The organism is Kordia jejudonensis (assembly GCF_001005315.1).
Classification (GTDB): Bacteria; Bacteroidota; Bacteroidia; order Flavobacteriales; family Flavobacteriaceae; genus Kordia; species Kordia jejudonensis.
Genome location: NZ_LBMG01000001.1, coordinates 57,672 through 173,014, shown reverse-complemented (window position 1 = coordinate 173,014; position 115,343 = coordinate 57,672). Strand labels below are relative to the sequence as shown.

95 protein-coding genes (1 of these 95 only partly in view) are annotated in these 115,343 nt (G+C 34.8%); 65 read left to right on the top strand and 30 right to left on the bottom strand.

All coding sequences use genetic code 11. The features are described 5' to 3' along the window. Positions 1–379: 379 nt before the first annotated feature. The 4 genes from AA089_RS00645 to AA089_RS00630 all read left to right on the top strand — a co-directional run bounded on the left by AA089_RS00645 (position 380) and on the right by AA089_RS00630 (position 3,185). On the top strand, positions 380–943 hold the full coding sequence (locus AA089_RS00645; RefSeq protein WP_053002145.1) for a tetratricopeptide repeat protein: 564 nt from the start codon (positions 380–382) through the stop codon (positions 941–943). Between the two features lie 139 nt (positions 944–1,082). Further along, complete coding sequence (gene prfH, locus AA089_RS00640) at positions 1,083–1,679, top strand: peptide chain release factor H (RefSeq protein ID WP_046754966.1); 597 nt, start codon at positions 1,083–1,085, stop codon at positions 1,677–1,679. 8 nt (positions 1,680–1,687) lie between these two features. After that, positions 1,688–2,236, top strand: a complete 549-nt coding sequence (locus AA089_RS00635) for a hypothetical protein (RefSeq protein ID WP_046754965.1) — start codon at positions 1,688–1,690, stop codon at positions 2,234–2,236. Between the two features lie 4 nt (positions 2,237–2,240). Further along, a complete protein-coding gene (locus AA089_RS00630; protein WP_046754964.1) occupies positions 2,241–3,185 on the top strand; it encodes a C45 family peptidase in 945 nt (314 codons plus the stop codon). A gap of 44 nt (positions 3,186–3,229) precedes the next feature. Here AA089_RS00630 and AA089_RS25135 read toward each other — a convergent pair whose 3' ends face one another. Together AA089_RS25135 and AA089_RS00625 are read right to left on the bottom strand one after the other, a co-directional pair. Then, positions 3,230–3,397 (bottom strand): hypothetical protein, encoded by a 168-nt coding sequence (locus AA089_RS25135; RefSeq protein ID WP_162200399.1) that lies wholly within the window; start codon positions 3,395–3,397, stop codon positions 3,230–3,232. Positions 3,398–3,669: 272 nt separating this feature from the next. Beyond that, positions 3,670–4,785, bottom strand: a complete 1,116-nt coding sequence (locus tag AA089_RS00625; RefSeq protein ID WP_046754963.1) for a TolB family protein — start codon at positions 4,783–4,785, stop codon at positions 3,670–3,672. A gap of 44 nt (positions 4,786–4,829) precedes the next feature. On the opposite strand from AA089_RS00625, the gene AA089_RS00620 reads away from it, so the two are divergent. Both AA089_RS00620 and AA089_RS00615 read left to right on the top strand, forming a co-directional pair. Continuing rightward, a complete protein-coding gene (locus AA089_RS00620; protein WP_046754962.1) occupies positions 4,830–6,083 on the top strand; it encodes a M20/M25/M40 family metallo-hydrolase in 1,254 nt (417 codons plus the stop codon). Positions 6,084–6,149: 66 nt separating this feature from the next. After that, on the top strand, positions 6,150–7,736 hold the full coding sequence (locus AA089_RS00615) for a S8 family serine peptidase (RefSeq protein WP_162200398.1): 1,587 nt from the start codon (positions 6,150–6,152) through the stop codon (positions 7,734–7,736). Here the strand turns inward: AA089_RS00615 and pbpC are convergent, their stop codons facing one another. From pbpC to AA089_RS00575, 9 genes are all read right to left on the bottom strand, one after another. Beyond that, positions 7,737–10,097 carry a penicillin-binding protein 1C gene (gene pbpC / locus AA089_RS00610; protein ID WP_046754960.1) on the bottom strand — a complete coding sequence of 787 codons (2,361 nt, stop codon included), beginning with the start codon at positions 10,095–10,097 and terminating at the stop codon, positions 7,737–7,739. A gap of 10 nt (positions 10,098–10,107) precedes the next feature. Beyond that, positions 10,108–10,428 carry an antibiotic biosynthesis monooxygenase family protein gene (locus AA089_RS00605; protein ID WP_046754959.1) on the bottom strand — a complete coding sequence of 107 codons (321 nt, stop codon included), beginning with the start codon at positions 10,426–10,428 and terminating at the stop codon, positions 10,108–10,110. Between the two features lie 2 nt (positions 10,429–10,430). Continuing rightward, positions 10,431–13,157: a T9SS type B sorting domain-containing protein gene (locus AA089_RS00600; protein WP_046754958.1), complete on the bottom strand. Its 2,727-nt coding sequence runs from the start codon at positions 13,155–13,157 to the stop codon at positions 10,431–10,433. A 37-nt stretch (positions 13,158–13,194) separates the two neighbouring features. Further along, positions 13,195–18,726, bottom strand: coding sequence for an alpha-2-macroglobulin family protein (locus tag AA089_RS00595; RefSeq protein ID WP_046754957.1), 5,532 nt, complete (start codon positions 18,724–18,726; stop codon positions 13,195–13,197). A 143-nt stretch (positions 18,727–18,869) separates the two neighbouring features. Next, positions 18,870–19,913 carry an isoaspartyl peptidase/L-asparaginase family protein gene (locus tag AA089_RS00590; protein ID WP_046754956.1) on the bottom strand — a complete coding sequence of 348 codons (1,044 nt, stop codon included), beginning with the start codon at positions 19,911–19,913 and terminating at the stop codon, positions 18,870–18,872. A gap of 135 nt (positions 19,914–20,048) precedes the next feature. Then, entirely contained in the window at positions 20,049–20,330 is a 282-nt protein-coding gene (locus AA089_RS00585) for a hypothetical protein (protein WP_046754955.1), read from the bottom strand. Positions 20,331–20,358: 28 nt separating this feature from the next. Further along, the gene (locus tag AA089_RS24435) at positions 20,359–20,628 is read right to left on the bottom strand and encodes a hypothetical protein (protein WP_156168848.1); all 270 of its coding nucleotides are present in this window, start codon (positions 20,626–20,628) and stop codon (positions 20,359–20,361) included. Between the two features lie 27 nt (positions 20,629–20,655). After that, entirely contained in the window at positions 20,656–20,913 is a 258-nt protein-coding gene (locus tag AA089_RS24430) for a hypothetical protein (protein ID WP_156168847.1), read from the bottom strand. Positions 20,914–20,931: 18 nt separating this feature from the next. Further along, positions 20,932–21,177, bottom strand: a complete 246-nt coding sequence (locus AA089_RS00575; protein ID WP_046754953.1) for a hypothetical protein — start codon at positions 21,175–21,177, stop codon at positions 20,932–20,934. Positions 21,178–21,351: 174 nt separating this feature from the next. Here AA089_RS00575 and AA089_RS00570 point away from each other — a divergent pair, with 174 nt between their 5' ends. The 3 genes from AA089_RS00570 (at position 21,352) to amaB (ending at position 24,244) form a co-directional block, all read left to right on the top strand. Continuing rightward, the gene (locus AA089_RS00570) at positions 21,352–21,894 is read left to right on the top strand and encodes a 3-hydroxyanthranilate 3,4-dioxygenase (protein ID WP_046754952.1); all 543 of its coding nucleotides are present in this window, start codon (positions 21,352–21,354) and stop codon (positions 21,892–21,894) included. Continuing rightward, positions 21,884–22,603: a hypothetical protein gene (locus AA089_RS00565; protein ID WP_156168846.1), complete on the top strand. Its 720-nt coding sequence runs from the start codon at positions 21,884–21,886 to the stop codon at positions 22,601–22,603. Before AA089_RS00570 ends, AA089_RS00565 begins: the two co-directional genes overlap by 11 nt. A gap of 87 nt (positions 22,604–22,690) precedes the next feature. Then, the gene (amaB, locus tag AA089_RS00560; RefSeq protein WP_046755018.1) at positions 22,691–24,244 is read left to right on the top strand and encodes an L-piperidine-6-carboxylate dehydrogenase; all 1,554 of its coding nucleotides are present in this window, start codon (positions 22,691–22,693) and stop codon (positions 24,242–24,244) included. Between the two features lie 284 nt (positions 24,245–24,528). Here the strand turns inward: amaB and AA089_RS00555 are convergent, their stop codons facing one another. The 8 genes from AA089_RS00555 to AA089_RS00520 all read right to left on the bottom strand — a co-directional run bounded on the left by AA089_RS00555 (position 24,529) and on the right by AA089_RS00520 (position 32,630). Then, on the bottom strand, positions 24,529–25,530 hold the full coding sequence (locus AA089_RS00555; protein ID WP_046754950.1) for an acyl-ACP desaturase: 1,002 nt from the start codon (positions 25,528–25,530) through the stop codon (positions 24,529–24,531). Between the two features lie 115 nt (positions 25,531–25,645). Continuing rightward, positions 25,646–26,380, bottom strand: a complete 735-nt coding sequence (locus AA089_RS00550) for a metallophosphoesterase (RefSeq protein ID WP_046754949.1) — start codon at positions 26,378–26,380, stop codon at positions 25,646–25,648. Between the two features lie 93 nt (positions 26,381–26,473). Beyond that, positions 26,474–27,016, bottom strand: a complete 543-nt coding sequence (locus AA089_RS00545) for an RNA 2'-phosphotransferase (protein ID WP_046754948.1) — start codon at positions 27,014–27,016, stop codon at positions 26,474–26,476. Between the two features lie 6 nt (positions 27,017–27,022). After that, positions 27,023–28,159 (bottom strand): ATP-binding protein, encoded by a 1,137-nt coding sequence (locus AA089_RS00540; protein WP_046754947.1) that lies wholly within the window; start codon positions 28,157–28,159, stop codon positions 27,023–27,025. Beyond that, positions 28,156–28,785 carry an HD domain-containing protein gene (locus AA089_RS00535; protein ID WP_046755017.1) on the bottom strand — a complete coding sequence of 210 codons (630 nt, stop codon included), beginning with the start codon at positions 28,783–28,785 and terminating at the stop codon, positions 28,156–28,158. The genes AA089_RS00540 and AA089_RS00535 overlap by 4 nt, the downstream gene beginning before the upstream one ends. Before the next feature lie 42 nt (positions 28,786–28,827). Then, positions 28,828–29,580 (bottom strand): SDR family NAD(P)-dependent oxidoreductase, encoded by a 753-nt coding sequence (locus AA089_RS00530; RefSeq protein ID WP_046754946.1) that lies wholly within the window; start codon positions 29,578–29,580, stop codon positions 28,828–28,830. An 85-nt stretch (positions 29,581–29,665) separates the two neighbouring features. Further along, positions 29,666–30,535 carry an aldo/keto reductase gene (locus AA089_RS00525; RefSeq protein WP_082113158.1) on the bottom strand — a complete coding sequence of 290 codons (870 nt, stop codon included), beginning with the start codon at positions 30,533–30,535 and terminating at the stop codon, positions 29,666–29,668. A gap of 262 nt (positions 30,536–30,797) precedes the next feature. After that, entirely contained in the window at positions 30,798–32,630 is a 1,833-nt protein-coding gene (locus AA089_RS00520; RefSeq protein WP_046754944.1) for a sodium:solute symporter family protein, read from the bottom strand. 189 nt (positions 32,631–32,819) lie between these two features. Here AA089_RS00520 and AA089_RS00515 point away from each other — a divergent pair, with 189 nt between their 5' ends. The 10 genes from AA089_RS00515 to AA089_RS00470 all read left to right on the top strand — a co-directional run bounded on the left by AA089_RS00515 (position 32,820) and on the right by AA089_RS00470 (position 44,399). Beyond that, entirely contained in the window at positions 32,820–33,815 is a 996-nt protein-coding gene (locus AA089_RS00515; RefSeq protein WP_046754943.1) for an AAA family ATPase, read from the top strand. A gap of 105 nt (positions 33,816–33,920) precedes the next feature. Further along, complete coding sequence (locus AA089_RS00510) at positions 33,921–34,787, top strand: DUF58 domain-containing protein (protein ID WP_046754942.1); 867 nt, start codon at positions 33,921–33,923, stop codon at positions 34,785–34,787. Positions 34,788–34,812: 25 nt separating this feature from the next. Further along, positions 34,813–36,483: a hypothetical protein gene (locus tag AA089_RS00505; protein ID WP_156168845.1), complete on the top strand. Its 1,671-nt coding sequence runs from the start codon at positions 34,813–34,815 to the stop codon at positions 36,481–36,483. Next, positions 36,483–37,490 carry a vWA domain-containing protein gene (locus tag AA089_RS00500; protein ID WP_046754941.1) on the top strand — a complete coding sequence of 336 codons (1,008 nt, stop codon included), beginning with the start codon at positions 36,483–36,485 and terminating at the stop codon, positions 37,488–37,490. Before AA089_RS00505 ends, AA089_RS00500 begins: the two co-directional genes overlap by 1 nt. 3 nt (positions 37,491–37,493) lie before the next feature. Further along, on the top strand, positions 37,494–38,006 hold the full coding sequence (locus AA089_RS00495) for a flavodoxin family protein (protein WP_046754940.1): 513 nt from the start codon (positions 37,494–37,496) through the stop codon (positions 38,004–38,006). Between the two features lies 1 nt (position 38,007). Beyond that, a complete protein-coding gene (locus AA089_RS00490) occupies positions 38,008–39,042 on the top strand; it encodes a vWA domain-containing protein (RefSeq protein ID WP_046754939.1) in 1,035 nt (344 codons plus the stop codon). Next, positions 39,039–39,893 (top strand): tetratricopeptide repeat protein, encoded by an 855-nt coding sequence (locus AA089_RS00485; RefSeq protein ID WP_046754938.1) that lies wholly within the window; start codon positions 39,039–39,041, stop codon positions 39,891–39,893. Before AA089_RS00490 ends, AA089_RS00485 begins: the two co-directional genes overlap by 4 nt. Before the next feature lie 21 nt (positions 39,894–39,914). Then, positions 39,915–41,684: a BatD family protein gene (locus AA089_RS00480; RefSeq protein ID WP_046754937.1), complete on the top strand. Its 1,770-nt coding sequence runs from the start codon at positions 39,915–39,917 to the stop codon at positions 41,682–41,684. Between the two features lie 10 nt (positions 41,685–41,694). Further along, complete coding sequence (locus AA089_RS00475) at positions 41,695–42,456, top strand: tetratricopeptide repeat protein (protein ID WP_046754936.1); 762 nt, start codon at positions 41,695–41,697, stop codon at positions 42,454–42,456. 77 nt (positions 42,457–42,533) lie between these two features. Then, positions 42,534–44,399 carry a SulP family inorganic anion transporter gene (locus tag AA089_RS00470; protein WP_046754935.1) on the top strand — a complete coding sequence of 622 codons (1,866 nt, stop codon included), beginning with the start codon at positions 42,534–42,536 and terminating at the stop codon, positions 44,397–44,399. Positions 44,400–44,478: 79 nt separating this feature from the next. On the opposite strand, the gene AA089_RS00465 is transcribed toward AA089_RS00470, so the two are convergent. Together AA089_RS00465 and AA089_RS00460 are read right to left on the bottom strand one after the other, a co-directional pair. Further along, the gene (locus AA089_RS00465; protein WP_046754934.1) at positions 44,479–44,829 is read right to left on the bottom strand and encodes a hypothetical protein; all 351 of its coding nucleotides are present in this window, start codon (positions 44,827–44,829) and stop codon (positions 44,479–44,481) included. An 11-nt stretch (positions 44,830–44,840) separates the two neighbouring features. Beyond that, entirely contained in the window at positions 44,841–47,498 is a 2,658-nt protein-coding gene (locus AA089_RS00460; protein WP_046754933.1) for a toxin glutamine deamidase domain-containing protein, read from the bottom strand. 400 nt (positions 47,499–47,898) lie between these two features. Between AA089_RS00460 and AA089_RS24425 the strand changes: the two genes are divergently transcribed. Together AA089_RS24425 and AA089_RS24420 are read left to right on the top strand one after the other, a co-directional pair. Next, positions 47,899–48,036 carry a hypothetical protein gene (locus AA089_RS24425; RefSeq protein ID WP_156168844.1) on the top strand — a complete coding sequence of 46 codons (138 nt, stop codon included), beginning with the start codon at positions 47,899–47,901 and terminating at the stop codon, positions 48,034–48,036. A gap of 216 nt (positions 48,037–48,252) precedes the next feature. Beyond that, on the top strand, positions 48,253–48,393 hold the full coding sequence (locus AA089_RS24420) for a hypothetical protein (protein ID WP_156168843.1): 141 nt from the start codon (positions 48,253–48,255) through the stop codon (positions 48,391–48,393). Positions 48,394–48,764: 371 nt separating this feature from the next. Here the strand turns inward: AA089_RS24420 and AA089_RS00455 are convergent, their stop codons facing one another. From AA089_RS00455 to AA089_RS00445, 3 genes are all read right to left on the bottom strand, one after another. Then, on the bottom strand, positions 48,765–49,172 hold the full coding sequence (locus AA089_RS00455; RefSeq protein WP_046754932.1) for a hypothetical protein: 408 nt from the start codon (positions 49,170–49,172) through the stop codon (positions 48,765–48,767). Positions 49,173–49,312: 140 nt separating this feature from the next. Beyond that, positions 49,313–49,741 carry a hypothetical protein gene (locus tag AA089_RS00450; protein ID WP_162200397.1) on the bottom strand — a complete coding sequence of 143 codons (429 nt, stop codon included), beginning with the start codon at positions 49,739–49,741 and terminating at the stop codon, positions 49,313–49,315. 49 nt (positions 49,742–49,790) lie between these two features. Continuing rightward, a complete protein-coding gene (locus tag AA089_RS00445) occupies positions 49,791–50,324 on the bottom strand; it encodes a CvpA family protein (protein WP_046754930.1) in 534 nt (177 codons plus the stop codon). Between the two features lie 142 nt (positions 50,325–50,466). Here AA089_RS00445 and AA089_RS00440 point away from each other — a divergent pair, with 142 nt between their 5' ends. The 37 genes from AA089_RS00440 (at position 50,467) to AA089_RS00260 (ending at position 103,873) form a co-directional block, all read left to right on the top strand. Then, a complete protein-coding gene (locus tag AA089_RS00440) occupies positions 50,467–50,823 on the top strand; it encodes a hypothetical protein (RefSeq protein ID WP_046754929.1) in 357 nt (118 codons plus the stop codon). A gap of 43 nt (positions 50,824–50,866) precedes the next feature. Beyond that, a complete protein-coding gene (gene pheS, locus AA089_RS00435; protein WP_046754928.1) occupies positions 50,867–51,886 on the top strand; it encodes a phenylalanine--tRNA ligase subunit alpha in 1,020 nt (339 codons plus the stop codon). A 10-nt stretch (positions 51,887–51,896) separates the two neighbouring features. Next, positions 51,897–52,292: a hypothetical protein gene (locus tag AA089_RS00430; RefSeq protein WP_046755015.1), complete on the top strand. Its 396-nt coding sequence runs from the start codon at positions 51,897–51,899 to the stop codon at positions 52,290–52,292. Positions 52,293–53,093: 801 nt separating this feature from the next. Then, positions 53,094–53,606, top strand: a complete 513-nt coding sequence (locus tag AA089_RS00425) for a UpxY family transcription antiterminator (RefSeq protein ID WP_046754927.1) — start codon at positions 53,094–53,096, stop codon at positions 53,604–53,606. Between the two features lie 20 nt (positions 53,607–53,626). Further along, the gene (locus tag AA089_RS00420; protein ID WP_162200396.1) at positions 53,627–59,200 is read left to right on the top strand and encodes a non-ribosomal peptide synthetase; all 5,574 of its coding nucleotides are present in this window, start codon (positions 53,627–53,629) and stop codon (positions 59,198–59,200) included. A 30-nt stretch (positions 59,201–59,230) separates the two neighbouring features. Then, the gene (locus AA089_RS00415) at positions 59,231–61,624 is read left to right on the top strand and encodes a TonB-dependent receptor domain-containing protein (protein WP_046754925.1); all 2,394 of its coding nucleotides are present in this window, start codon (positions 59,231–59,233) and stop codon (positions 61,622–61,624) included. An 86-nt stretch (positions 61,625–61,710) separates the two neighbouring features. Further along, positions 61,711–67,482 carry a non-ribosomal peptide synthetase gene (locus AA089_RS00410; RefSeq protein WP_046754924.1) on the top strand — a complete coding sequence of 1,924 codons (5,772 nt, stop codon included), beginning with the start codon at positions 61,711–61,713 and terminating at the stop codon, positions 67,480–67,482. A 55-nt stretch (positions 67,483–67,537) separates the two neighbouring features. Continuing rightward, the gene (locus AA089_RS00405) at positions 67,538–68,494 is read left to right on the top strand and encodes a 3-oxoacyl-[acyl-carrier-protein] synthase III C-terminal domain-containing protein (protein WP_046754923.1); all 957 of its coding nucleotides are present in this window, start codon (positions 67,538–67,540) and stop codon (positions 68,492–68,494) included. A gap of 46 nt (positions 68,495–68,540) precedes the next feature. After that, the gene (locus tag AA089_RS00400; protein ID WP_046754922.1) at positions 68,541–70,100 is read left to right on the top strand and encodes an AMP-binding protein; all 1,560 of its coding nucleotides are present in this window, start codon (positions 68,541–68,543) and stop codon (positions 70,098–70,100) included. A gap of 38 nt (positions 70,101–70,138) precedes the next feature. Next, on the top strand, positions 70,139–70,387 hold the full coding sequence (locus tag AA089_RS00395) for a hypothetical protein (RefSeq protein ID WP_046754921.1): 249 nt from the start codon (positions 70,139–70,141) through the stop codon (positions 70,385–70,387). A gap of 201 nt (positions 70,388–70,588) precedes the next feature. Further along, complete coding sequence (locus tag AA089_RS00390) at positions 70,589–71,593, top strand: TauD/TfdA family dioxygenase (protein ID WP_046754920.1); 1,005 nt, start codon at positions 70,589–70,591, stop codon at positions 71,591–71,593. Between the two features lie 21 nt (positions 71,594–71,614). Then, positions 71,615–72,799, top strand: coding sequence for an argininosuccinate synthase domain-containing protein (locus tag AA089_RS00385; RefSeq protein ID WP_046754919.1), 1,185 nt, complete (start codon positions 71,615–71,617; stop codon positions 72,797–72,799). A gap of 75 nt (positions 72,800–72,874) precedes the next feature. Then, a complete protein-coding gene (locus AA089_RS00380; protein ID WP_053002143.1) occupies positions 72,875–73,339 on the top strand; it encodes a YbaK/EbsC family protein in 465 nt (154 codons plus the stop codon). 344 nt (positions 73,340–73,683) lie between these two features. Next, complete coding sequence (locus tag AA089_RS23390) at positions 73,684–77,067, top strand: non-ribosomal peptide synthetase (protein ID WP_053002142.1); 3,384 nt, start codon at positions 73,684–73,686, stop codon at positions 77,065–77,067. Positions 77,068–77,078: 11 nt separating this feature from the next. Then, on the top strand, positions 77,079–78,041 hold the full coding sequence (locus AA089_RS00370; protein WP_046754918.1) for a chlorinating enzyme: 963 nt from the start codon (positions 77,079–77,081) through the stop codon (positions 78,039–78,041). A 106-nt stretch (positions 78,042–78,147) separates the two neighbouring features. Beyond that, complete coding sequence (locus AA089_RS00365) at positions 78,148–78,510, top strand: cupin domain-containing protein (RefSeq protein WP_046754917.1); 363 nt, start codon at positions 78,148–78,150, stop codon at positions 78,508–78,510. A gap of 35 nt (positions 78,511–78,545) precedes the next feature. Continuing rightward, positions 78,546–79,712 carry an alpha/beta hydrolase family protein gene (locus AA089_RS00360; protein WP_156168842.1) on the top strand — a complete coding sequence of 389 codons (1,167 nt, stop codon included), beginning with the start codon at positions 78,546–78,548 and terminating at the stop codon, positions 79,710–79,712. An 11-nt stretch (positions 79,713–79,723) separates the two neighbouring features. After that, positions 79,724–80,422, top strand: coding sequence for a thioesterase II family protein (locus AA089_RS00355; RefSeq protein WP_046754915.1), 699 nt, complete (start codon positions 79,724–79,726; stop codon positions 80,420–80,422). After that, positions 80,409–82,046: a cyclic peptide export ABC transporter gene (locus AA089_RS00350; RefSeq protein ID WP_046754914.1), complete on the top strand. Its 1,638-nt coding sequence runs from the start codon at positions 80,409–80,411 to the stop codon at positions 82,044–82,046. The genes AA089_RS00355 and AA089_RS00350 overlap by 14 nt, the downstream gene beginning before the upstream one ends. A gap of 46 nt (positions 82,047–82,092) precedes the next feature. Continuing rightward, on the top strand, positions 82,093–82,326 hold the full coding sequence (locus AA089_RS00345; RefSeq protein ID WP_046754913.1) for an acyl carrier protein: 234 nt from the start codon (positions 82,093–82,095) through the stop codon (positions 82,324–82,326). 95 nt (positions 82,327–82,421) lie between these two features. Beyond that, the gene (locus AA089_RS00340) at positions 82,422–83,963 is read left to right on the top strand and encodes an amino acid adenylation domain-containing protein (RefSeq protein ID WP_046754912.1); all 1,542 of its coding nucleotides are present in this window, start codon (positions 82,422–82,424) and stop codon (positions 83,961–83,963) included. Between the two features lie 50 nt (positions 83,964–84,013). Beyond that, complete coding sequence (locus tag AA089_RS00335) at positions 84,014–84,271, top strand: hypothetical protein (protein WP_046754911.1); 258 nt, start codon at positions 84,014–84,016, stop codon at positions 84,269–84,271. A gap of 59 nt (positions 84,272–84,330) precedes the next feature. Next, positions 84,331–85,425 (top strand): cytochrome P450, encoded by a 1,095-nt coding sequence (locus tag AA089_RS00330; protein WP_082113157.1) that lies wholly within the window; start codon positions 84,331–84,333, stop codon positions 85,423–85,425. Beyond that, positions 85,422–86,303: an alpha/beta fold hydrolase gene (locus tag AA089_RS00325; RefSeq protein WP_046754909.1), complete on the top strand. Its 882-nt coding sequence runs from the start codon at positions 85,422–85,424 to the stop codon at positions 86,301–86,303. Before AA089_RS00330 ends, AA089_RS00325 begins: the two co-directional genes overlap by 4 nt. A 14-nt stretch (positions 86,304–86,317) precedes the next feature. Further along, positions 86,318–86,794: a pyridoxamine 5'-phosphate oxidase family protein gene (locus tag AA089_RS00320; RefSeq protein ID WP_046754908.1), complete on the top strand. Its 477-nt coding sequence runs from the start codon at positions 86,318–86,320 to the stop codon at positions 86,792–86,794. A gap of 268 nt (positions 86,795–87,062) precedes the next feature. Further along, entirely contained in the window at positions 87,063–88,685 is a 1,623-nt protein-coding gene (locus AA089_RS00315; protein ID WP_082113156.1) for a radical SAM protein, read from the top strand. A gap of 44 nt (positions 88,686–88,729) precedes the next feature. Next, positions 88,730–90,034: a SidA/IucD/PvdA family monooxygenase gene (locus AA089_RS00310; RefSeq protein WP_046754906.1), complete on the top strand. Its 1,305-nt coding sequence runs from the start codon at positions 88,730–88,732 to the stop codon at positions 90,032–90,034. A 104-nt stretch (positions 90,035–90,138) separates the two neighbouring features. Beyond that, a complete protein-coding gene (locus tag AA089_RS00305) occupies positions 90,139–91,539 on the top strand; it encodes a diaminobutyrate--2-oxoglutarate transaminase (RefSeq protein WP_082113155.1) in 1,401 nt (466 codons plus the stop codon). 4 nt (positions 91,540–91,543) lie between these two features. Beyond that, positions 91,544–91,918 (top strand): cupin domain-containing protein, encoded by a 375-nt coding sequence (locus AA089_RS00300; protein WP_046755011.1) that lies wholly within the window; start codon positions 91,544–91,546, stop codon positions 91,916–91,918. Between the two features lie 3 nt (positions 91,919–91,921). Next, positions 91,922–93,430, top strand: a complete 1,509-nt coding sequence (locus AA089_RS00295) for a class I tRNA ligase family protein (RefSeq protein ID WP_053002141.1) — start codon at positions 91,922–91,924, stop codon at positions 93,428–93,430. A gap of 2 nt (positions 93,431–93,432) precedes the next feature. Beyond that, positions 93,433–94,542 (top strand): NAD(P)/FAD-dependent oxidoreductase, encoded by a 1,110-nt coding sequence (locus AA089_RS00290; protein ID WP_046754905.1) that lies wholly within the window; start codon positions 93,433–93,435, stop codon positions 94,540–94,542. A 32-nt stretch (positions 94,543–94,574) separates the two neighbouring features. Further along, positions 94,575–95,540 (top strand): ABC transporter substrate-binding protein, encoded by a 966-nt coding sequence (locus tag AA089_RS00285; RefSeq protein WP_046754904.1) that lies wholly within the window; start codon positions 94,575–94,577, stop codon positions 95,538–95,540. A gap of 49 nt (positions 95,541–95,589) precedes the next feature. Next, entirely contained in the window at positions 95,590–96,321 is a 732-nt protein-coding gene (locus AA089_RS00280; RefSeq protein ID WP_053002140.1) for a serine O-acetyltransferase, read from the top strand. Between the two features lie 31 nt (positions 96,322–96,352). Continuing rightward, entirely contained in the window at positions 96,353–96,811 is a 459-nt protein-coding gene (locus AA089_RS00275) for a GNAT family N-acetyltransferase (protein ID WP_046754903.1), read from the top strand. Between the two features lie 70 nt (positions 96,812–96,881). After that, a complete protein-coding gene (locus AA089_RS00270) occupies positions 96,882–101,285 on the top strand; it encodes a non-ribosomal peptide synthetase (RefSeq protein ID WP_046754902.1) in 4,404 nt (1,467 codons plus the stop codon). A gap of 6 nt (positions 101,286–101,291) precedes the next feature. Further along, positions 101,292–101,954, top strand: a complete 663-nt coding sequence (locus AA089_RS00265) for a 4'-phosphopantetheinyl transferase family protein (protein ID WP_053002139.1) — start codon at positions 101,292–101,294, stop codon at positions 101,952–101,954. Further along, positions 101,951–103,873, top strand: a complete 1,923-nt coding sequence (locus AA089_RS00260) for an alpha/beta fold hydrolase (protein ID WP_046754900.1) — start codon at positions 101,951–101,953, stop codon at positions 103,871–103,873. Before AA089_RS00265 ends, AA089_RS00260 begins: the two co-directional genes overlap by 4 nt. 550 nt (positions 103,874–104,423) lie before the next feature. Here the strand turns inward: AA089_RS00260 and AA089_RS00255 are convergent. Continuing rightward, positions 104,424–105,425 (bottom strand): NAD(P)H-dependent glycerol-3-phosphate dehydrogenase, encoded by a 1,002-nt coding sequence (locus AA089_RS00255; RefSeq protein WP_046754899.1) that lies wholly within the window; start codon positions 105,423–105,425, stop codon positions 104,424–104,426. Positions 105,426–105,553: 128 nt separating this feature from the next. On the opposite strand from AA089_RS00255, the gene AA089_RS00250 reads away from it, so the two are divergent. The 3 genes from AA089_RS00250 (at position 105,554) to AA089_RS00240 (ending at position 107,979) form a co-directional block, all read left to right on the top strand. Then, positions 105,554–106,498 carry a hypothetical protein gene (locus AA089_RS00250; RefSeq protein WP_046754898.1) on the top strand — a complete coding sequence of 315 codons (945 nt, stop codon included), beginning with the start codon at positions 105,554–105,556 and terminating at the stop codon, positions 106,496–106,498. A gap of 447 nt (positions 106,499–106,945) precedes the next feature. Continuing rightward, on the top strand, positions 106,946–107,455 hold the full coding sequence (lysM, locus tag AA089_RS00245; RefSeq protein WP_046754897.1) for a peptidoglycan-binding protein LysM: 510 nt from the start codon (positions 106,946–106,948) through the stop codon (positions 107,453–107,455). 134 nt (positions 107,456–107,589) lie between these two features. Then, positions 107,590–107,979 (top strand): hypothetical protein, encoded by a 390-nt coding sequence (locus AA089_RS00240; protein ID WP_046754896.1) that lies wholly within the window; start codon positions 107,590–107,592, stop codon positions 107,977–107,979. A 1-nt stretch (position 107,980) separates the two neighbouring features. On the opposite strand, the gene nadD is transcribed toward AA089_RS00240, so the two are convergent. From nadD to AA089_RS00225, 3 genes are read right to left on the bottom strand one after another with little or no spacing between them, the layout of a single operon-like run. Next, positions 107,981–108,562, bottom strand: coding sequence for a nicotinate (nicotinamide) nucleotide adenylyltransferase (gene nadD / locus AA089_RS00235; RefSeq protein WP_046754895.1), 582 nt, complete (start codon positions 108,560–108,562; stop codon positions 107,981–107,983). Between the two features lie 4 nt (positions 108,563–108,566). Beyond that, positions 108,567–109,148, bottom strand: a complete 582-nt coding sequence (gene gmk, locus AA089_RS00230; protein WP_046754894.1) for a guanylate kinase — start codon at positions 109,146–109,148, stop codon at positions 108,567–108,569. Continuing rightward, positions 109,148–110,008 carry a YicC/YloC family endoribonuclease gene (locus AA089_RS00225; RefSeq protein WP_046754893.1) on the bottom strand — a complete coding sequence of 287 codons (861 nt, stop codon included), beginning with the start codon at positions 110,006–110,008 and terminating at the stop codon, positions 109,148–109,150. The genes gmk and AA089_RS00225 overlap by 1 nt, the downstream gene beginning before the upstream one ends. Before the next feature lie 185 nt (positions 110,009–110,193). Between AA089_RS00225 and AA089_RS00215 the strand changes: the two genes are divergently transcribed. Then, complete coding sequence (locus AA089_RS00215) at positions 110,194–110,871, top strand: PrsW family intramembrane metalloprotease (RefSeq protein WP_046754891.1); 678 nt, start codon at positions 110,194–110,196, stop codon at positions 110,869–110,871. On the opposite strand, the gene AA089_RS00210 is transcribed toward AA089_RS00215, so the two are convergent. After that, positions 110,858–111,820 carry a YheT family hydrolase gene (locus AA089_RS00210; RefSeq protein WP_046755008.1) on the bottom strand — a complete coding sequence of 321 codons (963 nt, stop codon included), beginning with the start codon at positions 111,818–111,820 and terminating at the stop codon, positions 110,858–110,860. The genes AA089_RS00215 and AA089_RS00210 overlap by 14 nt on opposite strands. A gap of 31 nt (positions 111,821–111,851) precedes the next feature. Between AA089_RS00210 and AA089_RS00205 the strand changes: the two genes are divergently transcribed. From AA089_RS00205 to AA089_RS00195, 3 genes are all read left to right on the top strand, one after another. Beyond that, the gene (locus tag AA089_RS00205) at positions 111,852–112,328 is read left to right on the top strand and encodes an acyl-CoA thioesterase (RefSeq protein ID WP_046754890.1); all 477 of its coding nucleotides are present in this window, start codon (positions 111,852–111,854) and stop codon (positions 112,326–112,328) included. A 102-nt stretch (positions 112,329–112,430) separates the two neighbouring features. Next, the gene (locus AA089_RS00200) at positions 112,431–113,243 is read left to right on the top strand and encodes a hypothetical protein (RefSeq protein ID WP_046754889.1); all 813 of its coding nucleotides are present in this window, start codon (positions 112,431–112,433) and stop codon (positions 113,241–113,243) included. Positions 113,244–113,747: 504 nt separating this feature from the next. Further along, positions 113,748–114,185 (top strand): DUF1761 domain-containing protein, encoded by a 438-nt coding sequence (locus AA089_RS00195; RefSeq protein ID WP_046754888.1) that lies wholly within the window; start codon positions 113,748–113,750, stop codon positions 114,183–114,185. 457 nt (positions 114,186–114,642) lie between these two features. Here the strand turns inward: AA089_RS00195 and AA089_RS00190 are convergent, their stop codons facing one another. Beyond that, positions 114,643–115,343, bottom strand: the 3' portion of a protein-coding gene (locus AA089_RS00190) for a hypothetical protein (protein WP_156168841.1). Its footprint extends 7 nt past the window's final position; 701 of the gene's 708 nt are visible here — the last part of the coding sequence; its start codon lies off the right edge, out of view; it ends in the stop codon at positions 114,643–114,645.

Here is a 115,343-nt window from a genome sequence, read left to right as displayed (position 1 = left end):
GCAGGAAGCTAAAAACACATGGTTGATTAGGGCATTTCCTCCGAGAAAAACGGAGGTCAGGCTCTCGCTACTCGCTTTTTGATTTGTCATTCCTGCGCAGGCAGGAATCCATCAAAAGAGCTCAGACAAGCGCTCCATCCTTAATGCGAACCAAAAGAACTTCAATTCAACAAGTTGAAGTAGAGTTGCATCTTCATAAAATACTAGGGAAATCAAGGTTCTCAAGGTTTCTCTAGTATTCAACTGAAAGATGAAAAAAAGAAAATTTAAACAACAAATAAGAATGAGATCCTGCTTTCCAGCAGGATTAGTTCAACTTACAATTTTGTGCGCGCCTTTTGGGCTTCTCAAAATTGAGTTTCATTAAAAAAAACATACAATGGCACTAAATATAGCAGATCAATATTACCTAAAAGCAAAAGGAGCAATGGCTGGTTTTTGTTCAGACTGGGAAGAAGCATGCGAAGCTATTAGCTATGCAATTTCTTATGACGAAAATCACTGTCCGTCTCTATGTTTACTAGGGAAAATACAAGCACAATATTTGAATAACTATGAAGCGGCTTTCGAAAACTTTGACAAATGTATTGCCGCAGATATCAATTATGTTCAAGTATATCCAGAATATATCAAAACCTTGATTTGGGCCAACGAATTGGCTAGAGCGAAACAACTTTTAGCATTTGCTCAAAAAATCAAAGGTGTGGATATTGCAGAATTGTGTTGGTGTGAAGCGTACATTCATGAAGTAGAAAACAAGTATAAAAAAGGATTGAAATGCTTAAAAAAAGCAAAACAACATATCTATAATGATGACTATATTTATTTCATAGAAAATGAAGAAAGACGCCTTCAAAACAAGCTTAAAAAAGTAAAAAAGCGAAAGTCAAAACGTAAAAAGAAAAAAATAGCTAAAGTCAAATTCAATTCGATTTTAGATTAATTACGATATGAGTAGATTTTACAATTAACTGTCATTCTGCACTTGATGCGGAATCCACTTATAAGTACTATGGATTCCTGTCTTCACAGGAATGACAAGTTATGTGACATCTAACTTACATCATCAAAAAATAGAAATTATGGACAATCAATTTTGGGTGCAAATTTCCTCAGGCTCAGGTCCTGAGGAATGTTGCCTCGCCGTAAAATACTTAACAGAAAAACTAACACGATTGCCAAGCTTTACATTCACGGTCATTGAATTGGTTGCCACAAAATACCAAAACTATTCCTCAGTTTGGTTGCGTGCCACTGGTGATGCTGACGATTTTAAAAGCAATTGGCAAGGAAGTATTCAGTTTATTTTCAGAAGTCCGTATCGCGTACATCATCAGCGTAAAAACTGGTTTGTAAACGTAGAAGTATATGCAGAACCAAGGCAGGTTTCTTGGTTACCAAAAGAAGTTCAAGTCAAAACGGCTAGAAGTTCAGGCGCTGGCGGGCAGCATGTAAATAAAGTAGAAACGGCAGTACAAATTACACATATTCCAACAGGAATTACAGTACAAGCAAGCGAAGAACGCTCGCAATTTTTAAACAAAAAACTAGCATTTGCACGGTTGGATATCGCTATCAAAGCACAAAATCAAAAACAGCAAAAAGCGATGCAACAACAAAAGTGGATGCAACACAAACAGTTGCAACGTGGAAATCCTGTGCAGGTTTTTAAAAAATAGAAAATATTATGGGAGCGCCACACAACAAAAAAAGATATGGTGAAGTATGGCAACAAGATCGTATTTCACTTTCCTTAATGGAATTGCAATTTCTAAGAAAATTTGTGACTTTATCAGGAGGTTGGGCTTGGCATTTTTTATCGCCAGAAGGGCATACAGAATACAAACATGCACACGATCATAAAGATATTGATGTCTTTGTAGATCCGAAACATGTGGCAGAAGTCATGTATGTATTGCACCAACGAAATTTTAAAAAGGTATGGACACGTTATGATCATTTACAAAGCGAAGAAAGTTTTAGACGCTACGAAAAAACAGTAAAAACGGATGAAGGGAAATCAATCCGAATTACGATAGATTTCTTTGTAAAATCAGCAGTTCCATCACGATTTGTAAAAGATTGGAATGTAGTAGATCCAACATTTTTATTGAGCTTATATAACAATATTCACTCAAGTGATAAATGTTGGGCAGTACAAGCTTCTATTGGTTTACTTGCTAAAAATATAGATCCACTAGATCGTGAAGAATTAGTCACAATTCCTAAAGAATGAGAATATGAAAATACATATTATAAATTTAGATTTACCACCAAGCGAACGTTGGACATTTCTATCTGAATATAAAGAAGAAATCAATGAATTAATTCAATGCTACTTGAACGATTTCACAGGTGCAGAATTTATCTTTGATGCAATTGAATTGTATAAAGAGCAATTTATTAATGAAACTTATGTAGCAGAAATACAATGTATAGCTGATATTTCAGAGTTCTCATTTAATGAAATTTTAATAGCAAATTTATACTATGACATCTTAAAATTATATTTTGGATGCACAGCTTTTGCAATATGGAACGGAAATGAAATGTTACATGCACGTAACTTAGATTGGCATACAGAGCAGAATATCCTAAGTAAATTTTCAATGATATTTGACTATCAAAAAGGTGGAAAAACAGTATGTAAGACTATTGGTTGGCCAGGGTTTGTTGGAATACTATCAGGAATAAAACCAGAAAAATTTGCGCTTACTTTGAATGCAGTGTTGAGTAGTGATCAACCAGAATTAGCATTACCAATTTCATTTTTATTACGCGATGTTTTAGAAACTTGTGAATCGTTTACTGAAGCAAAAAAGATGCTAGAAAGTACACCAATTGTAAGCGATTGTTTGCTATTGCTTTCAGGAACTAATATTAATGAAAAAGTTGTAATTGAACGAACACCAAAACGAGTTGCAACTCGTATTTCAGATGAAGATTATATTGTAGTAACTAATGATTACAAAGAGCTGCAAAACCAGCAAGTAGGAACAGGGATCATTCATGCAACCTCATGTGGACGCTTTGATGCAGCGACAACTTTATTAAGAAATAAGGAAGTACAGCAAGAAGATCATTGTTTGGAAGTATTACAGGATGAAAATGTGATGATGGGAATTACCGTGCAGCAAATGGTGTTTAATGTAAATACAGGAGCAATTGCATTGGTTTGTACATAAAAAATCTGGAAAGTGATGTAAATGTCACTTTCCAGATATATTTTTTAACGTTGTGGTTGTGTAAAACAAATATCTTCTCCAACATAAATTTTAGTTGCACATAATACGGAAACAATTGTAGTTGTTCCAACAGTTCCACCTTTTACTGCACTAGCGTTTAATGTTGAAATTGAACGTTTTTTTAATTGCATTTTTTTGACACTTTTTTTCATGATCTTATAATTTAATGAGTTTTTGATTCGTTCTTGAACCTTTATCGCTAGTCAAGATTCTAGCCACTTGAAATACACAAGCAACTCAAAGAAATAAGAAAAGTGTAACAAATCAAAGGAGTATCTCTCTTGATTTATAAATTCCTGTGTTTAAAATGTAGTAAATTTTTCAGAATGGTACTCAATACCCTTTTTAATCAAAAAATCATTCGATACGGCATTCGGTAGTTTGAAAAAATATTATTTAAGACCCAAGACCTAAGACCCAAAAACTACTCCTGCCATTCCGCAATAAATAAATTCGTATCGCGTCCGCCACCATTATTACGATTCGATGAAAATGCTAACTTTTTCCCATCATTTGAAAAAACAGGAAACGCATCAAAGGTTTCTCCATGTGTAATGCGTTCCAAACCTGTTCCGTCAATATTAATCATGTATAAATTAAACGGAAATCCACGTTCACTTTCATGATTGGAAGAGAAAATGATTTTTTCTCCAGAAGGATGAAAAAACGGACTCCAATTGGCATTCCCTAAGTCGGTTAACTGACGCAAATCGCTTCCGTCCGCATTACAAATATATAATTCCATTTGTGTCGGCTGCACCAAACCTTCTGCCAATAAATCTTTGTATTCTTTAATTTCTTCCTTGGTTCTTGGACGTGACGAACGGAAAATTAATTTTGTGCCATCAGGTGAGAAAAATGCACCACCATCATAGCCCAATTCGTTGGTAATTTGTTTCACATCCGAACCATCAATATTCATCGTGTACAATTCTAAATCGCCACTTCGTGTTGAGGTAAATACAATTTTATCGCCTTTTGGAGAAACGGTTGGCTCTGCATCATATCCTTTTTCATTGGTCAATTGTTGCACAATATTTCCTTCCAAATCGGCTACAAAAATGTCAAACGAATCATACACTGGCCAAATGTACTTTCCGTTTTTGCGCAACGGAACTTCAGGACAATTATCATCCACCAAATGTGTAGACGAATAGATAATATGTTTGTTATCAGGTAAAAAATACGAACAAGTTGTACGCCCTTTTCCAGTACTGACCATCGGTGGCATGTTGTCTTTAAACGTTTCATCAATATTCATTAAAAACATTTGATCACAGGAAACATTCCATTTTGTATTATTCGATTGAAAAATCAATTGTGTATCGTCAAAACTCCAATATGCTTCTGCATTATCGCCACCAAACGTCACTTGACGAATGTCTTTAAAATACTTTTCTTCAGGATAAATAAGTGGATTATCAGAAGTTGTTTTTACTTCTTCTTTCGTTTCAGTTGTGGTAGCAGTCGTCTTTTCTTTTGTATTTTCTTTACAGGAAAAAACAGTACAAAGTAAGATTAAAACAAAAATACGTGTCATGGAGTGCTTATATTTTGATAATTTTGTACAAAAATAACTTTCTTATGTACAACAAACCATTATTTGGAATTCTTTTTTTGCTATTGCTATGTTCTTGTAAAACAGAACGTACGGTAGAAAATCGTATCAAAGAAGATATTGAAGTCTTAGCGGATGATAAACTAAAAGGAAGGTCTACAGGAACGGAAGGCGAAATTTTGGCAGCTTCGCATATTGCTAAACGATTTAAAGATTTAGGCATTGAGCCAAAAGGAACCAACGAATATATTCAGGCGTTTACATTTACTCCAAAAACAGATCCGCATGCAGAAATTGAATACGGTAAAGGCGATACAGACAGTACACTAACAGGACGAAATGTGATTGGTTTTATAGATAATAAAGCTGAAAATACCATCGTTATTGGCGCGCATTACGATCACTTAGGAATGGGCGACGAAGGTTCACTTCATAGAGGCGAAACCATGGTTCATAATGGAGCTGACGACAACGCGAGTGGCGTAGCCGTAATGTTACATTTGGCAGATAAATTAGTAGAAGGCGATACAAATAACAACTACTTATTCATTGCTTTTTCGGGAGAAGAAATGGGCTTGCTAGGTTCTAATTACTTTGTGAAAAATCCAACGATTGATATTACGAAAGTCAATTATATGATTAATATGGACATGGTAGGTCGTTTAAAGAAAAACAAAACCTTGGCAATTTACGGAACGGGAACATCGCCAATTTGGCAAGAAACGATTGAGAAAGCGAACGCAGAAAATACATTCGATTTAAAACTGAATTCTTCAGGTGTTGGTCCTTCCGATCATACATCTTTTTACTTGCAAGATATTCCAGTGTTGCATTTATTCACCGGACAGCATGTAGATTATCATAAACCTTCAGATGATCTTGAAAAGTTGAATTACGAAGGAATGTTACAAATCTCAAACTTTATTTCAAGGGTTATTTCAGGTGTAAATTCACAAGGAAAAATTACGTTTACAAAAACAGTTAACGAATCGGATGATGTACCGCGATTTAAAGTGACGTTAGGTGTCATTCCAGATTATTTATTTGATGGGAAAGGCATGCGAATTGACGGAATTAGCGAAAATCGTCCTGCACAAAAAGCTGGTTTGCAAAAAGGTGATATTGTGGTACAATTGGGCGAACATGAAGTTACGGACATGAAAACCTATATGCGCGCACTTTCAAAGTTTGAAAATGGTGACAAAACGACTGTAAAAGTCAATCGTGATGGAGAAGTTATCGAAGCTGATATTACGTTTTTTGATAATAAGAAAAAGTAATAATAATATCTAAACTAAATGAAAAAGTATATTTTAATTGTAAGCATTTTTGTGTTTTGCACAAACATGAGTTTTTCTCAACAACCTATTTCTAAAAAGAAATTATTATCAAAAGAAGAACTCAAAACATGGCTTCATAAAGATTATATACAAGATACAATTGCTGGAACAAGTTTAGAAAAAGCGTATACAGAATTACTTCAAAACAAAAAAGGGAAAGAAATTATAGTTGCTGTATTAGATACGAAACTTGATATTTTTCATGAAGATTTAAAAGATCAAATTTGGGTAAATGAAGATGAAATTCCAAACAACGGAATTGATGATGATAACAATGGTTATATAGATGATGTAAACGGTTGGGATTTTTTATCAAATGATAAAGGAGAATTCATTGAGTATCAAAATTACGAAGAAACTAGAGTGATTCGAAAATATGATTCACTCTTTAAAGGTAGGCATTTAGAAGACGTTGCTACACGTCACAAAGAAGCTTTTAAAATGTATGCTAAAGTAGTAGCTGATTATGAAGCATCTTTAAAAGACTTAAAGCAAATATTGAAAGATGCATATGCTTGGCGTGAAATATTCCCAATAGCTAAAAAACAAACACAAAAAATCTTAAAAAAAGAGAAACTTACCTACAGAGAACTCGATAGTTTAGAGAAAACAAAACAAAAAGATACACTCATAAACTACTATGCTGGATATATGAAAACACAAATCAAAAATAATATTGATTTGGAGTTCATTAAAAACTACATTAAAAGATATGAAAATAGATTACATATATTTTACAATAGGAACTATGATGAACGCAAAATTACAGGAGATAATGTAAAAGATATCAACGATCGTTTTTACGGATATCACAAAGTATATGGTCGTGTTCCTTTTGAGCATTCCATAGTAGTATCAGGTATTTTAGGAGCTAAAAAAGATAATGGTATTGGAATTCAAGGAATATCAAATAACATCAAAATTATGCCAGTTGTTATGGTGGCTTCTGGAGATGAACATGATAAAGATGTTGCTTTGGCAATTCGTTATGCCGTGGATAATGGAGCAAGTGTTATTAACATGAGTTGGGGAAAAAACTTTTCAACTGAAGAAACTTGGGTTCATGATGCGATAAAATATGCTGAAAAGCATGATGTTTTGTTAGTAACAGCAGCAGGAAATGAAGGAAGAAGTATAGATGAGGATAAATACTATTTGAACGATTATCTTGAGGAAGAAGAAATAGTAAACAACTTCATGGTCATTGGCGCTAATAATTATAAAATAACAGAAAGATTAGTAGCTTCCTTTTCTAACTACGGGAAGAAACATGTGGATATTTTTGCGCCGGGCATTTATATATATACAACAGATACGAATAATAAGTATAAATTTAGTAGAGGAACTTCATTAGCATCTCCAATTGTTTCAGGAATAGCAGCATTGATAAGATCATACTATCCTAATTTATCAGCTAGTGAAGTAAAAATGATTTTGATGGAATCAGGAACTTCTTTTGATCTTAAAGTGCGTGTTTTAGATAAAAATGATAAAAAAATATATGTTCCTTTTTCCGAATTATCTAAATCAGGTAAAGTCGTAAATGCATATAATGCTTTAGTCCTAGCTGAAGAAATTTCTAGAAAAAAATAACTACTCCTTAATTTCAACAATTCGTTTGGCTTCATTGCCCAATTCATCAACAACCGTAATGGTGTGAATTCCTTTTTGCGGCAATATTTCCATTTCATGAATGCTTTGTGTGGTAGCGATAAATTTTTCATCAACATACCAAAATACTTTTGTTTCAGGAATGGAATGTACCAAACGCAAGACCAATGCATTTTTTTCGCCGTCAAAATCTTTGGGTAAAAATACTTTTACAGCTTCCACTGGATAGATAAAATCCATGCTTTTTTGTCCTTCAGAAGTACAATCGGTTCGAAAAGGCGGCAAGGTTTTGTACAATGGATTTTTAGTTTGATAATAATATTCCATTAATGGAGGCAACACAAACCAACTTTTATGCGTCATTTCGCTAAGAGGCTGACAAGAAGAATTTACCTGAAAACGCTCGTCCTTATCTAAATGAACCCAAATATGATACGGACACGGCTTTGTTTTTAATCCACTTCTTGGAATGAATTGCAATTGTGCATCTTCACACAATTCGGAAGCTCTGTAACCACTTTTGGAACAGACGGAAACTTCTTCCAATTCATCATACGGAATCGGAAACCAATCACTTTTTGGCAATACATTAAAGACATCAAACAAAATGGGCGCGGCTGAGGTTGTTCCGATCAATCCTGGACGACCTTCGCCATCGGCGTTTCCAACCCAAACACCGACAACATAATCTTTGGTGGAACCAATTGCCCACGCGTCACGGAAACCAAAACTTGTGCCTGTTTTCCAAGCAATTTCTTTACTAGAATCAAAAAATTCCCAGTTTTCTTCGCCTTCGGGACGATTTACTTCTTTTAACGATTCATAAGTTAAGTAAATAGAACCTGCATCAAAGATGGTTTTTTCTGCCGTAAGGCTTCCAAAATTGATTGTTTCCTCTGCTAAAAAAGAAGGTTCGCAAAATTCGTTGGTGTAGTATTGACTAGAATTGTCTCCAAAATGATTCAACGTAGCAGAGAAAGCAGCGTAGGTTTTGCATAAATCCCATAAATTGCTTTCTGCGCCACCAAGTATTAAAGAAAGTCCGTAATGATCGGCATTTTGCGATATATCTTTTAGCTCTAATTCTTTAAGATAATAATGAAACCGTTCCAAGCCAAATTGTCGCAACATCCGAACCGCAGGAACATTCAGCGAACGCGCCAATGCACGTTTTGCCGTCACAGCGCCATCGTAACTTTCATTGAAATTTTTTGGGTTGTAACTGCCAATTTTTGTGGGAACATCAACTACTAACGTATTTGGCAATAAATCGCCAGCATCCAAAATTGCCGTATATAAAAACGGTTTCATAATGCTTCCTGTACTTCTTGGTTTGTGAATGACATTGACGTCTTTTTGATGTGCATTGTCCGTTGGTGTGTTTCCAACATACGCTAGAACTTTTCGTGTTTTTACATCTAATATCAACACAGAAGCATTGTAAACTTGGTTTTGCTTGAGTTCCTTGTAATGTTTGGCAACAATGGCATTTACTTCTTGTTGCAAGTACGATTGTACAGAAGTTTGCACACGTTTTCCTTTGTGCGTTTTCGATACTTTAGTGAGCAAATGTTTGGCAGTTTGTGGCAACGCGTACGGTTTTTGTGGAAGCGATTCTTCAATGGCCAATTCGTAGGTAAGTTTATCTATGATTTCCTGATCGTATAATTTTTTGAGTAAACGATCTCGTTTGGCTTTCAGTCGTTCTTGATTTTTTCCAGGAAATATCAAACTAGGAGCATTTGGCAATACAGCTAAAGTAGCATTTTCTGCCCAAGAAAGATGGTGCGATCTTCTCCCAAAGTAACGCCATGAAGCTGCATCTAATCCGACAACATTGCCGCCAAAAGGCGCATGTGAAGCGTAAAAGTTGAGAATATCTTCTTTGGAATGTCGAAATTCTAATCGTGTGGCAAGAATAAGCTCTTTTGTTTTTTCAAAATAGGTTCGTTTTTGCCCTTTTCTCGATAAGCGAATCACTTGTTGTGTCAACGTACTTCCGCCACGTTTTACTTTGCCCGATTGTATATTTCCCCATAACGCTTTCGCGATGGATATTGGATTGAATCCTGGATGATTGTAAAAGTATTCATCTTCAAACTGAACGATACAGATTTTGAATTTCTCGGGAACGGAATCTAGTTGGGGAAATCGCCATTGACCATCGTCGGCAATTTTCGCGCCAAGCAAAGTACCTTCAACACTTTTTATAACCGTTGAGGTCGGAACCGTAAATAGTGTTTTTGGCAAACAGAAATAGTAGGCAATTAATAGAATTATACTAATTGCCGTTTTGTATTTATTGTTTTGTATTTTTTTCTTGATAAAGCTTAAAAAGTGCATGTATTTATCGTTATGAAGTACTTTTTTGAAAACTGTATTCGCGTTCTACTTTACAGATTTTTACATTGTAATAGGCATACCAATGTTTAATGCCTTTTTGTTGGGCAATTAAATGATCTGTATGTTGTTTCCATTGCTGAATGGCTTCCAAACTTTCCCAGTAACTGACTGTAATTCCAACAGTATTTCGAGCGCTATCAATTCCGAGGAATCCTTTTTGTTGTTTGGCTAAAGTTTCCATTTGTGCAGCCATTTCAGCATAACCTTCTGTTGTTTCTGTTTGGATGGATGTAAAAATTACGGCGTAGTATGGTGTAAAATCTGTACTCATATTTATCGAACTAAACTAAAACTTCCTTTAAAAGTGGCACCATCCATCAGTTCCATTCGATACCAATACTCGCTACTTGGCATTTGTCTTCCTCTGTATGTTCCGTCCCAACCTAAAACTTGCCCTGGACGATAATAGTAGAGTAGTTTACCATAACGATCAAAAATATACATAATAGCCGTTTGTTGTACAGCAATAGAAATACCTTCTACATTCCACGTATCGTTTGTCAAATCATTGTTTGGTGTAAAGAATTGTGGGAAATAGATATTTGAGATGTCTACAACAGTATTATAGCAATCTGGATTTACAAAGAAGTTGGTAATAGATTTACAACCATTGGTATTGGTTACGGTTACAAAAATTTCTTCGGTAGTATTCATCGCATAATATATAGGATCAATGCTGTTTATGTCTTGTTCGGCATTAGCTACTGAGAGATAAAATTCCAAACTGTGACTTGTGTTTCCATTTGTGATTATTTCGCTGTAAATATCATTTAAGTCAAAATATCCATCACCATTGTTGTCTACATAGCATTCGGTTAGTAAACGTGTTTCAGAAGAATTTGCAAATGGTGTTACTAAAGGACTTGTAAGGATTTGTACTAAAAACTGTGTTATTTCGAAACAATTATTCAATGCGTTTTCTACTCTTACATATATAGTAGCTTCTTCCCCGACCAAATTGTATTGTGAATTGATCGCATTTGTATTAGTTGTGGCATCAGCTAGTGAAGTATGATAGGAAATCGTGGTTGTTTGTGTTACGTTTTGTAAAAGTTCATTTTCAACTTGGGTAAGATCGAATATGGTATTGTTTTCGTTTTCACATCGCACTAAATTGTTTGGCGTAGTAATGGTTAAACTTTCATTAATAATGATTTCAAAATCCGTAATGGCAAAGCAATCATTAGCAGTAGCATCAACGCGGACGTAAACTGTTTCCAGATTTGAACTTGGCGAATAGATAGTACTTATAGGATTGATACTTTGATTTGCATCATCGAGACTGAGGTAATAGGTTACTGTAACCGCTTGAGCTGTGCTAGCTAATATTTGTGCTTCTACTTGCGTAAGATCGAACACATTCGTATCATTTTGACATTGTACAAGATCATCAGGCGTATTTATTTGTAAGCTTTCGCCAAGATTAATATCAAATTGCGTCAACACAACACAGTTGGTATTATTATTTTCTACACGAACATATATTGTTTGTTGCGCTGTGGAAACCTGATAGTTTGTATTTAGCGGATTCATATTGGTGTCAGCGTCTGCTTGAGAAGCATGGTATGATACCGTAGCTGGATTAACACTATTTTGAAGTAATTGCGCTTCTATAGTAGTAAGCAAAATAGTGTTTGTTGCCTGATTGTCACATATAAAAAGATCACTCGGATTTGTAATGTTGATGATAGCTTCTCTAATAACATCAAACTGAGTAATTGCAAAACAGTCGTTATCATTGTTTTGTACACGAATAAAAATAGTTTCCTGAGCAACGGTTGCCGGATACGTTGTATTTAACGGATTTATACTTTCATCAGCATCAGTTTGAGAAGCATGGTAGCTAACCGTAACTGGTTGAGGTACATTTTGCAGCAACTCTGTTTCTACGTCGGATAATGTAAAAATTGTTGGATTACTATTACTTTCACATGTCGTAAGATTTGAAGGAGTTGACAAATTAGGCGTATTTTGAATTACAATATTTACTTCTACAATCTCAAAAGAGCCATCAATTGTATTTTCTATTCTAATAAAAATAGTTTGTCCACCTTGTTGTGTATTGGTCCATACATTTGGTAAAGGATTTACATCATTTGTAGCATCATTGTTAGACAAGTGAGAAGAGATGCTATAAGCAACAGCTTCATTTAAACCTGCGGCTCCGTACCATTGTCCATATTGGAGATTATTGGTTGCAACTGTTGTAAATGTAAAGGTGTTTAAATCAATTTTATACAATACACTTGTTGAAACACCATATAAATTTCCTAGTTCACTTGCAAGACCAAAAGTGTTAGGTAATATTTCTCCTAAATCTATATGAGACACATAGTTGAAGTTGTTATCTATAGTAACTTCATACAATCGGATACTACCAGATACATCCCAACTTATATACATTTTTCCGTTTAGTATGACAAAATCGCCACTTGGAGTTCCACTGACAAAATCGTGCCATTCGTAGGGAGCGCTCAATTGATCACTATCATATCTATATACAACACTTTCATCGCCTGCTCCATAATATAAATTTCCTTCTATATCAAAAGATAAAGAATTTACTAGAGAAGTGGATGGTATATTGGGTAGTGTAGTTGTTGTGCAAGAGACTTCATCTAGTTTTGTAATAGAAGTAAAATCAGTAATAAAAATTTCTTCATTTTCGTCTACAGCAATGTCTGTTAGCGGATTGGGCATCTGACAAATAACATCTGTAGTGATCGTTCCTGAAACATCATTGAGTCGAAGCACATGTCCCGATGAAGTAGAAATAAGCACAGCTTCTTCTACAGTTGTTCCATCATAATTAGATAAAATATCATTTTGAATGGCTACAATATTTAATTCCAAAAAACCATCATCATCACAAATAATATATTCAATCGGATTCATCATAGTTTCCGTAGCTATTCCTGTTGGATTTCCGCTACTATTAGAACTTACCGAAAGTGATAGTATTCCAAGAATACAAAGTAGAAGTACTTTTGTGTTATGCATGTTTCTATACTTATTTGCTAGTGTAAAAGTACCGTTTCTATTTCACAACTTCAATCCATTGTCCTCTAGTACGAATAAAATAGTCGTTATCATACATTGCTTCTGCTTGAATGCCTGGCAAATAGTATTTTCCTAAGTAGGAAGCATTGAGCAATACATTGAATGTTTTTGATCGTTTTCTACCTAAATCAAAGTAAAAATTCACGCGATCATCTCTGATATCTGTATGTCGAACATCGCTTGATTCTACATTTCCATAATCGGTAAATCGGGTATTGACAATTTCCCAACCAGAAGGGAATATTTCTGTCAACGCAATATCCTTTAAGTTTACGGAACTGTCATTTGTAAGGGTTACAGACGCCATAAAATCAGTTCCTTGTGTCAGATTTTTGACATTGATAGCATTTCCTTTTTTGTCTTTATACGCTACGCGAATGGTAAAGTTTCGTTTTTCTGCGAATTCTTCGCCTAATGGAAGCTTTCCAGTACTTAACACACGAACAAATAGTGTATTGTCTTCTTTATTTTCAACTTCTAAAGTGTTAGCTCCTTTTACGATTTTTAAACCGCGCTGTGCAATTGCTTTAGACGTTTTGATATTTTGATCATTTTTTCCATTGAGTGTAAACGACATATTGATATCTTTCCCACCGTTTTTTGTAACCATTTTACCCATTGCCAACAAACTGTACGCCGTTGTTTGTGTGCTCATCCAACGCGATGACGATAATTCTTTCGCTATAACTTTTGCCATGTTAATTACTCTTTTGTCATCCAACGCAAGCATGGTTTCTAGTGCCATTGCTCTATTTCTGTTGGTAGATCCGTAATTATATCGATATGCGTCTTCAGCTTCAGTAAAAGTAATGTTTGCAGTGGCAATGATCCGCTCAGCTGCTTCTTTTTGTGAAGCTAAGGCATATGCAGCTGCCAGTCGCCATTTTGCATTATTTGACAATCCTTTGGTTTCTCGCAAACGGTTCATCGAAGCCAAATCTGGATGACCAGCCAATGCCAACGTGTACAATCGGTAGGCTTGTGCCAAATCGGTGTAGTAATAACGACTTTCTGTTGATCGCCAAGAACGCGCCGCATTTTTTTGATACTTCAACCATTGACTCATAAAAGTCAGTGGCAATCGGTATCCTTTCTTTTCGGCTTCAATCATAAAATGACCCGAATAACTTGTTCCCCAATCATTTGCAGCACTTTCTCCAATCCAGTAGCTCATGCCGCCATTTGGACGTTGAAAATGTGCTAAACGCTTGATTCCTTTGGTAATATTATCTTGAATTTGTTTTTGTTTTGCTGATGGTAAATCAAAAATATCGGCTAAATACAATTGTGGAAATACGCTTGAAGTCGTTTGTTCTACACAACCATGCGGATATTGAATTAAATATTCCATACGAGCCGTGAAATCCATCGGTGGCAAGGTAGAAAACTCAACAGTTGCTTCGTTGGTGCCAAGTACACCAAAGGTATCAAAATTGAGTGTTTGTGATATTTTGCCATCCAACGTAAGTTCATGAATTTTTGTACTTATCGGATTTGGATTTTCTACATCAATTTCCACTTTGTATGAAGCCTTTTCGCCATTTCCACTTGCCAATACTTCAATCGTTTGTATGCCTTTTGCTTGACTTACATCTAAGTCAAAATATACCATTTTTTCGTCTGGTCTGTCAAATGTAAGTGACTGTGTAGCATCTCCAATTACAGAGATTCCGTTTTGTAATTTTAGCTGTAGCGAAACATTTTTCACCTTGTTTTCCATTGCAAAAACTGTTACAGGAAGCGTCACTTTTTCGCCTGGACTTAGTTTTCGTGGTGCTGTTGCCAATACCATCAAAGGTTTCTTTACTTGCGATGATTGTTCCGCATTTCCATAGGCTTCCGTTTTTGGATTTCCAGCGACCACCATCGTACGTACAGCACCAATATAATTTGGCATGTCAATTTTGTGCGATTTTGTTTCGCCAGCTTTCAAATTAAAAGGACCCAAGTATTTGACAACAGGTTTAAAACGGTTTGCTTTTTTGTTTTTTGCGCCGTTTCCACCATCGCCACCACCAATTGCAAATACTTGATCGATACTTCCGCTAAACGCGCCAATAATATCATCATAAATATCCCAAGTACGAACACCAAGTGCTTGTCGTTGGTAGAATGTATCCCATGGATTTGGCGTTCTAAAACGTGTTAAATCGAGTAAACCTTCATCAACAATAGCTAAGGTATACGTCATTGCTTTTTTGTCCATTTCGCTCACTTTTACCGTAAATGTTTGTTCAGGACGAAGCGTTTCAGGCACTGAAATTTTTGGTTTTAGAATTGTTGCTGGGTTTTCCACGAGTATCGGAATAACTCCGTAGAGACGAATTGGCAAATCGTTAGAAACGTTATTATGTTTTTGAACCAAAGAAATGTTTACAAATACATTTGGCGCCATTTCTTTTGTAATCGGAATGGTAGTTGTCGTTTGTTCTTTCTCTGTTTTTACCCACTTTGTACTAAGTACTTCTGTACCATTTTCTACACTTACCAACGCTCTTCCGCCTTTTCCTGATGGGAATGTAATGGTAGCCGTTTCGCCAACATTGTATTTTTCTTTATCAGCAGAAAAGATCAGCATTTTTGCCATTTCTGAATTTCCGTTGCTATTGGTACGCCACCAATTTTTGTAGAAATACACGGTTTTTCCAGTTGCATGACCACTTTTTGGATCGTACACACGAATTAAGTATCGTCCGCGATCTTCATCAGGAATAGTGAGTTTGAAGCTCGATTTTCCGTTTGTACCTGTGTTAATTTTAAAGGATTTGTAGTGCGAATGATAATCACTTCCCGCATAAGACGATAAATCATCATATGAAGAACTCCACCACCAACGCCATTGAATTTCATATATTTTTACTTCTAATCCGTTGCGTTTTATTGGATTTCCTTTGTCGTCAACCGTAGCAATTTCAAAGATTTGTTCTTCGTCTGTGTAGTACGAACCGTATCGTTTTGGTTCAGGAGATCGCATTCCTACAAAAGAAATATATGGCGCAAAGTCTTTCGAAAATGCATCAATGGAATAATCGCCACCGTGTTCAAATACGCGTGTCAAAAACGATGCACGCAACATACCAGGTGCTTTGTTGGTAACGTTTATTTTTTTAGAAATATTGACAAGTCCATCTTTATTTAATGAACCTTTAAACATGGTAAATTCTTCCGTATTGAATTCTCGTGTTGGATCATTGAATTCATAGTTTGGAAATTTTTTAAATGAAGTATTGGTGCTACTTAGTTTCACATTGACTTCCGCACGTAAGTTTTTAGCAGGCGCGCCATGTAACCAAGCGGCTTTGAGTTCGCCTTCAATTGGACGTGAACTGGCAAGAATGTCATCGTCAAAATCAATATTTATTTTTAAACGATTGGGTTTTACTGTTTCTATTTTTAGGTTTTTGGTAAATCGGACACCACCAACATATACGGTAGCATTCCAGTTTCCTGTTGGTGCTTCTGTTGCGGTTGGAACGGTAAATTTGTAGAACTGATTTACACCATTTGTTTCCACTTTTTTGTAGACCAATTTGCCTTGCGCATCGGTAACTTCCATTTTTACAGGATGATTTTTTGGTAACGGATTTCCTGCATCATTTAGCACAAAAGCTAAGTGTAACGAATCGCCAGGTCGCCAAACGCCACGTTCGCCATATATATAACCTTTGAGTCCTTTGTTGATTTCTTTCCCTGAAACATCAAATTTACTCATGGAAAGTGCGTTTCCATCATTGAGTTTTACATAGGTAACTTGATTGTTTTTAGAAACCGTAGCAAAGTAGGCGTTTTTATCTGCGTCAATAATCGTCAATCCGTCTGCATCTGTACGTTTGGAAGCAATTTCATGTTGTTGATAGTTGTACAATGTCACTTTTGCATTGCCTACAGGATCTGTAGAAATGATATCGCTCACTGCAAAATAATACGATTTGTTTTCGCCTTTTTTTACAATAACACCTAAATCTGACGCCAACACATTTGCGGTTAAGAAACGTCTTTCTAGGTAATACGAATCTGTGCATGGATTATCGCGATCATTCCAATTGTATTGGTAATCTCTGAAATTGTACATGCGATTGTCCCAGTATTCTTCTTCGTTTTCATCTTCTTCCGCACGATTTTGGTAGTAACCACTTTCTGCGACTTCTTCTTTTTTCGAGCTGTCATCACAGGTATACAATGCATATTCGCGCTTAAAACCTATTTCTATTTGATAGATTGCGCCAGGAGCAGCTTGAAATAAGGTTGATAAGTCGATTCCGTAAGTTTTCCACTGTCCATCATTTTCGTTTTCATTCGTGATGAGATTGATGGTTTTCTTGGCAATACGACGACCAACTCTTCGAATGCTGTATCGATCTACATTGCTAATTTCATTGTCTTGTAGAAATTGCAATACATTGTCTTGATATATTTTAATGACGCGCACATCAACAGTTTTTAGATTGACAGCTTGAAAGTTGAACGTTAAGTCTTTTGAATTTGGCAAAATAACACCTGTACTTATTGGACGCAATTGTGGTTTTTGCTGTTCAAACGAAACTTGTTGCGAATAGGATTTTTTAAGTTTGAATCCTTCTTTATTTTTTATACCCGTAAATATTTCAAGTTGTACCGTTCCTGTTACGCTGTTTTCAGGATATACATTTAAAATATTACCATCAACGGCAAATGTTAGGTCCGATTGATTTTGAACACTAACCAGACCATCAAAGTTTTGATTTTTTAGAAGCGGATCAGAAAAATTGATGCTGAATTTTTGTTCAGGACTTTGCGAAATATCAACTTCAACAATAGCGAAGTTATTTTGTCCTGGAATGTTATAATTTAGTTTTCCTTTAGATTCAGATGCGATTGATGTACCTGTCCAATTAATCGTAATTTCCGAATCGTCAATAGGTCGATTGATACTATCAATTATAAAGTCGTATTCGTTTTTATTAAAACTGGTTTCACTCCATTTTATGGCTAGTTTTTTACCATTTTGCGTTGCCGAAATTAATGTCGGAAGTTTTTCTTTAGAAATGACATCTGCCGATTTTAAGACACCATTTAGATATTGCCATTCTTTAGAATACGATTGTAAATCGTTGGTAACAATGATGAAGTTTGGCGAAATGGTTTTAAAGGCAAATGTATATGTTTTGAACTCTTTTGGAACTGCGTCATAAATTTTATCCAAATGAACTTGTACACTATGTTCTGTAGCTGGTTGTAAAGGTTTTTCAGGTGTAAAGCGCAACGTTTTGTTATTTTCAACAACAAGTTTCCCTTTTACATTCGGACTAATGGTTAGCAAGCTATTTGGCAATTCTTGATTTGCTTGCCAATCGGTTACTTCCTGCTGAAGTCCAATAATAATAGGCGTTTCGGTAGATACGGTTCCTGCGGTGGTTTGATAAATATAGTCTTTGAATTCAAAAATATTATCAGTTTCAGGAGTCTGTTTTTTACAAGAAAATAAACTTAAAATTACGAATAGAACGATGGAAAGTGTAGTGTTGCGCATGGTACTTTTTTTTGTAATGTAAACAGACTTTCTCATCATAATATTCCTTAATTAGTATTCGTTGGTGTAAAACTAGTATTCGTTATGGAATACATAATTTTTGTTTTTTACTCAATAGTTTGAAGCTATTTCCTTGAGGAAATTTACTCTTTGTAAATTCCAACAGTGACCGTTCCGTTTTCGTCTACCATGGCTCTGTACATGCCAGGTGTGTTGAACTCAGCAACTAAGTTTCCTTTGGCATCTATGGCAATAATTCCGCCATCGCCACCCATGTTTTTCAACTTGTTTTGAATGACTTCTTTGGAAGCTTCTTGCAATGACAAGCCTTTGTATTCCATCAACGCAGAAATATCATAAGCTACATTTGCTCTAATGAAGTATTCTCCATGTCCAGTTCCAGAAACTGCGCACGTTTTGTTGTTGGCATACGTTCCTGCGCCAATAATTGGAGAATCGCCAATACGACTCCATTTTTTGTTGGTCATTCCACCTGTAGAAGTTCCTGCGGCAAGATTTCCATTTTTGTCCAACGCTACACAACCAACCGTTCCGTATTTGTAATCTTTTATATACGGATCAAGCGAAGCAGCTTTGTCTTTTTCATTTTTATTTTTAGCTTTTAAAAGCGAATTGTATCTGTTTTCGGTAAAGAAATAACTCGTATCTACAACTTCCAAACCTTGTGCTGCGGAAAATTCTTCTGCACCTTTTCTAGCCAATAATACATGATCAGAATTTTCCATGACTTTACGCGCCGCAGAAATCGGATTTTTCAAATTGGTTACACCTGCAACGGCGCCAGCATTTAATGTTTTTCCTTCCATAATAGAAGCGTCTAGTTCGTTTTTTCCATTATTAGCAAAAACAGCACCTTTTCCAGCGTTGAATAGCGGCGAATTTTCTAAAATATGAATCGTTTGTTCAACAGCATCTAAACTTGTTCCGCCATTTTTTAGGATATCGTATCCTTTTTTAGCGGCTTTTTCCAGTGTTTCTTTGTACTGTGCTTCAAGTTCTGGAGTTAGGTTCTTTTTTAAAATAGTTCCTGCGCCACCGTGAATGACTAATCCAAAACTATTGGTTGGACTTTCATCAGTTGTAGTTGTTTCTTTTTGAGAAGTAGTATCTGCGCAACTAATTAGTAGAAAAGCAAATAGAAATAAAATAAGAGCTGATTTTTTCATTGGTAAAAATTGATTAGTGCCTTAAAATTACACAATTTCAAATGGAAAAGCATTGGTTTTTTAAATAATTATAGAAACTAAAAAAGCTCCAAAAGGATACACTTTTGGAGCTTTTAGTTTATAATCTATCAAAAATTAACAGCCAGTAATTCCTGCCATTGTAATGAATGAATCACAGTAACAATTGGTATTTGCCGAAGGGCAATTTACCGTTTCAGGTGGACAAGCTACCGTTATACAAGTATTGGTTGCTGGTGGACAATTTTGTGTGCCACACCCAGCTGTACATTGCATTGATTCGAAAGAGTCGCACGGATTCGATCGTGCAGTTCCTCCTACGATTCCATTTCGTTGATCAAATGAAGCAATTTTTGACTTATTGATGTTTAATCTTTGAGATAAATTCTTTTTTTTCATACGTTTCTTTTAAATGATTTTTAGTTAATTACGCTACGCATATACGTACGGACTCTAAACCACAAGCCAAGTCTATAGTTATTGGACATGGAAAGTTGAATGATTCACAACCGCCTTGCCATGATGGTTCGCAATGGCAAGCTGTATATAGCTCACTTACCCAAGTACAGGTAAATAAATCTTGTGTTTCTCCACATGGAAAATTAAACGAAACTGGTACCGGAATTGCCGCACCACCGCTGAGCTTAGAAACGGATGATTTCTTTAATGATAAATTTTTTAAATTCTTTTTTTTCATGATACAGGTATTTTATTGGTTTATAAATTATGCTTCGCAAGGAATATCAACTGATTGTCTACACGGATTAAATTGTGAATTACAATTAAAATCCCAAGTAGGTTCACATTCACATGCGGTATACAATTCACTATACCAAGTAGTTGTTGTACAGTTATAAAGATCTACAGTAAGTGCACAATCTCTAATGTTTCTAGTTAATTGAATTGGCACTGGTGCGCCACCATTCAACTTAGAAATAGATGCCTTTTTTAGTGATAAGGCTTTTAGCTTCTTTTTTTTCATGGTAGTTAAATTTTAAGATTAAGCGTCACAAATATCTCTTGAAGGCGTTGGGCAAATAATTCCCCATGAAGGACAATCTATGTTTTGCGTAGGTACACATTCACATTGCGTACGCAATTCGCTTATCCAAGTACAGTTGAATATATCTTCCGTTTCGCAAAAACAGGTATGATGCGATAATGCCAGTCCCCCTTTTACGTTACCGAGTTTTGAAATCTGTTTCTTTCCTAAATCTAATCGTTTACTAAGTTTCTTTTTTTTCATGATAATAAAGTGTTTTTGATTTTATAAAAAAAAGATAAAGAATAATGTAGTTAGTAATGTACGGTTTTACCTTACTTAACACTTGTGTGCCAGTGATTTACTGTACTATCTAACCAAAAATGATACTGAATCATTAAAAAATCCGTAATTTTAAAATCTAAAATTCTAAAGATAATGGGCATACAAAAACCGTTTAATCTCAATCAATGGATTGAAGAAAATAGAGACTTACTAAAACCACCAGTTGCCAATAAAAATTTGTATAAAGATGCAGGTGATTATATTGTGATGATTGTTGGTGGACCAAATGCACGAAAGGATTATCACTATAACGAAACAGAAGAATTGTTCTTTCAGTTGGAAGGAAATATTGAAGTACACATTCAAGAAGATGGCGAGAAAAAAACCATGAAATTAGGTCCTGGCGATATGTATTTGCATCCTGCTGGCGTGCCACATTCGCCTGTACGATTTGAAAATTCTATCGGCTTAGTCGTAGAGCGCAAACGAAAAGGAACCGATTTAATGGACGGTTTGCAATGGTATTGTGACAAGTGCAATCATAAACTACACGAAGTAAAATTTCCGCTGAATGATGTCGAAAAAGACTTTTTAGGACACTTCAAAACATTTTACGCATCTCCAAATTTGCTTACTTGTGACAATTGTGGACACGTAATGCCAGTGGACGAACGATTTACAGCCGATGAAGACTAACACTATTTTTCTACTCAGTTTTTTAATAGTTGCATTGTCATGCGAATCTTCTCTGACAGCGGAAAAGATTATCAAAAAATCGTTGGAAGAAGCACACGGCGGTACTGCCAATTGGGAAAAACTCAGTCATATATCATATGAAAAAATAACAACACTATATGATAGTTTAGGCAGAGCTGAAAGTGATAAAATACAATTCATTAAAACAACAATACAACCTGAGTTTTCCTCAGAAATTCGTTCCTTTGAAGGAAGCATTCGCAAACAAATAACACTAAAGGATGATAAGGTTCAACTTGTTGTAAATGATACACCACAAGTGGAAAATGAAGCGTTGCAAAGTGCACGCAAAGACCTCATGTCAGCACACTTTGTACTTTGGCAACCGTATAAATTATTAACAGATGATGTTCAACTTACGTTAGAAGGAACAGTATTTTTAGAAGATCAAACAGAAGCTTATAAAATAAAAGCAGTATATCCGAATAGTGACACCATTTGGTGGTATTATTTTGATACAACTACATTTTTGCTAAAGGAAAACGTAGTAAAACACGGAACAACGTACAGCCAAATCAAAAATATTTCACAGGAAACGAAAACTGGATTGCGCTTGCACAAAGAGCGAGAAAGTTACCTGATTGACAGCATCAAAAATCAAAAATACCTTCGCGCGCACTATCAATACGACATTACAGAATTGCGCTAAGAAACAAACTATGGAAGAATGAAGATTGCTAGAATTGTGCTATCTTCGCAAAAATTTAACAAAAGAACTAAAAAAAGTTATAAATATATGGGAGCAGTGACTACTGATTTTGGAATCAAAGAAGCTCTAGCAACGCTAGGTTTAAAAGATATCAACGAAGGAACATCAACAGGTTCAAACAATTTTTCTAACGGAGAACTCATTGAATCATACTCTCCAGTTGATGGAAAATTGATTGGAAAAGTAAAGTCGACTACAAAAGAAGACTACGAAAAAGTGATGGAAGCTGCGACTTCAGCTTTTAAAACTTGGAGAACAATGCCAGCGCCACAACGTGGAGAAGTGGTACGCCAGTTTGGAGAAAAATTAAGAGAGAAAAAAGAAGCTTTAGGAAAATTGGTTTCGTATGAAATGGGGAAATCATACCAAGAAGGTTTGGGAGAAGTTCAGGAAATGATTGACATCTGTGATTTCGCAGTGGGATTATCACGTCAGCTTCACGGATTGACGATGCATTCAGAACGTCCAGGACACAGAATGTACGAACAATACCATCCATTAGGCGTTGTCGGAATTATTTCTGCATTTAACTTTCCAGTTGCCGTTTGGGCTTGGAATACCGCTTTGGCGTGGATTTGTGGAGACGTTTGTGTGTGGAAACCATCTGAAAAAACACCTATGTGTGGTGTAGCTTGTCAAAATATTGCGGCTGAGGTTTTCGCTGAAAATAACTTACCTGAAGGAATTTGCTGCTTGGTAAATGGAGATTATAAAGTTGGAGAATACCTTTCTAAAGATACGCGTATTCCGTTAGTTTCGGCTACAGGTTCTACACGTATGGGGAAAATTGTTGCCAAAGAAGTTGCAGGACGTTTAGGAAAGTCGTTATTAGAATTAGGAGGAAACAATGCTATCATTGTAACACCTGATGCAGATATAAAAATGACCGTTATCGGAGCTGTTTTTGGAGCAGTTGGAACAGCAGGACAACGTTGTACATCAACGCGTAGATTAATCATTCATGATTCTATTTACGATAAAGTTAAAGATGCAGTAGTTGCCGCTTATGGACAATTACGTATTGGAAATCCATTAGATGAAAACAATCATGTTGGACCATTAATTGATACAGATGCGGTAAAAGGATACCAAGCTGCTTTAGAAAAAGTTGTTGCTGAAGGTGGAAACATCGTTGTAGAAGGTGGCGTTTTAGAAGGTGAAGGATATGAAAGTGGATGTTATGTAAAACCAGCCATCGCGGAAGCAGAAAATTCATTTGAAATCGTGCAGCATGAAACATTTGCACCAGTTTTATATTTGTTGAAATATTCTGGAGATGTAACCAATGCGTTAGAACTTCAAAATGGAGTTGCTCAAGGATTATCATCAGCAATTATGACCAACAACTTACGTGAAGCAGAACGTTTCTTATCTGTTGCAGGATCTGATTGTGGAATTGCCAATGTAAATATTGGAACGTCTGGAGCAGAAATTGGTGGTGCTTTTGGTGGAGAAAAAGATACAGGTGGCGGACGCGAGTCTGGATCTGATGCTTGGAAAATATACATGCGTAGACAAACAAATACAATCAACTATACTACAGAATTGCCATTAGCGCAAGGAATTAAGTTTGATTTGTAGTAGAAATTAAACATAAAAAAATCCGCTTCAAACGAAGCGGATTTTTTTATGTTTAAGATTCAAAGATTCAAAGATTCAAAGATTCAAAGATTCAAAGATTCAAAGATTCAAAGATTCGCATTTAATGCAAAATCCATTCGTAATACTAATAGATTCCTACCTTCGCAGGAATGACAATTAGAGAATGACAAACAATCTAAGAGCGAAGCGACTCAAGATTCAGTACTGAATAACGTTCGGCTGATTTTTTTAATTCTTTAATCTTTTAATTTTTCAATTAATGGTTACAGCATTCCATTTGCTTCCACCCATTTGAATTTGGTAACATCTTCTGGAATGGCAACACGCTCGGCAATACGCGCCATACGATCAGGCAATCGCATTACGTAATTTCTAGCTTTTTCGGCTGCGTCCGTTAATCCTGTTAATTTATCTATTTCCCAATACGAATTCAACTTTCTTAAAATATCAACATAATCATGCGTAGTGTACACACCTAAACGTTGCGCCGCATTTGAAAAGTTTTCAAAAGCAGTTCCGATAGCTTCTCCAGATTCACGTACAAACTGCGCTGGCATGACAATCTTTTTTCGCATCATATCTTCAAAAGCCAACATCATTTCACTTGGATCATAATTGAAGATCGTTTTTACAAATTCTCTATATGCCAAATGATGACGCATTTCGTCTCCTGCAATAATATTACACATTTTTCCAAGCAATACATTTCCTTGTTTTTTTGCTAAAAGTCCAACACGCTTGTGCGAAACATTGGTTGCCAATTCTTGAAAACTTGTGTATACAAAGTTTCTATATGGATCATTTGCGGTTCCAATATCAAATCCGTCGTTAATTAAATGCTGTGTAGTAATTTCTATTTCACGCATGTTTACACGACCTGATAAGTACAAATATTTACTTAGCACATCTCCATGACGATTTTCTTCTCCTGTCCAATGGCGAATCCATTTTGCCCAGCCATTATCTCTACCATCATTTCCACGTTGATTAATTCCTTCTACGTCCATTAACCATGATTCGTAGGTAGGTAAAGCTTCTTCCGTAATGGTGTCACCAACAAGTACAACCCAAAAATCGTATCCAAGTTCTTTGGCTTCTTCTCGGATTTGATGTACTTCGTCAAAGAAAGTATCTTCTTGAGAGTTTGGTAAAAAGTCAGTAGGTTGCCATATTTTTTCTGGCGGAATCAAATATTTATCCATGTAACCATCGATTTCTTTTTCGATAGTTTGCATGACTTCTAAACGTATGTTTTTTATAGACATTGATGGTGGTTTAATAATTTCGCAAAATTACCACTAAATATCTACAATAGCGACGCATTTGCAACAATTAACATCTTACAGTAGAAACGTTTTATTTTTGGAAAGAAAAATTGTACTATTTGTTTCGTCCTTTTTCATCAGGATACAGCTCAGGAAGCGGATCACTTTGCCAAAATTCTTTGGTGTCTACATCTAAAATCGAAAGTTTTCCCGTAAAAGCAGCACCAGTATCTACATCCCACAAATTGTGGGCTTTCATAGGCTTGTCAATTCCATATCGAATGGTTGGTGTATGTCCAATATAAATTTCATGGTACAATGACAATCGTCTTGGACCGTATGCAGTTTTGGTAATATTTTCAATACCAACACCTTCTACCAAAACAGCTGTTTCAATAAGCGTTCTATCAAAATAAAAATTCTTGGGATAAAATTCTTTTTCCACACCTAACATGGACGTAAAACCTGCATGTAGAAACAATCGATTTTTTGCATCTACAATGTAGTTTTCTAAATTGTCATAGAATGTTATGTGTTGTTCTTTGTCAAATGAAATTCGCTCGTAACTTTCAATCGTTTCTTTTCCTCCATGTCGGTACCAAACCTCGTTAATATGTCCATCTAACAACCATTCATGACACCAAACATCATGATTTCCACGAATAAAAATACACTTTTGTTTTGTGTTTAAATCGATTAAAAACTCCACCAATTCAGCCGATTCGCTCCAACCGTCCACATAATCGCCCATAAATATAAGCGTATCTGAAGTGGTAACATTGGCGCGTTTTAGCACTTGTGTTAATGCTTTAAATCCTCCATGAATATCTCCGACAACTAATGTTCTCATTCGTTTAAATTTTCTTCTAAAATAGTGTAAAAATTTATGGATAAATACTGTTTACAGAAAGATAACATTACAGCTAGAATGTGTTTATATTTTTTAAAACTCAATAAACCCAACAGGAACTTCATCCGTTAACCAAACGCCATTTTCTGATTGGTAGAATGTATGATTTTTTGCATGCATTTCACCACTTTTTATCGTTAGAATGATTGGTTTTCCACGTCTGCTTCCAACATTAATTGCGGTTTCTTTATCGGCGCTCAAATGTACATGATGTCTGCTTCCTTTTTGCAAACCCGTTGCTTGAATAGATTCCAAGAATTTTGCAACCGTTCCATGATACAAATAACTTGGCGGCTCTTTCGCATTCAAAGCTAAATTTACGTTGATAGAATGTCCTTGATTGGCTCTAATCTGTGTTTTATCTTCACTAAAAGCAAAACGTTTCTTTTCGTTTGTATCAACAACGTATATCAGTTCTTCCATAGAAAGTGTCTGTGTGTCAACGTTTATTTTTTCTAATAAAATTGAAACAGAAGTCCAACCGTTTTCATCTAGTATGATGCCAATTTCGCCAGGATTGTGTCTTAACAGATAACTCAGGAACTTGCTTATATTTTTAGTTCTTTTTTTGTCCATATAGGCTTAACTATATTTTATTTTTCGCAAAATTCGAATCGTAGCTTTATATAATTCGTAAATGTCTTTATCATAGTTTTTTAAGTATGGTTTTGCAGCATCTAGTTTTTCTTTTGCTTCATGAAAACCGTTTAAATAGCAAATCATGTAGGTTGCTGGAAGATTTCGTACATCATGATCTTCGTTTTCATTAAGCGGAATTTGCTTCGTTAGTTTTTCCAAAATGGAATTATTACTATTGTAAATATGATGCAACGTTTTTTTGTCAAATTGTGGCGCTTCAAATATTAAATTGCTATCCAAATTGTACATTCCATTGGGTTGAAAGGTAATTGTCACTTTTTCCAACGGATAGTATTTGTACTTATTTTGCAATCCAAGTGGTACATATTCAATAATGGTAAATTCATCTTCGGTATACGTAATTTCTACTTGATCAAGTGCCGAATAAAATAACTTTACTTGTTCGTTAATCAACTCAATATCAACTCTGGAATACAACGTTTTGTCGTTCTTTTTTTGTTTAATTCCTGCCCAACACACCACAAATTGTTCTTTAAACACTTGATAATGCGATTCTAAATTTTCATGTTCATTGGTAATGAAATTAATCACGCTGTCTAAGGTCAATTTGATGTTGTTTTGCGCACTTTTTTCAATAGTTTGTACAATTTCAGAGTTTACATCTTCAATGTCAATATCAAACACTTTTGGCATGGAAATGCTTCCATCACGAAGAAAAACCGAACCGCCATAATACTTCCAAATATTTTTGCGAAGTGACGTAATTTTACCGTTTGGGCGAATCGTGACCAAACCGACAACTTTTCCTTTGGGTAAATGTGGAAAGTAGATATTTTCATACTGCACCATTGGCGGATTGGTCAAATAGGCATTCACTAAATTTTGAATTTTACTATCGTCAAAAAAGTCAACACCGACAATTTTATTGTCTTCATCTTCCACACCAATCACGATAAATGAGTTATTTTTTGGGTTGCTATTGGAAAGCGCACAAATATGTTTCAGAAACTTAGCTTTTCCTTCTTTTTCGCCAATATTCAACTTTCGCTTTTTATCATAAAAACTATTCTCATCGTTGTGAGCGAGTAAGTTTTTAATCAAAAGGCGTTTATTAATCATAACAAAGTAAGTTCTTTTTGAATGTTTTTTCTAGCGTTTGCTTCCCACAAATTGTGGTATTTTTTGGTGTAATAAATCTGTGGACGAGTTAGAAAATGCTGCAATACATTCTTTCTTCCTTTCTTATACATGAAATTTGGAAACATGGAATATTCTTTGCGAATTTTTTGGGTGTATGATTCGTATGTTTCCCAATCTGTTCCTAAAATTGCCAAATCCCAGTCCAAAAGATAGGCATTATCTTCATTTTGATCATTTATGATTTCATGTTTTTTTGTAGAAATGATCAAGTTTGCACAATTTTCTATTCTTTTTGCGTCAATTTCAAGGGTTTTTAATTGTTTTTTGGCGAATTCAGCACTTTTCAATTCATTGTTGCTTTTGGTCGCTTTGTAGACGATATCATGATACCAAATGGTAAATTGTAGCACATCATAATCAACCAAATCAGCCTGATCGTTCTCAGCAAAGTGCAACATATGACTAATATGATTCAAATTGTGATAATGACGTTTTTCTTCACCATATGTATCTCTAATTTCTTTCCAATGATATTCTAAAAACAAGTTATCATTGGTATATTTAGATGTTAAATCTTTCCAGTGTATGTAGAGTCGGTTTTGCATTATGATTTGTAGCAAATTATTAAACGAATTTACTGTTGTAAATCAATTCTTTTTCACAATCGTACTCGAAGCTTGCGCCGTACACATGACCATCAAATCAGCAATATTTACATGCGCAGGACGCGACACAATAAAGTATGCAATTTCTGCAACATCTTGTGGTTTCAATGGTTGATAACCTTGATATACTTTCTCAGCTCTATTTTCATCGCCTTTAAAACGGACATCGCTAAACTCCGTTTCTACCAATCCAGGATTAATGGCGCCTACACGAATTCCATGAGCATTCAAGTCAATTCGCATTCCTTGATTTAGTGCATCAACCGCGTGTTTACTGGCACAATATACATTTCCGTTTGGATATACTTCTTTTCCAGCTGTAGAACCAATATTTAAAATATGACCGCTTTTTCGTGCGACCATTTGTGGAATAATGGCTTTGCTTACATATAATAATCCTTTCACATTGATGTCTAACATGGCGTCCCAATCGTCTAAATTTCCGCTTTGAATCGGATCCAAACCGTGCGCATTTCCTGCATTATTGATCAAAATATCAATTGTTTGAAAATTCTCGGGTAATGAATTTACAGCTGCGGCTACTTTTTCTCTTTCCCGAACATCAAAACTCAGCGTATAAACTTCCGTGTGTTTACTTAGTTCAGTCTGTAATTCATCCAAGCGTTCTTGTCTGCGTCCGCAAAGAATCAAACGGATATTGTGTGTTGCAAATTCGCGTGCAATCTCGCGTCCAATTCCACTAGTGGCACCTGTAATAAAAGCTGTTTTTTTCATATTTATTTCCCGTGCAAACGGGAATCTTTTATAATTAAACTAAAAAAATCTCAATTCTCAATACTAATATCTCATGACTGTGTAACTACGGAACTTTATGTCCTTGACTTTCTACCAATAACATAAACCAATCTTCCAATGACAACTCAATTTCTGTTGCTTTGACAGCGTTTGTTATACGTTCGGGCGTTGTCGTTCCAATTACAGGATGAATATTTGAAGGATGTTTTAAAATCCAAGCCAAGACTAATTGATCTTTCGTTGCGCTATATTTCTCAGTAAGATTGTCTAAAACCGTGTGAATTCTGCTCGTCTGTTCAGTTTCTTCTCTAAACACACTTCCTAGCGGTTGCCAAGCCATTGGTAGGATAGAATTTGTCATCATAAAATCGAGTGTGCCATCATGCATGGCATCAAAATCTGTCAATGAAAACTGTATCTGATTGGCTGAAATATCATTTTTTGTTCCAACCATCGTCATTTGCGAAGGCGTAAAGTTTGACACACCAAATTCCTTAATTTTCCCTTGTGTTGTGAGTTGGTCAATTGCTTTGGCAATTTCGTCAGGATGCATCAACGGACTTGGTCTGTGTAATAACAACAAATCTAAATAATCAGTTTGTAAATGTTGCAACGAAGTTTCGGCTGACCAAATAATATACGCCGCGGAATAATCATAATGTTTTATGGTATTTTGACGTGTTTCCGCTTGGTATTGAATACCACATTTTGAAATAATTTCGATGCTTTCGCGATCAATTCTGCTTTGTATAAAAGCGTTGCCAAACTCAGCTTCTGTAGTATAACCGCCATAAATATCAGCATGATCGAAGGTTGTAATTCCTGTGTTTTTGCAATGATGCATTAGGTCTACCATTTGTGAAGTTGACAATTGTTTTCCCCAACGTCCCCAGGTCATGGTACCTGCTATAATTCTTGAATAATTTGATTTCAAATCCTATTAATTTTCCTGTAAAAATACGAATTTGTTTTAGACCATTTGGATTGTTGGAATGTTAGATTGGTAGAATTTTTCGATTGTAAAAACTAAAAATTGTCACATCGAGCGCAGTCGAGATGCTCACTGTTATGTGAAGCTGAATCAAGTTCAGCTTGACGAAATTTAAACAATCTTCCAAGAATCTAAGAAATCCAAAAGCAAAGCGTGTCTATAAATTTAAGAGATTCCTGTCTACGCAAGAATGACAAATACGATTTTAAAATATCGTTGTCTTAATCTTTTTCCAAAGTCGTGTCAGGATGAATCCAGAGGCAATTACCACAATGGTTAAGCCAATTGCATAGTTATAATCGCCATAAATCCAGTAGCCAGTTGCAAACATAATACTGTAAATAAAAATCATAGCAACTAGCATGGCTAAAATTCCAGAAGGAACATTCCAAGGTTTTGTATCTGTTACAATTTCTACATTTGCTTCTTTGGCATCGGCAATGGTTTTGTTCCAGCCAGGTCCGCCAGGTTGTATTTTTTTATAAAAATTGAATAAGGTTTCTTTGGTTTCTGGTTGGGTCATAAGAGTTACTGTTAACCAAATAATTGTAGTAATTAAAACGACCAACGGAAATTGTGCATAACTTGGTAGTAAAGCTTCAACCGTTTGTCCACTTTCAGTTGTATGTGTAAATAAAACTTCTCCAACAACCGTTAATTTAAACAAATAAGAAATCACACCAGAAGACACCATTGCCGAAATTTCGCTCCAAGCGTTGATACGCCACCAAAACCATCGTAAAATAAAAATCAATCCCGTTCCTGCACCAAACATGATGATAATTTCAAAAAGTTGACTCGCATTTTGCAAACGCAATGCAAAAATGGCACTCAAAATCATTAAAACTACGGTAGAAATTCGTCCAACATTGACCAATTCTTTTTCAGAAGCATCTTTTTTGATGGTTTGTTTATAGAAATCATTCACAATGTAGGACGATCCCCAATTTAAATGTGTGGAAATGGTAGACATATACGCTGCAACTAAGGAAGCCAATACTAAACCTAATAATCCGCTTGGTAATTTTGTCAACATGGCAGAATAGGCAACATCGTGTCCCAATTTATCATCTGCAATGTTTGGAAATGCTTCACGGATGCTTTCTAAATCTGGAAACACTACCAACGATGCCAAGGCAACTAAAATCCACGGCCAAGGACGCAATGCATAATGCATAATATTGAAGAAAAACGTGGCGCCAATCGCGTGATTTTCATCTTTTGCGGCTAACATTCGTTGCGCAATATAACCGCCACCGCCAGGTTCGGCACCAGGAAACCACGAACTCCACCATTGTACAGCTAGTGGAATCACGATGAGCGTTATCAGAATTTCTTTATTGTTAAAATCTGGAAAAATATTGATCTTATTTGCTACATTTTCATGGGTAATTAAGTTTTCCAATCCGCCAACTTCTGGAAGTGTAACACAATAATATGCGGCTCCAATGGCACCAGCCATCGCAACGAAAAACAATAGAAAATCGGTGTATACAACGCCTTTAAATCCACCAATTGCACTAAAAATTACGGTAATTGCTCCAGCATATACTACTGTTTCCCACGGTTGCAATCCGAGCATGACGCCGCCAATTTTTATCGCGGCAAGCGTTACTCCAGCCATGGCAAATACATTAAAAACGAGTCCTAAATACATGGCACGAAATCCTCTGAGGAATTTGGCAGGTTTTCCGCCATAGCGCAATTCATAAAATTCGATATCTGTGGCAACATTCGATTTTCGCCAGAGTTTTGCATACACAAAAACCGTTAATAATCCTGTAATTAAAAATGACCACCACATCCAGTTTGATGAAACTCCATCTTTACGAACAATATCAGTCACAAAATTTGGTGTATCGGTTGAAAAAGTGGTTGCCACCATAGAAATTCCTAAAATCCACCACGGCATATTTCGTCCTGACAAAAAATATTCGGATGTATTTTTTCCTGAAGTTTTGGAGACATACAATCCAATTCCTAAAACAATTGCAAAAAATCCAAAAATCAGGCTATAATCCAAAGTTGATAATTCCATAAAAACGGTTTAAAAAAGGGTAATTTGGTCAATAATATTGCGAAACGTACACTTTTGAGTTTTAAAGGCTTCAATATATAAATTATCCTAAATATTTTAACCAATTATTAACAGCAATAAAGGAATAATTTTAACAATTTGCATCGTTAAAATGTGATTAGTAAATTCACGCCTCAAAAAAGTACCGAAATGGAAGAAACAATAGATATTAGAGCTATTAGTGAAAAGATAGAAAGAGAAAGTGCATTTGTCGATTTGCTCATGTTAGAAATGAACAAAGTAATTGTAGGACAAAGACACATGGTTGAGCGTTTGTTGATTGGCTTGTTAGGACAAGGACATATTTTGTTAGAAGGTGTTCCTGGACTGGCAAAAACATTGGCAATTAACACATTGAGTAAAGCTGTTCAAGGAAGTTTTAGTAGAATTCAGTTTACACCTGATTTGCTTCCTGCGGATGTTGTCGGAACGTTGATTTACAACATGAAAGACAATGATTTCTCGATTAAAAAAGGACCAATCTTTGCAAATTTTGTTTTGGCAGATGAAATCAACCGTGCGCCAGCAAAAGTGCAATCGGCACTATTAGAAGCCATGCAGGAAAAGCAAGTAACTATTGGCGATGAAACGTTTATTTTAGACAAACCTTTCTTGGTAATGGCAACGCAAAACCCTGTAGAACAAGAAGGAACGTATCCGTTACCGGAAGCACAAGTAGACCGTTTTATGTTGAAAACTGTGATTGATTATCCAAAAATGGATGAAGAACAATTGATCATGCGTGCCAACTTAAAAGGAAGTTTTGAAAAAGTAAATGCGGTAGTTTCTGTAGATCAAATTCTAAAAGCTCAAGAAGCAGTACGTGAAGTATATATGGATGAAAAGATTGAAAAATACATCTTAGACATCATTTTTGCGACACGTTATCCTGAAAAATACAAACTAGAAAACTTAAAACCATTAATCAGTTTTGGAGCTTCTCCTCGTGGAAGTATCAACTTGGCGACGGCTGCAAAATGTTATGCATTCATCAAGCGAAGAGGATATGTCATTCCTGAAGATGTACGTGCGGTAGTTCATGATGTGTTACGTCACAGAATTGGAATTACGTATGAAGCAGAAGCAGAAAATATTACTTCTGAAGGAATCATCAATGATATTGTAAACGAAATTGAAGTACCATAGATAGTTGACTTTGTCATTCCTGCGAAGGCAGGAATCTACTAATGAACTAAATCGGATACTTAAAAAGATTCCGCATCAAGTGCGGAATGTCTGCGACACTGAACAATGGATACAAAAGAGTTACTTAAAAAAGTACGAAAAATAGAAATCAAAACGCGCCGTTTGAGCGATCATATTTTTGGTGGAGAATATCATTCTACATTCAAAGGAAGAGGTATGACGTTTAGCGAAGTGCGTCAGTATCAGTTTGGTGATGATGTTCGTAATATTGATTGGAATGTAACGGCACGCTACAACGAACCTTATATTAAAGTTTTTGAAGAAGAACGCGAATTGACCATGATGTTAATGGTCGATGTTTCAGGTTCTGAATTGTTTGGTACCAATACACAGTTTAAAAACGAAACCATTACGGAGATTTCAGCAACTCTGGCGTTTTCAGCAATGCAGAATAATGACAAAGTTGGTTTAATTCTGTTTTCAGACGAAATAGAACTTTTCATTCCACCCAAAAAAGGAAAATCACATGTATTGCGTATCATTCGTGAACTGTTAGAATTTACACCCAAAAGTACCAAAACCGATATTTCACAAGCATTGCGCTTTTTATCAAGCGTCATGAAGAAAAAAGCCATTGTTTTTATGTTGTCTGATTTTATTGCAGATGACTACGAACAAACGTTGAAAATTTCTGCCAAAAAGCACGACTTAACAGGAATTCGTATTTATGACCAACGTGAAGAGGAAATTCCAAATTTAGGAATCGTACAAATGCTCGATAGTGAAACAGGCGAAAGCATGTTGGTCAATACAGGTTCAAAAACGGTTCGTAACAACTATGCCAAATACTATCAGGATAAAGTAAATTACTTCAAAGAATTATTTTCACGAAGTGGTGCAGGCGTGTTGAGTACGCGTGTTGACGAAAGTTATGTAAAAAAACTATTAGGATATTTTAAACGAAGAGGATAAGCGAATGATGAATAATGAATTAAAAATGATGAATAGAAATTGGCAACCATCCAATGGGAAAAGTGCATTCACTCGAATGTGTGGCTTTTGGATCGTATTCTTTTTTCTTTTTTCTACGTATTCATTTGCACAAAAAGTCACAGCTGTAGTCGATTCTACAGCAATAAAAATAGGAGAAGAAATAAAACTTTCCATCTCAGTAGAAGCCGATTCCACGGCAAGTGTGGTGTTTCCACAGGAAAAAAATCTATTTCTTCCACTAGAATTGCTGGAAGCGTACAATGTTGATACGCTGAAAAAAGATGCCAAATACAATCTGACTAGAATGTACGGATTGACACAATTTGACTCAGGAAAATATTTCATTCCAAAGCAAAAAATACTCATCAACGAAAAACCATACTTTACAGATTCTATTCGAATTGCTGTGGCAGATGTTCCTGTAGATACGCTTAAACAGAAAATGTTTGAAATAAAACCATTGGTTTCTGTTGAAAAAGGAAGTAGTAATTGGTGGAAATGGTTTTTGGTAATTCTTGTATTAGTAGCCGCATTTGGAGCCTATTTTTACTTTTTTGTATTTCAGCTTAAAGCGAAAAAGAAGAAAAAGAAGAAAAAAGAAATTCCGCCATATGATAGAGCTTTATTGCAACTGAATGAATTGGATAACTCTACCTTATTATTAAAATCGGAATACAAAGATTACTATTCAGAATTGACAAACATTGTACGTCAATACATTGAAGAAGAAGTACATATTGATGCGTTGGAAAGTACCACGGAAGAACTTATCCGTAAAATAGAAGCGCAAAAACAAGCAGGATATTTAGATTTAAAAGATGAAACCATTAAAAATCTGAAAAACGTACTGCAAACCGCCGATTTGGTAAAATTTGCAAAGTCAAAACCAGATGATGCCGTTGTAAAAGCCGATCGTAATTTGGTAGAATACATTGTAGTAGAAACCAAAGAAGCCATTCCTGAAATATCTGAAGAAGAACGTATAAAAGATGAAGCGTACAAACTGCGTTTGATTGAAGAACAACGTAAAAAAACACGTTTCAGAAATGCTGCTATCGGAATTGTCGCTATGATTATTGTATTCGGTGGACTCATCGGTTACGCGACATTATCCTACGTAAAAGAAAACACATACATCGGTCATTCCATCACAGATTTAGTTGATGGCGAATGGGTTCCGAGTGAATATGGCGTTTCAGGCTTTACCATTTCGACACCGAAAGTATTAAAGCGAATCAGTCCTATTAAAAAGTCAGACAGTATCAAATCGCCAGTAAACTCAGAAATATTTCAATATCAAAGTTATTTGGCACCATTCGCGATTACGCTAGAAACACTGACATTTACAGAAAAAATAGAAATTACAGCAGATCAAATTACGGAGCAAATCCTAAAACAATACGAGCAAGCGGGAACTACTGATATCGTGGTAAAATATGACGAATACGAATCGCCACGCGGGATCAAAGGACTCAAAATGTATGGAAGTGCCACATTTAACGATGTGCAAAATCCATTAGGAACTACGCAGCGAAGAGCTTATGAAGTATACATATTTGAAGAAGGCATTGGCGTGCAAATTCTGCGTATGATGTATGCAGAAAATGACGAAGAAGGGAAAAAGATTGTAGATAGAATCCTAAACTCAATAACACAAATAGAAGAACAAAAATGATGTTAGAAAATTATGCTTTTGCACATCCACAATTCTTTTGGCTGTTATTGGCTTTGCCACTAGCAATAGCTTGGTACATTTGGAAACAACCAAAACAATTGGCATCTGTAAAAATATCAAGTATACAAGGTTTCAAAACAACACCAAGTATATTACCAAAGCTAAAACCAATACTTTTTGCATTGCGCTTACTCGCTATTGTTTCATTGATTATTGCAATTGCGCGTCCGCAAACCAAAGAAGTTTCAACACGTGTAAAAACCAATAGCGGAATCGACATTGTAATGGCAATTGATGTCTCGGCAAGTATGTTGTCGAAAGACTTAAAGCCAAATCGACTAACAGCCTTAAAAAAAGTGGCGGCGGAATTTATAAACGGACGACCAAGTGATCGTATCGGATTGGTGGTATATGCCGGAGAAAGTTTTACCAAAACACCTATTACAACCGATAAAAATATCATTCAAACGGCGTTGAAAGATATCAAATACAAACATGGCGAATTGGTTGGTGGAACAGCTATCGGTATGGGTTTAGCGACAGCGGTAAACAGACTTAAAGAAAGTGACACCAAAAGTAAAGTCATTATTTTGCTAACCGATGGAGTCAACAATACAGGGTTTATTGAACCACAAATTGCTTCAGAATTGGCAATTGAATATGGCATAAAAGTATATACCATAGGTATTGGCACCAACGGAATGGCACCAACGCCCATACGAATAAATCCTGATGGAAGTCTAATGTATAGAAATATGGAAGTCACTATTGATGAAGACTTATTAAAACAAATAGCGACAACCACAGGCGGAAAATACTTTAGAGCGACCAATAGTAAAAAATTGGCACAGATTTATGAAGAAATCAATAAACTAGAAAAAACAGAAATAGAAGAATTCAAATACACAAATTATGAAGAAAAATTTAGAATATTTGTACTGTTTGCAGGACTCTTATTACTAGTAGAAATTATATTAAGAAAAACCATATTTAGAAGTTTTATCTAACTCATGGAAACAAAAGGAGTCATCATTATAGGAAGTGCGAGAAGTAAAGGGAACACTTATAAAACTGTTTCAGAACTTCAACAACAAACGGGTTTTGATGTAGTAGATTTAAAAACATACAGCATCAATCATTTTGATTATAATTTTGAAAATGAAGATGATTTTAATGCACTTTTTAAAAAACTGACAGCAGCTTACAACACGTTTGTATTTGCAACGCCTATATATTGGTACACTATGAGTGGAATGATGAAGGTGTTTTTTGACAGAATATCAGACTTTCTATTTCATGAAAAAGAAGTAGGAAGACGTTTGCGAAATACAAAAATGGGTGTACTCAGTTGCGGATCGGATCAAGAACTAAAAGAAGGTTTTCAAATGCCTTTTATAGAAAGTGCACACTATTTAGGTATGAACTATATAGGACATATTCATACATGGATTGAAGAAGAAAATATAACACAAGAAGTGCAGCAACGTATCACAAACTTTGCGAATCAATTGATGGAAAAATAACATGCTAGAAGAAAAAAAATATTTTTACTTACTCATTATCATACCAATTGCGGTATTGGTATTTATACTCTTGCAACTTTGGAAACGAAGTGCACAGCGTAAATTTGCTGATAAACAATTGTTAGCACGATTAAGTCCAGAAAAATCGATTTTCAAGCCAATTCTAAAACTTACCATTTGGTGTTTGGCAATAGCTTCACTTACGGTTGCATTGGTCAATCCAAAAATTGGCACGAAATTAGAAACAGTAAAACGAGAAGGTGTTGACATCGTTTTTGCGGTAGATGTATCTAAAAGTATGCTGGCAGAAGACATTTCGCCAAGTCGATTGGACAAATCAAAACGAATAGTTTCTGAAATCATCAATAAATTGGGAAGTGATCGTATTGGAATCATCGCGTATGCGGGAAGAGCCGTGCCACAGTTGCCAATTACCACAGACTTTTCGGCGGCAAAAATGTTTCTCTCAAACCTAAATACAGACATGTTGTCTTCACAAGGAACAGCCATTGATGACGCGATTCGTTTGGCAAAAACCTATTATGATGATGTAGAACAAACCAATCGTGTATTGGTCATCATTTCCGATGGAGAAGATCATACTGGTGGCGCTGGAAAAATTGCAGAAGAAGCTACAAAAGAAGGAATAAAAACTTATACCATTGGTGTTGGAACAACAAAAGGTGGTCCAATTCCTTTAAAAAGAAGAGGCATTACAGAATCGTACAAACGCGATATGCAAGGCGAGGTTGTCATCACGAAGCTCAACAAAAAAACATTAGAAACGATTGCTTCGGAAGGCAATGGCGAATATATTGACGGTTCTAATACAGAAGCTGCCGTTGAGTTTATCACAAGCCAACTAAACGCGATGGACAAAACAGAATTTGAAGCAAAAAAGTTTTCTGAATATCAAGACCAATTTCAATGGTTTCTCGGATTGGGAATCTTTTTATTACTGTTAGATATATTTCTATTAGAACGAAAAACAGCGTGGTTACAAAAGTTGAATTTATTTAATGAAAAAGGATCATGAAGCACTTAAAAAACATATGGATAGTATTATTTACGGTTTCGATTGCCTTTGCTCAAAACAAAGAAGCTGAAAAAATAAAGCAAGAATCGAATCGGTATACGTACAAAGGCAATCAGGCATTGCAAGAAGATAGTTTCTCAGATGCTGAGGCAGAATACAGAAAAGCAATTTCAAAAGATGCCGAAAACGCTACGGCAAAGTACAATTTAGGAAATGCATATTACACTAATGAAAGTTATGCAGAAGCTTTCAATCGGTACAAACAAGCTACAAAAGTAGCATTGACCAAAGAAGAAAAGCACAGCGCGTATCATAACATGGGAAATATTTTCATGAAAAATAAAGAATACGAAAAAGCGGTTGTAGCATATAAAAATGCACTTCGAAACAATCCTAAAGACGACGAAACACGGTACAATCTGGCGTTAGCCAAAGACATGTTAGAAAAAAATCCTCCAAAAGACGACGAAAACAAAGAAGACAAGGATAAAAAAGATCAGAAAAAGGAAGACGAGAACAAAAAAGATCAAGACGACAAAAAAGATAACAAGGATAAAAACGAAGACGAAGGAGATAAAGAGAAAGATAAAGGCGGAAAAGACGACAAAGACAAAGACGGAGAAGGCGATAAAGAAAAAGAGAAGAACAAAAAAGACGATAAAAACGATAAGGAAAATGCGGATCAAAAAGATGATAAAAAGCAACAACAACAAGCAAAGCCAAATCAATTATCGCCACAACAAATAAAGAGTTTATTACAAGCAATGAACAATGCTGAAAAGAAAACTCAAGACAAACTCAATGAGAAAAAAGGAAAAGCCATAAAAGTGAAAGCTGAAAAAGATTGGTAATCATTTAAGCGCTTACAATACATGAAAACAAACACATACATACTCACACTTATATGCTTGCTCATTGCTAATTTTGCAACGGCTCAGGTTACGTTTGAAACAAAAGTTAGCAAGAAAAAAATAGGCGTTAACGAACGTTTACGTGTTGATTTTGAAATGGATCGAGATGGCGACAACTTTACGGCGCCAAAATTCACAGGATTTCGCATCACTGCCGGACCGATACAATCTATGAATCATGTGTGGAACAATGGGCAAAAATCATTTTCAAAAACATATACATACTTCCTGCAACCTACAAGTGAAGGAAAATTTACAATCAAACAAGCAAAAGTTGAAATAGAAGGCAAAATATACAAAACACAACCTGTAACAGTTCAAGTTACTACAGCAGTTGCAAAATCGAATGATAGCAATAGCTCCGATTATGCCATTTCAGAAGGATTGCACTTGGTCACAGAAGTTTCTAATGGAAAACCATTTTTAAATGAACCTGTTACCGTTACCTACAAATTATATGTAAAACCAGGCATCAACGTAAGCGACTACCGAGAACTTGGAAAGCCAACATTTAACAACTTTTGGAGTCAAAACATTGAAACACGCATTCGCGCAGAAAGCGGCACTTACAAAGGCGAACAATATTCATATGTAGTGCTAAAACGATTTGTACTCTATCCACAAAAAACAGGAAAACAAACCATTGAGCCATTTTCTATTGATGTGCAAGTTTCGGTACCTACACAAAGAAGAAGTGTGTTTGGAAGACAATATGAAACCGTTCATAAAACCATTTCCTCTGCTCGTCGTACAGTAAACGTACAAGCATTACCAGAAGCAGGAAAACCTGCAGATTTTACTGGTGCAGTGGGTAATTTTGAATTCGAAGTTACTACAAGTAAAAACTCGTTAAACGCTACAGAATCACTACAAGCGAAAGTTGAGGTTTCTGGGAAAGGAAATTTAAAACTGTTTCAATTACCAAAATTAAAGCTGCCAAACAGTTTAGAGGTGTACGATCCTGAATTTACTGAAAAAGTATCCACACGAATCAGTGGAATGCAAGGACGAATTTCAGACAGTTACACGGTAGTTCCACAATACAAAGGGAAATATCCAATTCCGAGTATTTCGTTTTCATATTTTGATCCGAAAACAGAAAAATACAAAACGCTAACTTCAGACGAAATTGTCATAAATGTTATTGAAGGTCCTGTAAATTCAGCTACAGCTGAAAGTACATCGACACAAAATACCACACAAAAGCAACTCATTACAACCTCAGGCGAACAATTTAGATTCTTAAAAACATCGACAAATTTAGTCTCTGGAAAACAAGCAGATTTCTTTAAAACGAACTTATTTTATGGTTTATTGATTGCTCCGTTCCTTTTCATTCCAATCATTTTATTGGTGCGAAGAAAAAAGCGAGAATTTGATAATGACATTCAAGGAAGCAAAACACGAAGAGCCAATCGTTTGGCAAAAAAATACTTGTCAGAAGCCAAGAAACACTTGGGCGAAAAAGAAGCGTTTTACGAAGTATTGGAACGTGCATTGCACAACTATTTACGCGCAAAACTCAGCATAGAAACGTCTGAATTTAGTAAAGAAAAAATAAGTCAGTTACTCACACAACGCGGCGTAAAACAAGAAACGCTTCAAGACTTTATTGGCTTATTAGAAAGCTGCGAATTTGCACGATATACGCCAGCTTCAGATGTGACAATCAACAAAGATTACGAAAAAGCGGTGGAAACCATTTCGCAAATTGACAAACAAATTAAGTAATTAGAAAGAGATGAAAATACAGCTTACATACCTATTTCTCGCGTTCATTTCTAGTCTAACGCTGGCATTTGGACAAGAAAATACAGAAGTATTCAATTCGGCAAATAATGCCTACAACGAAGGAAAATACCAAGAAGCCATTACTCAATACAAATCTATTTTGGATACGGGCGAATATTCGGCGGAGTTGTATTACAATTTAGCAAATGCTTACTACAAAACCAATGTAATTGGTCCAAGTATTTACTACTTTGAAAAAGCATTGCAATTGTCGCCAAACGATAAAGACATTTTAAATAATTTGGCGTTCGCAAGAAACATGACCATTGATGCCATAGAGCCTTTACCTAAAACACAACTTTCAAAATTTTCGAGTAACATTACAGGCACATTTACATACAATCAATGGGCTTGGATTGCAGTTATTTTGGCATTTATCTGTGTAATATCATTCCTATTATATCAATTTTCATATCAAAGCTTACAGAAAAGAATCTACTTTCTCATTAGCTTCATCGTGTTTATTTTTATGTTGGGAATTATTGCAATCACGTATCAACAATATGAGAAAGCACAGCAAGACAGACCTGCCATTGTATTTGCTGCTGAAACTACTGTAAAAGCAGAGCCAAACTTGCGAAGCGATGCAGTATTTACATTACACGAAGGAACAAAAGTACAAGTCTTAGACACGGTAGCAGATTGGAAAAAAATACGTCTCATTGATGGAAAAATAGGTTGGATTATTGCCGAAGATATCAATGAATTATAAAAATACACTAACTTTTAGTAGTTAGAAATATCTCACATTAAACACCTATTTTAGTACACCAAAACCAACTACAAGCCATGAAAAACCTATTCGCTAATCTAAAAGGCGATGCTTTTGGAGGAATAACTGCCGGAATTGTTGCGTTACCGCTAGCGTTAGCTTTTGGAGTTTCCTCAGGATTAGGACCAAGTGCTGGACTGTACGGAGCGATTTTCATCAGTTTCTTTGCCGCGTTATTTGGAGGAACCAACACACAAATTTCGGGACCAACAGCACCAATGACAGCCGTAAGTATGGTTGTTATTGCAGGAATTATTGCCGCAAACGGAGGCGATACACAAAAAGCAATGCCTGCTATTTTAACGGTATTTCTTTTGGCAGGAATCATGCAAGTTGGTTTGGGCGCTATTGGTTTGGGTGCTTACATAAAATACATTCCGTATCCTGTAGTTTCAGGATTTATGACGGCAATTGGTGTCATCATTCTTATCACACAAATTCTGCCTTCGCTTGGATATTACCCAAAAGAAGATATGCAATATGTAAGCAATTTTAAGTCACAAGCAGAAGAAGTTATCCTAGAAGACATTCTAAAACAAGAGCAAAAAGAAGGGATTTTGGTCTTAGAAAACTTTGAAGAAACTATAAAGCGTGGAAAAGAAATTACACAAGATGATATTCTTAGAGAATCGCGTGTGCTGGCAAAAAACAATGCTTCAGGAGTTATTGGCGCGTTAAAAGTATTGCCGCGTGCGTTGAAAAATATCAATTGGTTAGAACTTATTTTAGCCTTTTTTACTATTGTCATTATTTACGGATTCAAGCGGATTACGAAAGCAATTCCGAGTACATTAGTAGCACTCGTCGTCATGTCGGGAATTGCATATGGTTTTGGTTTACAGTACAAACCGATTGAAAAAATTACAGGAGATTTCCCATTGCCCAAAATGGAAATATTTGCCGAATTTAGCTTTGGAAACATTACACCTTACATCTTTACGGCATTAACTTTAGCACTTTTGGGCGCTATTGATTCGTTATTGACAAGTGTGGTGGCGGACAATATGACCAAAACGAAGCACAAACCAAATAAAGAGTTGGTTGGACAAGGAATTGGAAATGCCATTGGAGCCATTTTTGGAGGAATTCCAGGCGCTGGAGCAACCATTCGTACGGTTGTAAATATCAATTCTGGTGGAAAAACGCGTTTATCAGGAATGATTGCAGGTGTATTATTATTGATAATTCTCTTAGCACTTGGACCTGTAGCTTCACAAATTCCAGCGGCAGTTTTAGCAGGGATTTTAATTACAGTTGGTATTGGTGTAATGGATTATAAAGGACTAAAAGCCATTCCAAGTTTGCCAAAAGACATCAAATTGGGACCAATACGATTGAGCTCAGAAGTACTAATCATGCTCATTGTACTTGGATTGTCTACATTTTGGGATTTAATCTATGCAGTTGGTATTGGATTGATCATCGCTTCGTTGATGTTTATGAAGAAAATTGGAGACATTACGGCAAATGGTTCAGACATTAAAACCTTACGGGAAGAAGCTTGGGATGACGAAATTGATTTTCCTGAGAATTTAAAAGAAGAAGTATTCATCAAACATATCAAGGGTCCATTATTTTTTGGTTCTACTAGTGAAATTCAAGCATTGGCGAAGCAGTTGCCCGAAACGGCACGTACTGTCATCATTCGTATGGAAAGAATGCAATACATTGATCAATCAGGATTGTATGCGTTGGAAGACATCTTAGTTGATTTAAAAAGTGACGACCGAAAAGTATTATTTGTAGACATTCCGACACAACCGCGCTACATGATGGAACGTATTGATATCATTCCAGATTTAATTCCAGAAGCAGATTGCTTTGACAATTTTGAAAATTGTTTGCAATGGATTAAAGTAAATGTAGAAGATACGGTTCATTGAGAGTCATATATGATATATGCTAAAACCCACATCACTTTTATGAGTTGAGTGGGTTTTTACTTGTGTTATCTGTAGTTGACTATTTCAAATTCACAATATCCCAAAAACCGTCTTCATCTTTTTCTAATTTTCCGAGTTTCATTTTATCTTCAAGATACATTTTAATATTATCCTCATAGGAATATGCCGTATGCATTTCATATGTGTCTAATGTTTCTTTTTCTACAATTACAGGGCCGTTGCCAACAAGTGGAGAATTTTTTTTAGAATCTCTAACATCATAGCAGAAAATCCAACCAAAATCGAATTCTTCTGTTGCATTTTCATATATGATAATATCACTTTCCTCTTCTTCATTCCATAGAATATCTTTGATGATAAAATCTACATACTCTTGCATTACTGTTTGTGCTTGTTCTTTTGTATACATTATTTTTTAATTTAAAAATTTGTTGGTAAAAAACGATATTCATCATATATTAAATTTGCTTTTCTTCCTGTTTGGCCATCTAAAAATTTAACAACACCATTTTCATTAAGGACATTAAATACATGCCCTGAATTTCGTCCATTTATCTTGCCATAAACTATCCCACGCTGTCCTAGTTTTAGAGTTTGTCTTATTTCTTTAGGTCTCATATTTAATATAAATTTTCTTCCATATTCTTTTTCAAGAACTTTTATACTTGTTCCTTTTTTGTAAGATATTGTATTTACATATTTTCCGCCTTTCCATCTTTTTCTTATTGTAAAAGTAACGGCTGATGTTGGTAATCCTGCAAGTGTTCTATCAACAGCTAAAGCACAGTTTACACAATTATAACTTCCTTTTACCTCGCCGGTATAAATATTCCTATTAACATGCCAAATACTTTTTGCTTTTTTATTTTTACCAGCTATTTCAGAAATCTCATCTAAAATTCTTGCCTTATCCGCTTCATCAATTTGTTTTGCGGCAACAAACTCATCAAGTTTTTTTGCTAACAGATCAGATTCTTTAGATATAATCTTGGCATTAATTTTTAAACCTCCAGAAATTGCATCTGTAAGGTCTACTGATAAAGTAAGCATTTCTAACCAAAATAAGAAATTTGTTAAGGCTCTTCCAAACTCAGTATCTTCTAATCCTGTTATTTTTAAGAGGATGTTGATTGTTCCACTTGAAATTTCAATAGCAGCAGCAACTCCTTTGGCAGCTTTATATACATAAAATGTGTTTTTGAGTCGAATCCCATTTTTTATTATATCAGCTGCATCAGCAATTCTTGCTAAGTGGCGAAACTTCGCTAGATTTCCAAACCCTGAAAGTGATGTCAGTATGTCAAATGTATAAGAAACAGTTGTGCCAACATTGTTCCAAAACGCTTTGTCTTCACTAGCTTTTATTAGCAGAGCAGGCGATATTTTTTGCAATTTTATAGCATCTTTATCTGTAGGATTAGGTAATGAAACTGGATATAATGGGTGGTATGTAAGTTGCCAATTCCCTTCTATTAGTGCAGTAACATCATCTGCACTTTCAGGGAAGAAAGCCCCATAAAGTTCATCAGACCAATGTATATCAGGAGTAAAAACGATATTATCATTTTCGTCGAATACTACGTCAGTATTACTTGTATGAAATCCAATTATTTTATTAGATTTATATGGAAGCATTTTCCAGGGCTCTTTCTTTTCCTCTTTCTTTGTTATTTTAGTATAATATGAAGTGTTTTTGTACACTTCATGATCACGTTTGAAATACGAACTCTTTCTCCATATTTTGTAAATAAAATAGTTGTAGCGAACAAAATTATTTGTGTTCATCTTATGATAGAAAGTGATAAGATAACTACGTCCTTCATATGTTTTGGAAAGTAATTTATCTAGCAAATAATCATTTTTTTCGTTGTTTTCTATATTCTTATGTTGTTGAATAAGTTGTAAAATTTCGAATAATTTTATTGTAATATCTTCAACATTCACTGTTATATTTGTGATAGGAAACTTTATAACACTATCTATAGCAAACCAAATAAATCTTTCTCCTAGTAATATATTCCTGTTTTTTTTATCTCTAAACAAATTTTGCTCTTTGATAAAGAAATCTAATGGAATATAATAGATGATGACTAGTATTCCAACAATAGAAAACTTAGATTTAATGTTGTTAGTTCTAATTTCGAGTTCTTCAGTAACAATTTCAACATATTTTTTAAAGCAATCTCTTTTTCTAAAATTAGTACCTTCCCATATATCTAATGGAGACACACCATTTCTAAAATAAGTAAGTTCCATAAATGCTAAAAAGCCTTCTAAATGATTAAATGTGAGTTTTATTGCAGGTTGGAAACGTCCGTTAGTGATAGGGATTTCAAAATGATCATTAAGCAATTTGTGGTATTCATAATATAGCGTAATTTTCCCTTGTTCTTTTATGATTTTTGGATACCAATATATTTCCCCAGCTTCTTTGTAAAGACTCAAATTTATAATTCGCTTTTTATACTCTTCTTTAGATTGCTCTAGAAGCAATTCCCCAAGCATCACTTCAATAGGCGTATTTCTATAACCACTAGCGTTTTTGTAGTCTAGTTGGTATTCTCCATTTGTAAGTCCTCCTAAATCCTTAGGATTATAGTCTAGTGTTTTATGTCCAAAAATCTTTATTTCGGGGAGTGCAATTTCAACAGAATATATTTTTTGTTGTTCAACATGATAATAATGTAAATGTTGTAATTCAATAGGAATGAAAGTTAAATTATCATACGGTAGAAAATAACTTTCGTCAGAACTTGTGTTAGGAATTAAAACATGCTCTAAACTTATATAAGTAGTTTCGCCATTTCGTATTCTTTTAAAATAATAATCAACTTCATCCCCATTTCTTGTTACAACGAGTGGATACTGAATGTTGATGGGGAGAAATCCACCACCTAAATCTTCTGCAACTGGAGAACCTTTTCGAATAATTTTGGTTACATTCTTTGAAAAAGAAAACTGCTCTTCATCTAGAAAATCACTATCAATTCGAATTAAATAATGTGTATCCTTATGCCTACTATAAGCATCATACTTTTTAGGATTTAGATATGTAGTTAATAAATTTATATTTACCATAATTATTCTTTAAGTTCCTTTCATAGCGAGTGTGTCATTTACATAAAATGAAATTGAAAAACTGTCCTTAGAAAGTTGTTTTTTATTTTTTAAGATTGAAGTACTTAGTTTAAAAGTACAGAATGCTTTTTTGAAAACAGCCTATAGTTTATAAGCGTAGATGTTTTTTTGTAGACGTAGCATTTTAACTAAAAATTAAGTTAAATAAGCGTTGAAAAAAGTTATTTTTTCAAAAAACAAGCATCGTATTATGAGTGCAAGAAAAGAAGAAAATTAAACATATGTATAGTTTTACTAAAGTAGCTCCAATAGTTGCAGTAAAAGTTTTTTTGAATGCTGATATTCAATTTGTTATCTTTAAGGGTGTTAAGTACTTTATAACCTTTTAAAAACATTCATCATGAAAAAACGTAGTATCACAAGAATCAGCAAAGAAGAAAAAGTTCAAATTGTACATCAAACAATTCAAATAAGAGGCGGCATGTCTGGCATGACTTCTGAAACTGAAGTTGTAGAATATCAAGGAAACAACACTTAAGCTTCCCAAATACAACAAATACTGAACATCATATAAAGGTAATTGAGACGTTTGGGTACAAAAAGACGTATTGCACACCGTGTCAGTAAAATTTTAATGGTTTAATAATTACATTTGAAACAATGAGTAATACCAACGCTACTATAAAATGCGATTCTGGATACGAAGTTGCTTTTTATAGTAGAATTGGTATAGTTATTAATAAAACAAAAAATTATGAAAAAGCAACATCTTACAGACATTAAAAATTTGGAAAAAAAACAAATAGCAATTAACATTTACACAATAAACGGAGGTGGATCAGATACCGAAGTTGAAGTTGTGGAATACAGAGCTGGAGACGATGATATTCTCTAGTGTAACGTGAGTTCGATATAAGTGATTCAATTCATATTTATGATTGAGCTTAGAAACTTCTTGCTAAATGACACATTTTAGTGTTTTATTTTCATTTTCTTTGCTTTCCCAAAGAAAAGAAACAAAAGAAAGGGAACTTTTCCAGAGGTATTTTTAGTTTTTCTTTCTGAAAAAAAACTAAAACCGCATGAATTTCCCTAAATTTTTTCCAAGGCTTCAAAAATTTTTAACGGAAAATCCCTGCTATACTTCGGAAAAGAAAAGTATCGAACTAAATTTTTACGTCGAACTTAGGTTAGTATAACAAATCTATACAGATTGTAAAAAAAGTAATTTAAAGAAAGTTGTTAGTAATTCGCTAGCAACTTTTTTTAAAATATCAAATCAATCAAAAAGTCAAAAAAGCTGTAAATCACATAAATAATCAACGCGATTACCAAAAAAATCATTCCCAAACAACACCCGCAATTTGGACTTTTTTTAGTTGAATTGGATTCAAAAACAAAAGGAGTTCTTCGTTTTGGCGCTTCCGTAGCTGGCAAAAAATATCCTCGCCAAGAACGTTCTGGGAAAGATAAAACCCAATCTTCATTACAAAAAGTGCATTGATGTGTGACTTCTGGAAAGTTTTCATCCATTTCATCAGTGCTGACAACACGTATAAAAGTCTCAGTGTCCAAGCTTTCTTCAAAAGTATAGAAGTCGTTTTCATTGGCAAATTCATATCTTCTAAATGGCAAACAACGTTCACATGGAGCTGAAATAGTAGTAGGAAGCATTTAATTTGAAGTTGTCTTTTTTCCTTTCATCTTCCCTTTCAAAGAAGTTGTGTTCAATTTCTTTTGCAAAGGTTTCACAGTTACATGCTCATGATGTTCTAGTTTCGGATTTGCACATTTTTCACACATAATTTTTCTTTCTATTTTTTATAGGTAGTAATTGGTTTTGCCTTTAACGTGTAGTCTGCCAAAATTGATTTCGCTTCTTCAGTTGTAAGATACTGTAATTCTATATGTTTTAAAACTTCTTTTTCAGAAAAACTAGAACGTGTTAATACCAATTTAAACACTTCTTTTTTTGTCGCTAACGATATAGATTTTTCCTTGCAAAAATTGGTATACGCATTTGCCATCATCATCCATATTGTAATCTCTTTGTCCGGATTTAGATCTCTCTTAAAATCTTCAATCCATTTTTCTTTAGATGTTGGATCTACTTCTTTAAAAGTTTCGTACAAATAAGTAATCTGCTCAAGTTGCTTGTCCGTTAGTGTTTCACGTAAAATAGGTCCTTGTTCAATTGTATTTGGATCAACAACTTGTGTTTTTTGTTCATTTTTACAACTCATAAAAAGCAATAGGAACAAAATAGGTAAAATTCGAATCATAAGAAATATATTAATTTTCAGTTGCTGGAGTTGTTTCCTGTTCGTCATCTTCTTGTAGTTTTGTTTCTTCTAAAACATAGGCAAACACAAATCCGCCAATTTCTTTAACAGGTTCATATAAAATAGATTCATCAATTTTTTCCTTTGCTACAAATTCCATCGTATTATTTGTTCTGTCAAAGAAAACCAATACCGCACCTAACATGACGGCAACTTTCAAGCCGCCAAAAGCACCACCAAGGAGTTTATTCAAAATTCCTAACGATGCAAAATCGGCAATCTTTGTCAACAATTTTCCTGTCAAGGTAATCACAACTAAAATAACGGTAAATGTAATGGCAAACGCAGCCAAATTGATATATTTTTCGTCCCAATCAAAGCGTTCACTTAAAAAATCACCTGCATAATATGAAAAGTGAATCGCACCGTACACACCTGCAATCAAAGCTACCAATGAAGCTACTTCGACAAAAAGTCCTTTCATAAGTCCACGAACAAATCCAAACAAAAGAAGTCCGCCCAAAATGATATCAATAAAATTCATACGTATCGAGTTTTAACAAATATAGAACTTTTATTGAGAGTGATTTATTGCATTTTCATTCGCTTTCTATGGTAAAATAACAAACATATACAGCTCATTCCTACGAAACTAATTACCTTTGCAGCTGAAAAAGAAGAAAACAATGGCAAGAGACGAACAATTAAAAGAACGATGGAACAATGTGGTTGAAAAATTGACCCATCAATTTGCAGAAGGCGACACGCTCGATTTGGATGCAATCATCTATTTAATTGGTATTCAAGAGTTGGGTCAACTACACAAAACCTTCAAAAAAGATGAAAAAGTAAACCTAATGCATATTGCTATTTGTCGCTTGTTAGAACCATACGGTTATTACGAATTTGACTACTTTGATGATGATGGTTGGCCACATTACAAGTTTAAAGAAGCTTTGCCAACATTAAAAGCAGGCGAACAAACCGTTTTAATGAAAGAAGCCATTGTCAACTATTTTTTAGAAAAGGAATACATTCAGTAAGTAAGTTTTGTTTAAATTTGCAAGCTAAATCAAGAATATCGTCATGATAGATAAGATAAAGGAACATATTGCGGAAGTAGAAAAATTTACCCCGCAAGCCAAAGAAGACATTGAAAACTTCAGAATAAAATACTTAGGTAAAAAAGGATTGTTAAATGATTTTTTTGCTGAGTTTAAAAATGTTCCAAATGAACAAAAGAAAGAATTTGGGCAAACGATCAATAAATTAAAAACGGTTGCACAAGATAAAGTAAACGCTCTTAAAGAAGCTTTGGAAAACAATGCGGAAGAAAAAGGCGTTTATGGCGATTTAACGCGACCAGCTGAGCCGATTGAAATTGGCGCGCGTCATCCAATTTCGTTAGTAAAAAATCAAATTACCGATATCTTTGCACGTATTGGTTTTAACGTGTCTGAAGGTCCAGAAATTGAAGACGATTGGCATAACTTTACTGCATTGAATTTGCCTGAATACCATCCAGCACGCGATATGCAGGATACATTTTTCATTCAAACCAATCCAGATATCTTATTACGAACGCATACAAGTTCTGTACAAGTTCGTTACATGGAAAACAATCAACCACCGATTCGTACGATTTCTCCAGGAAGAGTATATCGTAATGAAGCGATCTCGGCACGTTCTCACTGCTTTTTCCATCAAATTGAAGGATTGTACATAGACAAAGAAGTAAGTTTTGCAGATTTAAAGCAAACACTACAATATTTCACCAAGGAAATGTTCGGAAAATCTAAAATCAGATTGCGTCCGTCGTATTTCCCGTTTACAGAACCAAGCGCCGAAATTGATGTATATTGGGGATTGGAAACAGAAACCGATTACAAAATTACCAAAGGAACAGGTTGGTTAGAAATTGGCGGTTGCGGAATGGTAGATCCAAACGTATTGACAAACTGTGGAATCGATCCAACGGTATTTTCAGGATTTGCATTTGGAGTTGGTATTGATCGTATTGCGATGTTATTGCACCAAATTTCAGACATCCGATTGTTAAGTGAAAACGATGTCCGTTTCTTATCGCAATTCAAATCTGCATTATAATCTCAATGAAATGAAGAAAGATATTGAAATTCCTAAAGTAGAAGGTGTGTATATGGCAGTTGTAGAAGAATACAACGAAATTTACAAAACAGACGATTGGAACGCATATATCATCAATGAAAATGAAGTTGATTTAGAAATGATATTAATTGTTTCTCGCGGATACGATACGGAGCGTGAAACTTCTGTGATGCGTCACAAATTGGACAAACTTCCTGCAAAATCGTATGCAAAAGCAGAATGGTTACAAGAAGATGTATTCTCATTAAACAACGAATTCAGAGTTACCTTTTTTCTAGAAGGAAAGATGTACGATAAAAAATATCTTTTCAGAAAAAACACCATTAACAAAAATGCATTTCAGCCACTTCCATTAATGAATGCAAAGGGAATTTTAGTAAAATAATCTGTGTCATTTTCTTTTAGGAACTAATTTGCTGAAAACTTATGAAACGTAAATTTTAGGTTTTTTTTGAATAATCTTGTTGGTTTATAAGAAATATAGTACGCATCATTACATTCATTAGTACTTCATGCTAAATCATTCTTCTGTAGTAATGTAGTTTTATTCTTCTAAATATTAGAAAGAAATTTCATCTTATTTTTCATCTCAATCATTTCTACTACAAAAATACCTCAAGGTCATTTTGATTAGTTTGAAGGAATTTATGTTTCCCACAATCAATATAATAACGGAAAGATGCTCTTGAGAAAATACCATGAAAATATATGTTGCAAAAAACTAAATGTGAATCAAGAAGCAATACATTGTGTGAACTTCTAATTTGAAAACAATACGGAAAACCCAGTATTTACAGGCTATTTCAACAACATTGTACGTTCAAAACGAATTCATACAATAGCATTTGTAAACTTAAAAATACCCATGAATAGTAGCAGAATTTTTTATGTTTAAAGAAAAGTAGATCAAAACTGTCTATATTTTTCAGAACACTTGCAATTACGGAAAAACCATAATATTTAAACGTACTTACCTTGTTTGTGTGAAAAACATACAATATTGTATAAAAAAAAGCATTATAATTGTCTTGATTATATGCTAAGTGAAAGTAGTGAATTTCTTTAATATTTATCACTATTTATGACAAAGATAAACTCCTCTATTATCTTTATTTAAAAAACTATTTTAAACAAGTACTCATGTGACTGAGAAGAGCGTAGCTATGCTCAAAAACCAAATTTTACTATGAAATTTTATGCTGGATGGTATGTTTTATATGTAAGGTCGCGCTGGGAAAATAGAGTCCACGAACACCTTCAAGATATAGCTGTGGAATCTTTCCTTCCGAAAGTTAAAGTCGTAAAGCAATGGAGCGATCGCAAGAAGAGTCTTTTGGTACCTTTGTTTGCTTCGTACATATTTGTAAATATAAAGTCATCATTGGAATTTCATAATGTATTATCCGTTAATGGCGCTTACTTTTATATACAATTTGGAGACACTTACGCTAAATTGACAGAAGAAGAAATAGAACAAATAAGACTATTGGTCAATAATGAGTATCTCAATCAATTTAGTACGCATGACAGACTTCCTAAAATTGGAGAAACAAAAAAAATCATGCATGGACCACTTCGCGGACTCAATTGCGAAATTATAGAAGCTGACAAATACAGTAAAATCATTGTACGAATTGATTCTTTACACCAAAGTATTCAAGCAACCATGTCACTCGATTATTTTGAAAGTGAAACATGAAATACACTAATACAAATTCGATGAACAGTATTAACCAAAAAAAATCTGCTGATTATTGGTTAACAAAACTCCAAAAGAATGCTGCCATATACAAACCTTCGGAAGAAATTTGTAGCGCTCCAAAAGCATCTTTTAGGACTGAGAATACTGCTTACTTTTCAAAACTTACAGGAGGCAATGTGCTTGCTGAGTATACAGTATTGTTAAGTGTGTTTAAGGCACTTTTATGCCGTTATTTTCAAGAAGAACATCTTTTTGTGTATACGAAAAACATTCAGGATGCTCATACTCCGCTGTTAATAGAGATTGAATCAATTTCAAAAAAATCACTCAAAACCTATTTTCAAGAGGTAAAGAAACAAATTCAGCAAGCGTTTGCTCACAGTGATTACGATGCGAAATTTCAAGAAAAATATCCTTTTGAACACTATGCGAAATATGGTTTTTTATGGGGAGAAACGAATGAAGAAGCATCTTCCAAACAGTTACTAACTTTACATATTCAAAAAGAAAAGACAGGTTTTGTTTATTATATTTCACATGATACACAGTTTGTAACCACCGATGTAGTTGCACATTTTTTGGCTACTTTCAAGCGATGGATAATAACATTGGAAACAATTTTACAGCAAGAAATTAGCACAATTCCTATTATAAATTCAGTAGAAAAGCAACAATTACTTTACGAGTTTAATGCGCCTGAAATCCGTTTTTCTAAAACTGAAAATTTGGTGCGTATTTTTGAAAAACAAGTAAGGAAAACGCCTGAAAATATAGCGCTTCTAGTTGAAAATAAAGAATTTACATATGCTTGGTTGAACAAAGCATCAAATCAATTGGCTCGGTATCTGCAAGCGAAACATCAAATACAACAGGACGATTTTGTAGCCATTAAACTGGAACGAAACGAGTATTTATTAGTCGCTATATTAGGTGTTTTAAAAGCTGGAGCAGCGTATGTTCCTTTAGATGTAAAGTATCCTAAAACACGTATATCGTACATAGAAAATGATAGTCAATCTAAAGTAATCATACATGAAGAATGGCTTCAAAAATTTAAAGAAGAAAAGAATCAGCATAGTGCAGAGAATTTGGATGTGGAAATTTCTACAAATCAAACAGCTTATGTAATATACACTTCTGGAACTACAGGAAATCCAAAAGGAGTTGTAATTTCACATAAGAATGCAGTGGCATTGCTGCATTGGTCACAAGAAGAATTTCAATCTGACAAATTTGATATTGTATATGGATCAACTTCTCATTGTTTCGATTTGTCCATTTATGAACTCTTCTATCCACTTTCAGTTGGAAAGAAAATACGCTTGCTAAAAAATAGCCTTGCCATAACAGACCATCTTTCTGAAGATAAAAATATACTCATCAATACAGTGCCGTCTAGCATGCGCCATTTGCTAGATAGTAACGTAGATATAAGTCATGTGAAAAGTATAAATTTGGCGGGAGAACCTTTTCCATTAGACATGGCAGAAGTATTACTGCAAACGTCTATCAACATACGTAATTTATATGGTCCGTCGGAAGATACTACCTATAGTACTGCGTACAAATTAAGTGCAAATACAATATATACAGCATCAATTCCAATTGGAAAACCTATTACAAATACACAGGTATATATTTTAGATGAAGCATTAACAATGATGCCAACTGGTGTTGCTGGACAATTATATATTTCGGGAGATGGATTGGCAAAAGGATATTTAAATCTTCCTGAATTGACAGCCGAAAAGTTTATTAAAAATCCTTTTGACGCTTCAAAATTGATGTACAATACTGGCGATTTAGCAACATGGATGCCAGATGGAAACATTAGTTTTTTAGGTAGAAAAGATCATCAAATAAAGCTTAGAGGATATCGCATTGAACTCGGAGAAATAGAACACGCAATTCGTTCGTATGATGAAGCAGTTCGACAAGCGGTAGTGATTGCTAAAAATGATACACTCATCGCATTTTACAGCGTAGACACGCCTATTTCAGTAACGGCGTTACAAACATATTTAATTGAAAAGCTGCCAGAATTTATGGTGCCAAGTCACTTGGAAGCGTTGCAAACAATTCCACTGACACCAAACAAGAAAATTGATAGAAAAGCACTGCAAACTCTACAACTGCATCGAAATGTAGCTGCCACATATGTAGCTCCAACGAACCATACAGAACAAACGCTTGTAGCTATTTGGTCAGAAGTATTGGGCATTGAAAAAATAGGAATATACGATAACTTTTTTGACTTAGGCGGACACAGTTTACTGATCGGGCAAGTTATCAACAAGCTTTACAAAAAGCTTCATGGCACAATTAATTACAGCGAATTTGCTCAAAACCCAACAATTCATCACATTGCCAAGTCAATACAGCAAAAAACATACAAATCAATTCCAAAAGCTCCGCTACAAACGCACTATCCACTTACTACAGCGCAACATAGAATTTGGGTTTTAAGTCAACTTGATGGCGGAAACATTGCATACAATATGCCTGCTGCAATGACACTCAAAGGCAAATTGGATCGTGAAAAGCTAGCACAAGCATTTACATATTTAATTGAAAAGTATGAAATACTAAGAACGAGTTTTCAATCCAATGAAGAAATTGAGACATACCAACATATTTCAACGGTAGCAGATGTTGCATTTGCAATCAATACCATCGATTTTAGTGAGAAAACCACGGAACAAATCAACGAGTTTTTACAAACAGAACAGCAAAAACCATTCGATTTGGCGCAAGCACCGTTGCTTCGTGTACATCTGTTGCAATTAAAAGAAGATGTGCATCTATTTTCTTTTGTAATGCATCATATCATTAGTGATGGTTGGTCGGTAGAATTGTTATCTTCTGAAATTCTTCGAACGTACAATGCGTTGGTCGCAAATCAACACTATCAAACTGCACCGCTTCCTATTCAGTATAAAGACTATGCGGTATGGTTGCAATCAGAAGCGTATCAGGAAATCCAACAAGAATCTGAAACCTATTGGATTGAAAAATTTTCAGGAGAAATTCCAGTATTAGAGTTACCTAGTTTTAAAAAACGACCTGTAGTACAAACCTATAATGGCAACACAATTCATCATCAATATTCATATGAATTTACGCAAAAACTAAAGGAATTTTCAAAAGAACAAGAAGCAACTTTATTTATGACATTATTGTCAGGAATCAATGCGTTACTTCATCAATATACTCACCAAAAAGACATCATTATTGGAATTCCGATTGCAGGAAGAAAGCATCCTGATTTAGAACAACAACTAGGATTATTTCTAAATACACTAGCAATTCGTACAGCATTCCCAGAAGGCATCAATTTTAAAACATTAGTACAACAGCAAAAAAAATCGTTACTAGAAGCATATCAACATCAAGAATATCCATTCGACGAACTAATTTCACAACTAAATTTACGTAGAGATACTTCGCGATCAGCATTATTTGATGTCATGGTTGTATTGCAAAACCAAAAGCAAGTACAATCTATTTCAAATGCAAAGCAAACACTTACGGGAATTCAAGTTGCGCCATACGAATTAGAACGTACAACATCACAATTAGACGTAAGTTTTACATTCATTGAAAAAGACACAGGATTGTATGTAGAAATTGAATACAACACCGATATTTATGACAATATATTGATGGATCGCATGTGTGTTCACTTTGAAAACTTAGTAACAGCTGCCATTTTGCATCCAAACGAAAATATTCAATCGTTGGTATACATTACCAACAACGAATCTGAACAACTCTTAACGGAGTTTAGCAATACAATTACAGCATTTCCACATGAAAAAACGATGGTGTCTTTATTTGAAGATCAAGTAGCAAAAACTCCCAACGCAATAGCTGTAATTTATGAAGAAAACAAATTGACATATGCGCAATTGGATGAAAAAGCAAATCAACTAGCGAACTATATTGAAAGCAAAATTTCCATACAGGCAAGTGATGTTATTGCTATTAAATTAGAGAAAAATGAACAAATAATAGTCAGTATTCTAGGTGTCTTAAAAACGGGCGCAGCATATGTGCCAATTGACATCAACTATCCAGCAGAACGAATTGACTATATCGAGAAAGATAGCAAGGCAAAGCTCATCATCAATCCAGCATTTATAAAACAATTTGAAGCAACAAAATCATGCCTAAGTAAAGCAAAACATACTGACGATGTATTGGCAAAAAACTTGGCGTACATCATTTATACTTCTGGCACCACAGGAAAACCAAAAGGTGTCATGGTAAGTCATCAAAATATTGTTAGTATTTATCACGATTGGAAACAGCAATACGAGTTGGATACATTTCAAATAAATCTGTTACAATTGGCAAGTGTTTCCTTTGATGTATTTGTTGGCGATATGTGCAGATCGTTACTCAATGGTGGTACCATGATCATTCCTTCGAAGGATGCAAAACTAAATCCTGAAGCTTTGTATGATGTAATGAAAACACATGAAATTTCTATTTTTGAAGGAACACCTGGACTGCTATTACCATTGCTAGATTATATCAAACAAAACGAGAAAGATTACCGTTTTTTAAAATTATTAATCTTTGGTTCAGACAGTTTTAACAATCAAACATTCAATGCTCTAAAAGACGAATTTGAAACCGAAGATCGAAAAGTAATCAACAGTTACGGTGTTACAGAAGCGACTATCGATTCTACATTTTACGACGGTTACACTACAGAATTACAAGGAACAACGCCTATTGGAAAACCTTTCAACAACACTTCAATATACATACTAAATGCTCAAAAAGAAATTGTGCCTGTAGGCGTTTATGGAGAATTGTACATTGGCGGCGCTGGTGTAAGTATGGGATATCACAACCGAGAAGAACTAACAGCTACAAAGTTTGTGCATATACAACACGCAAAAGAAAAAGTATATGCAACTGGCGATATTGCACGTTGGCTTCCAGATGGAAACATTGATTTTCTTGGAAGAAACGATCATCAAGTAAAAATTAGAGGTTATCGTATTGAGTTAGGAGAAATTGAAAGTATGTTAAATACATTTTCAGAAAACATACAACAGGCAATTGTTATTGTACATGAACATCAAGAAGAAAAAACACTAATTGCGTACTACGCAGCTACCGAAATCATAGAGAAAACGACACTTAAAAATTACCTTTTAGAAAAATTGCCCGATTATATGGTGCCAAGCTTTTTTATACAGCTTGACGCGATGCCGTTAACACCAAATGGAAAAATAGATAGAAAACAACTTCCAAGCATTTCAGAAGATGACATCATCAAAAAATCATACGTAGCTCCTAAAAATGAAGTAGAAGCCACGCTGGTTTCCATTTGGAAAGATATTCTTTCGTTTGATACCATTGGTACGCAAGATGATTTCTTTGAATTGGGCGGACATAGTTTAAAAATAAACAAACTCAAAAACCACATACAAAAAGAATTCAATGTTAGTATAAGCTTCAATTCGCTCTTTTTACAAACAACTATTGAAAAACAAGCAAGCATCATTGATAAATTACAACTTACAGTTCATCACAATGAAGAGGAAGAAGACGAACTGGAAAGCTTTGTCATATAAACCAAATACTTACTATACCAAAAACACAACATGAATAAATTTCTAATATTAATAGTCCTCTTTACAAGTTTTAACTGTTTCTCGCAAGTTGAAATTAAAGGAAAAATTATCGATCAGACTACCAACCAACCAATTGAATTTGCAGAAGTTGTACTGACAGTCACAGCAAGTGATGTTTCCATCGGAACCATTACAAATGCGGAAGGTGCTTTTACACTCGCAGCTAACTCAGGTATAAGCTACAGACTCCAAGTATTTTATGTTGGGAAAGAATTATATTCAAAAGAAATTACTATAGAAAAAGCTGTTGATTTAGGTGATATAAAAGTACAAAACTCACAAGAATTAACAGAAGTCATCATTACAGCACAAAAGAAACTCATTGAACGTAAAATAGACCGATTGGTGTTTAATGTAGAAAACTCTACCAAATCTTCCGAAGGAGATGCGCTAGAAGTACTGCGTGTAACACCTGGTGTACGCGTTCAAAACAACAATATCAATATGATAGGAAAAGGCGGTGTGCAAGTAATGGTAAATGATAAAATTATTCAACTAGGCGGAGAAGAATTAGCCAACTTTCTAAAAGGAATATCTTCTGAGAATATCAAAAACATAGAAGTCATTACTACACCACCTGCAAAATATGACGCTGCTGGAAATAGTGGATTAATCAATATAGTATTGCGCAAAGCAAAAGCAGATTCGTGGAATGCACAAGTACAATCTATTTACTTACAAAGACACAGTCCTACAGGTATTTTTGGAACAAGTTTTAACTTCAATAAAAATAAATTTAGTCTAGCAACTTCGTTAAATTACAGAAAAGAACAATATTATCAAGAACAAGACGATTATGCACATTTTCCTGATGGACTTTGGTATACATACTCTCCATTCAAAGCAGAAAATGAAGCACTATCAGGAAGAGTTGATCTTACCTATCAAGTCAATCCAAACTGGTCCATTGGAACACAATATTTATACAATACGTCTAATTTAGATGTGTCTGATGCGCCAATCACACCTGTATTCGACTATCAAACTAATGACATCATTCGTTCGTTAGCATCGGAAGGAACTACTGATCAAAATCCAGAATTACACTCTTTAAACGTAAACAGTGAAATAAAATTAGATACGTTGGGTAGAAAGATCACAATGAATTTAGATTATTTTACCTATTACAATCCGGATGAAAAAACATACAATGGAACGCAAATAATTCAAAACCCATTTTCAGAACAATTTTTTAGAGGAATCAATACTAACGAGCAAGACTTAGACAACTGGTCAGGAAGTATCGATGTCCAAATGCCAATGAAATGGGCTAATGTAGAATTTGGAGGGAAACTAACACGATCCATGTCCGATAATGCCATTTCGTTCTTCAACAGTGGTTTAGTAGACAGTCCTGTAACAAACTTGCCTATTCAAGCAAATGACTTTAACTACAATGAAAATATTCAAGCAGTATACATTTCGGCAAACAAAAGACTGAGCAAACGATTGGTTGTAAAGGTTGGACTGCGATACGAAGCCACACAAACAAACTCACGATCGATCAACTTAGGACTAAATGTCGATAACGATTACAACAAACTATTTCCAACGGTATATTTTTCATACCAAGCAAACGATAAATCAAATTTTGCGTTGAGTTACAGCAAGCGAATTCAACGACCAAATTTCGTGCAACTCAATCCAAACATCTACTTTATCAATCCGTTTCAAACCATAGAAGGAAATGCTTTTTTACAACCTTCATTTGTAGACAATATTGAATTTGTACACACCTATAAAAACTTCATTACAAAACTATATTACGGACAAGAAGAAAATTCGTTTGGGCAAGTTCCACTACCAAATTCTAATACCAATATCATTCGTTTTACCAACGAAAACTATATAGATTCATGGAGAATTGGATTCTCTGAAAACTACACCTTTAACAAAATAAAATGGTGGTACAGTAACAATAGTTTTGATGTCAATTATTTAAAATCAGAATTCAACCTGCCAGAACCACAAGACGATCAAGAAGGACTAAATGCGCGTATTGCTACATACAACGACATCCGATTAAACGAAAACAGAACCTTAGTTTTAGGTGTCAATTATTGGTATGATTTTCCTGGTGTCAATGGAATTTTTGATACCAAATCGGCAAGTTCACTAACACTCGCTATTCATTGGTTCTTGATGAATAAAAAATTACACCTAACATTTCGAGGAAATGATATTTTCAAATCAGCTGCTGAGCGAACTACAACCACAGTAAACGGCGTATTTCAACGTGCGCGATATTATTATGACAATAGAGCCTTTCAATTCTCTATCAGTTACCGATTTGGAAACAACAACATAAAAGCCAAAAAGCACCAAACAGGAAACGCTGACGAAAGAGGTCGTACAGGAAATTAAGTACACCATATCTTAACATAACCAACAAAAGTGGTACATCTTCGTGTACACACTATCTGCTGCAACACATTATCCGATTCAATCAAATGGAAGCCTTATTAACAAAATTAAAAGACTTGCGTATATCTGTACGTTTAAAAGAAGGAAAACTAGATGTCAAAGCTCCCAAAGGAGTCATGAATCTAGAATTACTGTCTGAAATCAAAGAAAACAAACCAGCAATCATTGATTTTCTGAGTTCACAAGCATTAGACGAACAACAAACGGAAGCAATTCCGCAAGTTCCACTTTCGTCTGATGGATACAAACTATCTTCCTCACAATATCGTTTGTGGATGATCAGTCAATTTGCTCATATTGGTACAGCGTACAACATGAACAGTGCCTTTGAAATAAAAGGAAATTTAGACATAGCTGCATTGCAAAAAGCATTCAACGCATTGCTAAAACGTCATGAAATCTTACGAACTGTTTTTAAGCGAAATAGTTTGGGTGATGTAAAGCAATTTGTACTAGCGGAAAACGAATACAACTTCGCTATAAAAACGCTCAATATCAGTAAAGAAGATGCGGTTGAAACTGTACTAAAAGAAAACTTGGAAGAAGATCTAAACCACAATTTTGATCTTGAAAACGATATTTTACTAAAAGTTAGCGTATTTCAGAAAAGTGAAACGACATGCGTATTGAGTATTACCATTCATCATATTATCAGTGATGGTTGGTCTACAGAAATTATGGTTAATGAACTCTTCCATCTCTACCAAGCAATCGTAAACAATACAACTCCAACACTAGCGCCATTATCAATACAATACAAAGATTATGCTGCTTGGCAACGCAGACAGCTATCAACAAAATCTATGTTGAAAGCACAACGATACTGGCAAGAAAAATTTAACACGGCTGCACCAACGTTGGACTTGCAGTCTAACGGATTGGTTCGACCTAAAGTAAGAACCTTCAAAGGAAACAGTCTTAAACATATTTTTAATGACGAATTAATCACGGAATTTAAAGCTTACTGCGAATCGCAAGGTGCAACAATATTCATGGGATTATTAGCAGCATTAAAAGTACTAGTACATAAATACACGGATGATGAAGATATTGTCATCGGAACGCCAGTTGCAGGAAGAAGTCAATACGAATTGCAAAATCAATTAGGATTGTACATCAATACGTTGGCTTTGCGAACCACTTTTAAAAAGGAAGACAGCTTTGAAACTTTTCTGAAACAAATACAAAAAAATACCATTGAAGCGCACGAATATCAGGAATTTCCTTTTGATCAATTGGTAAAATCATTATTCATACGCCGTGAAAATCGTCATCCTTTATTTGATGTTATGATGATTTACCAAAATGAAGAACAAAGTAAATTTGACGAAGCGTTTACATTAGGAAACATTACACTAAAAGAAATCTTTCCAATTCCTGTAGAAACAAGCAAATTTGATTTGGAAATATCGGTTATCAAAAGTAAAAAAGGCGCACGTGCTACGTTTACCTACAATACAGATATTCATCGACACGACTTTGTAAAATCAATTGGAATTCATTTGGAAAACTTGCTGGCAGCGATCTTAAAAAATCCTTCAAAAAGTATATATGAATATCAAATTCTTTCAGAACGAGAAAAAGAGTTTGTTCTAAAAGAAAATAATCAAACAGCAACGCCGATAGCAGCAACTACGTTTCTCGAAATATTTCAAGAACAAGTAAAAATTTACGAAGACAAAGTTGCTGTAGAAGACGAAAAAGAAAGCTATACATATGAAGAATTAGAGAGCGTTTCAGAAGCTGTAAAGCAACGAATACTCAACATTACAGAAGGCAGAAAAATTGCCGTCGGAATCATGGTAGAACGCTCGGCATCTTTATTACCAATTCTATTAGGCGTTCTAAAATCAGGATGTACCTACATTCCAATAGATGCATCTTTACCAACAGAACGTATTCAGCATATTGTAGATCATAGTCAGGTAGAATTTGTAATTACCAACGTCAACAAAGTACAAGAAATTTCAGCATTAGAAATCTTACATGCGGACGCCATTATAAAACCATTAGCAAAGGACACTTTTGTAAAAAATATTGAGGTTTCCATCGCAGGTTCTGATGCAGCATATATAATTTACACATCAGGATCTACAGGAAAACCAAAAGGTGTAGAAATCAGTCACGGTGCCTTACTCAACTTCTTAACGAGCATTGCTAAAAAACCAGGTGTGACTGCTGACGACATTGTATTTGCTGTAACAACGTATTCGTTCGATATTTCAATCTTAGAATTCTTTACAGGATTAATTGTAGGTGCCAAAGTATATGTAGCAAGTAAAAATTTATTGATAGATGCAGGCAAAATAATTGAAAAATTAGACACATATCAACCAACAATTATACAAGCAACACCAAGTTTTTATCAAATGTTATTTGAGTTTGGTTGGAAAGGAAATTCAGGATTAAAAGTATTTTGTGGTGGAGATGCTTTAGCGCCATCTTTAGCCGAAAAACTAATTGAAAATACTGCGGAGTTATGGAACATGTACGGACCAACGGAAACAACTATTTGGTCAAGTATTCATAAAATAGAACATCCAAAAGACGCTTCAAACATCGGATATCCAATTGCCAACACGCAATTATATGTGCTTGGAAAACAGTTAGAGCCAAAACCAATTCATACAGTAGGAACGCTTTATATTGGAGGAAAAGGATTGGCAAACGGATATTACAAAGCTCCAGAAATAACGGAAGCTCGTTTCATTACCTCGCCATTTAATGCGCATGAAAAAATATACAATACAGGCGATTTAGTACGTAGAAACGCCGATGGAAGTTTGCTCTTTCTAGGAAGAGAAGACTATCAAGTAAAAATTAGAGGTTACCGTATTGAACTTGGAGATATTGAAGCAAATATTATCAAATATAAAGAAGCTATCTCGCAAGTAGTTGTCGTTGCCAATGAAGAAGAAAATGCAAAAGCATTGGTGGCGTATTATGTAGCCAGCGAAGAAATTGACAAAAAAGCATTGGTAAAGCATCTTAAAGAAAAACTGCCGCAATACATGATTCCGAATCATTTTGTCGCTATCGAAATCATGCCATTAACTCCAAACGGGAAAATTGATAGAAAACGCTTGCCAAAAGTAGGCGCGGACGATATTATAAAAAGCACCTATGTAGCACCAGAAACAGATACGGAAAAATACATTGCAAAAATATGGCGTGAAGAATTAAAAGTAGAAAAAATAGGCGTCTTAGATAACTTCTTCGAGCTTGGCGGACACAGCTTATTCATTGTGAAAATTATTAACAATATCAATGTCGAATTGGACAAAGTAGTATCGTTTGACATGTTTTTTGCAAATCAAGACATTCGTTCTTTATCGGCGACAATTGACGCTATTCCAAAAGAAACCAGAGAAATCAAAATACCAAAATCGACACACAAAGGTCCTTATTTTGATGTTTCTCGTTCGCAATACCGATTGTGGGTTACTTCGCAATTAGGCGGAACAAAAGCATTCAATATTCCGTTGGTGTTTGATATCGAAGGCGATTACGATCCAGATATTTACCATATCGTATTAAAAAATCTTGTAAAACGACACGATTCATTGCGTACGAGTTTCAAAATGAACGAAAACAATCAAGTACAACAATACGTAACTCCGTATGAAGATTTTGACATCAAATTTAAAAATTACACAACTTTAACATCGTTAGCAGAAGCGAAAAGAATAATCACGGAAGTTGTTAATGATGAATTCGATTTGGCAAACGGTCCATTACTAAAAGCTGGAACAATAAAAATTGGCGAAAATAAATACTCAGCATATCTCATCATACATCACTTAGTAATTGATGGTTGGTCTATGGAAATCGTTTTTCAAGAAATTATTCAACACTTCAATGCATTGCTCCAAACAGGAAAACTGGCAGATTTTGAACCTTTGGAAATTCAGTACACAGACTATTCTCAATATCTACAAGACAATACGGAAACCGTTATCAAAAAAGAAAAAGATTTCTGGAATGCGGTATTTAAAAATCAAAGTCCTTACCTAAGATTACCATTCGAGCGTGAAAGAAGACCGTTAAAGAAAACATACAACGGCGATTTCATTGGAATGCAAATCGATAAAGAAAACACTACGTTACTAAAAGAATTATGTGCTTCAAACGGAGCAACGAATTTTGCAGGATTGATGGCAATTTTCAAAATATTACTGTGGAAATATACCAACGAAAACGACCTAACAATCGGAATTCCAATCTCAGGAAGAATCAACAGTCAGCTAGAACCACAAGTAGGATTATATTTAAACACATTGCCAGTTCGATCTAGTTTTGATGAAAATCAAACATTCTTAGACATCATCAAAAATGAAAACGAACGTTTGGTAAGTTACTATGACAATCAATTGTATCATATTGATGATTTAATCAATGACTTAGACATCAAAACACCGCAAGGAAGATCGCCATTATTTGATATTTTAATGGTATTCCAAAACCAAGCAACCTTAAACATCTTTAACAATTTCCATACGGTTGAATCGGATTTCAACATTAAATTATGGAATGATATTGAAGTAAATCATGCCCAATTTGATATTTCGGTTGCCTTTACGGAAAGCAAATATGATAAAGACAGAGGAATTTATGCGTCTATTTCGTTTAACACAGATGTATACGAATACGATCATATAGCGCGCTTATTGGACGATTATAAATATCTAATTTCACAAGCGTTGCGTTACAAAAACATGAGCATTTCTGAATTCTTTGAAAAAACATCGTACACGTTCATTAACGATGAAGAAATAATATTCAAGATAGATGATACGGCTAGTTTGGAAGACGAAGTAAATTTAGCCGCAGAAGCGATTCCTGAAAATGCAGATCTCAAGGAAAAATTACACAAAATCATTGCAAAACATTTAGATGTAGAAATTACGTATGACAATGATTATTTTGCTTCTGGAGGAAGTTCACTTGGAGCAATTCAAATTGTAAATGAACTAAATGCGGCATTAGGAAAACGCTACAATATCATTGAATTTTATCAACATCCTTCGGTAAATACCTTGCACAATTTTATAGTTCAAAAAACAGAAGTAAACGAAGAAAAACGCCAAGACGACAATCTTTTAATGACGTTACATCATACTTCAGAAGAAGTGCCAAATGTAGTATTCTTTCCACCAGTATTTGGCGAAGGAATCATCTTTAATCCGTTGACAACGCACATCAAAGATGAATTCAATTCATATGCTTTCAATGTTCCGCCATTAGACGATGCGCAAAACACTATGGAATTATTGGTAAACTCCATGGTAAAAAATATTGAGCAACAAGTACATACAAACAATCCAGTATACTTTGTCGGTTACTCTATAGGTGTCAATTATGCGTATGAAGTAGCTAAAAAAATGGAGAACGTATTTCCTGAAATAAAGTTACTATTAATTGATAGAGGTGCTTTGGTACATGAAAAAGCCCGAATTACAGGACGATTGATCAAAAGAATACTCAAAGAGCAAATGCCGCTCATAAAAAGCTTAGGACTTTCCGAAGCAGAAACGGAGCGTTTGCAAACTCAAATCAGACAATCACTAGAACGTTTAGAAAACTATGAAGTAACGGGCAGTATTTCTTCGCCAATATATGCGCTAGAAGCTGAAGGCAACGGATTTAGTGATTACATGCAAGAATGGAGCAAACATACGAGTCTATTTATGGGAGTTCAGAAACTAAAAGGCACACACTTAGAAGCGCTAAATGCTCCCAACGATACCGTAATTACAGATCAATTAAAAGCAGCTATCTCAAATCTTGAATTAAAATAAACTCATCACTAAAAACCTATAGCTAAAGGAAAACGCTTACTAGCATCATACATCTATGAAACCAAAAGCATATATAAAACATCTAGACTATTTAATTGCAGAAAACGAATTTGTATTTGAAAGTGATATTACCGACAATAGCATTTTTAAAGATTCTATGTATGAAGACAAAGCTTCATTTCTAAAATTTGCAGCCAATCAACTGGGGGGAATGACCTCAATTCGCATGGAAAAAAATCGCACCATGGAAGAAATGGTAGAAGAACTATTAGACAAAAACCTAGATGACGGAAACATCATTCCAGAAGCTATTGACCATATTATCATTGCTACCGATTTTAGTGATCGTTTGCTAGATTTTGGACATTACGTACAGTACGAATTTGAAATGCCAGACGCCGATGTCACACGAATTTCCGAAAACTACTGTGCTAACATTGACAAAGCTTTAGGACTTGCGGCTACGTTGGTACAAACGGACGCTGATAAAGAAAAAAATGTATTGATCATTTGTGGCACAAAATACGAACCAAATACGGATGAACGACTCATTGCAAACTATGCCGTTATGGGCGATGGCGTCGGAATAATTCTAGTCTCTAACAATGCTGAAGATGCAGTACTAAGTTTCAGAAACCAACAAACAATTACCAAAGGTGTGCTGCATGCCAGAAATGTAGACGAAGACAATGCCATCTTACACTTTCAATCGTATACCGAATGTTTGGATAAACTATTTGAAGATGACGCGGAGATTACAAAAGATGATATTGACGGTATTGTATTACACAATTCAAATCTTATGTTACTAGAACAAGTATTTGGTGCTTATGAAATTGATATTACCAAAATAGACAAAACCAACCAAGGTAAATACGGACATTTAGGAACGGCAGATTTTGTGGTCAATCTTAAAACACATGTTGAAAATACTAAAGACAGTAACCGCATCTTACTATTAAATCTAGGCGCTAATGGCACTTATGTAGGTACTATACTAGAAAGAGTCTAACACAACCTTACATAAATTTTAAAATTACTTTAATACGAGCTCAACAATGGAAAAGCAAACTATGGCAACGGTACTTTCCTATGGACTCCAAAATAGTCCTCAAAAAATAGCTGTCAATGACGGAAGTACACAATATTCATACAAAGATTTAGAAACAAGATCAGATCATTTAGCGGCACTATTACAAAATCGTTATGGCATCAGAAAAGGCGATCGTGTATTGGTCATCGCAGACAAAGCGAGTGAAATCATTGTTGTCATGATCGGAATTTGGAAAACGGGAGCCATCTATGTTCCTGTCGATAAAGAAGATGGAATTTTAAGAGCCAAATATATTTCCGATCTTATAGAACCAAAACTATTCATTTCTACGAAACGTTCTCTAGAACGCTTTGATGAACTTATAAAAGACGCACCTTCTTTAAATTATGATGAAGTAACAAACATTCAAAGACTCACTGATGATGCTTATAAAAAAGTAGCAATCGCTGGAGAAGATGCATCCGTTATTTTGCACACTTCAGGATCTACAGGGAAACCAAAAGGCGCTATATTATCACACAGCAGTATCATTGAATACTTCAAAGCACACAATGAACACATTCAATTTACAGCGAAAAGCAGAATTATAAACTACGGACCATTTCATTTCGATATCAGTCTACAAGATACGTTTATGCCATTGTATTTTGGTGCTAGTGTGTATCTATTCAGAGGAATGTTTATCTCTCCAATAATCATCAATCTGATAAAAGAAGAAAAAATAACACATCTAATTGCCATCGCTTCTGTACTTTCATTAATTGCTGGAAAAAGAGAGCAAATAGAACAACTAAAAGATTCTTCCTTAGAATTCTGTCAAGCAGGTGGCGAAATTTGTGATGTAAAAATTTTCAATGCTTGGGCAGAATTAATGCCACACATACGTTTGTACAATGCTTACGGACCTGTAGAATGCAATTCTATCTGTTCGGTATACAGAATTCACAAACCAGATTACAACAGAAAAAAACCGTTTTCTTTTGGCAAACCCTTAAAAGGATCAAAAGCAATCTTACTTGATGAAGATCAAAACGTCATTACCGAAAGTGAAACCAAAGGCGTATTGGCAATTGCTGGACCGCAACTTATGAATGGGTATTGGAAAAAACCAGCATTAACAGCACAAGTATTTTACTATCACAATGATGAAAAATACTATATCACAGGTGATTTAGCAAAACGTGATGATGATGGCAATTACTACTTTGAAGGCAGACGTGATAAAGAAGTAAAAATTCTAGGAAAACGCATCAATCTAAATGAAATACGCAACAGTCTCTTTAAAATTGATGGCATAGATTACGCCATTGTAGATACTGTACAATTAGAAGCAGAACGTCAAATATATGCGTATGCGTATGTATCGCCAAAAAATGAAATTTCGTATGATGACATCTTAGAACATTTACGAAGCAATTTACCTTACTACATGGTGCCAAAATACCTATGTGTTTCTAACAACATTGCCAAAACAAGTACAAATAAAGTAGACGAGCGTACCATATCAAATGCGCTTTCTAACAAAATAAAAGAAGCTGCTGAAACCTTTGAGCTTACCTACTAAGTTTCCAAAAACGAACAGCATTAACACCTTACGACCTTATGGAATCAATACAGAAAAACTTAGAAGAAACAATTGTATCACTGCTTTCGAAGAATGCGAACATTACAGCAGATCAAGGCGATATGTACAATGTAGAATTCAAATCGATGGGATTAAGTTCTTTAGACATCATTAAAATGTTTATCGATTTGGAAAAAGCTGGATTCATAAAACTATCCGCACTAGGAAATAACGAACCGCCTCGAACGGTAAATGAAATGATACACATGTGCAACGAACTAAATTGAATTTAAAAAATACATTTTACATAACAACCAATACCAATTCATACTACACACTCTTTCTCCCTAACGTACGCTTTTTGCAATTATAATTACTACTGTTTAATAAAAAAACTATTCATAAAACTTATTACACCATACACTGAAATTTTAATATGAGTCGGCTATTACCTACCAAAAATAGTGTATTCAAAAATTACACCTACGATGAAAACAGTTTCCAAAAAGCAAGTTATATATTCACAGAATGTTATAACAATTACCGATCAACTAAAAGAACAGCTCAAGCTCGAACTGCTACAAAACAAATATTCTCCGTATGAAAATATTGAAGAATTCCTAAAAGCATCATTAGACACGTTTAGGAAATTTTTACCGACAAATGTGTACCAAGAAATAATAGCACTTAAAAAAGATTTAGATTCTTTGGGATATTTAATCATAAGAAACTTGCCTAGCGATAGTGACTTATGTGGTACGCCAAAAAATGTACAAGAAATACATACCAACAAAAACACCTTTATCAGTGAAGGATGCATCACAGGAATTAGTCAACTATTTGGAGAAATATATGGGTATAAAAATGAAAAAGATGGACGACTTATTCACAACATCATTCCCAAAGAAGGCAAAGAAACAGCACTTTCCAATGAAGGATTTGGAAAAATATTAGAATTGCACAACGAAGACATACATTTATATCCGTACTCACCTACATACTTGGCGTTGTACTGTTTGCGAAAAGACAGAGAAGAAAATGCAAAAACATATGTATTATCTATCAACAAAATCAATGAAATTTTACCCGACGATTTAAAGAAAATGCTCAGTGAAGAATTGTACTATATAGAATCTCCAGAATCGTTTGGAGAAGGTTCGCGCTCTTCAGGACTATTACCCGTATTAAAAGGTTCTGAAACAGCACCACAAATTATAGCCGAATTTAACGATATGCGTGGTATTACCAGAGAATCTCGAAAGGCGTTAGAAGAATTCAAAAAAATATGCTACAACTCAGAGTTTTTAAATGAAATTAGCTTGTCTTTAGGCGATTATATCATCATGGATAATCGGAAAGTATTGCACGGTCGTAGTTGTTTTACACCTTACTTTGATGGCGAAGATCGTTGGTGTCAACGCGTATTTGTCAAAGCTGGCGACTTATGGGATTGGCGTGAACTATTTCAAAAACCAAGAGTCTTAAACTTATAACAATAACTTTTACCTGACAACATGATCATAGATAACTTAGATCAACTCAAAAAACTAGCTCCCAAATGTGTCATGCTCTTTTCTGGCGGATTGGATAGTTCGTATTTTTTACTCTGGGCAACACAAAACAATATTGACGTAGTGCCAGTTTACACACACTTAGGACCTGCAAAATGTCCAACGATTGACGATTTTCCAATGGTAATTGCCTTAGGTCAGCAACTTATTATTGATGACATGACCGAACGTTTGGCAACCGACTTTATCACGCAAGGAATCAAAGCAACCACATACTATCAAGAATTATTTCCAGTATGCTCCACCTTTAGTCGTCCGTTGATAGCCAAAAGAGCTATTGAAATTGCACATGAACATGGAGCAACTTGTGTTGTACATTCGGCAGGATTTCATCAAAATAGTGGCGCACGATTCAACAACTCGGTAAACTATTTAGATGCGTCTATCATGATTGGAACACCATTTTTAAAAAGCGATCTCTCAAGAGAAGAAAAAATGGAATACCTCAATCAACACGGTTTTAAAAAGAAATCTCAAATCTACAGCATTGATGAAAATATTTGGGGAAGAGTCATAGAAAACGGAGAACTAGACGATTTTAGCTTTCCAGTTCCCGAACATGTTTTTGGTTGGACAAACCATGCAGCACTTCAAACAACACCGCACGACTGCACCTTAACATTTGAAGAAGGAATTCCAGTAGCTTACAACGGCGAACGTAAAACTTTGGTACAACTGCTTGCTATACTCAATGAAATAGGTGGAAAATACAATATTGGACGGTACAACAATTTAGAAGATACATCTTTGGTATTAAAAAATCATGAAGTACGTGAAGCTCCAGCCGCAGAAATATTGCACATAGCTAAAAAAACACTCGAACAATCCATCTTTACAAAACCTGAAATTCAAGTCAAAAAATATCTAGACAACCAATGGATTGATTTAGCAGTCGCTGGTTTTTGGTTTTCTCCACTCAAACTCAGTATTGACGCATTTATGAATTCGCTCAACAAAAAAATAAATGGAGAAGTACATGTACGATTGTACCAAGGAAGACCATTTATATCGGGAGTAAAATCAGAAAGTGTGTTAGATTTTCATGGAGCTTCCGAAACAGCTAAAGAACAGATTCACAATATTTCCTACAAAGAACTTTTTGAAGTTACGCAAAGCATGTTAAAATAAGTTGGAAATACGTTTTTCAATTAAGGAAATATTACTTAAGTTTAATAAGAATTTATAACCGATCACATAAAACCAATGGAGACAACAAAAGAGAAAATAGTTGGATATTTTGACCAAGCCAACGCAACCTACGAAGGTATTACTCACGAACCTGCAGGAAGCGCTGAAGAATATCACAATACACTCGGAACTCGTTATGAACAACAAGCAAAAGCACTATTTGTACGCTACAAAAAAACAGGAGAAAAAGGCTTCGTAGTTGTAGCTCTGCAAGCTCAAAAACGTGCCGATTTGAGCATTATCAAAAATTTAATGCAAGCAAAAGAAGTAAAACTAGCAAACAAAGATCAGCTAAAAGAAGTCACAGGATGCAATTTTGGTGAATTGCCACCGTTGGGCAAACTATTTGGACTCAAACTTTTTATGGATAAAGATTTAGTAGAAGAAGATAAAATTTACTTCAATGCAGGCGATTTATCGTTTTCAATTGCCATCTCGCCCGACGAAATTATACGCTTAGAAACACCTGAAATATTTTAAATATTTTATCAAATTATCAAATAAAAAAATATAAAAGTCAAGGTATCATCACATCACTACAATTGTATACAAGCATCTTTCCCTAAACAATACGATACCTTTCCTAAAAAATTATAGAAAAATAACTATCGCTACAAACAATGATTTCTAGCGATAGTTATCTCACACACAAAAGCAGATAGTATACATACCTATTTGCTACAGACACAGACACCATACATATTAAATTCTATAGACACAGACACCATTTCTAATGGAATACAACATGCATTCTAATACGCATGATGCAGAATCATATTACTTATTAACAACAGTAAGTCTACTTACAAATTACCATTTAAATTATGCAAATTTCTCAGCAACAACGAATTGATGCTCTTTTTAGAGAAGTAGCTATTAAATTTCCTGACAAGGTTGCTATAACGACAGGGAATGAACAGCTAACGTACAAAGAGTTAAATGATTACTCGGATACGATCTGTAATCATATTATAAAAAACAAACTAAGTACAGCAACGTATATTGGTGTTTGCTTTAAAAAAAGTGCCAATGCTATTATACACATTTTAGGAATCTTGAAAGCAGGATATGCTTACGTTCCTATTGATCCATTATATCCTTCCGAACGGATCAACTATATCATAGAAGATAGTCAACTAAATGTAATTTTTTCAGACACTGAAACTGCGCTTGATGCTGCCATTCAAAATGTCAATATTGAAAAAGTAGATTACAAAGCAACTCACAATCACATTCCAGTTTCAACAGAAAATCGTTCAGAAGATGCATATGTAATTTATACTTCAGGAACCACGGGAAAACCAAAAGGTGTGGTAATTCAGCATCAAAATGTAATGCGACTTTTTAGTGAAACAGAAAAACACTTTCACTTCTCAGAAAAGGATACTTGGACCTTATTCCACTCATTATCATTCGATTTCTCTGTCTGGGAAGTATTTGGCGCTTTGCTTCATGGTGGCGAATTGGTCGTTGTACCATTCAATATCAGTAGAAATCCGCGTATGTTCTTAAACTTAGTCAAAGAAAAAGGAATCACCATACTCAATCAGACACCAACAGCTTTTTCAAACCTTATACGTGAAGAAAAAAATGAAAACGAAAAAATTACGTCGCTACGTTGTGTGATTTTCGGAGGAGAAAAATTGGATATCAATCTATTAAAACCTTGGGTAAACCGATATCCACTCTCAACGATAGCGCTCATCAATATGTACGGAATTACCGAAACTACAGTACACGTTACGTATAGAGAAATTACCAATGAAGATTTCAATACGCCAGAGCTAAGTCCAATAGGATTGCCAATTACCGATTTAGACATACATCTACTAGATGAAAATGATGCTGTTGTAAACGAAGAAGGAACAATTGCAGAAATGTATATCTCAGGAGCTGGATTGGCGAAAGAATACCTAAACAAACCAGCTTTAACAGAAGAACGTTTCTTAACCAAAACAATTGCAGGAAAAAAATGCAGACTCTACAAAACTGGTGATGAAGCATATTTTGCAAATGGCGAATATTTTTATGTAGGACGAAATGACAATCAAGTACAACTAAACGGATTTAGAATTGAACTTGATGAAATTATTTCAGTTTCCTTACAACATCCAAAAGTGCTAAAATCAGTAGTATTGGTAAAAAAAATATCGGGAAGTCAAGAAGGTTTGTACAACTATCTCTTAACAAGTTCAAAGCTCAGTACAGCTGAAAAACAAGAACTATCAAAACAAGTATTTACAAACTTGCGCGCCAACTTACCAAACTATATGATTCCTTTTGAAAATATAGTTTGCGACGAATTTCCGCTTACAGCAAATGGAAAATTAGACCTGAAAGCGTTGAGCGCAATTGATACAAATACTGCCAGCGATGCGGTAGCGCCACCAGTACAAACTTCTGTAGCAAGCTTGTGGAAAGAAATAGTACAAACAGAAACCATTGAAGAACATGCAGACTTTTTCGACATTGGCGGCACATCACTATCGTTAATTCAACTCTTAAAAAAGACCAAAGAAACATTCGGAATTTCGGTAAACACGTCAAAATTTATTGACGGACTCACATTTGCATCTTTTGTAGCAGAAATAAAAGCACTTACAGAAAAAGACGAAACAGAAGTTGTGGTTGAAAATCTCTGGAAGCAAGTCTTACAAACTGACAACATTGCCAAAGAAGAAGACTTTTTTGACATCGGTGGCACCTCATTATCGTTAATTCAACTCTTAAAAAAGACGAAAGAAACATTCGGAATTTCAGTAAACACATCAAAATTTATTGACGGACTCACATTTGCATCTTTTGTAGCAGAAATAAAAGCACTTACAGAAAAAGACGAAACAGAAGTTGTGGTTGAAAATCTCTGGAAGCAAGTCTTACAAACTGACAACATTGCCAAAGAAGAAGACTTTTTTGACATCGGTGGCACCTCATTATCGTTAATTCAACTCTTAAAAAAGACGAAAGAAACATTCGGAATTTCAGTAAACACATCAAAATTTATTGACGGACTCACTTTTGCATCTTTTGTAGCAGAAATAAAAGCACTTACAGAAAAAGACGAAACAGAAGTTGTGGTTGAAAATCTCTGGAAGGAAGTTTTGCAAACCGACAACATTGCCAAAGAAGAAGACTTTTTTGACATGGGCGGCACCTCATTATCGCTAATTCAACTCTTAAAAAAGACCAAAGAAACATTTGGAATTTCGGTAAACACATCAAAATTTATTGACGGACTCACGTTTGCATCTTTTGTAGCAGAAATAAAAGCACTTACAGCAAAAGATGAAACAGAAGTTACGGTTGAAAATCTCTGGAAGGAAGTTTTACAAACTGATAACATTGCCAAAGAAGAAGACTTTTTTGATATGGGAGGCACCTCATTATCGCTAATTCAACTCTTAAAAAAGACCAAAGAAACATTTGGGATTTCGGTAAATACGTCAAAATTTATTGACGGACTTACACTTACATCTTTTGTAGCAGAAATAAAAAATCATACCCAAAAGAAAGACCTAAAAACCAATATTGTAGACCTTTGGAAAGAAGTATTGCAAACAGAAACCATTGATGCACATGCAGACTTTTTTGATATTGGCGGTACATCACTGTCACTCATACAACTCATTGCTAAAGTGAAAGAACGTTACGGTATTGCATTGAGTACTTCAAGTTTTGCAGAAGGTATTTCTATTGAAAGTTTCCACGCAGAACTACAATCGCAATTACATGCAAAAGAGCAGTCAGCTAAAATTGCAATGCTTTGGAAAGACATTCTAAATATTGAAAAAGTTCCTGAAAATGTAGATTTCTTTGATCTTGGCGGCACCTCACTCTCGTTAATTCAGTTGATCAAAAAGACACAAGATGAATTTGGAGTAAAAATCAATACAAGTGATTTTGCAGAAGGTATCTCGTTCCATCTTTTTGTAAAAAAACTACAGGATTACAAAAAAGAACAAAAAGTACACCACGAAATTAATCTTATGTGGGAACATGTTCTTGGAAAAAACAATATCGGAAACCATGATGATTTTTTTGATATTGGCGGAACTTCATTGTCACTCATTCAACTCATAAAACAAGTAAAAGATGTATATGGAATCAGTCTCAACACCAGTCAGTTTACAGAAGGATTGACCAAATCATCTTTTGCCAAAGCTATAATTAACCAAAACTTGAATATTAAACAAAAAATCAAAAGCTAAATTATTTTAACATGGAAAACACCAAAAAAAGAAAGTTTGCTTTAACAGAAGAGCAAATCAAAGATTTTAGAAAAAACGGATATGCTGGACCTTTTACCTTATATGAGCCAGAAGAAATAAAAAATATTTGGAAGCGTGAACGTCTCAAAATGCTCGATAGAAGTAAAGCAGTATACACAGATGACAACTCCATCTCTGGAGGAACTAACATTGCAAACTATGATCGTCACTTAGACAATGAATTTTTGGCAAATCATGTATGTCGTCCAGAAATTGTAAACAAACTAAATGATGTATTCGGAGAAAATGTAGTGTGCTGGCGAAGCGAGTTCTTTCCAAAATATCCAGGCGATGAAGGAACAGACTGGCACCAAGCAGACACCTTTGAAAACGCAAGTGGAGAGCCACAAATATTATGGCCAGATTTAGATGGTTTTGGAGGAACATTAACAGTTTGGACTGCATTTACAGACACAGATATTGATACGGCTTGCTTGCAATTTATTCCTGGAACACACGAAGAAATGTTCTACGATGAATCGAAAGAAATGGAATACGATCCAGAAGCAAACAACAATCTTGAAAAAGATGGAGAAAAAAGAGGATTTTTTGGATACGACTATAGAAATCTTCAAAAAGATCCAAGCTGGAAACCAGACGAGTCAAAAGCGGTTTCTATGAAAATGAAAGCTGGACAATTTATCATTTTCTGGTCAACATTAATGCACGCATCGCATCGTCATGAAGGAAAAACAAACAACATGCGTTTAGGATACGTTTCTCGTTATGTGCCATCTATTGTAAACATTTATCCAGGACTGGACGAAGTAATTGAATATGGAGGAAAAATCTCTTTAGAAAATTACGGAGTTGTGGTTGTATCTGGAGAAAATACAAACGAATCAAATAAAATGAGAACTGAAACAACTACAGGAATTCCTTTTGAAGAAATCGTAAAAGGAGTGCAAGTATAATTTTTAATCACACACCACAGAAAAAGCTATTTGCAATACCAAAAGCAGCTTAGCAAATAGCTTTTTCTTACTTACTTTTCACAAAAGCAATAAAGTCACAACACAAATGAACGTACTCTCATTACAAGAAAAATTTGAAGGATTTACCGAACATTGGAATCCATATATCATTGGCGAATTGAACAATCAATATGTAAAAGTTGCCAAATTTAAAGGAGAATTTTGCTGGCATAGTCACGAACATGAAGATGAACTTTTTTATGTGTTGGAAGGCACACTCATTATCAAATTGCGCGATAAAGATTTAGTACTCAATGCTGGAAATATGGCCATTATTCCAAAAGGCGTAGAACACTGTCCTGTGACAAAAAATAACGAAGAAGTCAAAGTACTGCTATTTGAGCCAAAAATGACGGTAAACACAGGAGAAGAAGAAAACACGCTGACAATGGTACCTGATTGGATCTAACAACAAACACATACTCATTCAAAAAAACAAATACATTGGAACAACAAACACCACTCAATATAGATATGGAAAAAGTAACCGCAATTCATGCGTTACAAACGGCTATATTAGGTATAAAACCTATTGTTGAATATACACAAACCTCATTTACAATAGTACAAAGAGATCTTGCTGGTTTCAATGAAACAATGCGCGAAATTATCAAATGGAATGGTATTGAAAATTATATTTCCTTGGTAGCAACATCATATGAATCCTTGTCGTTTTATGAAAAAATGGCGCACATTACCATTACAGATTGTATTGAAAAAAGCAATACCACGTTTGAAGCCAATGCAGAAGAAATCAATTACATATTAAATGATCATATTGCTACAAAAGTTACCAAACATACGATAATAAGTTTTGACAACACATCACTTCCTGTATACACTTATGGCGATGAAAAAAAACCTACCATTTTGTTGGTATTGCCATGTGGAATGCCGTGGGTTATTGGACAAGCTTGGATGCAATTTTTAGGGGAAAATTACCATGTAATTACTTGGGAAACGCGCAACTTATTCACAGAAGTAACGCCAAATATTACCAACTTTGATGTCAAAGCACAATCGGAAGATATGGTAGCAATTGTTCGTCATTTTGACAAAGAAAATGTACATATTTTTGGAATGTGCGGCGGCGCAATTCTTACCATGCAAAGCCTAACGTCGTATCCATCGCTATTTACATCGGCTAGTGTTTGGCATGGCGATTACAATTGGCGAGACAATAGCATCTTAACCATTCATCAAAAAAATATAAAATCTACAATGATGATGGCATATGGTAGCTTGGAAGAAGCAGAAGGCATTCGCGAACTCATTTGTACACCAAGAACCATTAAAACCTTAGCGCCACATTTGGGTTGTATTATGATGTATCCGTTTATTGATGACAAGCTACTTTATACCTATTCTAAAATCAACGAGAATATTATGGCGTATGACAGTAACATGGTTGCCGATGACATTCAACAAAAAGTATTAGTCGTAACAAGCGAAGAAGATACAACGGCACATCCAGGCGGTTCACTACGCTTAAATGAACGTTTAAAACACAAAGTATTTTATCAGCGTAAAAAAGGAGATCATGCTTCCTTATTTGATGCGCCAAAAGAGCTACAGCAGGTATTTGCTGATTTTATAGAAACGGTTGCCTAAAGTAGAAACTCATGAAAATCATTGCATTACCATTTGCAGGCGGAAGCAAACATTCATTCAACTATCTAAGAAAAGAATTAGAGAACAAAAGTATTGACTTGGTTGGTATTGGATATTTTGATTCGGTCAAAAACAATAAATATCATAAGAAAACCATTCAAGAAGTTGCAGCCATTATACTAAAATCGATCCTGCCTATTATTGCTGACGAGCCATATGTAGTGTACGGACATAGTATGGGCGCGTTGGTTGGATACGAAATTTGTAAAATAATAGCTCAAAAAAATCTGCCATTACCTTTAAAATTGGTTGTAAGTGGACGCAATGCACCTTGTCATTCCGTAGATCATAAAACATATACATTGCCAAGCGATAATTTCTGGAAAGTATTAGATGAATTAGGCGGTTTGCCCAACGAATTACTATTAGAAAAAAGCATTAGAGAAATGCTAGAACCTGGCTTGCGAAAAGATTTTGAATGTGTAGAAACATATCAATATCAAATAGCTCAAAAACTACCCATTCCTATCGATGTTTTTTATGGAACAACAGAAGGAATTAGCGAAAGCAACATATACGATTGGAATAGAGAAACGGACAAAAATGTACAGATACAACAACTTACAGGAAATCACTTTTTCATCTTCGATCACACACCATATTTTATTCAATATTTTCAAAGCATATTTCAAATAAATGCAACTATTTAAAATTTCTACAAAACAAGTCTTTTACTTACTCATGTATTCATTATTGAATTCTGTGTTAAGTTTTGTGATCATATTTATCATTAATAATGCGTTGTCGGGAAATCCAGTATTCTTGAAAAGTCATATGGGATTCGTGTTTTTAGGATTGGTTGTATACACGTATTTACTAAACATTGTATTTCAAAAATACCTCAATAAGTATGTATTTCTCATGTTATACAACAATGAGAAAAAACTGTTTAGAAAAATGTTACAAACGCCACTTAACATCCTTGAAAAACTGGGAACACAACGTTTTTTTACGGCAGTGGAAGACTTGCGAACGTTTTCTCTTTTGCCGTATACCGTAACACACACGGTAAATTCGTTGCTAATGCTCATTTTGTGTTTGATATATATGTTTTCATTGTCGGTTTCGGCGGCACTAATTGTTATTGGACTCGTCTTGGTAGTAGCCTTTAGTTATTTCATTGTAATGAATTCTATGTCGAAACACGTAGAAAAATTAAGAAGCTACAACGATTACTATTACAAATATGTACAAGATGTCATGAAAGGTTTCAAAGAATTGAAATTAAATTTCTTTCGCAGAAAAAACCTAATGAACAAGTTCTTATTTCCAAACCGAGATCAAGCTGGTGTATTAGATTTTAAAATTAACTATGTCTTTCTATCCATCAACTTAATCAGTCAATATGGATTGTATTTTGTCATAACAACCATTTTATTTTTATTACCCGAATGGGGAATTTTGAACCGAGAAGACATCATTGCGTACGTCGTTATCATTCTTTTTATTTCGGGTCCGATCAACAATTTGATCAATCTGCAACAAATGTATACGCGCTTTATGGTAGCCCGTAAAAGAATTAGAAATTTCATCAACGACTTTCAAATTCAACATGATGAAGTAGAAGTAAAAAGTGCAGCATCTTTTCAAAAAATTAATTTTGACAATATTGAATACAGTTACGAACAAGCTACAGAAGCTGACGAACAGCATTTTGTCTTGGGACCGATTAATTTAGAAATTAAAAAAGGAGAAACCATATTTATCATTGGAGGAAATGGTTCTGGGAAAAGTACATTTATTAAAACACTTACAGGATTATACGAACCTACTGGCGGAAACATAAAACTAAACGATTCTTTGATCGATTCTAAAGAAAACATTCAAAACTTAGTTGCGGCGGTATTTACCAACAATCATTTATTCTCTCAAAACTATGAAGATTACGAATTAGATGACAATATGCAATACGAAGAGTTGCTCAAACTGATGCAAATGGACACTGTGGTTGCGGACACTTCGGATGAAGCTAGTCGAAGAAACTTTTCTAAAGGACAAAGCAAACGTATGTCACTCATATTTGCACTTCTGGAGAAAAAACCAATTCTTGTGTTGGATGAATGGGCGGCAGATCAAGATCCACATTTTAGAAAATATTTCTATACCGAATTAATTCCAAGATTACAAAAACAAGGAAAAACCATCATTGCAGTAACACATGATGATATGTATTTTGAATATGCAGATCGTATTGTAAAATTCGATTACGGTCAAATAGTAAAAGATATCGATGCAGCAACCATCAAAGAACTAAAAGATGCTTCTTGGATTTAAGCCAAACACACACTAATTACCTCTTACTTTCAAACAAATACAAATTATGAATCAAGAATTATTAACGATACTCAAAGGCGCTTCTGATTATGATCAAGAAATTACGGCTACAACTCAATTGGAAGACGATTTAGGATTTACTTCCATGAAAATGATCATGTTTCTCAACAAAGCATGCAAATCTTTATCTATAAAAATGACCGATTTAGACGCCGAAAAAATAGGAGAATTCAAAACCGTAGAAGAACTCCTGAATTACCTAGCCACCTTTAAGCAATAAAAATAAAGGTGCAGTACCATTCTTTGTCAACGCAATGCCATATAAAACATACTTATCTATAAGATTGATTGTATCACCATAGAAAACATACACATATGAATACAGCAAAAACTTTAGCACATATTATTGAGCATTGGAGTATAGAAACTCCGAATCAGCTCGCAATTCTCAATCACAAAACAAGTTATACATTCAATGAGTTGGAGCATAAGTCTAACAACCTTGCACAACAAATGGTTGCGCATCACAATATTAAGTACGGCGATCGTGTATTGGTTATAACAGACAAAGCTTCAGAAATTATTGTTGCCATTATTGCTATATGGAAAGCAGGAGCTATTTATGTGCCAGTAGACAAAGAAAATGGAGTCAAAAGAACAGAATTTATTCTCAAAAATACCGACGCATGTTTGGTTATATCTTCTCAAAAATACCTTGATCGTTTCTCAGAAGTGATTCATGTACCGACAATTAATTACCAATCTATAGCAGCTTTGCATGACAAGGAAAGTAGTTTCAAAACCACTAACAATGATGAAACCAATGCAGGAGTTATCATTCATACCAGCGGTTCTACAGGAATGCCCAAAGGTGTTATTTTGAGTCATAAAAGTATGATTCAGTACTTTAAAGCGCATAACAATCTATTGCAATTTGATCAACATTCGCGAAACATAAATTTTGGACCGTATCATTTTGATGTAGGAATTCAAGATACTTTTTTACCCTTATTATTTGGAACAGGCGTATATGTATACACAAAGCTATTAATTCCTAGACTCATTCTAGATCTTGTAAAAAACAACGACATTACACACCTTATCTGTGTCTCTTCAGTATTGGCATTAATATCAGGAGATGCGGAAATGATTAGTAAATATCGTGATACAAAACTCAAAATTTTAATGACAGGCGGAGAAGTATGCGATGTAAAACTCATCAACCGTTGGCTCGACAGTGTGCCAGGACTCATCATACACAATGGTTATGGACCTACGGAGTGCAACTCTTTATGCATGGCACATACCATTACAGAAGCCGATCATGAGCGAACCAAACTATATCCTATTGGGAAAGGTTTTGAAGATGTAAAAGTAATGTTGATGGACGATAAAAACCAACCAATTCATACACCTAATACGGTGGGAACGCTGCTCATTGGCGGCGATCAATTAATGGATGGTTACTGGAATGCTCCAGATCAGACAGCAAAAGCATTTATTCATTTTGATGATGAAAAATATTATATAACGGGCGATTTGGCAAAGTTTGATGCGGATGGCAACTACTATTTTGAAGGACGAAATGACAGTGAAGTCAAAATATTAGGAAAACGCATCAATCTAAACGAAATAAGAGACGCGCTACTATCCATAGAAAATATTGACTATTGCATTGCAGACGTACTTGAATTCAAAGGAAAAAAACAAATATATGCGTATGTATTAGTTCAAAATGAAATAATCATGGAAGGCAAATGGTTGGCAGATCAACTGCGAACTATTTTACCAGAATATATGATTCCGAAGCATTTTTATATTACAGATAAAGTAATCAAAACAAGTTCTAATAAAATTAACGAGAAGAAAACAAAAGAATTTGTAAAAGCCAATTTGGTAACAGAAAAAACGGCTTAACAAACGAAGAATTTCAACCAATAATTTAAAAAAACATAAAACTATTTAGTATGAGCAATACAGATATAAAAAGTGTGATCATTGAAAAAATTCAAAACATAAGTGGTCAATTTAGCGAAGAAGAACTTGCCACGGTAGAAGAAATCGAAATCAAAAAAATAGGACTAGATTCTATGGTTCTTATTGGGTTTTTATTAGAGCTTGAAGAAGAAGGATATATCGACATTAGTGAGATAGAATATGAAGAAGCTCCTGAAACGATTGGCGATATAATAAGCATTATTTCCAAACAGGACAAAGCTTATTAAAAACACGGAAAAAAGTATCAGAACACTACGCTAACAAGCAAAATGTAAACAAAAATCATATGAAACTATATAATTTTTATAAAATGGGACGACAACGGTCACCATTCAAAATTAATAACGTTTGGCTTGTATCAAGTTACGACGATGTAAAATTTTGCCTAGAGGCGCATGAAACTTTTTCATCAAATAAATTTAAATACTTATTTGAAAAATCAGATTTAGCCGACATTGATCAAGGTGTTTTAAGCGAGGTGAAAAACATGCTAAATAGTTGGATATTACATTCCGATTACGCCGAAGAAGTTGTGCAACTAAAGTATCAACTAACCGCGTTAATTCATTCCTATGAAGATGAAGAATTCAAATCAATCATGGAAACTTCACTATCAAACATCACACAAAAAATTGATCCTCAGCGTTGTGATTTAAAAAATGATATTGTAATTCCGCTGATGATAAAACTTGCAAAATTCATTTTAAAAATAGATAAATCGTTCGACGAAAAAGAATGCTATACACACGTATTTCAAGTCGCTTATCTGTTGCAAAAAACAACGTTTACTAAAGATGATATTTTAGCGTTTCATGAAAGTTTAACGTATCTCAATGCTTGCGCGCCAAATCAGCTGAGTGCGTCAATGAAAATTCAATATGCGTTGATCATCTATGCAATGACGTTCAATACGTCTAATTTAATTACCAATACGTTGTTCAACATGTTTACGCATGATTATAATTGGGATGCTTTAAAAATAAAAGATATCATCACTGAAACATTACGAACGGAAAGTCCATTGCAGTCAGTAATGCGAGTGGCAACAACGGATATAGAAATGAACGGAAAACAAATAAAACAAGGAGACTTTCTTTCTGTAATTATTGGGAGCGCAAACCGTGACGAACGTGTATTTGGTGACAACGCTGAAGAATTTCTGATGAATCGAAAAAGAAAACCATTACTATCGTACGGTATAGGAATGCATCAATGTTTAGGACAAAAACTGTCGCAAAATATTGCAATACACATCATTCCGAAAATTTGGGAACTCGTTAAAACCTCCGAAATTCAACATATAACTTGGGAAGATTTGCAAGGTTTTAGAAGTGTAGAAAGTATGGTAATAAATGAAAAACACAAGGAAATTACCGTATGAGTTCATTAATCCAATCTAACATTTGTAAGCTCAATGCTGAAGAGGAAACTGTAAAATACATCAGTAAAGGACACGGAGAACCGATACTGTTTTTACATGGATTTCCTGATCATCCGCAGACATTTGCAGCGCAATTTGATTTTTTTTCCGAACAAGGATATCAAGTAATTGCTCCTTACATGCGCGGATATTATAAAGAAGGATACAACGAAAAAAAACCAATAACCGCTTTACAATTAGGCGTAGATTTATTAGACTTTATCGCAGCATTGCAACTAGAAAAAGTTCACGTAGTAGCGCACGATTGGGGTTGCGCTGCCGCATACACCGCAGTACGTATTGAACCATCGTTATTTAGCAGTCTTACCTGTATGAGTGTTCCGTATGGAAATGCATTGTACGATGAATTATGTAAAAATACAGTACAACAGAAGCAAAGTTGGTACTACTTTTTGCTCAACTCTAGTGTTGCCGCTACTGCAATTGCACATGACAACTTTAACATGATTGACGTATTGTGGAACGATTGGACCAATGAAGACATACTAACACAAGAAGAATTGGAACGTATTAAAGACATATTTAAGGACAATTACAAATACACAGTTTCATATTATAAAAATGCTTTTGCCGCTAATTTTTCATTACAACTATTGCCTTATCTCAAAAAAATGTCAAAAGAAGTAGCCGTTCCTTTTTTGCTAATTCACGGAGAAGATGATGCGTGTATATTATGGCAAACCGTTGAAAAAAATCTATCCTATACGATCTTTACGAAGATGAATTTTGTAAAAGTAAAAAATGCAAACCATTTTCCACATAGAGAACAATCCATGCTGGTAAACCAAGAAATTCTAGTTAACTTACAAATTAAATAATACAAAACAAACAGATGAAACAAATTGATAATCACGTTCAAGAATACATCGAAAGTAGTGTGTTATGTTGGTTGGCAACAGCTAACAGTAAAAATTTCCCGAATGTATCTCCCAAAGAAATGTTTCTAAACATAGATACAGAACACATATTAATTGCCAATATTGCGTCTCCAAATTCAATAAACAATATTGTCGAAAATCATCAAGTTTGTGTGAGTTTTATAAATATATTCATTCAAAAAGGATACAAAATCAAAGGTTTGGCAAGTATTATAGAAGTTGTCGATGCTGAATATGCAGCAATACTTGAAGTATTTCATAAAAAATATGGCACAGGATATCCTATCAAATCATTCATAAAAATAGCAATCAAAAAAATCTATCCAATCATTGCACCATCGTATAATTTTTATCCTGAAACAGCCGATAGCGTTCGCATTGAAGGTGCCATGAAAACATACAACGTAGCACCCATTTCTTCGAAAGAATAAACATACATACATATCTATCATAAAATAAGAAACAAACATCTTTGTTTCATGTCTTCGTACACGCAAAATGTAACCATAAAACTTGTTTGTACGTCAATTTTTTAGCAAATCAAAAAAGTGTACATCACTTCCCTGTTACCAAAACACTATTTAAAACGTAGCATTCGCAATACCTATTTTACAGCAACAATTCAGCTCATTTGTGCCTGAGTATCTGTCAATACAATATTTGGATGCTGCTCATTTAATAACTTTTAAAAACTCGATTATGAAAAAGCATTATGACTGCCTAATTATCGGTCACTCAAGAGGAAACCTCAAACGAACTGTAAAAATGTTTGAATTAGCATTTGGAAAACAATCTGCTGCGTATCAAGATATGGATCAAGGGTTTTTAACCTATGAAAACAATCCGTATACACCATTAGATTTTTTAAATCATCTCAATGGAGAAACATTTAAAGATACGCCACTATCCAACACAGATTTTTTATGGCCACCAATATTGGTCATTGGAAGTTTCTTGGCACAGCACAACATCACATTTGATCATGTGAGCGATGGTGACAATGTAGAACTCATAAAAAAGAAACTCAAAGAAAATACCTATACAACTATTGCCGTAACAACCACTTTATATGTAGAAGCAAATCCAATAGTGGCAATTACAAAAGTTATCAGAAGTTGCAATGTAGATGCTAAAATCATTGTTGGTGGTCCTTATATCATGAGTAATACGGCCGATGTACCTCAAAAAACCATCAATAAATTACTAACGCAACTATCTGTAGACGTTTGTGTGGTAAGTAGTGAAGGTCAAAAAGCACTGACCAACATTATCAATGCATTAAAAACAAATACCGATTTAGCGACGGTTAAAAATATAATCTTCAAAAACGATTCCGGAGAATTTATTCATAATGAAACCGAAATAGAATACAATGAAATGAAAACAAACCGAATTGACTATGCGCTTTTTAAAGAAGACTTTGCCAACGGTTTTGCTTCTATCGGAACCGCAAAATCATGTCCGTATGCGTGTTCGTATTGTACATTTCCGCAAAGGGCAGGAAGATATTCTTACCTAACGGTAGCAGAAGTGGAAGAAGAATTAAATCAACTCAATGACTTAGGAATTCATACACTCACTTTTTACGATGATACGTTCAATGTTCCAAAAAAACGATTCAAAGACATCTTACGAATGATGATTAAGAACAACTATAACTTCAAATGGAATTCATTTTTTAGAGCCGATCAGTGCGATGAAGAAACCATTGATCTTATGGCGGCTTCAGGTTGTGAAGGTGTATTCTTAGGAATGGAATCTGGAAGCGATTTGCAACTAAAACGAATGAACAAAACTTCAAGAAAAAAAGACTACCAATTTGCCATTCCACGATTAGAAAAACATAACATTCTTACACACGTAAACTTTATTGTTGGTTTTCCTGGAGAAACTGAAGAAACAATTCAAGAAACCATCGATTTTGTCAATGAATTTAAACCTGCCTTGTACAAAGCGCAAATATGGTATTGCGAAAAACTATCGCCTATTTGGAATGAACGTGAAACCTACGATATCCAAGGAGAAGGATTTGATTGGAGTCACAATACCATGGATTCCTTAGAAGCAATGAAATGGCTCGATCATTTCGTAGACAGCGTAGAAACAAGTATATACAATAGAGAAGAAGGTTTTGGACAATGGAGTTTCTTCTACCTACAACGAAAAGGTTTTAGTCTCGAACAAATAAAACAGTATGTACGTAGTTTCTACGACATTGTATTCTATCAACGCAAACACCAAACCAAAGAAATTCCTGCGGAAATGCTCGCATCACTAATGGAATCAGGAAAATTATCTACAAACAATGTAGAAGTATACTAACACTAAATGACAATTACGTCACGTCACCAAAAATAAAATTAAAAATGAAAATATACGATGCTATCGGAGTTGGTTTTGGACCAGCTAACATTGCTGTTGCTTGTGCAATGGAAGAAATGGAATTCAGTAAAAATGTATTGTTTTTAGAAGCAAGATCAGCATCTATTTGGCAAGAATATATGCTTTTTGAAGATTCTGACATTCAAAATCATCCACTGCGCGATTTAGTAACGCCCAGAAATCCTAGAAGTAAATACAGCTTTACAAACTTTCTGTTTGAACACGATCGTTTATTTGATCATCTAAATGTAGGCATGTATTTTCCTTACAGAATTGAATACACGCAGTACATCAATTGGGTGGCTTCACACTTTAATCATATAACTCAATATGATACCAAAGTAACCCAAATTAGTGTGGTCAATTATGCAGATGAAAAAATATACAATATTGAAGATGAAAGCGGAAAAGTATATTACGCTAAGCGAATCATTGTAGCACCTGGAAGAACGCCAAATATTCCAAAAGAGTTCAAAAATCTACACACAGATCGCGTCGTTTTCTTAAGCTCATATCTAGAGAAAATAACGAAACTCTCAAAAGCACAAACGCTTAAAAAAGTAGCCGTTGTAGGCGGAAGTCAAAGTGCCATAGAAATCATGTTGCACCTATCGGCAAATTTCCCAGATACAGAAGTTATTGGGTTTCACAGAGCTTTTGGATTCAAGCAAAAAGATGTAAATCCATTTACGGGAGAAGTCTATTATCCTGAATTTGTTGACTTCTTTCACAAATCTAACGACGAAGTAAAAAAACGTTTGCTAGGCGATTTATATCTAACAAATTACTCTGCAAGTGATTTAGACGTATTAGAAACACTCTACAAAAAAATATACTTGCAAAAAATTCAAAACAAGCAGAAAATATTCATCCGTAGAAGTTCCGATATTCAGTCTGTAGAAGCGCATAACGCAGCATTAAAAATTTCCTATACACAATTAGAAAAAGAAAATATGCAGGAGGAAAACTTTGATTTAGTCGTATTGGCAACAGGATTCAAGAATACGGGAATTGCCGAAAATGAAGAAGCGTTGCATCCGCTACTACAAAACGTTTCGTCGCTCATAGAAGTAGATACAAATAACCTTATAAAAGTAAACTACAACTATTCATTAAACCTTACGGGAACACAAAAAAATACGTTCTTTCTAAACGGACTTTGCGAATCATCACACGGAATGGGCGATGCAGGATCCTTTAGTTTATTAGCACTTCGCTCCCAAAAAATTGTAGAATCTATAAAAGAAACAGTTCCATTTCAGATAAATACAAAGAACATTTCTGCATAGTTCATACTACAAAATCCTAAAAACAATTGCCGCTACTTTTTAATCGGATACCACAATCTACATTCGATTAAACAAACTTTTTACTAATTAAAAATTGTACAATTATGCATAAAAATAGTAATACAATTTCGGAAAAACCTATTGATTTACATCACTTTGCATCTAATGGTAAATCAGGGAATGAAAAATACTTACATAGACAACGAAAATTTGAATCGAATGCTCGAAGCTATCCTAGAAGAATTCCTATAGCAATAAAAGAAGCGCAAGATATCTACGTTACAGACGTTGAAGGAAATCAATACATCGACTGTTTGTCGGGCGCAGGATCTTTAGCATTAGGACACAATCATCCATGCATCCATGAAGCCATTCAAAAATGTATTGACACTAAACTTCCACTACTAACACTCGATATTACCACACCTATAAAGGATAAATTTGTAGAAACGCTGTTTGGAATTTTGCCCAAAGGTTTCCGAGAAAATGCAAAAGTTCAATTTTGCAGTCCATGTGGAGCTGATGCTATTGAAGCAGCCATAAAACTTACAAAAATTGCTACGGGAAGATCTTCCGTTTTTGCGTTCTCAGGAAGTTACCATGGAATGACAAACGGTGCATTATCACTGACGGCAAACACCAAAGTAAAAGACCAAGCACTGAATTTAATGAAAGACGTATTCTTTATGCCATTTCCATATTCATATCGGTGTCCATTTGGCGTTGGAGGAGTAGAAGCAGAAAAAATATCGTTACACTACATCGAAAACCTTTTATCAGACTCACACAGTGGCGTTCTAAAACCAGCAGCATTTATTTTAGAAGCTGTACAAGGAGAAGGCGGAACCATTGTGGCTTCACCATATTGGCTACAAGGAATTAGAAGGATTACCAAAAAATACGACATTCCGCTCATCGTTGACGAAGTGCAAGCAGGCATCGGAAGAACTGGAGACATGTTTGCCTTTGAAGAAGCAGGCATCACGCCAGATGTAATTGTCATATCAAAAGCTATTGGAGGAAGCTTACCCTTATCACTAATTGTATACAGAGATCATCTTGACAAATGGACGCCAGGATCGCATGCAGGAACATTTAGAGGAAACCAAATGGCAATGGCAACAGGAACAGCCGTACTAAATTACATTACAAAACACCAACTTGTTCAAAATTCCAAGAAAAAAGGCATACACATGCTCAAAATTTTCAATGAATTCAAAGCGCTATATCCATTTATAGGCGATGTAAGAGGAAGAGGATTAATGCTTGCTATTGAAATTGTGGATACTGACAAAAAAACAAGTCACTTAGGTTCATATCCTACAAGTCCAAAACTAGCTTCCGAAATTCAAAAAAGGTGTTTTGACAAAGGACTAATTATTGAAACAGGCGGACGAGAAAGTTCGGTACTAAGACTATTACCGCCACTCACTCTCACCGATGAGCAAGCCAAAGATATTCTTTTCATTCTTGATGAAGTATTCAAATCAATTAACAAAAACTAACTATATGGGAACTATAAAAAAACTAGACTGGAACAACTTAAAACATGAATATGGTGTAGATGGTCAACGCCTATTACCATGGAATGGGAATGCTCAGTCTCCATTTCCATTTGGAGGTGCTTATTGCATATGTCGTTCAAAAACAGATTCGTTAGCGCATGTCAATTCGCCTGCTGATGAAGAAGAAATGTTTATCGTCATAAGTGGAAAAGCACTCGTAAACATCAATGGAGAAATGACAGAAATGAACCAAGGAGACATTGTACACATTCCAGCGGGAGATCATCATTACGTATCCAATCCATTTGATGAAGATTTTCACTTTTATGCACTATGGTGGAATGGTGAAATACTTTCAGAACACACAAATAAAAAGTAAATTATGGGGAAATATATCGTTACAATTGCACCACCAACACCTAATGGAAATCTTCACTTAGGGCACATTTCAGGACCATTTTTGGCGGCTGATGTATTTGCACGACTTCGCAGAATGATGGGTGATGATGTTTTATTTGTTTCCTATTCTGATGATTATCAAGATTATGTTGCACTCAAAGCAATACAACAAAACAAAGATAAATTTGAATTGGCTACGCACTTTGGTAATCGTATTGAAGCAACACTCAAAGGAATAGATATTGATTTGGATATCTTCTTAAAAGCATATCAAAATGAACATTATACTGCTGCCATCAGAATGCTGTATCAAAATGCAGTAAAAAAAGGAACCATTCAGAAAACGACAATGCAAGTTCCCTATTCGGAAGAAGATCAGCAATTTGGATATGAAGCATTTGCAAGAGGAATTTGTAACTATTGTGGCTCGCATTCTGACGCAAGTCAATGTGAAGCTTGTGCAAACAGTCCTGTACTCGAAAAAATGGAAAACATGGTTTCTTACCTTACCAACAAGCCTGTGCAGTTTGTCGAAAAAGAACGTGAATATCTCCAATTAGAAAAATACAAAGAGTTCCTACAACAACTATATACCGAAAATGAAGTTAGAGATTACTTAAACATTTTTATAAATCATATCCTGAATGAAAGCGAACTAGATTGGTGTATTGATCGTCCTGGTGGACACGGAATCGATTTAGAAATAGATGGAGAACACAAAACAATTCACACTTGGTTTTCTGGTATTGCAGGATATTTGGCAGCTTCCAAAGAATTTTGGACACAAAACAATGCCGCAGAAAAACATGCCTATTTTTGGAAAGATACTGCTACACGGATTGTCAATTTTTTAGGTTTCGATTGTTCTTTTAGTCACGCTATTGTATATCCATCACTACTTTCAAACCTTGAAGGCTATACCAATAACTTCACGGCATTGACAAATAAATTCTTAAAACTTGAAGGTGGCGACTTCTCAACAAGTAGAAATCACGCCATATGGGTAGATGATATTCTAAAAGATTACAGCGCAGATGGTGTGCGTTTTCATTTGGCGCTCATTTCACCAGAAAAAGAAATTAGAAACTTTGAAATGCTCAAATTTACACATTGGTATACAAACTTTTTTGAACGTGGAATACAGCGTATCGAAAGCGTTTTTGAAGCCGTAACCGATATTGACAAACACATCACAAAATTACAAAATACCACCGATGAGGTACTTTTAAATTTCTATAAAAAATGGTCTCATCATGGCGAATTAAAACACTTTTCTATCAATGGAATTGCTTCAGTATTACAAGAATTATTAGAATATATCTTGAAATTATATGCAAACAAAGAAGCAGACAAAATTGTAGAAGCGTCAATACTTTATGTGTCTTTAAGCACACCAATTCATCCTACACTTTCAAACCAATTCATGGAAAAGTATACAATGAAAAACAAAGTATTTGCACACACCTTATTTAACAAATCGATAGTATCTTAAAAATGGCAAAAAAAGTATACGACACTGTTGTCATTGGCGGCGGAATTTATGGTGCAAGTTGTGCTTATTTTCTAAAAAACAAAGACAATTCAGTACTACTTATTGAAAAAAATAAAATAGGGAGTTCAGGTGCTACAAGTTATTCCAGAGGAATTACAAGAGTATACGATCCTGTGCCATCTCTTAGCAGACTTTCGTATACATCTTTGCAATACTTTCTCAATTGGGACAAGCACAACTTACCCGGAAAAAGCCCGTACAGCAGTTCAGGTTTTGTATATCTCATGGATAAAAAACATGCTGAAAAAGCAGCTTCTTTTTCTCAAGAAATGGGCAATAGCGACTATCCAATCACAGTTTTAGAAAGTAAAGCAATTGCGCAAAAATATCCTTGGATCAAAAATACTGTCAACAAAATTGCAATATATGAACACCTTGGTGGTTATGGAAATCCGACACAAACAGCAATCAATTTTGCTAACGGATTCAAAGAAAAAAAAGGAGAAGTATATGAAAATTGTTGTGTGCAAGCCATCAAACAAATAAGTGATCAACTTTGGGATATAGTGTTGCCACACGACACGGTACAATGTAAATCAATAGTGTTAACAGTTGGCGCCTATACCAAGAAAATACTGCCAACGTTGCCCATTTTTACACGTTCCATATCGCTCACACAATTGGTAGATCATACAAAAGCCATCAATATTTCACTAATTGATGAAACCATAGAAACGTACATTCGTCCAAATGCAGGCGGAAGCTTCTATGCAGGAAGTCAGGTATTTGAAATACAAGACACGCCCGATCTTTTAAACGAAAGTAATAGTAATGAAGTGGTAGACGCAATGACACGTTTGAACGATTTGATACAGAAAAAAACTGCGCATCAAGCTTTCAACGCAATGAAAGGCTACGATAGCTACACTGAAGAAAAAGCACCAATTGTTCAGTTTATAAAAAACCAGCCAGGACTCTATGTAGCTGCCGGATTCTCAGGAAGAGGTTACAAATGTTGCATTGCCATTGCAAAGGAAATCAGTACCCAAGTACACGCCTATCTTAACTCACAAACGGTTGAGAACAAACTCAAATGGCGCTACAAATTATAACCGTTTATTACTAACAATAATCACACAAAAAAATGATACGTATTGGAATATCAGCAGATTTATCACCAAACGGCTCTATACATCAAGATACGTTTATCAATGCCGTAAAAATGGCAGCAAAAAACCTTGAACTAGAAAAAAGAGGGATTGAACTTATATGGGAAAATGATTTCGCTACAGCTGAAGGAGGAACAATCGCTGCACAACATATAGTAGCCAAGCAAGTACATGCGGTTATTGGACATTATGCCTCAGCCGCTGCAAAAAATGCTTTAAAAACGTATAAAAATGCATTTCCAGTATTCTTGCCAGCCGCAACGGCAGATGCACTGACGCGAGATTTTCCAAATGCTTTTCGACTTTGTGGAAAAGATTCTGACTTAGCTGCATTTATAAAAAATGAATTTCAAAAAATTAAGACACATACTTTATACATTGATCACGACAATTCAACACATGGAATTGCTCTATCAACACTCATAAAAAAACAATTACGTACGTTAACACATGTATCACTTGTACAATCTATTGCAACTGCAAACAAGGTAATGTACGTCGGGAATTACAATCACAGTATCAAGTTTATAGAAAAAAATCTAACAGACTTAAAAACCATTGATGAAATATTCTTTACCGACGATTTAGTACGTCCTGAACTTCCTAAAAAACTAGGTCATATTGATCAAAAAGTAGTTGTATTTGGGTACGAACACGCTTCTCAATGCAAAACGGCAACACGCGTAAACAATCAGTATTACAAACAGTTTTCCGATTATCCAATGACGTATTTCTTAGAAACATACGCTGCGATAGAAATTGTTGTGCAACTGTATACCACAAATACATTGAGCGATTGGCAGCAACAATTGCACAAACAAACGTGGAAAACGTGTATCGGAGACCTCACTTTTGACACCTATGGAGACTCAAATTTCAAACGATTTGCAAAATGGTCAATTGAAAACACACAATTAGTTGTGGTAGAAAACTATAACTAAATACTGTATACATACTACAGCTGTAAATTAATCTTAAAAAATTTGAATTATGGATAACTTAAGTTCAAATCTTTTTCCTGAAATAGCGGTGCAAAACAACTTTAAAGATGTGGAGCATGATATTTCTATTGCTCAAATAGAAGCAGATTTTCGAAAATTGTATCAAATCTTATGTCCAGAATTGGTGCAATTAAAAATAAATCTTGATGATGAAACCTATGCTAAAATTGCAGCAATAAGTCATGGCGATTTGTACGCGCGTGTGGCACAAGATCCTATTACAATTGCGCCTTCATTTATATATAAATTATCACGCTCGTACAAAGTAATATTTTATTACAGATTGGCACATGAACTTTTTTACGTTGACAATGAGAACGAAAAAATTAGTAACTTATGTAAATATTATGCGTTTTACATCTCAGAAGAAGCGACTAAAACGACAACAATTGAAATTCATCCTCAAGTAAAAATAGGAAAGAATTTTGTAATCGATCATGGAGTAAATACGCTTATTGGCGCAACATCTCAAATAGGTGACAACTGCACATTACTAAATAATGTACTGTTGGGCGCACGTAAAATTACATTTAATCCAGTTGGGAAAAGACATCCTACCTTGGGCAATAATGTACACGTGGCAAGAGGTGTACAAATCTTAGGTCCTGTACAAGTAGGATCGGATTCCAAAATAGGACCAGATTGTGTTATTGTCAATGATATACCTGAAAAAACCATCGTAAAAAAAATAGTGACACAACAAATATCAACACAAAAATAAAGCATACAAAACGCATTAATTTTTACACTAAATGACAACACTAATTACAAATAACGCAGACTGTTTTAATGATTTAGCACAACTATTTGATGCCTACAGAGTTTTTTATCGTAAAACATCCGATCTTTCAGGAGCAAAAGCTTTCTTAGAAGAACGTATAAAAAACAAAGAATCTGTCATTTATGTTTCGTGCGATCAAAATAAAACCGTCACAGGATTTGTACAATTATATCCGCTGTTCTCTTCAACACAAATGAAGCGAATGTGGTTGCTCAATGATTTATTTGTAGCTACTGCACAACGTGGAAAAGGATTTTCAAAAGAACTCATAAACGCAGCCAAAAATCATTGCAAAACTTCAGGATATTGCGGACTTATGTTAGAAACCGAAAAGAATAATACAGTTGCCAATAAACTCTATGAAGTCACTAATTTTGAACTTGATACATTGCACAATTTTTATTATTGGGATGTTACTTCTAACGCATAAAAACGGTTAGAACAACTAAAAGTACCAGATTTAAGAAGAAAAGCCGCTTCTTACCATTTCCAAATCCATTATGAAACTTACACTACCACAACAAGATGTCTATTTTGAACAACTCTTGTACCCAAATGATCCAATATACAACATTGGGGCAAAAGTTGCGATTGAAGGTATGTTAGATGTAAACGTTTTTGAAAAAGCATACCAAGCTTTAATCAATCAACATGATACGTACCGAACCACATTTCGTATAGAAAATGTTGCTGTTATTCCTTCGATACAAAACCATTATACAGGAGCTTTATCCTTTCAAGATTTTTCTAAAAGTACAAATGCCGAAGCAGAAGCTACTGCGTTTATGCAAGCAAACTTTCAAAAAACATTTGAAGTTGTTTCAGGAGCATTCCTGCATAAATTTATCTTAGTAAAAGTAGCGCCAGAAAAACACTATCTTTTTTCGGTATATCATCATATCATTACGGATGGTTGGGGAACTTCGTTGATGTTTCAGCGTTTGGTAAAAAATTACAATGAAATTATAACAAACGGAAGTGTAATTTCAGAATATCCTTATACCTACAAAGACTTTGCAGAAGATGATAAAGCGTATCAAACTTCGGAAGCATACCAAAAAGACAAAGCGTATTGGCTAGAAAGATTCAAAATACTACCTGAACATCTTTTTCAAAAGAAAAACCCAAATACACAAGAAGCAATCAGTGATCGTAACGCAATTTTTATCAAACGCTCACAGTACAATGCTATCAATCTACAAGCAAAAGAATGTAAAGTAAGTACCTTTCATTTCATTCTCGGAGCGCTCTTTTTGTACTTTAGTCGTGTACATCAAAATACGGACTTCGCCATTGGATTACCTGTATTAAACAGAGGAAAATCGATATTTAAAAAAACAGTGGGTTTATTTATGGGAATTTCGCCATTGCGAATGAAAATAGACCACAATGCAACATTTGCCGAATTGCTAACTGCCATTCGAGGACAACTGCGTCAAGACTATCGACACCAACGTTTTCCTTTGGGGAAATTAGCACAAGGTTTGCACAATTTTCAAGATAAAGAACGGTTATTCAATATTTCGCTATCGTATGAAAAGCAAAACTATGCAGCGCACTTTCAACACACAAAAACTACTGTAATTCCGCTTACACACGGAGCAGAACGTGTGGCATTGGCAATATATATTCGTGAATTTGATGAACATGAAGACGTTAAAATTGATTTCGATTACAATCTTAATTACTTTGATGCAGTACAAATCAAGCAACTTACGGAACACTTTCAATCGTTGCTACGTGAACTTTTAAAAAATCCTCATGCAGCACTTTCTTCGTACGATTTTCTATCTGTAGCAGAAAAAAAACAATTGCTGTACGATTTTAACGATACAAAAGTAAGTTATCAAAACGGCACAACACTTTTAGACCTTATAAAAGCAACTGTAGCACACTCTCCAAATGCAATAGCGGTAAAAGATGCCAACACTTCGCTATCTTATAAAGAACTACATGAAGTTTCCAATACTGTTGCGCAAAACATCGTACAATTGGATATAAAATCGGCTTCCATTGGCGTATTACTCAATCGTAGTGTAGCTACAATTTCGATACTCTTAGGAATTCTTAAAGCTGGAAAATCATACATTCCGCTCGATCCTACATTTCCTCACAGTCGATTGCAATACATTGTTCATCATAGTGGTGTAGCTACCATAATTGCAGATCAATCGTATGACGAATCGTTTGAAAATTGCGAATTAATAGCATCCGAAACTATCTTACAAACAACAGATGACAAGGAATTTACAGCGCTGCCAAAAATTGAAGAAACACAAACAGCGTACATCATTTACACGTCAGGATCAACTGGAAATCCCAAAGGTGTTGAAATTGAGCACAAAGCATTGCTAAACTTTTTGCGAAGTATGCAACAAAAACCAGGAATAACACCAAATGATACCTTATTTGCAGTCACAACATATTCCTTTGACATTTCCATACTAGAATTTTTCTTGCCATTAATCTCGGGCGCATCCGTCTACATTGCTTCCAATGAAACCTTAGCAGATTATGCACAAACGATCACAACACTCAAAAAACAATCGCCAACAATTATTCAGGCAACGCCAAGTTTTTATCAACTATTAATCAATGGTGGATGGAAAGGAAACAAAGCATTAACGATAGTCTGCGGAGGCGATTTGTTGAGCGAAGATTTGGCGGCACAACTCTTATCCAATTCCAAGGCATTGTGGAATATGTACGGTCCGACAGAAACCACAATTTGGTCTTCTACCAAAAAAATTACGGAAGCCAAAGAAGCCAACAACATCGGATCGCCAATTGCAAACACACAATTTTACGTTCTTGATAATCAATTACAACTATTGCCCAAAGGAAGTATTGGAACCTTATACATAGGAGGTAATGGTTTGGCAAAAGGTTACGTTAACGATCCTGAAAAAACGAACGCACAATTTATTTCAAATACGTTCAATAGCGGACGAATATACAATACCAACGATTTGGTCAAATGGAATGAAAAAGGCGAATTGTTATTTTTGGGAAGAAACGACAATCAAGTAAAAATTCGTGGATTCCGTATAGAATTGGAAGCTATAGAAACCAAGCTGAACGAAATTCCTGCGATTACAAAAGCTGTAGTTGTTGCCAAAAAGCAAAAAGGGCAAGAAGCGTTTTTAGTAGCGTACATTCAAAAACACGATACAAAGTACGAGCTACACAATGTATTGGAAATATTAGAGCGTCAACTGCCTTTGTACATGATTCCTAAAGTAGTACAAGAAGTGGATGATTTTCCGTTGACAATGAACAAAAAGATCGACCGAAAAGAACTCACTCAACGTAGCATTAAAGCAAAAGCACACACAGAAAAATTACCAAAAACAACATTCCAAAAGCAATTAATAGCTTTGTGGAAAACGGTGTTGCAATATCCACACAACATTAGCACAATTGATAACTTCTTTAGTCTTGGCGGTCACTCATTAAATGCGGTAAAACTTTCGCATCGTATCAACGAAGAATTTAGCCATGCTATTGGATTAAAAACTATTTTTCAATATCCAACAATTGCTTCCTTAGCAAACTATCTGGAAAGTCTTAAAAATGAAGAAATAACACATATACAACCTGCTATTTCAAAGGAATTATATGCAATTACACCTTCACAATATCAACTTTGGGTAGCTTCACAAACCAAAGAAAAGTCCATTGCATATAACATGTCGGCAGCTTATGAAGTTCATGGGAAAATTGATCAAAGCAAGCTTGAACGTGCTATTTCAACAGTGATTCAAGCCAATGAAATCTTACGCACCAATTTTGTTGAAAAGCAAGGACAAGTATTTCAAAAAATAAAATCGATAGGACAAGTTAATTTCTCCATTTCTCTCATACAAACGCATCCTGAAAAAGCACAAAACTATATTGAAGAATGTATCAATTCGCCTTTCAATTTGGCAGAAGACTTATTGGTACGCATATTGCTCATTCAAGTAAATCTGGATACTAATATCTTGGTATTTTGCACGCATCATATCGTTATGGACGGAATTTCCTTAGAACTATTCACACAACAACTCAGCAATGCACTTTTGGAACAAGAACGAGAAGAAAATGCATTGCAATTCAAAGATTATGCAGAATGGCTTCAAAACCATACTGACACGGAAAAGGCAAGCTCTTTTTATCAAGAATATCTAAAAGAATATGTAAGTAAAGAAAGCATTCCTGTAGATACCATTACAAGTCAAACCACCAACAAAGGAGTGGACCATACGGTTACATTTTCCAAAGAATTTACAAACGACATATACAAATTGGCTCAACAGCAAAAAGTGTCTGTTTATCAACTCGTTGTAACCATTATCAATAGTATTATTTTCATAGCGAGCGAACACACGGATATTGTTGTTGGTACCGTACATTCAGGACGTTCACATGCTGATATTGCTACACTTATTGGGATGTTTGTAAAAACCGTGCCGCTACGTACGCAATTTTCCAAACAGACTACATTTGAAGACGTATTATCTAGCGTACAACACGAATTGATGCGCTTGGAAGCATATCCTGAAATTCCATTAGCAATGACTAAAAAGGAATTATTTGATGTGCTCATTACATATCAAAAACCAGATTTTTCGTATCAAGAAGAAATCAACATTGGTAAGTTAAAGTTACGTTACCTTCCAACAGCATCGATATACAGTCGTACTCCGTTGTTATTCAATTTCTTTCAAATAGAAGATTGTCTGAAACTAACCATTTCTTACAACACGGATCGTTATGAAGCATCAACTGCGATATACATAGGAGAACTTTTTGAAAAAATAGGAACGCAAGTTGTCTTAAATTCTTCTATAACTTTGGCAGCTATAAAAGATAAAATATATAATAATTTGTCAACGCAAGTTGATTTCGATTTTAATTTTTAATACATTTTGATTGCTTTATATGCTGAAATACAGGAAGATAAGCATGAATTGTTGCTGAGAAATAATCTAAAGTTATTTTCAAAAGAACATCAAGAACGGTTATTGCGTTACCGCAGATGGCAAGATTTGCAACTATCACTTTTGGGAAAACTACTCATTAAAGAAGGAATGAAATCGATATCGGAAACGACAGATTTTAAAAAACTCCGTTTTACGAAATATAAAAAACCATATTTTGAAAATACACCTGTACAATTCAATATTTCACATGCAGGACAACTTGCCATTGCGATCATTGCAGCAAATTACGAAACTGATATTGGAATCGATATTGAAAAAATACATCCCGTTTGTGTTCAAGACTTTGTTCCACAAATGACAACTTACGAGCAAGAAGTTGTGCTAAATGCAGTAGACAAGCAAAACGCATTTTTTAACTATTGGACACAAAAAGAAGCTGTAATCAAAGCACACGGCAAAGGTTTAGCGATTCCGTTAACATCGTTTGAAGTAAAAAATAACAAAGCACACATTGATGACCTCACATTTTTTCTCACTAAAATGGAAGTAAAAGATGGATATGTTTGTCATTGTGCAACACAAGAAAAAATAAACCGCGAACAATTCATCCTAAAGGAAATCAACATTAACCGATTTACAACAACATGAAACACCACTTTTTTATCATCTTATTCTTCTTCTTCAGTATACACGTATTTGGTCAAGAAAAACATACGTCGTTTGAGGAAGTAAACTCTTTGTACCCAAATAATACTTTTATAACACAACAAACGATACAATGGGGAAAGTTTACGGTGCCTGAAAATTGGGAAAACCCGCAAGGGAAAAAAATACAACTAGCAGTAGCAAAGCTCAAAAATACCTCCAATACTGCAAATGCAGAAGCCATTGTAATTGTTGAAGGCGGACCAGGCGCAAGTGCTGTAGAAGGTATTTGGTGGTGGCTAGAAAATCCGTTGCGAAAAAACTTCGATATCATTCTAGTCGATGCACGTGGAACAGGTTTTTCGGAACCAAGACTTTGCCCAGACTTAGGAAAAGAATTCTTTAAAATCTTAGCTAAAAATCAAACAGCAAACGAAGACGAACAGCAAAAAGTAGCAGCAGCATTGCAATGTCAAAGAAATCTCATTACCAATAATATAGATATAAATAACTATCATAGTATGGCAACTGCGAAGGACTTACATGCGCTAAAAAACCATTTTCAATATGCACAATGGAATGTATATGGCGTGTCGTACGGAACTTACGTTGTACAGGAATATGCCAAACACTTTCCTGCCGATGTACGCGCATTAATATTAGATTCGCCTATTGCCGAAATAGATAATTACTACACAAAAAATACGTCAAACTACATACAAAGTCTGGACAAACTATTTAGTATTTGTGAAAACAATCCAGAATGCAAAACGGAATACCCTAATTTGGAAGCTACTTATTATGCAACCATTGAAAAACTAAAGCAAAATCCAATCACAGTTAAAGTTGATAAAAATGTCATTGAAAGTGGCGAATTTACCTATAATGCAGAAGATTTTAAAGTTGCCATTCATCAAGCATTGTATCAATACAAATTAATTGAAGTATTGCCAATGCTCATTTATCAATTTCACGATGGTAATGAAGCTGCGTTAAGTGCGTTGGTAGCCGCTTTTTCAGGAGCTTTAAGTTTAGATTATGGCGCATATTACTGTAGTACGTGTGCTGAAACTATTCCAAACAATTCTTTGGAAGCCTACACACAAGATGTAAGCAAACAAACATCACTAAACGAAGGTTTATCGTTTTATCGTTCGGACTTTTTAGTGTGTCAGCAATGGAATCAAGGGCGACAACTAATGCAAAAATCTCTCGATACCATTCCCAAACAAATAAATGTGCCAATCTTACTATTTTCGGGAGGTTTTGATCCAATTACACCTTCGACAAATGCCGAAAAACTAGTCAAAAAACTGCCCAATGCCCAATGGATAGAAGCCAAAGCTTTTGGACATGCAGCTGGTTTTTCGCCTATCGGATTTCAAACGACAAATACCTTCTTGCAAAATCCTACAGCAGAACTAAACAACGAATTCGATCAACTAAAAGTTAGTTTCGTAAAAGGCGTTCACATCAATGGTGGCGTGGTAAATATGGGGAATAGTTTGCAAAACTTGGACATGGTTTTCTTGTTGCCATTGGTCATAGCGTTGGTCGTAATACTACTTGCCATTTTCGCTTACATATTATCCTTTCGCAAAAAAGAAAAAAGTCATAAACTCTATACAATTCTAAAAATACTATTACTAATTTCTTCTGTATTGGCTATTATTATCATTGCAGGATTCATCATTGCTATTCAAGACATATCAACACAAAACTTCTACGTACTTGTCTTTGGTCTGCCAGAAAAATATGCATATCTATTTAGTTTCATACTGCCTTTCATTTGTTGCATTGCAATCACTACAATCATTTTCTTTGCGGGAATTCGAAACATGAAAGACAGAAGTATCACATTTACAGTATTGTTTTCCAACATACTCTTAGCAATCTACTTATTTCATTGGGGATTCATATAAAAAAAGAAAAACGGCGGACTATCGTATTGGGAATATAGTAAATGTGTAATAAGCTGAGTTCGACGTTAAAAATTTAGTTCGATATTTTTCTTTTCCGAAGTATAGCAGGGATTTTCCGTTAAAAATTTTTGAAGCCTTGGAAAAAATTTAGGGAAATTCATGCGGTTTTAGTTTTTCCTTAAAAGAAAAACTAAAAATACCTCTGGAAAAGTTCCCTTTCTTTTGTTTCTTTTCTTTGGGAAAGCAAAGAAAATGAAAATAAAACACAGAAAATATGGTAATTAGCAGAGAGTTTTCATGCTTGATTATAAATAGGAATTGAATTACCTATATCGAACTGACGTTATGATTGTGTTTCTAAATACATTTCATCATACTATTGCGGGCGTGTCCGTAAACGGTCAGGCTTTCGGCAGTCGCTTCTCCAATCAAGTTGGAGAGAGCTTCAACAAATGCCTCAATCCTTCACGCAAATTCGTAAAAAATGACAACCAAATCAACAAATCAACGAATTAACGAATCAACAAATTGACAAATCTTCAAAACAACATCAATCCAACTTATCTGTTAACTTCATAAAAACTTTCTTCGGATCTTTATTCTGATACAAAATCGCGTATACTGCATCAATAATTGGCATATTGGTTTTCTTATCATTCTCCTGATTCAACAAATACGCACTATTCGTTGCATAATATCCTTCGGCAACCATGTTCATTTCCATTTGTGCAGATTTTACGGTGTAGCCTTTCCCAATCATATTTCCAAACATACGATTTCGAGAAAAAACAGAATAGCCAGTCACTAACAAATCGCCCAAATAAGCAGAATTATTAATGTTACGTTTCATCTTGTGTACTTTCTTAATAAAGCGTTTCATTTCACGAATGGCATTACTCATCAACACACTTTGAAAATTATCTCCATAACCCAATCCGTGTGCAATTCCTGCGGCAATAGCGTAAATATTCTTTAACATTACGGCATATTCAGTACCAATAACATCATCACTAATTTTTGTTTTAATATAACTGCTCGATAATGTATCGGCTATTTTTTGTGCCTTATCTTGGTCTGCACAAGAAATCGTTAAATACGATAAACGTTCCAACGCAACTTCTTCGGCATGACAAGGTCCTGCTATAACAGCAATATTTTCAAACGGCGTTTTATACACATCATGAAAATGCTCGCCTACCAACAATCCGGACTCTGGAATAATTCCTTTTACGGCAGAAACGATAACTTTATCTGAAATATCAGTAGTAAGTTTTTGCAATTCGCTATAAATAAAGGCAGATGGAATTACAAAAATCAACACATCAGCATGTGCTGCAATTTCATTAATATCATTGCTAATTTTTAACTTATCAATATTAAATTCTACAGAACTCAAATAGCTAGGATTGTGTTGCTCTTTCAGCAAATGCTCTTTTGTATAAACGCTTCGCATGTACCATCCGATCTCATCTAAATTTTCACATAACATTTTTACAATGGCAGTTGCCCAACTTCCAGCACCAAAAACAGCGTATTTTAATTCTTTATTCATAAAAAAAGATATCTATAATTCAAAAATACATAAAATATTGCTCTTATCGTACGCTTTAAAATCTAGGATTTACTTTTTTGGCACACGTTTTGAAAGTAGTTTCATATCAACTTTAAAATGATTGGCTTATGAAGACGCTAAAACTACTCTTATCGATTACACTATTTAGTACGCTATTGAGTTCATGCTACACAGAAGTATTAGTTGAAGATGCTATTATTGACGAACCAGGCATTAGCTTGGGGCAACTTTTAAACTCGTATGAACTTTGGTACGTAAATATCAATGAAACTACTGGAAACGGTGAAGTTCCTTTTTTACAACGTGCATTTACAGTTTCGTTTAGAAATGGAGTCTTATACGCAAACAATAATATCTCAGGAATTGGAAACAACGGAAATGGCTACGGAATTGATGTTGGTATATACGGAACCGATTTTACCTATGTAGACATTGATCATGATGTTGACGGATATTATCCATTACGTGTTGATCAGCTAGGTGTCAACAGAATCCGTTTGGTAGATACATCTACAAATACAAGCTATTACCTAACAGGATATCAGCGTTCAAACTTTGATTATGACTTTGTATTCTATGACAACATTCATTATCTATTACAGGAATTTACGGCATGGGAAAAAGTATATACCAGTCAAGCTGGAATGTTAAACGCGTTTGACGAAGAAAACTTTCTAACGTTTTTAGCTGGCGGAAATGACGATACCTTCCTTTCATCAAGAGATGCGGTTGGTACGCCAATTTCAAACTTACTATACGATTACGAAGGAATATACACTGTATACGACGTACCGAACAATCCGTATTCAAAAGTTTTAACATTAGATTATGATTATCTAGACAATGAATACTTTGAACTCAACGTTATAGATGACGGAACAATAGAGTTGTTTCACCCAGATTCGGGAACAACATACGAATTTGAAGGAAGAGGATACATTCAGTACTTACGACCTTCTACAGACGGAAGCTCCACAAAGTTGAAGCAGACCGACAAAAAACGTAAAAAGATAAAAAATAAAGTCTTCAACAAAGACGACTTTAAAAAATAATAAAGACATAAAGACTTTGGTTGGTTATTTAGTTTAGAAACAGTTTTCGCATTCGTGTGAAAACTGTTTCTTTTTTACTTCAACTTGAAAAGTTGAAGTAATTCCGTCGAAGGACGGAATCTTCTCAAGGTTTCTCAAATCATTCTAAATAGAGAGATATTCTTCAGGAGCAATATAAAAAAACCTGAAAAACGCATACAAAATAGCAAGTTGAACTAACTCCGTTCTTCAATGGAGTTTTTTGAAGCTATTTTTATTCGATTATAAAGCTTCATTATTCATCAAAAAGTATTTTGAAAAGTATACAAAAATGTAATTTAAAGAAACTTTTTGCACTACATCGTAAAGTTGTAGAAATAGCAGTGAATCTTTGTAGACTGCTTGATAATTCGTACTTTCACAACACAATAAAAAAACACAATAAATACTAATAAAAACAAAAAAATTATGGGATTATTTTCATTTATCAAAGATGCAGGAGCGAAACTATTTGGCGGAAAAACAACAGCAGAAGAAGCTGCCGAAGTTGCTGCCGAAAAAGCAGCTGAAGTTGCAGAAGCAGCCGCAAAAGCAAAAGCGGAAGCAGAAGCGTCCATCAAAGAAACAATTAGCGACTTAGACCTACACGTTGAAAACTTAGAAGTTTCACTAGAAGGCGATACCGCAATTATATCTGGAAAAGCACACGACCAAACAACCAAAGAAAAAGTAATTTTAGTCGTTGGAAATACACACGGAATTGCCATGGTTGATGACAGAATGGAAGTGGAACATGAAGAGCCAGAAGCACAATTTCACACAGTTGCTAAAGGCGATACACTTGGAAAAATTGCAAAACAATACTACGGAAATGCCATGAAATATCCAGTGATTTTCGAAGCAAACAAACCGATGTTGAAAGATCCAAACTTGATCTATCCAGGACAAGTATTACGAATTCCAGCACTAGACAACTAGTAAAAACAAGAAAAACTCCTCAAATTTGAGGAGTTTTTTTATGAATTAAAGTTAAAACCCTACAAAAAAGGGGAAAAGTCCCCTTGTTCCATACTACTAAAATCTCATAATATTGCCATCTAAATGCTAATGTCATGAGAAGTAAACGCGCATTAATTATTATTCCACTTTCTTTATTGCTCCTAATATTGATGGGAATTACTTCCTTTGCCAAACCACACAAACAAATTGTTGGCACATGGGTTTCGCAAACAAATCCAGATTACAAACTCGAATTTTCTAAAAACGGAGTATGCAAATATTACTATGTTGGTAAAGAATACAAAAAATGCGCATATCATATTTCTTCGGCATATAATAAAACAAATGAAAATCGTTCCCTAATCATAGAAATGTCTGATGAAAACGGAGAAATGTTAGATTATTACGAACTAAAAGATATGAACGAAAATAATAACGATATCTTAGTGCTGGGCGATATAGAAAAAGGAGAAGAATACCTTTATGATAAAGTATTAAACTAAGTTACTTCTTGTAAAAATTCATCAAATCAATATAATTCCAAACATGTTCAGGTAACAATGGTTTTATATTTTTCTGTTCTTTAATGGCTTTTCTAATAAACGTAGAAGAAATCTCCATAATTGGAGCGTTTACTTTATGTATTTTTGGATGATCTGTAAACTGATGTTCCACAGTTCCTTCTGAAATTCTTGGATATACATACACCTCATGATTTTCTAAAATCACTTCGTAGTTTTTCCACTTGTGCAAACTTTTCAAATTGTCTTCGCCCATAATAAGGCAAAACTCGTGTTGCGGATACTTTTCTTGTAAATGGGCTAACGTATGTACGGTATAATTGGGTTGTGGAAGTTTAAACTCAATATTACTTGGCTGAATTTTTGGATATTCTTCCGTAGCAATACTGACCATTTCATACCGATGATGATTGTCGAGCAATGTACTTTTCTTTTTAAATGGATTGTGCGGCGTAACCACCATCCAAATAGCATCTAAATCACTATATTCTGCCATATGATTGGCAATTGCCAAATGTCCAATATGAATCGGATTAAACGTTCCAAAATACAAACCAACCTTCATGTAATTATTCCTTTTCTAGTCCGATAAAATCAGCAACAATTTTTTCTGCTTCTGCTTTAGCATTTTCCAAATGATCATTCAGTATAATAACATCAAACTGTGGCGCAGTTGCCATTTCAACAGCCGCTTTAGAAACACGCATCTTTATCTTTTCTTCGCTTTCTGTTTTTCTGCCTTTTAGGCGAACAATCAAATCATTAATGCTTGGTGGCTCTACAAAAATAGTGATGGTTTCGTCGGGAAACTTTCGTTTAATACGCAAAGCACCTACAACATCAATGTCAAAAATCACATTTCGTCCTGCATCGCAAATACGATCAACTTCTGTTTGCAAAGTGCCATAATAATTTTCAGGATACACTTCTTCCCACTCTAAAAATTCTTTATTTTTAATTTTCTGTCTAAAATCTTTAGGAGACAAAAAATAATAATCTTTTCCATCCACTTCATTTCCACGTTTTTCGCGGGAAGCTGCCGAAATTGAAAATTCTAAATTGAGCTCAGGAATTCCTAATAAATGATGTACAATGGTGGTTTTTCCAGCACCAGATGGCGCCGCAAATACGATTAATTTCCCTCTTTTCATTACAGAACGTTTAACAATTGTTCTTTAATTTTTTCCAATTCGTCCTTCATTTGAACAACCAATTGTTGCATTGGCGCATAATTAGATTTTGAACCAATAGTATTAATTTCACGACCAATTTCTTGTGTAATGAAACCTAATTTTTTTCCGTTAGAATCTTTTGAATGTAATGACTTTGAAAAATAATCCAAGTGATTTGCCAAACGAACTTTTTCTTCCGTAATGTCAAACTTCTCTAAATAATAAATCAATTCCTGCTCAAAACGATTTTCATCAACCTGTTCTTTCAAATCATCCAATGCTTTACGAAGACGCTGTTTTACAGAAGCCATTCGTTCATCATCAATTTCAATAACATCATTCAACAAGCCTGAAATATTTCGCACACGTAGCAAAAAATCTTCTTCGAGTACTTTTCCTTCCGCAGTTCTATAATTGTTTAGTTCTTGAATTGCATGTTGCAATGCTTTCAAAATAACTTCATATTCGCGTTCGTCAATTTCTTCACGTTCGGTTTTGAGTGCATCAGGCATACGAACCGCCATTTGTAACAGCTCCACTGCTGAAGCGCTTGGCTCTATTTGGCGCATTTGGTTCATATATTCGGTAACAACCGCTTTGTTAACTACGGTAGACGTTTCTTCTGCAGTCACTTCTACATACAATGAAAAATCAATCTTTCCTCTCAACAAAGAAGAAGCAATTAACTTTCGCATCGACAGTTCTTTTTCTCTATAATAAGAAGGAATTCGAGCATTCAAATCCAAACTCTTACTATTCAGCGACTTTAATTCAATGGTAATTTTTTTTGACGGAAGTTGTTCTACAGACTTTCCGAAACCGGTCATAGACTTTATCATACGGCAAAAATAGTAAAATTACCGACATTGCTAAGATTTATCAAAAGCTATTCTGTATGTTTTCAGGACATTTTGTAAAATTATTTTTTGACTTTCGCCGAAATTTTTACAAAAAAATCTAACGATAAACACCGCTAAATCCTTCATTATATCTTTCGTTTTTTTATTTTTGACAAAACTACCGAATGCCTTTAATATTATTATCCATTGCACCAGCGCTCTTGATTATAATTTATATTTATTACAGCGATAAATATGATAAGGAACCGAAGCACTTGTTATTTATCTGCTTTTTATTAGGTGCAATTGGTAGTATCTTACTAGCTTCTGTCTCACATTTATTTGTCTCTCAGTATTATCCAGGAATAGACGATCAAATTATTTGGGTTCAATTTTGCAAAGCATTTATCGTTGTTGCCTTAGTTGAAGAATTCAGCAAATACATATTTGTACGCTATTTTGCGCAGCGACATAAAGAATTTGACGAACCCTACGATGGCATTATGTACGCCGTTATGGTTTCTATGGGATTTGCCGTGACCGAAAACTTAGCATACGCATTTCAAGGTGGCATTGAAGTTGCCTTGTACCGAGCATTTACAGCAGTTCCAGCACATGCAACCTTCGGAATCATCATGGGATATTACATGGGAAAAGCTAAATTTTCCAGAAACAGAGTAAAATACAACTTACTCGGATTGGCGTTAGCAACCTGTTTTCACGGAATATACGATTTCTTCTTATTCATCAATTACATTCCAGGAATCTCTATTGGAGCGTTTCTATCGTTAGCTGTTGGAATATTATTATCACAAAAAGCCATTCGGATTCATCAACAAAACTCACACTTTAAACCGAAGTAGCAAAACTCAACGCTTGTGCTTCCGTGTGATAAATTTGACCAAATTCAAAAAAACCAACATGCCCGCCGTACTTTGGCATTTCTAAATACAAATCATTATTGGCTTCAGCTTCTTTAATCGGATAACAATCTTGTGACAAAAAAGAATCATTCAAAGCGTTAATGATCAATGTTGGTGTTTTAATATAAGGCAAAAACTGCAACGAAGAACATTTGGTATAATAATCAATAGCATCTTTATAACCATGTGCTTTGGACGAATACAAATCGTCAATCTTTAACAAAGTATCCGCTTTTTTAATAGCTTCTAACTTCAATAACGATGGAAATGCGCGTTGTTTTTCTAGTAACTTTCCTTGCAAATGTTTAATAAAACGATTGGTATACAAACGATTTTCAAGTCTGTCCATCTGTTGCAATGAACCGTGTAAAGAACAGGGAACAGAAATGGCGATTCCGGCTTTCACTTCTTTCGGAACGCGAATAGGTTCACCTAAATACTTCAACAACATATTTCCGCCCAAGCTAAATCCTTTAATCACAATATGATTGTACTGAGTATGATTGTTCAACACATGCAAAACAACTTCACGCAAATCTTCTGTGGCACCAGCATTGTAAGAACGATACAAACGATTGGGTTCGCCACTACAACTTCTAAAATTCATCGCCAATGCGTCATAACTATTGTCATTAAACAACTTGGCAGATCGGGTAATATAGGCGCGTTGTGCATTTCCTTCCAAACCGTGAAGTAGAATAATCAACTTATTAGTTTTTTTCTTTGCGAAACTCCAATCCAAATCCACAAAATCACTATCACTCAAGGTAAGTCGCTCTCTTTTCTGTTCAATCTTTGCACCAGTTCTAAACAAACCAGAATATACTGTGGAAATATGACCATTTTTAAAAATAAGTGGCGGATCGTAATACGTGTTTAATATTGGCATGCTATTTTTGATAAAAAAAAATAAATATACAATGTATTTTAAAGAATTTGACATCCGTTGGAGTGATTTAGATGCAAATCGACATTTAGCGAACGCTGCCTACATAAATTTCATGAGTCATACACGTATGGGATTTCTCATTGAAAACGGTTTCACACAAAAAGAATTAGCCAAAAACAACATTGGTCCTGTTGTATTTTACGAACACATGTATTACTTCAAAGAAGCATTTCCAGGGAAACCTGTAAAAGTATCCTTGGAAATTGCAGGTTTAAGTGAAGACGGAATGTTCTTCGAATTTCTCCATAACTTCTATGATACAAACGGAAAAAACTTCGCCAGTTGTGAAATGATGGGCGCTTGGATCGATTTAAAAACACGCCAACTCATCGGTTTACCAGAAGGATTCAATGATGCTTTACGCAATGTACCTCGTGCAAAAACCTTCAAAATATTGACAAAAGAAGATACACGAAAATTCGGAAAGAAGCCTGAAAATTTGGAGTAACTATTTGATTTTGATCGATAATTATACTTTTACAAGAAAAAATAGGTTTTACTATAATATAAATACCAGGAATTCCTATTAAAGCTACTATTACATGTAATTATGAGAAAAATACTATTTGCAATTTTTATTTTAACTTCAATAACATCTTGTAGTCAAAATGTAGATAAGCTAGTCTCTGAAATTTCAGATAAAAATATTGTTGAATATGAACATGTCGGAATTGGAGGTTGGAAAGGACAAAATTATGTAAAATTTAAAGAATTAAGTAAAAGTGCAAATACCAATCAGTTATTAGAATTACTAGAACATAAAAATCCTGTAGTTGTCTGTTATGCAAGTTGGGCATTGATTGAACAGGAATACGAAGACTTACCTAAAATCTTTAAAACGCTAATTAAAGACGGTAGAATTGTTGAAACATTTTCCGGTTGTCTACTTAATAAAGATAAATTGTCGAGCGAATTTTATCATAGATACTGGAATTTAGTGAACATGAAAAAGGCAAAAGATGAAGTCCTTTATGAGCTAGATAAAATAATAATAACATCAGAAAACCCAAGTAAGTCATTGTTGAGTAGAGCTTTGGAAAATAGAATATATGATGACGATTTAAACGAAACAATTTATACATTAGGATTTAAAAAAGAATACATTGATGCAATATTTTACTTGTGTAATTGGCACAGGTCAGCATATAGTGATGAATTGCAATCGTTCATCATAAATGAATTAAAAACAACAAAATTTAAAGGTAGAAATTCATCAATATACTATAAACTTTTGGAGGAATTGATAAAATTTAATAATAAGGACTTACATGATTTTATCTTAGATAAATACAGATCAGATTTGCCAAATATTAATGAAATTGAACATTTTGTAAACCTTCTTGAGAGAAATAATATCTTCTAAGTAATAAAATTAGTGTCCGATAAAATTTTTGACATTTTCTTCTCAAAACCTTACTGTCAATGATTTTCTAGAAAAGCATTGATGAACAAGCATGCTTTTAATCAATCTTCATTAGAAATGAAAGTATTATTGGTAAGTGTAAAGTACATATAATTACAAGCTTTGTTTTTCAATCAGTTGCGAAATGAGTCTATGATCTAACAGCGCAGCGGTCTATAATCTTTTGTCTGACAATGGTGAAACACGAACCCTATATCTTCAAAAAAAATAGGTAACTATTTGATTGTTAGTCAAAAAAGAGTACATTTAAAATGCTAACTTTTATAAACTAACACCAAATCTACTCTAAAATGCGACTTTAAAAGCGAAGTTGCTTTGGTGACATAGAACGCTGTAAACACTTTGCATAGCATCGCTACGGAAAGTTTTTGCAAGGAACTAGGACGCCAAATGAACGAGCTTATATGTTGCATTTTAAAGTTGATTTGGTATAACATCAAAATTATGGAAAACATTGAAATTAATTGGCTAGCGCTTATCGCAGCTGCTTTGTCAACACTCGTAGTAGGATTTCTGTGGTACGGACCGCTATTTGGAAAAGCTTGGATGAAAGAAACAGGAATTACCGAAGCGCAAGCACAAAAAGGCATGCCAGTACGATTTGGACTAAGCGTACTACTTGCTTTCGTAGCAGTAGTTTTTATTTACATGACATCTGTTGTTACAGGTGGCGAACCAAATGATCCGCATGGACAAGAAAAATTCCTCACATTTGGTCACGGAGTTGTTCACGGAATCATAGTATCACTTTTCATTGTAATGCCAGCTTTGGTAACCAATGCTTTATTTGAGCAAAAATCATTCAAATACATGTTGATCAATGTTGGCTATTGGATAGTTACTTTTGCCATTATGGGCGGCATTGTCAATGCGTGGACATAATGTAAAAAAATAGAAGTTCGAGAGAACTTTAACTATAAAATATAGAATAGCTTATTAGCTAAACATGTCAAATCGAGCGCAGTCGAGATTCAATAAAGTAACGTTAGTTCAATTTAAAAATCAATAGTACGTTTGTTCTTTTCCGCAGTATAGCATGGATTTTTCGTTAAGAATTTTTGAATCCTTGGAAAAAATTTAGAAAAATTCATGCGGTTTTAGTTTTTCCCAAAAAGGAAAACTAAAAATACCTCTGGAAAAGTTCCCTTTCTTTTGTTTCTTTTCTTTGGGTAAGCAAAGAAAATGAAAATAAAATATGATTTTCAGTATTTTAAATTTCATATGGAAAGAGTTTACTATATTTTATTTAAATAACATTTATATCGAATTTAAGTTAAGATAAGAAATTTTCTACAATTATCGACAGTGCTTGAAGCGACAAGTGTTGATTTTTACATTGCTATCCTTTCCAAATTCCATTATTCAATCCAATAATATAAGGAATGCCACGAAACACGGAAATATCTATTCCTTTTCCACCACGACCATACGCTACCCAACGATTAAATCTGTAACGAAAAATTCCGTTATTAATTCCAATAACCCAAACGGTTCCATCTTGATCGCAAGTTATATTTTGTCCAATTCCTCCACCACGAAGTTCTATCCAGCCCATTCCATTTCCGCGCCAAATACTTCCATCTTCTGCAACAATATAAGGAATCCCTCGATGTGCAGCAATATCAATCGCTTTGCCATAACCAGGATACAAATTCCAATTGCGACCATCAAATGAAAACACATTATTATTTACGCCAATAAGCCACAATTGCCCATTATCACTATAAATTCGTTTTCCAAGTCCATTTCCAGGCATCGGAACCCAACCAGAACCAGTTCCTTTCCAAATACCATTATTCAATCCTATAATATACGGTGTGCCATTATGTACGGTAATATCAATCGCTTTTCCACGACCAGGATATTCTTGCCATTTTCGACCATTATATGAAAACACACTATTGCGCACGCCAATAACCCAAACGGTTCCGTTGTCATTGCAAATTGCAGTTCCTTGTCCGCCACCGCGCAATTGTTGCCAAGTTTGGGCATTTCCCAAAGTCACACAAAAAAGAAAGAATACTAAAGCACACGTAAATT

Excerpts from the sequence above, each read along its gene's own strand:
- AA089_RS00430 (WP_046755015.1), top strand. The coding sequence starts at position 51,897 with ATGAAGAAAGATATTGAAATTCCTAAAGTAGAAGGTGTGTATATGGCA.
- AA089_RS00215 (WP_046754891.1), top strand. The coding sequence starts at position 110,194 with ATGCCTTTAATATTATTATCCATTGCACCAGCGCTCTTGATTATAATT.
- AA089_RS00415 (WP_046754925.1), top strand. The coding sequence starts at position 59,231 with ATGAATAAATTTCTAATATTAATAGTCCTCTTTACAAGTTTTAACTGT.
- AA089_RS00295 (WP_053002141.1), top strand. The coding sequence starts at position 91,922 with ATGGGGAAATATATCGTTACAATTGCACCACCAACACCTAATGGAAAT.
- AA089_RS00300 (WP_046755011.1), top strand. The coding sequence starts at position 91,544 with ATGGGAACTATAAAAAAACTAGACTGGAACAACTTAAAACATGAATAT.
- prfH (WP_046754966.1), top strand. The coding sequence starts at position 1,083 with ATGGACAATCAATTTTGGGTGCAAATTTCCTCAGGCTCAGGTCCTGAG.
- AA089_RS00315 (WP_082113156.1), top strand. The coding sequence starts at position 87,063 with ATGAAAAAGCATTATGACTGCCTAATTATCGGTCACTCAAGAGGAAAC.
- AA089_RS00355 (WP_046754915.1), top strand. The coding sequence starts at position 79,724 with ATGAAAATCATTGCATTACCATTTGCAGGCGGAAGCAAACATTCATTC.
- AA089_RS00575 (WP_046754953.1), bottom strand. The coding sequence starts at position 21,177 with ATGAAAAAAAAGAAACTTAGTAAACGATTAGATTTAGGAAAGAAACAG.
- AA089_RS00395 (WP_046754921.1), top strand. The coding sequence starts at position 70,139 with ATGGAATCAATACAGAAAAACTTAGAAGAAACAATTGTATCACTGCTT.
- AA089_RS24420 (WP_156168843.1), top strand. The coding sequence starts at position 48,253 with ATGAAAAAGCAACATCTTACAGACATTAAAAATTTGGAAAAAAAACAA.
- AA089_RS00630 (WP_046754964.1), top strand. The coding sequence starts at position 2,241 with ATGAAAATACATATTATAAATTTAGATTTACCACCAAGCGAACGTTGG.
- AA089_RS00290 (WP_046754905.1), top strand. The coding sequence starts at position 93,433 with ATGGCAAAAAAAGTATACGACACTGTTGTCATTGGCGGCGGAATTTAT.
- AA089_RS23390 (WP_053002142.1), top strand. The coding sequence starts at position 73,684 with ATGCAAATTTCTCAGCAACAACGAATTGATGCTCTTTTTAGAGAAGTA.
- AA089_RS00285 (WP_046754904.1), top strand. The coding sequence starts at position 94,575 with ATGATACGTATTGGAATATCAGCAGATTTATCACCAAACGGCTCTATA.
- AA089_RS00520 (WP_046754944.1), bottom strand. The coding sequence starts at position 32,630 with ATGGAATTATCAACTTTGGATTATAGCCTGATTTTTGGATTTTTTGCA.
- AA089_RS00495 (WP_046754940.1), top strand. The coding sequence starts at position 37,494 with ATGGAAACAAAAGGAGTCATCATTATAGGAAGTGCGAGAAGTAAAGGG.
- AA089_RS00205 (WP_046754890.1), top strand. The coding sequence starts at position 111,852 with ATGTATTTTAAAGAATTTGACATCCGTTGGAGTGATTTAGATGCAAAT.
- AA089_RS00500 (WP_046754941.1), top strand. The coding sequence starts at position 36,483 with ATGTTAGAAAATTATGCTTTTGCACATCCACAATTCTTTTGGCTGTTA.
- AA089_RS00305 (WP_082113155.1), top strand. The coding sequence starts at position 90,139 with ATGCATAAAAATAGTAATACAATTTCGGAAAAACCTATTGATTTACAT.
- AA089_RS00465 (WP_046754934.1), bottom strand. The coding sequence starts at position 44,829 with ATGTATACAAAAGAACAAGCACAAACAGTAATGCAAGAGTATGTAGAT.
- AA089_RS00420 (WP_162200396.1), top strand. The coding sequence starts at position 53,627 with ATGAACAGTATTAACCAAAAAAAATCTGCTGATTATTGGTTAACAAAA.
- AA089_RS00320 (WP_046754908.1), top strand. The coding sequence starts at position 86,318 with ATGAAACAAATTGATAATCACGTTCAAGAATACATCGAAAGTAGTGTG.
- AA089_RS00570 (WP_046754952.1), top strand. The coding sequence starts at position 21,352 with ATGGGCATACAAAAACCGTTTAATCTCAATCAATGGATTGAAGAAAAT.
- AA089_RS00595 (WP_046754957.1), bottom strand. The coding sequence starts at position 18,726 with ATGCGCAACACTACACTTTCCATCGTTCTATTCGTAATTTTAAGTTTA.
- AA089_RS00195 (WP_046754888.1), top strand. The coding sequence starts at position 113,748 with ATGGAAAACATTGAAATTAATTGGCTAGCGCTTATCGCAGCTGCTTTG.
- AA089_RS00270 (WP_046754902.1), top strand. The coding sequence starts at position 96,882 with ATGAAACTTACACTACCACAACAAGATGTCTATTTTGAACAACTCTTG.
- AA089_RS00635 (WP_046754965.1), top strand. The coding sequence starts at position 1,688 with ATGGGAGCGCCACACAACAAAAAAAGATATGGTGAAGTATGGCAACAA.
- AA089_RS24425 (WP_156168844.1), top strand. The coding sequence starts at position 47,899 with ATGAAAAAACGTAGTATCACAAGAATCAGCAAAGAAGAAAAAGTTCAA.
- AA089_RS00510 (WP_046754942.1), top strand. The coding sequence starts at position 33,921 with ATGGATACAAAAGAGTTACTTAAAAAAGTACGAAAAATAGAAATCAAA.
- AA089_RS00450 (WP_162200397.1), bottom strand. The coding sequence starts at position 49,741 with ATGAGTTGTAAAAATGAACAAAAAACACAAGTTGTTGATCCAAATACA.
- pheS (WP_046754928.1), top strand. The coding sequence starts at position 50,867 with ATGATAGATAAGATAAAGGAACATATTGCGGAAGTAGAAAAATTTACC.
- AA089_RS00470 (WP_046754935.1), top strand. The coding sequence starts at position 42,534 with ATGAAAAACCTATTCGCTAATCTAAAAGGCGATGCTTTTGGAGGAATA.
- AA089_RS00280 (WP_053002140.1), top strand. The coding sequence starts at position 95,590 with ATGGATAACTTAAGTTCAAATCTTTTTCCTGAAATAGCGGTGCAAAAC.
- AA089_RS00390 (WP_046754920.1), top strand. The coding sequence starts at position 70,589 with ATGAAAACAGTTTCCAAAAAGCAAGTTATATATTCACAGAATGTTATA.
- AA089_RS00540 (WP_046754947.1), bottom strand. The coding sequence starts at position 28,159 with ATGATTAATAAACGCCTTTTGATTAAAAACTTACTCGCTCACAACGAT.
- AA089_RS00350 (WP_046754914.1), top strand. The coding sequence starts at position 80,409 with ATGCAACTATTTAAAATTTCTACAAAACAAGTCTTTTACTTACTCATG.
- AA089_RS00615 (WP_162200398.1), top strand. The coding sequence starts at position 6,150 with ATGAGTTTTTCTCAACAACCTATTTCTAAAAAGAAATTATTATCAAAA.
- AA089_RS00505 (WP_156168845.1), top strand. The coding sequence starts at position 34,813 with ATGATGAATAGAAATTGGCAACCATCCAATGGGAAAAGTGCATTCACT.
- AA089_RS00600 (WP_046754958.1), bottom strand. The coding sequence starts at position 13,157 with ATGCATAACACAAAAGTACTTCTACTTTGTATTCTTGGAATACTATCA.
- AA089_RS00455 (WP_046754932.1), bottom strand. The coding sequence starts at position 49,172 with ATGCTTCCTACTACTATTTCAGCTCCATGTGAACGTTGTTTGCCATTT.
- AA089_RS00255 (WP_046754899.1), bottom strand. The coding sequence starts at position 105,425 with ATGAATAAAGAATTAAAATACGCTGTTTTTGGTGCTGGAAGTTGGGCA.
- AA089_RS00445 (WP_046754930.1), bottom strand. The coding sequence starts at position 50,324 with ATGAATTTTATTGATATCATTTTGGGCGGACTTCTTTTGTTTGGATTT.
- AA089_RS00485 (WP_046754938.1), top strand. The coding sequence starts at position 39,039 with ATGAAGCACTTAAAAAACATATGGATAGTATTATTTACGGTTTCGATT.
- AA089_RS00645 (WP_053002145.1), top strand. The coding sequence starts at position 380 with ATGGCACTAAATATAGCAGATCAATATTACCTAAAAGCAAAAGGAGCA.
- AA089_RS00530 (WP_046754946.1), bottom strand. The coding sequence starts at position 29,580 with ATGAAAAAAACAGCTTTTATTACAGGTGCCACTAGTGGAATTGGACGC.
- AA089_RS00620 (WP_046754962.1), top strand. The coding sequence starts at position 4,830 with ATGTACAACAAACCATTATTTGGAATTCTTTTTTTGCTATTGCTATGT.
- AA089_RS00210 (WP_046755008.1), bottom strand. The coding sequence starts at position 111,820 with ATGCCAATATTAAACACGTATTACGATCCGCCACTTATTTTTAAAAAT.
- AA089_RS00545 (WP_046754948.1), bottom strand. The coding sequence starts at position 27,016 with ATGGACAAAAAAAGAACTAAAAATATAAGCAAGTTCCTGAGTTATCTG.
- AA089_RS00260 (WP_046754900.1), top strand. The coding sequence starts at position 101,951 with ATGAAACACCACTTTTTTATCATCTTATTCTTCTTCTTCAGTATACAC.
- AA089_RS00490 (WP_046754939.1), top strand. The coding sequence starts at position 38,008 with ATGCTAGAAGAAAAAAAATATTTTTACTTACTCATTATCATACCAATT.
- AA089_RS00345 (WP_046754913.1), top strand. The coding sequence starts at position 82,093 with ATGAATCAAGAATTATTAACGATACTCAAAGGCGCTTCTGATTATGAT.
- AA089_RS24430 (WP_156168847.1), bottom strand. The coding sequence starts at position 20,913 with ATGAAAAAAAAGAAGCTAAAAGCCTTATCACTAAAAAAGGCATCTATT.
- AA089_RS00555 (WP_046754950.1), bottom strand. The coding sequence starts at position 25,530 with ATGTCTATAAAAAACATACGTTTAGAAGTCATGCAAACTATCGAAAAA.
- AA089_RS00565 (WP_156168846.1), top strand. The coding sequence starts at position 21,884 with ATGAAGACTAACACTATTTTTCTACTCAGTTTTTTAATAGTTGCATTG.
- AA089_RS00370 (WP_046754918.1), top strand. The coding sequence starts at position 77,079 with ATGGAAAACACCAAAAAAAGAAAGTTTGCTTTAACAGAAGAGCAAATC.
- AA089_RS00410 (WP_046754924.1), top strand. The coding sequence starts at position 61,711 with ATGGAAGCCTTATTAACAAAATTAAAAGACTTGCGTATATCTGTACGT.
- nadD (WP_046754895.1), bottom strand. The coding sequence starts at position 108,562 with ATGAAGGTTGGTTTGTATTTTGGAACGTTTAATCCGATTCATATTGGA.
- AA089_RS24435 (WP_156168848.1), bottom strand. The coding sequence starts at position 20,628 with ATGAAAAAAAAGAATTTAAAAAATTTATCATTAAAGAAATCATCCGTT.
- AA089_RS00605 (WP_046754959.1), bottom strand. The coding sequence starts at position 10,428 with ATGAGTACAGATTTTACACCATACTACGCCGTAATTTTTACATCCATC.
- AA089_RS00200 (WP_046754889.1), top strand. The coding sequence starts at position 112,431 with ATGAGAAAAATACTATTTGCAATTTTTATTTTAACTTCAATAACATCT.
- AA089_RS00480 (WP_046754937.1), top strand. The coding sequence starts at position 39,915 with ATGAAAACAAACACATACATACTCACACTTATATGCTTGCTCATTGCT.
- AA089_RS00250 (WP_046754898.1), top strand. The coding sequence starts at position 105,554 with ATGAAGACGCTAAAACTACTCTTATCGATTACACTATTTAGTACGCTA.
- AA089_RS00440 (WP_046754929.1), top strand. The coding sequence starts at position 50,467 with ATGGCAAGAGACGAACAATTAAAAGAACGATGGAACAATGTGGTTGAA.
- pbpC (WP_046754960.1), bottom strand. The coding sequence starts at position 10,097 with ATGCACTTTTTAAGCTTTATCAAGAAAAAAATACAAAACAATAAATAC.
- AA089_RS00405 (WP_046754923.1), top strand. The coding sequence starts at position 67,538 with ATGAAACCAAAAGCATATATAAAACATCTAGACTATTTAATTGCAGAA.
- AA089_RS00515 (WP_046754943.1), top strand. The coding sequence starts at position 32,820 with ATGGAAGAAACAATAGATATTAGAGCTATTAGTGAAAAGATAGAAAGA.
- AA089_RS00380 (WP_053002143.1), top strand. The coding sequence starts at position 72,875 with ATGGAGACAACAAAAGAGAAAATAGTTGGATATTTTGACCAAGCCAAC.
- AA089_RS25135 (WP_162200399.1), bottom strand. The coding sequence starts at position 3,397 with ATGAAAAAAAGTGTCAAAAAAATGCAATTAAAAAAACGTTCAATTTCA.
- AA089_RS00385 (WP_046754919.1), top strand. The coding sequence starts at position 71,615 with ATGATCATAGATAACTTAGATCAACTCAAAAAACTAGCTCCCAAATGT.
- AA089_RS00330 (WP_082113157.1), top strand. The coding sequence starts at position 84,331 with ATGAAACTATATAATTTTTATAAAATGGGACGACAACGGTCACCATTC.
- AA089_RS00425 (WP_046754927.1), top strand. The coding sequence starts at position 53,094 with ATGAAATTTTATGCTGGATGGTATGTTTTATATGTAAGGTCGCGCTGG.
- gmk (WP_046754894.1), bottom strand. The coding sequence starts at position 109,148 with ATGAAAAGAGGGAAATTAATCGTATTTGCGGCGCCATCTGGTGCTGGA.
- amaB (WP_046755018.1), top strand. The coding sequence starts at position 22,691 with ATGGGAGCAGTGACTACTGATTTTGGAATCAAAGAAGCTCTAGCAACG.
- AA089_RS00240 (WP_046754896.1), top strand. The coding sequence starts at position 107,590 with ATGAGAAGTAAACGCGCATTAATTATTATTCCACTTTCTTTATTGCTC.
- lysM (WP_046754897.1), top strand. The coding sequence starts at position 106,946 with ATGGGATTATTTTCATTTATCAAAGATGCAGGAGCGAAACTATTTGGC.
- AA089_RS00340 (WP_046754912.1), top strand. The coding sequence starts at position 82,422 with ATGAATACAGCAAAAACTTTAGCACATATTATTGAGCATTGGAGTATA.
- AA089_RS00590 (WP_046754956.1), bottom strand. The coding sequence starts at position 19,913 with ATGAAAAAATCAGCTCTTATTTTATTTCTATTTGCTTTTCTACTAATT.
- AA089_RS00585 (WP_046754955.1), bottom strand. The coding sequence starts at position 20,330 with ATGAAAAAAAAGAATTTATCTCAAAGATTAAACATCAATAAGTCAAAA.
- AA089_RS00310 (WP_046754906.1), top strand. The coding sequence starts at position 88,730 with ATGAAAATATACGATGCTATCGGAGTTGGTTTTGGACCAGCTAACATT.
- AA089_RS00365 (WP_046754917.1), top strand. The coding sequence starts at position 78,148 with ATGAACGTACTCTCATTACAAGAAAAATTTGAAGGATTTACCGAACAT.
- AA089_RS00460 (WP_046754933.1), bottom strand. The coding sequence starts at position 47,498 with ATGGTAAATATAAATTTATTAACTACATATCTAAATCCTAAAAAGTAT.
- AA089_RS00625 (WP_046754963.1), bottom strand. The coding sequence starts at position 4,785 with ATGACACGTATTTTTGTTTTAATCTTACTTTGTACTGTTTTTTCCTGT.
- AA089_RS00325 (WP_046754909.1), top strand. The coding sequence starts at position 85,422 with ATGAGTTCATTAATCCAATCTAACATTTGTAAGCTCAATGCTGAAGAG.
- AA089_RS00550 (WP_046754949.1), bottom strand. The coding sequence starts at position 26,380 with ATGAGAACATTAGTTGTCGGAGATATTCATGGAGGATTTAAAGCATTA.
- AA089_RS00475 (WP_046754936.1), top strand. The coding sequence starts at position 41,695 with ATGAAAATACAGCTTACATACCTATTTCTCGCGTTCATTTCTAGTCTA.
- AA089_RS00400 (WP_046754922.1), top strand. The coding sequence starts at position 68,541 with ATGGAAAAGCAAACTATGGCAACGGTACTTTCCTATGGACTCCAAAAT.
- AA089_RS00535 (WP_046755017.1), bottom strand. The coding sequence starts at position 28,785 with ATGCAAAACCGACTCTACATACACTGGAAAGATTTAACATCTAAATAT.
- AA089_RS00225 (WP_046754893.1), bottom strand. The coding sequence starts at position 110,008 with ATGATAAAGTCTATGACCGGTTTCGGAAAGTCTGTAGAACAACTTCCG.
- AA089_RS00275 (WP_046754903.1), top strand. The coding sequence starts at position 96,353 with ATGACAACACTAATTACAAATAACGCAGACTGTTTTAATGATTTAGCA.
- AA089_RS00335 (WP_046754911.1), top strand. The coding sequence starts at position 84,014 with ATGAGCAATACAGATATAAAAAGTGTGATCATTGAAAAAATTCAAAAC.